The following is a 111,354-nucleotide window of genomic DNA, read 5'->3' as shown; positions in this document are numbered from 1 at the left end:
GCTCCTGACCCGGGCGGGCATCCCCGTGTGCCCGCTGGAGCACTACGACGGACAGCCGGTGGAGGGCCTCAAGCTCGGCAGCTACCGGAGGGCCAAGGGCCTGGAGTTCAAGCACGTCTATCTGCCCCGGCACGACGACGGCCTGCACGGCGGCGCCCCCGGCGACGAGAGCGCGCACGAACGCCGTGAACTCGCCCGCAGCCAGCTCTTCGTCGCCATGACCCGCGCCCGCGACACCCTCTGGCTGGGCAGCGTCCCGCAGGGATGACGGCGCGGGCGGCGGGCCCGCGAACGCAGAACACCCCTCCGTCCACGTCGCCGTGGGCGGAGGGGTGTCGCCGGCGGTAGCGGTGGGATTTGAACCCACGGTGGAGTTGCCCCCACACACGCTTTCGAGGCGTGCTCCTTAGGCCGCTCGGACACGCTACCGAGAGAGAGCTTAGCGGACGTGGGGCCGTGCTCTGAAATCGCCTCCCGTCCGAGGCCCCGGGAGGGGCTCCGCCGCGGGTCAGCGGGTGCGGAAGAAGTCCGTGAGGAGGGCCGCGCAGTCCTCCGCGAGGACACCCGTGACGACCTCCGGGCGGTGGTTGAGACGGCGGTCGCGGACGACGTCCCAGAGGGAGCCGGCCGCGCCCGCCTTCTCGTCGACCGCGCCGTAGACGACGCGGTCCAGGCGGGAGAGGACGATCGCGCCCGCGCACATCGTGCACGGTTCGAGGGTCACCACGAGGGTGCAGCCGGACAGCCGCCACTCGCCGACGGCCCGCGCGGCGTCGCGGATGGCGAGCACCTCGGCGTGGCCCGTCGGGTCGCCGGTGGCCTCGCGCTCGTTGCGGCCGCGGCCGATGACGGAGCCGTCCGGGGCCAGGACGACGGCGCCGACCGGCACGTCACCGGTGCCGGGGGCCAGCGCGGCCTCCGCCAGGGCGGCCCGCATCGGGAGCAGCCAGGGATCCCGTACGGGGTCGGGGGCGGGTACGGAATCGCTCCGGTGGCCGGACCGGCCGGTGACGGCTTCGTTCATCGCACCAGTGTGCGTCAGCGCACGGCCTCCAGGACCTCGGTGCAGCCGAGGGCGTCCGCGATGCCGCTCAGCGCGTCCCCGTCGAAGGAGCGCAGCTCCTTCGAGCCCACCCCGAGGTCGTCCAGGATCAGGTGGTCGCCCAGCGGTCCGGCGGGCACCGGGCGGGCGGCGTCCGGGGCGTCGGCCTCGTCCTCCTCCGGCTCGGGCTCGCCGTCCTCCGTGCCGTCGAGGTCCGGGAGGCTGCCCAGGTCGCCCTCGGCGTCGTCGCGGCCGAGCAGCTCGTCGGTGAGCATCGAGCCGTAGGCGTTGCGGCGGGCGGCCGAGGCGTCGGAGAGGTAGACCCGGGGGTCGTCCTCGCCGTCCACCCGGACGACACCGAACCAGGAGTCCTCCTGCTCGATGAGCACCAGGACCGTGTCGTCGTCGACCGAGGACTCACGGGCCAGGTCGGCGAGGTCGGACAGGCTTTCCACGTTGTCGAGTTCTGTGTCGCTCGCTTGCCACCCGTCTTCGGTGCGCGCGAGCAGTGCGGCGAAGTACACCGTGACTCTCCCACTGGTCATAGGCGGTGCCGGGCCGGACGGGGACCACCCCGCCCACTCGGAATCGTGGCAGAAACCCGGCCGTTGCGAGAGGTCTTCCGCGCTGCGTCGTGCAGCAGTCCGAAGAGATGTGCCTCACGTGGGCTCCGTACGGGCGTCCCGGGTACGGGCGTGTCGCGCCCGGCACCGGCGGGGGCGGCGGCGGGGCGGGGCCCTGGGCGGGCCGCGGGCGGCTCACCAGCGGAAGGTCCGCATCCGCATCTGCTGGCGCATCCGGGCGGCCCGCGCCCGGCGCGGCTGCACCCGGTCGCGCAGTTCCTTCGCCTCGTTGAGCTCGCGGAGGAACTGCGCCCGTCTGCGCCGGCGCTCCGCGTCGCTCTCGTCCGCCGGTGAACCCGGGTCCCCGGGGTCACCGCCGGGGCCGCTCCCATACGTCTCGGGGCCGTACGGTGCGCCCGGGGTGTCCGGGTCGCCCGCCGTGCCCGCTGTGTCCGTGGTGTCTGGATTCTCGCGGATCTCGCGGTCAGCCATGGGCAGCACCACCTCGCGCCGAGGGTCTCGCCCGGTGTGGCAGACCGGGCGTACGTGCCCACTTTCCCCCTAAGTGGTGGTTTGATGCCAGTGCTGCGACAGACTGCCGGAGGGCTCCGCGCGGGCGCTGCCGCCGACCGCGCGGGAGCTGGCGCCCGAAAGCTCGGTTAATGTCGATGTCATGCGGATCCACGTCGTCGACCACCCGCTGGTGGCGCACAAACTCACCACGCTGCGCGACAAGCGCACGGACTCTCCCACCTTCCGGCGTCTCGCCGACGAGCTGGTCACCCTGCTCGCGTACGAGGCCACGCGCGACGTGCGCACGGAGCAGGTGGCGATCGAGTCCCCGGTCACGGCGACCACCGGCGTCAAGCTGTCCCACCCCCGCCCCCTGGTGGTGCCGATCCTGCGGGCCGGTCTGGGCATGCTCGACGGCATGGTCCGGCTGCTGCCGACGGCCGAGGTCGGCTTCCTCGGCATGATCCGCAACGAGGAGACCCTCAAGGCGGAGACGTACGCGACCCGGATGCCGGACGACCTCTCGGGCCGCCAGGTCTATGTGCTGGACCCGATGCTCGCCACCGGCGGCACGCTGGTCGCGGCGATCAACGAGCTGATCGAGCGCGGTGCGGACGACGTCACCGCGATCACCCTGCTGGCCGCCCCCGAGGGCGTCGAGGTCATGGAGCGCGAGCTCGCCGGTGCGCCGGTGACCGTGGTCACCGCCTCCGTCGACGAGCGGCTGAACGAGGACGGCTACATCGTCCCGGGCCTGGGCGACGCGGGCGACCGCATGTACGGCACGGCGGGCTGACGCCCCCGGCGAAGAACGAAGGGCCCCGCGAGGGGGCCCGTGACGCACTGAGGGCGGCCGTTCCTCCGGGACCGGCCGGCCTCAGGTGTCTCTCCCCGGTGAGCGGTCAGCACTTGGCGGGTGCCGGTGCCGCCGCCTTCGAGGACGGGGGCTGCGAGGGTGACGGCGACGCCTCCTGCGACGGAGCCTCCGAGGCCGGCTCGCCGCCCATCTCGGTGAGCGCCCGGTCCGCGTCCTGCTTCGAGGCGAGCTCCTTGTACTCGGCGCCGAGGATCAGGTCGACGTCCTCGCCCGTGCGCTGGTCGTTCTTGACCTCCGTGCCGCCCAGCTGGGTGCCGAGCACCTTGAGCGAGCCGTCGGCGATCTCCGGGGCACCCAGCAGGAGCCCCACCCCGCCGACCTTCTTGTCGTAGAGCTCGGGGGCGTTCCCCACCTTGCCGATCTTGAAGCCGCGCCTCTTGAGCTCATCCGCGGTGATCTTGGCGAGTCCGCCGCGCGGCGTGGCGTTGTAGACGTTGACGGTGATCTCGCCGGGCCTGGGCAGTGGCTTGGGGGCGTCCGCCTCCTCGGCCGGGGCCCCCTTGCAGTCGCCCTTCCCGTGCTTGGTGCTCTGGCCGCCCTTGCCGTGTGCCGCCTGGGTCGTGGTGTCGCCCCCGCCGGAGAAGACGTCCACGAGCTGGAGCGTCCCCCAGCCGGCCAGCGCGAGCACGGCGGCGACGGAGACGGCGGCGAGCACGATCCTGCGGCGATTTCTGGGGCGGCGCATGTGGGGGAAGCGATGGCCCGTGATGCGGTACTTTCCGCCCATGCCGGGAGGCGTCAGCATGCTCATGGGCGCAGCGTAGTGCGGGGCGGAGCCGCTGCCTACTAAATGATCAATGGGTTTGCGCATGCCAACCCGAAAGGCCGAACAACGGCCGGAATCAGGCGCCATTCGGGGCCGCCCGTACGGGTGTTGACCTGTCGCCTGATCAGTCGGGCCGGGGGCTTCAGCCCAGTTCGAGCACGCGCGCGTGGAGCACCTGGCGCTGCTGGAGCGCGGCGCGCACGGCGCGGTGCAGACCGTCCTCCAGATAGAGGTCGCCCTGCCACTTCACGACGTGGGCGAAGAGATCGCCGTAGAAGGTGGAGTCCTCCGCGAGCAGGGTCTCGAGGTCGAGCTGCTGCTTGGTGGTCACCAACTGGTCGAGCCGCACCGGGCGGGGGGCGACGTCCGCCCACTGCCGGGTGCTCTCCCGGCCGTGGTCGGGGTACGGCCGCCCGTTTCCGATGCGCTTGAAGATCACACGGAAAGCCTACCGGGCCCGCGGTCCCCGGCGCAGCCACGGCGCGGGAGTGCGAAGGCGACAATCGGCCGCATACCGGAGTGAAGTCCGTGCGGGCGCCCGGAAATAACCGGTTCCGGCGGTGGTCAGCTGTTCGGTGGTACGAGCACGACGCCCGTGTACGCGACGGTGGTCGTCCCCCGGTTGGCGTAGGAGTGCGGGCGGTCGCCCGCCATGCGCAGCCCGTGGCCCGGGGGCAGGACCGCCTCCTGGCCGCCGACGGTGACCGTCAGGGTGCCGTCGAGGACGTGCAGGAGCTCCACCGTCCCCGCGAGGTGGGCCTCGCTGTGGTGCTCCTCGCCGGGCGCGAGCCGCCAGTGCCACAGCTCGCCGCCGACCGGCTGCGTGGCGCCGGTGACCAGGGTGCCCGCGCCGCCGTCCGGGCCGCTCCACAGCACGGGCTGGTCGTCGGGCGGCGACGGCTGGAGCAGGGGCGCGGCGGGCTGCTGGAGCAGTTCGGTCAGGGGCACCCCGAAGGCGTCGCAGAGCCGGATCAGGGTGGCGAGGTTGGGGTTGGAGCGGGCGTTCTCCAGCGCGACGAGCATGCCCTTGCTGACGTGCGCGCGCCCGGCGAGGGTGTCGAGGCTCCAGCCCCGTTCCTTGCGCAGCGCGCGGGCGCGGGCGGCGACGGCCTCCATGACGGACCGGTCGCCCTCCCGGACGGTGCGGTCGCCCTCGCGGACGGAGCGGTCGCCCTCCCGGACGGTGCGGTCGCCTTCGCGGACGGAGCGGTCGTCGGCGGGCGTGCGGTCGGGGCTCATGCCGCCCATCTTCCCGCAACTTCGGCTTACGGTCGGTCGGTGCTACCGTCGAGTGCAGTGGAATGACCAACGGGAGGCTGGCATGACGGTGGATCTCGACGCGGTGGCCGGGAGCGTGCGGGTGGACGACGCGGTGCGCGCCCTGCGGCCCGACTTCGCCGTCCTGGTGATCGCGGCGGACGGGCTGCCGACGGGCCCGACCGACGCCTGGTCGCGCGGCCTCCTCAAAGAGGCCGCCGGGACCGCCGACGGCCTGGACGTCACGGCCGAGCCGCACATCGCCGCCTGGCGGCAGGCGTACTCCGCGTTCGGCGCCAAGCCCGGCCGCACCCGCAACAGCGCCGAGGCCCTGATCCGCCGGGCGCCCGCCGGGCTGCCCGAGGTCAACCTCCTCGTCGACGTCTACAACGCCGTCTCCGTCACCCACCGCCTGCCGGTCGGCGGCGAGGACCTCGGCGCGTACGAGGGCGCGCCGCGCCTGGTGCGCGCCACGGGCGACGAGCGCTTCGACACGGTGGCGAGCGGAGAGCCCGCGGTCGAACACCCGGAGCCCGGCGAGGTCGTGTGGCGCGACGACCTCGGTGTCACCTGCCGCCGCTGGAACCACCGCCAGTGCGTCCGCACCCGGATCACCGAGACGACGACCTCCGCGCTCTTCCTGCTCGAACGGCTCGGCCCGCTGACCTTCGAGGAGCTCGACGCGGCGGCCGCGGACCTCCTCGGGCGGCTGCGCGAGCGCGCCCCCGGGCTGCGGGCCGTCACCCGCCTCGTGCGCTGAGCCGCCGCCTCACCGCAGCAGCCAGGCGATCAGCGAGAGCGTGACCACGGACAGCAGGGTCGACCACAGGACCACGTCCCTGGGCAGGTCGGTGCGCAGCCGGTACTCACCGGCGTAGACGAAGGCGTTCTGCGCCGTGGGCAGCCCGGCGCAGAGCACCACGGCGAACAGCGCGTGCCCGCCGAGCCCGAACGCCCAGCGGCCGACCGCGTACGCGAGCAGCGGCTGCGCCACCACCTTGAGCGAGACGAGCGTCAGCCGCTCGGTGACGCCCTTGGCGTCCAGCGACACCCTGGCGTTCAGGGACATCCCGAGCGCGAACAGCGCCGCGGGCACCCCCGCGCCGCCGACCGTACGGATCGGCTGGAGCACCTCGGCGGGCAGGTGCCGGCCGAGCGCGGCGACCGCGACGCCGGCCGCCGAGGCGCCCACCACCGGGTTGCGCAGTGGCAGTCGTGCGAGGCGGCGCCACTGGCCGCGCACGCCCCGGTGCACGTCCAGATCGATCAGCACCATGATCAGCGGGGTGACGAACAGCATCTGGAACACCGCCGCCGCGGCGATGAACGTGGTGTCGCCCAGCACGCTCACCGCGACCGGGATCCCGAGGTTGGCCGAGTTCACATAGGACGCCGCCATCGCGCTGACGGCCCCGTCGGCCGGGCGCGCCCGGAAGGCCGTACGGGAGAGCAGCAGGGCCGTGCCGAACACCGTCAGCAGGCTGATCGCGAACACCGCCACGCCCGGGTCGGCGATCGCGCCCACCGGCGCCGCGGAGAGGGTGAGGAAGAGCAGCGCCGGCATGGCGAACGTGAACGCGAAGCGCCCGAGCACGCCTTGGGCGTGCGGGCCGAGGACGCCGGACCGGCCGGCGGCCCAGCCGAGCGCCGTCACGGCCCAGACGGGTATGAAGCCGGATATCACTTCTTGGGCGCCCGCGCCGTCTTCGCGGGCTTCTTCGCGGCGGCAGCCTTGGCCGCCCGCTTCATCTCCTGCTTGTGCGCCCGCACCTTGGCGAGCGACTCGGGCCCGGTGATGTCGGCCACCGAGCGGTAGGAGCCCTCCTCGCCGTACGCCCCGGCCGCCTCGCGCCAGCCCCGCGGCGTCACGCCCAGTCGCTTGCCGAGCAGCGCGAGGAAGATCCGGGCCTTCTGCTCGCCGAAGCCGGGCAGCTCCTTCAGCCGCTCCAGCAGCTCCGTGCCGCTGCCCACACCGCTCCACACGGCGCTCGCGTCACCGCCGTAGTGCTCGACGAGGTACTGGCAGAGCTGCTGGATCCGCTTGGCCATCGACCCCGGGTAGCGGTGCACCGCCGGCTTCTCCGAGAGCAGCGCGACGAACGCCTCCGGGTCGTGGGCGGCGATCTCGTACGCGTCCAGGTCGTCGCGGCTCAGGCGCCGGGCGATGGTGTACGGACCGGAGAACGCCCACTCCATGGGGACCTGCTGGTCCAGCAGCATGCCGATCAGCGCGGCGAGCGGGCTCCGGCCGAGCAACGCGTCGGCCTCGGGCCGCTGAGCGAGGTGAAGGGTGATGTCCATGCCCCGATGATCACCCCGGGGAGGGCGCGCGGTGCGCTCCCACGCCCCGTGGGGACGCTCACTTGTCGGCGTGGCCGCCCAGGTAGAAGAGCAGCATGATGAAGCCCGCGAAGAGATGGGAGACGAAGACATAGACCAGGACGCGCAGCGCGACCTGCTTCTCACGCCACTTCTCGCTCCCACCGGTCATCACGGGCCTCCCTCACCCCGGGACGGCCCCGGTGGGCTCCGCAAGTCTATCGCTGCGGTGTTCGATCACCGGGGCCGTCCCTGAGGTGTGCGGAGGCCGCTACTCCGCGATCTCCGTGCGCTCCCACCACTCGTAGACGACCAGGCGGCCCTGCTCGGAATCCCGGTGCCGTGACGTGACCTTGAAGTGCTCGTACCCGCCACGGAACGGGATCTTCAGCTCGGAGCCCGGCGGCGTGATCGGCACCACCCGCTCGGGCAGTTCGTCCGGCCCACCTTCGAGGAATGCTCTGGCAGCGCTGCTCATGCCCCAGTCTTCCCACACAACCTCGCACCGCCGCTCCCCGGCACGCCGACGGCCGCCGACCCCGGGAGCCGGATCTTGCGGGCGGGCCGTTGACGCCGGGAGCGGCGGGGGCGCTCGCGGATCAGTGCCCCTCGGGTGCCTTCTTGGTGAGCGCGTCGGCTATGCGCAGCGTCATCCGCGTCTGGCTCTTGTCGCGGTGCGTGGGGTTGAAGGAGTACTCCGCGCGGCGCCGGCCGTCCTTGGTGGAGACCATCGCGGAGTTGTAGCCCCACCGCTCACCGGTCTTGCCCCAGAAGGTGACCCCGTTCACGGTGACCGACTGCAGGCCCATGCTGTACGAGGCGGGGGAGCCGTCCGTCATCCGCACGTCCGGGGACGGCAAGGTGAACATCTTCTCCAGGACGGGCTCCGGGAGCAGCTTGCCGGAGAACAGCGCGGCGATGAAGCGGTCCAGATCGCCGGTGGTGGAGATCATCTCGCCCTCGCCCCACGCTTCCGACTGGTTGAAGTCGGTGGCGTCCTTCAGGGTGCCGTCGGACATCGCCAAGTAGCCGTGCACGTGCGGCCCGTGGATCTTGGGGTCGTTGCCGGGGACGGAGGTGTTCCGCAGGCCGAGCGGGCGCAGGACGCGGGCGTCGATCTCCTTGCCGTACGCGTGGCCGGTCACCTTCTCGACGAGCATCGCGGCCAGCACGTAGTTGATCCCGCGGTACTCCTGCCGCGTGCCCGGCGTGAACTTCAGCGGTGCGCGGGTCGACACGGCGACGAGCCGCTCGGGCGTCCACCGGTCGTCCCGGTGCTTCAGCACCTCCTCCGGCGTCGACATGTCCGGTACGTCCGGGCCGGTGGCGTCGGGGAGGCCGCTCGTGTGGTTCAGCAACTGGCCGACGGTGATCGGGGCGTAGTCCTCGGGCAGCAGGCCGGGCAGGTAGTGCTGGACGGGGGTGTCGAGGTCGACGCGGCGCTCGGCGACCAGCTGGAGCACGGTGGTGGCGACGAAGACCTTGGTGATGCTGCCGATCCGGAACCGGTCGTCCGCCCGGACCGCCCGGCCGGTGCGGAGGTCGGCCTTGCCGGACGTGCCGTACCACTGCCCGGCCGAGCCGCTCACCCGCAGCTGGGCCGCGGTGGCCTGCGGGTGCTGAAGATCGGAGATCGCGGCGCGCAGGGCCTTGGTGTCGAGGGGCGGGACCGTGGGGGCGGCGGCCACGGCGCCGCTCGCGGGAAGGACGGCGGTCAGCAGCGCGCCGGCGACACAGGCGCCGACCAGGGCGCGGCGGGACAGGGAGGAGTTCATGGCCCCATGCTGTCGGCCGCGCGAGCTTTGATCATCCGGGATCGCCCCCAGGGGACCCGGAGCCGACCCTGAGGCGGGCCGGGGCCGGTGGGCGGCGGGTATCAGTGCCCGGACGAGCCTGTCGTGCAGGCGAGTTGACGCGCCTACCGGGAATTCATGAACGGCCTGCGGGGTGAGGCGATAATCAATCCTCCGCTCTCTTAAGGGAGTTGCCCCCGACGGCCACAGCAGGTCGGCGCGGGTGGCGAATCGGATTCGCGTCGGAGCGTCCGGGCCGGAGCGATATCCGACCGTAAAGATTGCCGTCAAGTGACCGTCAAATGTTTTAAGGACACTTGAAATACGGCCGGGCTTTACCTCACTCGCCCACCCCGGGCCCCAGGTGTTACCACGGGTCACGCGCGATCCGGGGGAGGCGCGCCCGCGACCGCCTTGATCAGCTGTTACGTCTTCGCGAAGGCCGGGAGAGTGGTAGTGGACAACTCTTGACACGCGGCCGGGCAACCCAGAGGATCAGCACACCGGTTCACGGCGAGAAGCGAGCGGAACCCGGCCCTCCGTTCGGAGGCCAGGCTCCCGTCGGCTGAGCTGTCCGTCCGGTCAGTTGCTCTATACATGGGGGGATGGATCCGTTATGGATCACAAACGAGTCGCCGCGCACTGACGGCGCCGCAGCGATAATTCGCGCACATTCATGACGCTCGGAAAGCATGGGTGTCGAGCGCCGATTCCGATGAATGCGTTCGGCGCCGCGATTTCTGACGAGGGTCGCTCCGGGAGTGGATGCCGGGCGCCCGTGATCGTCACCGCAAGGGTGTTGCCTGGGGACGGCATGAAGGACCTTTGCCGACTTCCATTCGTTCAACTCCTGTCCTATTCCACATAGTTGCCGACCCAGCCCGCCCCGGGCGCCGTCGCCATCGGTGCCGACGGCGGCAGGGGCCGGTGCCCACCGGGCCCCAGGGTCCCGGGTGCCGTCGTGCGGCACGCCCGGCGCCCGCCCCGGGCCGCCCTTCGCCGTGCCCGCGGCCGCGCGCCGTGGCGCGGCCGGGCTCCGGCACGCCCCGCGCCCGGCGGGGCGCGCCCCCTTCACGCGCGGATCCCGTACGGCCGTACGCGGATCCGGCGCGGTGGGGCGGGCTGCCCGAAGCTCTTGATCCTGCCTGGCCTGACCGGCGAGAACAGCCTGGTCACTAAGGAGTTCAGCGAAATGGACCACGCATTCACCGGAGCCGGTCGCCTCACCGACTGCCTCCCCGACCTGCTCCGGGAACAGGCGCAGCAGCAGCCCGACGGCATCGCCGTTGTCCAGGCGGACGACACCCTCACCTATCGCGAGCTGGTGACACGCGGCTCCGGCCTGGCGGACCACCTGCGAAGACTGGGCGCGGCCGCGGACACGTGCGTCGGCCTGTTCGTCGAGCCGTCGATGGAGCTGATGATCGGCGCCTGGGGCGTCCTGTTCGCCGGGAGCGCCTATCTGCCGCTGTCGCCGGAGTATCCCGAAGAGCGCCTGCGGTACATGATCGAGGACACCGGCACCCAGGTCATCTTCTGTCAGGAACACCTCACTGACCGGCTGGCCGAACTCGCCCCGGACGGAACCCGGATCGTCACCCTGCGGGACGTCGAGGCTGCCGCGGCCTCGCGCCCGGAGAGCGAGCGCGAAGAGCCCGGCGGCGGCCCGCGCCCGGACGACCTGGCGTACATCATCTACACCTCGGGCAGCACCGGAAAGCCCAAGGGGGTGATGATCGAGCACCGCAGCATCGTCAGCCAGATGCGCTGGCTGCGCGAGGTCCACGGCATCGACCGGACGAAGACCGTGCTGCAGAAGACGCCCATGAGCTTCGACGCGGCGCAGTGGGAGATCCTCGCCCCGGCCTGCGGCAGCAAGGTCGTCATGGGCGACCCCGGCGTCTACCGCGACCCCGAGCGGATCGTCGAGACCGTCGTCCGGCACAAGGTCACCACGCTCCAGTGCGTCCCGACCCTGCTCCAGGCCCTCCTCGACACCGAGGAGCTGCACACCTGCACGTCCCTGACCCAGATCTTCAGCGGGGGCGAGGCGCTGACCAGGAATCTCGCGGTGGAGTGCCTGGAGACCATGCCGGGCTGCGACCTGATCAACGTCTACGGGCCGACCGAATGCACCATCAACTCCTCGGCGTTCACGGTGGACCGGGACACCGTCAAGGAGGGGCCGCACGCGATATCGATCGGCGCGCCGGTGCACGGCACGCACTATCTCATCCTGGACGAGCGGCTCTCGCCGGTGGCCGCGGGGGAGATCGGCGAGCTCTACATCGGCGGTGTGCAGCTGGCGCGCGGATATCTGCACCGGCCGGACCTGACCGCCGACCGCTTCATCGACCACCCCCTGGCGAACGGCGGCACGGGCGGAAAGCTCTACCGCACGGGCGACCTCGCGCACTGGAACGCCGACGGCACGGTGCAGTTCGCGGGCCGTACCGACAACCAGGTCAAGCTGCGGGGATTCCGCGTCGAGCTGGACGAGATCAAGCTGGCGATCGAGACCCACGACTGGGTGAAGAACGCCGCGGTCATCGTGAAGAAGGACCCCCGCACCGGCTTCCAGAACCTCATCTCCTTCATCGAGCTCAACCCGAAGGAAGCCGCTCTGATGGACCAGGGCAATCACGGCGCCCACCATCAGTCCAAGAAGAACAAGCTCCAGGTCAAGGCCCAGCTCTCGAACGCGGGGTGCCGGGATGCCGAAGAGCTCGACGGCAAGCCGGCCGTCACCCTGCCGGGCGCGAGCCCGACCCCGGCGCAGCAGGAGCTGGTCTTCGCCCGCAAGACCTACCGCTTCTACGAGGGCGGCCCGGTCGGGAAGGCCGACATCCTCCGGCTGCTCGGCAGAAAGGTCACCGGAGCCGCCCCGCGCGACCTGAAGGAGCTATCCCTCGCCGAATTCGGGGAGATCCTGCGGTACTTCGGTCAGTACCCCAGCGAGGAACGGCTCCTGCCGAAATACGGCTACGCCTCGCCGGGCTCGCTGTACGCCACGCAGATGTATCTCGAACTCTCCGGCATCGCCGGGATCGAGCCCGGTTTCCACTACTACCACCCCGTGCACCACCGACTGGTGCTGATCCGCGCGGGCGCCGCGAGCGACACCCCCCGGATCAAGGTCCACTTCATGGGGAAGAAGCGGGCCATCGAGCCGGTCTACAAGAACAACATCCAGGAAGTCCTGGAGATCGAGACCGGCCATATGGTCGGCCTCTTCGAGGAGATCCTTCCCGCCCACGGCCTGAACATCCAGGACCTGGAATTCACGCCCGCCGTCCGCGAGCACCTGGAGTGCGCGGAGGAGGACTACTACCTGGGGACGTACGAGATATCGGGGCGGGCCGTGCCCCGCCCCGACGACCTCCTCGACATCTATGTGCAGGCCCACCCCGGAAAGGTCGCGGACCTCCCGGCCGGGCAGTACCGCTACCGCGATGGTGACCTGGAGCGGATCTCCGATGACCTGGTGCTGAAGAAACACGTCATCGCCATCAACCAGCAGGTCTACGAGCGGGCGAGCATCGGCCTCACCCTGATCGGCCGCACCCCCGAGGACTGGCGGAGCTATATCGACCTCGGCCGCGTCCTCCAGCGGCTGGAGATGAACGACGCGGACCTCGGCTTCATGTCCTCCGGCTACAGCTCCAAGACCGGCAATCCCCTCCCGTCGGCCAAGCGGATCGACGCGATCCTCAAGGCCAGCGGCCGGGAATCGGGCCCCTCCTATTTCTTCGTCGGCGGCCGCGTGAGCGAGGAGCAGCTGCGCGGACGGGGAATGAAGGAGGACACCGTCCACATGAAGGGCCCGGCCGAGCTGATCCGGGACGACCTGAGCAATTTCCTGCCGGACTACATGATGCCCAACCGCGTTCTGGTCCTGGACCGGATGCCGCACACCGCCAACGGCAAGGTCGACTTCAAGGCCCTGGCCGAGCGGGACGTGGAGCTCGCGGACCGGCCCTTCATCGCCCCGCGCACTGGGACGGAGAAGCGGATCGGCGAGCTCTGGCAGAAGGGCATGAAGCGGGACTCCGTATCGGTGCGGGACGACTTCTTCGAGGCCGGCGGCAATTCGCTCATCGCGGTGGCGCTCATCAACAGGATCAACCGGGAATTCGGCTGCTCGCTGCCGCTCCAGGTGCTCTTCGAGTCCCCGACCGTGGAGAAGCTGGCCCGCAGGGTCGACGGCGCGCACGCGGAGGCGTCCTCCCGCCTGGTGCGGCTGCGGCGCAAGGGCTCCCTCAGCCCCGTCTTCTGCTGGCCCGGCCTCGGCGGCTACACCATGAACCTGCGGCTGCTGGCCGGCCGGGCGGAGACCGACCGGCCCTTCTACGGCGTGCAGGCACACGGCATCAACCCCGGCGAGAAGCCGTACGACACGATCAGGGAGATGGCCGCCGCCGACATCGAGGAGATCAGGCGGCAGCAGCCCGAAGGCCCGTACACCCTGTGGGGATATTCCTTCGGGGCCCGCGTCGCCTTCGAGACCGCGTATCAGCTGGAGCAGGCGGGCGAGCGGGTCGAGAACCTCTTCCTCATCGCCCCCGGCAATCCGAAGGTGCGGACGGCCGAGCTCCGCAGGGAGGCCACCTATGCCAACAAGGCGTATGTGACGATCCTCTTCTCCGTCTTCGCGGCCGCCGTCTCCGGGCCGCTGCTGGAGAAGTGCCTGGAGGTCGCGCGCGACGACGCGAGTTTCGCGGCGTTCATCAGCGAGAACTTCGAGGGCCTCGACCCCGAACTCGTGCGCAGGGTCACCAGGATCGTGCACCGGACGTACTCCTTCGAGTACGCCTTCCACGAGCTGGCCGAGCGCCGCCTCGACGCCCCGGTCACCATCTTCAAGGCACGCGGCGACGACTACTCGTTCATCGAGAACAGCAGCGGGTATTCCGCGGCGGAGCCGACCGTGATCGAGCTCGAGGCCGATCACTACAGCCTGCTCAAGGACCCCGACATCGCCGAACTCACCGACCGGATCGGCCACCGGCTGCGCGCCGGGAGGGAGCAGGAGAACTATGCCGCACATTAACCTCAAGCACTTTCCCGCACCGCTCACCGAGCAGCGGCAGGACGAGCTGGTCGCGGATCTGACCGCCGCGGTGCGCCGCGCCTTCGGGTGCGACGAAGGGGTGATCTCGATCGCCCTGGAACCGGTCGCGGAAGCGGACTGGAACGAGCAGGTCTACGTCCCCGAGATCGTGGGCCGCAAGGACCTGCTGCGCAAGACGCCGAACTACTGACGAACCTCCCCGGGGGACGGCCGGACGCCCGGCCCGGCCGTCCCCCGGGACCGCAGACCCACGACGCGAAACGAGAAGTGACAGTGCGCAACAACAACGCGAACGTACCGCTGGTCTTCACCGAAGAGGTGTCCGACGCGATCAGCTCCGGCCTGCCCGTCGTGGCCCTGGAGTCGAATGTCATCACCCACGGGCTGGCCTATCCGCACAACGCGGAGACCGCCCGGAAGGTGGAGGCCGCGGTGCGGGCCGGCGGTTCGGTCCCGGCGACGATCGGCATCGAGGACGGCCGGATCCTCGTCGGGATGACCGACGCCGATATCGAACGCTTCGCGTCGACCCCCGGCATTCCCAAGGTCAGCAGCCGCGACATGCCCGTGGCGATAGCCCGGGGCGGCATGGGTGCCACCACGGTCGCCTCCTCGCTCGTGGCCGCGGAGCTCGCGGGCATTCCCTTCTTCGCCTCCGCGGGGATCGGCGGGGTGCACCGGGGCGCCGAGCGGTCCATGGACATCTCCTCGGACCTGATCCAGTTCACCCGCTCCAAGGTCGCCGTCGTCTGCGCCGGGGCGAAGAACATCCTCGACCTCGGACTCACCATGGAATTCCTGGAGACGCACTGCGTGCCCCTGGTCTCCTACAGGTCCGACGACTTCCCCGCCTTCTACTGCCTTTCCAGCGGATACCGCAGCCCGCACCGGATCGATGACGAAAAGGTCATCGCCCGGGCCATCGAGGCGCATTGGGCACTCGGGAACGACAACGGATTCCTGGTCACCAGCCCGGTCGACGAGAAGGACGCCATCGACAGCCGCGAGGTGGAGCAGGCCATCGAGGACGCCGTGCTCGCCGCGGAGAAGGAGGGCGTGCGCGGGAACGCCCTCACCAAATACCTGATGCACGCCGTCGACAAGGTCACCGAGGGCCGGTCCGCGAAGGCCAACATGGCGGTTCTCATCAGCACGGCGGAGGCCGCCGGCCGCATCGCGGCCGCGCACGCCGAACTGCTGCGTGAGCGCGCCTGAACCGCCCGATTCTCCTTACCGGACCGCCTCACACTCTTAGGGACTGACTCACATGACAGACGTCGTGGTCTTCGACCTGGACGGCACACTTGTCGACACCCCCCGCGCGATCGTGGAGACCTTCACGGCGGCGTTCGCCGCCATGGATCTGGCGGCGCCCGACCCGTCGGCCGTGCGCGCCACCATCGGCCTGCCGCTGGAGCAGGCTTTCAGCAAGCTCATGGGCATATCCCTGGACGACGACCGGGTCGCCGAGGGCGTCCGGCAGTACCAGCGGCTGTTCCGGGAAATCATCCTCCCTAGAGCCGGCGAACTGCTCTTCCCCGGTGTCGACGAGGGCCTGAGATCCCTGCGGGAGAAGGGACTTGTCCTCGCCGTCGCGACGAGCAAGTTCCACGCCAGCGCCGACGCGCTGCTCACCGCCGCGGGGCTGCGCGACCTCTTCGCCGTCGTGATCGGCGCGGACCAGGTGAGCAGGCCGAAGCCCGACCCCGAGTCCGGCCACGCGGTCATGGAAAAGCTCCAGGTCTCCGCCGAGCAGGCGGTCATGGTGGGCGACACGACCCACGACCTGCTGATGGCCAAGGCCGCCGGAATGCGCTCCATCGCCGTCACCTACGGAATCCACAGCCTCGAAGAGCTGAACTCGGCCGGCCCGACGTGGCTCGCCGACTCCTTCGCGGACGTCCTGACATGCGTCGCCGCGGCATTCCCCACCACGGGCGAGGGCCGGTAATCGTGCTCGGACGGTCGAAGGACTGGCTCCTGGGCATCACGGGAGGAGTCCTCCTCGCGCTGATGACCAACTACAACAGCCTGCTGGCCAAGCACACCTCGTCGGCATTCGGTTCGTGGGTCGCCCACGGTGTCGGCGCCGTGGCCGCTCTCGTCCTCGTCCTGCTGACCACCAAGGCATTCCGGTCCGGTGGCGCGAAGGCGGAGGAGAAGCGCGGGAAAATGCCGCGCTGGTGCTATCTGGGCGGCATTCCCGGCGCCTTCACCGTGATGCTCGCCGCCATCGCGGTGAACAGCAGCCTGGAGCTCTCCGGCACCATCGCGCTCATGCTGGTGGGCCAGGTGCTCTTCGGCATCCTGTCGGACTCCTTCGGCCTCTTCGGCACGCCCAGGCGCCGCCTGGTGCTCGCCGATCTCCTCGTGGTGCTGACCGTCCTCACCGGCAGCGCGCTGATCATCTTCGGCGGTGAGTGACCGATGCTCCCCTTCATCCTGCTGGCCCTGCTGAACGGCATGGTCATCGGCACCAGCCGGGCGGTCAACGGCCGCCTGAGCATGGGCATCGGCCCCTTCCGGGCCTCCCTGTGGAATCACGTCGTCGGCTTCCTCTTCCTCACGCTCGTGCTCCTCGTCCTGGGCGACTGGAAATTCGGCGACGCCGGCTCCGCGCCCGCGGCCGCCTATCTCGGGGGCTTCTTCGGGGCCCTGTTCGTGGCCGTGAACAGCTATGTGTTCCCGAGGCTCGGCGCGATGAACGCCGCGCTGCTGGTGATCAGCGGCCAGATGGTCACCGCGGTGCTCATCGACTTCCACAACCAGAACAAGACGCCCGGCGCCCTGCGCGTCCTGGGCGTCGTCATCGTCATCGCCGGAATGTACTTGTCGCGAGTGACAAGCGCGTCCCGTGAGAAAGGCAAGGGAAATGACTGACGTCACTGTGGTCGAGCGACTGCTGAACGACCGTACGTACCACATCGAGTTCAACGGTCACCTCAGCAACCACGTCAAGCACGCGGTCATCGCCCTCGACGGCCTCGGCGCGAGCCCCGAGCAGATCAGGGCGTACTACGAGAACTACGCGCGGCTCACCACGTACGGCTATGGCCTGGAGCCGCCGAAGGAGTCGAAGTACGAGATCACCGAGGACAATTGGCGGGAATTCCTCGGGCAGCGCACCAGCTTCTCCGCCTATTGCGCGTTCTTCGACCAGCAGGAGAAGGCGCTCGGCACCGACGAACTGCTCCGCCGGTATGTGCCCGCGCTGCTGCCCGGCTGGGTCGGCGCCTTCACGCACGCCACCATCCATCTGGGCTGGGCGATCGACGCCGGGAACCGGTGGATGTCCATCGAGGGCCTCGCGTACATGGCCTTCTCGTACGTCTCGTGCCACCCGGAAAGGGCCGAGGACGGCGGTGCCGAGGGTGAGCGGGCCGTGGATTCCCTGCTCCGCGTCGCGGGCGCCTGGGAGGAGGACCGCGACGCGCTCCAGAACTGGGTCCGGGAGCTCGTCGGTGACACCGCCGTCGGCATCGCCGAGGGCATCCACCCCGAACTCGCCCGCTCCGGCCTGCAGTACCGCATCGCGCGGCTGCTGGGCGCCGGACACCCGCTGATCTACCGCACGCCCGCCTGGATCGACGAGCAGGACGCCGAGGAGAGCTGGGAGCAGCTCTACTACGTCGTGTCCCTGCTCTATCTGGCCGTGCCGGGCGACTTCGTCCTCCTGCACCTGATCACCTCCCTGCACGCGATGGAGCAGATCGCGGGCAAGCTGCCCGCCGAGCAGCGCAAGCACGTGGTCAAGTGCTTCTGGATCGGCATGCTGTGCGTGATCTTCTCCGGCGCCGACTTCCCGGCCCGCGCGAAGCTGGCCGGCCTGCACGCGGCCTTCCGGGACGCCGTCGACGCGGACGTGCCCGAGGTGTGGGCCCAGGACTGGCGGCAGACGGTCCTCCGCGCCTTCGAGGAGGACGAGGAGCACAACCCGAAGCTGGTCTATGTGATGCGGCGGATGTGGCAGCGCACGGGATTCCGGTCCGTCTACCGCGCCACCGCCGGGCAGTTCACGGTGACCCCGGGCCTGCCCCCGTCCTTCGAGCAGCCGCCGACGGAATAGCGAACAGAGCAGGGCGGCGCCGTCAGAGGCGCCGGAGAACAGATCCGACCGCGGGGAGAAAAGCCATCATGTCCAGCACGACCACAGCGACGGAGCCGACCGTGTCGATCGAGAAGTACCTCGGCGAGAATGTGCGCCTGCTGCCGCAGACGAAGCAGCTGCGCGCCCTGCACACGATCATCCGCGACCGGCACGCGCGCCGGGAGGACTTCGTCTTCCATTCGGAGCGGATCATCCGCATGCTCATCGAGGCCGGCCTCGACCTGCTGCCCTTCGAGGAGCGGATCGTCGAGACTCCCGTGGGCCGCGAATACCACGGCCTGCGTTTCGCCGGAAAGCTCTGCGGCGTCCCGATCATCCGCGCCGGGGAGAGCATGGAGGGCGAACTCCGCGCCGTGTGCCCGGGCGTGCGCATCGGCAAGATCCTGATGCAGCGGGACAAGGTCACCAAGCTGCCGAAGCTCTACTACTCGAATCTCCCGGACGACATCGCCGAGCGGCACGTGCTGCTGCTGGAGCCCATGCTCGCCACCGGTGGCACGGCGCTCGCAGCGATCCAGCTGCTGCTCGACCACGGGGTGAAGGAGGAGAACATCGTCTTCGTCAACTTCATCACCGTGCCGGAAGGCATCGCCACCGTCTGCGAGCGCTTCCCGAAGGTGAGGATCGTGACGTCCGCGATCGAGGAGCGGCTGAACGAGAACGCGTACATGATGCCGGGCATCGGCGACTTCGGGGACCGCTTCTACGGCACCGACGCGTGAGGCGTCCGGGGCGGTCGTACGGCGCGGCCTGAGACCGCGCCGTACGACCGGCGTCACCCGTGGTCCGGCTTGCGCGCCTCGATCAGGAACCGGCTGGAGTGGGCGACGAAGGGGCCTTCGGCGTCGATTCGTTCGTGGAGCTCCCGGAGCCGGTCGCGGTAGTGCTCCACGGTGAATCCGGGCACCATCCAGATCACCTTGCGCAGGAAATAGATCACCGCGCCGATGTCGAGGAACTCCATCCGCAGCGATTCGGAGCGCAGGTCCACGACCTGGAGGCCGGCGGCCTCCGCGGCCCGCCGCGCGTCCTCGGGGTGCCGCTTGCCGCGGATCTCCGCGGGCTGCGGGCCGAGGAAGAACTCGACCAGCTCGAAGACGCTTGCCGGGCCCACCTGCTGGGAGAAATACGTGCCGCCGGGCCGGAGCACACGGGCGATCTCGTCCCACCACACGGTCACGGGGTGGCGGCTGGTCACGAGGTCGAAGGCCGCGTCGGCGAACGGCAGCGGGGGCTCGTCCTCGTCCGCGACGACGGCGGCGCCGCGCGGGTGCAGCAGCGCGGTGGCGTGCGCGACGTTCGGCGGCCAGGATTCCGTGGCCACCATCAGCGGGGGCAGTACCGGGGCGCCCGCGAGGACCTCCCCGCCGCCCGTCTGGATGTCCAGGGCGGCCGACGCGCGCGCGAGCCGCTCGCCCATGGCGCGCTGATAGCCCCAGGAGGGCCTGGCCTCGGTGGCTCGCCCGGCGAGCCAGGAGAAGTCCCAGCCGTCGACGGAAACGGCCTCGGCCTCGGCCACCAGGTCTTCGAACGTTCTCGACATATCTGGATCATCACGGATGATTCATGGCCGCGCCACCGGATTTCTTGGTGCCCGGCGGCCCCGCGCCCGCCGGGGTGCCGGGCGGGCCGCGGAAGGGGCCCGCCCGGCGGCCGGTGTCACGCCGGCCGGGCGTCAGGGGTTACTTCCACGCCTTGTGGGCGTTGTCCCACTTCTGCCAGTGACCGTTGACCATGCGCTTCCAGCAGTGGCCCTTCTCGTCCCACTGGGCGAAGGTGCGGGAGTCGGCGTCGAAGCGCTGCCAGCACTTGTGCTTGGCGTCCCAGTGGTCCTTCTTCTTGTCGACGCCCTTCTCCCAGCCGGCGTGGAGGCCCGCGGCCTTGTCGCGGTCGCCCTTGCCGTGCTCGGCGCCCTTGCCGTGCCCGTGGCCCTTGTCGTGGTCGCCCTTGCCGTGCTCGTGGCCGTGCTCGCCCTTGTGGCCGTGCATGGCCGGGGCGCTCTTGGCCGGGGTCGGCTGGGGGTTCTCGCCGGCGTAGGCGGCGGTGCCGGCCGCCGCGGCGATTCCGGACAGCAGGGCGGCCGAGGCGGTGACGGCCGCGATACGGCGCATCGATGCGCGAGACATGCGTTCTCCTTGCTATGGGCCCCGTGGGCGTTGCCCGGCCACGGGAGCCGTGCTCTTGCTGCGCGAGCATTCTTGGTGCCGCGGGGCCCTGGGAAGAGAGAACGGACCGGTTTCCTTCATATGGGTGGACATCGGCCGGGGGCCGTGTCGCCATGCGTCACGGATGCCGCGCACCGGGCGGAGGCCGCGGCGTCGCGGGATGGGGCGACTCCCTTCTTGCGTACGGGACTTGGCGTGAATCAGGCGGCTGGACCGATTCGTGACCATGAATGCCCAGGGGGCCGTGTGAGCATGCGGCGACTCACCCGAAAGTGGCCAAGTCTCGTCCCTCATGGGTCGATTGGGGCACGCCCGACCCGTACCGCTCTGTCGGCACCCTGGCTTCTCCGGGCCACTCGACTTACCTTGGCCCCGATGGGCACATCCATCGCACGACTTGCCATGTCCTCGTCCGATGACTTCAGACACGAGGTGAGTCATGTACCTCCGTCGCACGCGTCCCCGGCGATTACGCCGCCTCGGAATCCTCGCCCTGCTGCTCGGTGTCGTCGCCGCCCTGGCATCCGGGACCGCGCGGGCGCTGCCCGACGGCGCCGCCGGGCACCGGCCGCCGCTCGTGCGGCCGGTCGACCCGCAGCACTGGCGCAACCCCGATGACATGACGTGGGCCGAATACCGCTCGGTGCCCGGCACGGACTGGGCGAATCCCGCGGTCAAGCCCACTCGGCGCACGTTCAAGGGCGCGCTGGTGCTGCTGGACTACCCCGACGAGGACTTCTCCATCAGCAAACCGGCGGGCTCCACGCTCTTCGGCAATCCGCAGAGCACCGCGTCCGGCATCCCCCGCGAACGCGTGCCCGCCTTCTACCAGGACTTCCTGAACAAGCCCGGACCGCTCAACCACGGCCACACCATCAACGAATACTGGATGGAGGACTCCGGCGGGCGCATCGGCGTGGACCTCACCGCCTTCGGCGCGTACCGCCTGCCGGGGAAGTCGTACCAGTACGGCATAGACGAGGGGATGAACCCCGGCGCCTGCCCGCGGCAGGACACCTGCGGCAAGGACATCCGCGCCGACGGCAGGCGCGCCTGGGTCGCCGATGTCGGGGAGAGCCGGACGGCGGACTTCGACTTCGTCTTCTACCTCACCGCCGGAGTGGACGAGTCCTCCGTCTGGCAGGAGTTCGGGCAGATGAGGTTCCGCGGCCCCGAGGACGTGCCGGCGGCCTGGGGGCCGCCGTCGCCCGTCGCGAGCGGGGGGAACACCGCCCGGACCCGCTATGTGCCCTGGACCTCCTGGCAGGCCGCAGCCCGCATCTGGCCCAACGCCGAGAACGGCTCGTCCACCCAGGCGGAGAGCTCCGGAATGGCCACCTTCGCCCACGAGTTCAGCCATATCCTGGGGATAGGGGACAACTACAACAACCCCTACGGCACCCCGCTCAGCCGCTCCTACACGGGGATCTGGGGCATGCTCTCGCGCGGCTCGTTCAACGGCCCGGGAGGCCCGCACACCCGCTGGCGGATACCGGCCACCGCCGGGGGCTCCATGGGTGCCGAGCACGTCCTGCGGGACAAGATGAAGCTCGGCATCGTCGACGACAAGAACGTCCTGCGGCTCGACCGCGACGCCCTCAAGGACTCCGGCCCCGTCGTGGCCCGCGTCACCGCGCGCTCGGCGCCGCCCGGTGAGAAGGGGCTCTCCGGGATCAACGTCGCCATGGGCAGCGACCTGTCCCCGTCCTGCGACCGGACCACCGACCCCCTCTGCGACGGCGGCGGTTACGACAACTACACCGTCGAGGTCGTCGACCGCATGGGCATGGACTCCTTCACGCCCGACCACGGCGTCCTGCTCACCAAGACCAAGAACGCCGACGACGCGCCCTTCGCCTGGGTGGTCGACGCGCACCCCGAGGACATCGGCCTGGTGGACTTCCGGCGCCCCGACGGCACCCCGCAGAAGATCACCATGGGCGACTACCGCCAGCTCAGCGACGCGCTCTTCCACGCGGGCGCCGACAGCGGCAGCTCGTACGAATACGTCGACGAGGCCAACCGGCTGCACTTCTACATCCTCGACGTGCGGCGCGACGCGAGCGGCGTGCTCTCCTACAGCGTCGGCGTGAAGTCCCTCGACGGCGCCGGGACGCAGGCCCGCGGAGTGGGCCTCGGCAAGGGCACGGCCAAGGGCGGGGCGGCGGACGGGCGGGCCCTGTGCACCTTCGCCCTCGCGAACACCGGCTCGCCGGGGTCCACCGACATCTACCGCCTGTCGGCCACCGCCTCCGGCCGCGGCTGGTCCGCGTGGCTGCCCGACCGGCTCACCTCCGCCGCGCCCGGCGCACCGGTTCCCGTGGACGTCGCCGTGGCGGCGAAGGCGGGCGCGGAGCACAAGGGCACGGTCACGCTCACCGCCCGCTCCGAGAGCGACCCGCACAAGACGGCCCGGGCCACCTGCTCGCTCAAGAGGTGAGGCACCTGCCCCGAGGTCCGCACGGCCGGAGCTCCCCGGTCGTGCGGACCGGACGCGGAGAGCCCGAGCGGGACCCGCTGGGGCGCGAGCCGTCCCCCGGTCGTGCGGGCCGGACCCGTCACCGGCGCGCGTAGTCCGCGAGCGGCTCCCAGCGCTTCTCGTCGAACCGGTACGTGTACTGCGGGCGGGTCTTGACCGCGCTCGTACGGAACGGCTGCCCGTGGTCGTCGACCTTCAGCCGCCCGTGCCGGCCGCCGCTGCTCCACTCCAGCTCCAGATACCAGGTGACGTCCTGGCCGGCGGTGTGGGCGGTGACGTCCAGCACCTGGGGGTCCGTGGAGGTCGTCCTGTACGGGAAGTCGGTCGCCGGGATCGTGATGTCGCCCTGCTTGCCGGCCACGGCCCGGGCCTCGGGCCGGTCGCGGTCGAGGTCGACGTCGAAGTGGGACGGGGCGAGCCCGCTGCCGCAGGCGTCGCCCATCGTGTAGGCGTTCCACGCGAGCGGCGCCGCGCGCCGCAGCACGCGGATGTGCAGCGCGTGCAGCACGACCGCCTGGCCGGTCTTTCCCTGCACGGTCACCTCGATCCGCATCTGACCGCCCGGCACGGCCCGCAGCGCGGTCGCCCAGTCGCGCGCGTCGTCCCCGGCGGGCGGTTCGGGAACCTGGGCGGGGAGGCGCCCCGACACGTACAGCTGGTCGCAGCGATCGGGCAGGACGTACGGGCGGACGCTGACGGTCAGGGGTGTGCCGGTGGGCTGTTCGGTGGTCCGCTCGCCGTCCGGCTTCGTCTCCTCCCGCGGCGCCGCGGACGTCCCGCCGCCGGGGCTCGGAGAGGTGCTCGGCATCGCGGAAGGCGTGCCGCCGGGCGACGGGCTGCCGGAGGGGGCGGGCGCGCGGCCGGACGCGCGGCGCGTGAGGCCGGAGTCCGGCTCGGCCGCTGTCGCGTTCTTCTCGGCGCGGTGCGCCGGGGGAGAGGTGGTCGCCGCGTACCCGGCGACGACGGCGGTGGGTACGAGCACGGCGACGGCGGCGGCGATCAGCGCGAGACGGCGGCGGGAGCGGGACGCTCCGCCGGTGGCTCTGGAGGGCCCGGGCTCGGCCGCCGGAGCGGGGCCGGCCGTTCCGGCGGGCTCGGGGGCCGTGGCTTCGATCGTGCCGGAGGGGTCGGGCTCCGTCGTACGGGCGGGTTCGGCGGCGGCCGGAGGGGGCGTGGGTTCGGCGACCGGGGGCGGTGTGCGCGTGGGTTCGGCCGGAGCGCGGTCGGCGCTCGCGGCTCCGGCCGTGCCGACGGGCCCGGCCGGGGGCTCCGGCGCGGTCGTACGGGTTGGCGCGGTCGTACGGGCCGGCTCCGTCGTACCGGAGGCCGCGGCCGGGGCCGTGGTTCCGGCGCCCGCCCCCTGCGTCTTCCGGCGGCGCGCGTCGTCCGCCAGGATCCAGCGGCGGTGCAGGTCGACGAGTTCCTCCGGCGACGCCCCGCAGAGGCGGGCGAAGCGCTCCACCGGCGCGTACTCGGTGGGCACGGCGGCACCGTTGCAATAGCGATGCACCGTGGACGTGCTCATGTGCAACCGCTTGCCCAGGGTGCTGTAGCTGTGGCCCGAGCGCTCCTTCAGCTCGGTGAGCCGGGCTGCGAACTCTTGTATTCCCTCGGCCATACCGGCAATTCCCCGTCCCAGGACCGCGTTCCAGGGCGCGATTTCCCCCCAGCTCAGCCTATACGGGACCGTTCCAGCGTCCCCGAACGCCCGGCGGGCCTTGCCGCCGGGGCGGGGCGGCTCGCAGGCTGTGGACACGAAAGCGGCGCCCGGCGGACGGCCGGGCCGCGCCGTCGGACAGGAGTCGCCGTGCGGACCCGGATCCGCCCCTGCCTCGAAGTCGCGGATGTCGTGGCCCTGATCGTGCTCTGCACGTCCGTCAGCACCACGCTCGCGCTACTCACCGGCCTCATCTGACGTTCCACGTCACCACATCGCACGCACCACATCGAACGGGAGCTCACCATGCGTACCCTCAGCCTCACCGCCTCCGCCGTGTTCGCCGCCGCGGCCGTCGCCCTGACGGCCACCCCTGGCCAGGCCGCCCCGTCGTCCGGCGCGACCACCGCCGCCTGCACCGCGGGCAACACCAAGGTGTCGGTGCAGCCCGTCAGCAGGCCGGTCAACCACGACCTGCTGACCGTCACCAACACCGGCCGCACCGCCTGCGACGCCTACGCCTACCCCTTCCTGCGCTTCGACGAGGACCAGGCCGTGACCCGGGCCGTCGAGGACAGCCGCCCGCAGGCCGTGGTGACCCTGGCCCCGGGCGAGTCCGCGTACGCGGGCATCGGCCTCTCGGCCGGCGACGGCAGCGCCGCGCACGGCCGTACGGCCGGGAAGCTGGAGGTCTTCCTCCCCGACGCCGACGGCACCGCCGGCTCGTCCGCCACGCTCACCCTGCCCAAGGGCACGTGGATCGACGACTCGGCGGCGGTCACCTACTGGCAGTCCAACCCGGCCGACGCGCTGGTGTGGTGACCGCCCGCCGCAGCCGGGTTCACTGACCGAGCGCGACCCCGACGAGCTTGACGACGACGAGGACCATCGCCGCCAGGAGGTACACCCGCAGCGCCCCCATGCCGATCTTGCGGCCGGTGGCCATGACCGGGCGGGCGAGGGTCTCCAGCGGGGGCATCCGCCAGGTGTCCCTGCCGGTGCGGTCGATGGGGTCCTCCTTCGTCCCGGTGCGCCGCCGGGTGAAGGCGTAACCGGCGGCGAGCACCCCGGCGACGCCGCAGGCGGCCATGATGTCGAGGATCGCGCCCGCGCTGATGCCGGGGAAAAGGACGGACGCGGTCAGGATGACCGAGAGGGTGACGAGGACGCCGACGACCGCCGAGGTGAAGGCGTTGGTCTTGGGACCGTTGGCCCACGGCCCCAGGACCTGCTTGTCGTTGCAGAGCAGCAGCAGGAAGACCGAGGCGGACGGGAGCAGCACTCCGGCGAGGGTCTGGACGCCCTCGGTGAGCAGGCCCAGCGGGGAGCCGGGGATCAGCACGATGGCGGCGGCCGTGGCGACCAGCCCGGCGTAGACCGCGTAGAAGCCCTTGGCGCCCTTGATGCCGCGGTGCAGCGAGTGCTTCATGCCGAGGACGTCGCCGATGGCGTAGGCGGTGGACAGCGAGACCGCGAACGCGCCGATGACGGAGGCGTCCAGCAGGGCGATCGCGAAGAGCGCCCCGGCGAGCTTCCCGGCGTGCGCCTCGATGCCGGTGGCCAGGCCCCCGGCGTCCGTGAAGCCGCCGGAGCGCCCCGTCCCGGCGAAGGCCGCGGACGCGATGCCCATCATGGCGGCGGCGCCGATCACGACGACGCCGATGCCGAGCCACAGGTCGGCCTTCTCGTACTTCATGAAGCGGGGGGTGATGCGCTTGTCGATGACGTAGGACTGCTGGAAGAACAGCTGCCAGGGCGCCACGGTCGTGCCGACGATGCCGATGATCAGCAGCATGACGGTGGCCAGCTCGCCGGAGCCGCCGGGGATGACGGGGACGACGAAGTCGTGGCCCATCTGCGAGGACTTCGGGTGCACCAGGAAATAGACGGGGACGAGCAGCAGGCTGCCCGCGCACAGGGTGATGGCGACCCGCTCGAAGCGGCGGAAGGACCCGGTGAACGCCGAGGCGATGATGATCGCGGCGGCCAGGATCACCGACGCCACCTTGGGCAGCCCGAGATAGCCGGTCGCCAGCGTGATCCCGATGAACTCGGTCACCAGCGTCAGCGCGTTGAGCAGGAACAGATCGATGACGGAGAAGGCTCCCCAGAACTTCCCGAACCGCTCCAGGATGAGCCGGGCGTGCCCGACCCCGGTCACCGCGCCCAGCCGCAGGACCATCTCCTGGTTGACGTAGAGCACGGGGATCAGCAGGAGCAGGGTCCACAGCAGGCTGGTGCCGTAGTTCTGGCCAGCCTGGCCGTAGGTGGCGAAGGCGCCCGCGTCGTTGTCGCCGACCATCACGATCAGCCCCGGGCCGACGATGGCGAGCAGTGTCTTGAACTTGGCGGACAGGCCGCGGCGTTCGCCGTGGTCGTCCTGCCTGATGGTGCCCAGCGCGCCGCGGATGTCGCCGATGTGGGCGTCGTCCAGCACCGCGCTGCGCGGCGCCGGGATGGTGGTGTCGGTGATCAGGTCGGTCATGGGGAGCCTCCCGGACGCCTGGGCAGGCGAGGAGTCGGTGGCGCGCGGCCACGTTCCACCCGCGGGCGCGCAGCACTGCGACCCGGGTCGGCCGGTGGCCGAGCGGGTGAGGGCGGTGGCACGGTCGTGCCCGCGGGGAAGGTGGTTACCGTGTGCCGGAGAAGGGCGAGGGCATGCGGAACGGGGGCCGACTATGGCCCGGACTACTGCAACCGCAATCCATGTCTCTCGCCTCCTTCCGGCCGGGACGCTGGGCGCGTCGACGACTCGGCAAGGAGCGGACCGGGCATGCCCGGTTCACCCCAACTCGTCAGAGCTTTGGCACTGCACGGCGTGATCCCCGCTGGCGGGGAAGCCACTTGGGGTCACCCCTTAAGTCGGGGAGACCTGTCCTGACCCTGGGCGTCTCTCGACGTCGTGGGGTCAGTGGCCTGTGTCCGTGCAGACGCCTCACCGAACGAGGTGCCTGCTGATTTCGAACCTCCAGCAGCATAGACCCTTACTTGCGCAAGCATGCAACTGTTTGGCCAAGGCTTGACCCTCGCCCCGGTCCGGCGCGAGCGGAGCACGGCCTTCGCGGCCCCGGGGCCGTGGGTAGTCTGCTGCGCGACATCCGCACCACAAGGGGCTCATCGGTGGACCACGACAGCATGACCGCAGATCCTGTCGCCCTCGGGCGACGGCTGCACTGGCGCGGGGTGATCCGTACGCGGCGGGCCGTCGTCATCACCTCGCTCGCCCTCGGCGGGCTCGTCGTGTCGCTCACCTTCGGCGGACTGCTGGGCAGCCCGGGCAGCCACCAGTCGCTGACCTCCCGGGTGATCGCCGGCGTCAGCGCGGGGGTCTTCCTGGTGGGCGCCCTGATCGCGGTCCGCGGCGCGACGGACGACCTGGTGAAGCTGCTCACCGGCCGGATCAGCGACAACCGCTCCGCCGCGCTCCGGGTGCTGTGCCTGCTGTCCGGCTACGCGCTGGTGATCCTGGGCGCCCTGAGCCTCCTGCGGGTGCCGTGGGGGAAGCTGCTGCTGGGCGGCGCGCTGACCGGTGTGCTGCTGGGCATCGCCGCGCAGCCGGTGCTGGGCAACATCTTCGCGGGCCTGGTGCTGATGGTGGCGCACCCGTTCACGATCGGCGAGCGGATCAGCGTGCAGTCGGGCCCGCTCGGCGGCCGCATCGAGGGCGAAGTCACCGACATGACCCTGCTGTTCGTCGAGCTGCGCACCGACGACGGCCGGACACTCATCCCCAACAACGCCGTCCTGGGCGCGGCCATCGGACCGCCGCACCGCGAGACGCCGGCGGCCTGACGTACGGGCCGGACGGAGCCCATGGCCCCGTCCGGCCCTCCGTCTCCCTCAGGAACGCGCCTCCTGCCGCGCGCCGCTCCCGTCGCCGGTCTGCTGCGCCGGGATGAGCCGTACGCACTCGATGAGATAGTCGCCGCTGTCCTCGTCGAGGGTCACGCCGTGTGTCTCGCTGTGGAAGCCGGGGAAGTGCCGGTCGAAGGACTCCAGCGCCGCCAGATAGCGCAGCAGGGGTCCGTCCGGGGCGCCGGTGTTCTCGCCGGGCATCAGGACCGGGATGCCGGGCGGGGTGACGGTGACCATCGCGGCGGCCACCCGGTCCGCGGCGTCGGCCAGCCGTACGCGCTCGGTGCCGCCGCGGATGAGGCGCTGGTAGCAGTGCTGCGGCGGGGCGACCGGCTCGGGCAGGTCCTGGAAGGCGGTGTCCAGCAGCTCGACCAGGCGCGCCTGGCGCAGATGGTCGTGCATCTCCTGGCACAGCCCGCGCAGGGTCCCTCCGGAATAGCGCTGCGGGTGGGCGGCGACCAGCTCGGGCAGCACGCGGTCCAGCGGCGCGTCCTCGTCGTGGAGCGCCTTGAAGTCCATCAACGCGTCCATCAGCGTGCCCCACTTGCCCTTGGTGATCCCCATGGAGAAGAGGATGAGCGTGGTGTAGCTGTCGGTCTTCTCCACCACGATGTTCCGGGTGGCCAGATAGGTGGTGAGGACGCGCGCCGGGATGCCCCACTCGTCCATCCGCCCGGTGGCGTCGATGCCCGGACAGGTGAGCGTGACCTTGACGGGGTCGAGCAGGCAGTAGCCCTCCGCCAGGCCGGCGAAGCCGTGCCAGTCGGCACCGGGCTCCAGCTGCCAGCAGGCCGGGTCGGTGCGCAGCAGCTCGGCGGGGGCGTCGGCGAACGGCACCCGGTCACCGGTGGCCGGGTCGGTCACCGTCTCCGGCTGCCAGACGCCGAAGAACCAGCCCGGCCGGTCACCGGCGGCCGCGACGCGCCGGCCGACGCGTACGACGGTCTGCCGGAAGCGGACCGCCTCCGTCACCGCCTCGTCGATCAGCCAGCGGCCCTGCGGCCCGTCCATCATCGCGGCGGCGACGTCCAGCGACGCGATCATCGGATACAGCGGCGAGGTGGTGCCGTGCATCATGAACGCCTCGTTGAACCGGTCGTGTTCGACCGGCGCCCGCGGCGCGGGCTTCACATGCACCATGGCGCTCTGCGACAGCGCGGCCAGCAGCTTGTGCGTGGACTGGGTGGAGAAGACGGTGGGGCGCTCGGGCCCGGGGAAGGTGTCGGGGCCCACCGCCATGCCGTAGCGCCCGGCGTAGAGGGGGTGGAAGCGGGCGTACGCGAACCACGCCTCGTCGAAGTGCAGCCGGGGCGTGCTGGGCGCGAAGGCCCGCGCCACCTGGACGGCGTCGTAACACAGGCCGTCGTACGTGGAGTTGGTGAGCACCGCGTACTGCGCCTCCGGCGACACGGCGCCCCGCGTCAGCGGGTTGCGGGCGACCCGGTCGGCGACCGCGCCCGCCTCGGTCCCCGCGGGCGGCAGCGGGCCCGCCAGGCCGTAGCCGTTGCGGGTGGGAACGAGGTAGACCGGCCGGGCGCCGGAGAGCACGAGTCCGTGCAGGACCGACTTGTGGCAGTTGCGGTCCACCAGCGCGATCTCGTCCTGGGTCACGCTGAAGTGACCGACCATGCGGTCACAGGTCGAGTCGCCGTGCAGGACGAAGTACGTGCGGTCGGCGCCGAAGATGCGGGCCGCGTTGCGCTCGGCGTCACCGACCGGACCGGTGTGCTCGAACAGCGAGCCGAGCTCCTCGACGGAGATCGACAGGTCGCTGCGCAGCAGCCGCTCCCCGAAGTAGTCGTGGAACGCCCGGCCGACCGGGGACTTCAGGAACGCGACGCCCCCGGAGTGGGCCGGGGTGTGCCAGGAGTACTCGTGCGCGTCGTCGAAGCGGCGCAGCGCCTTGAAGAACGGCGGCAGCAGGCCCTCCTGATAGCCACGGGCCGCGCTCGCGATCCGGCCGGCGATGAAGGGCGCCGTGTCCTCCAGCGGCCAGATGTAGCCGATCACCGTCTCCGCGACCCACAGCGGCAGATTGTCGAGGTCCTCGCCGGCCGTGACCAGGAAGACCGGCAGGTCCTGGAAGCGCTGCCCGGTCCGGCGCAGCACCTCGCCGCCGCCCGTCCCCCCGTCGCCCTTGCCCAGCCCCGGAAGATCCCAGTCCACGACGGCGGCGGCCAGGCCCGCCTCGGTGCGCAGCACCGCCTGGGCGTCGTCACTCGTGCCGGCCCAGCGCACCTCGAACCCGCGGGCCTCCAACTCCCCGCGGATCCTGCGCAACTGCTCGGCCGCGGCACCTCCGCCCTCCGGCAACTCCCGTACCGCGAACAGGACCGTTCCGTCTGCCATGGCTGTCCCTCCAGGCGCCTCGCCGTATAGAGCCTCTGGGACAACGGGCTTCAGGCTCCGACGACACCGCCCGGACGGGGAATCCACTCCGACCGGCGACCCGTAGGAGTGGTTCCGGGCGCTCTCGCCACTGACGGGGCGAACTGCCGGGAAGCATGGGGTACTTCTGCCGTCTTCTTCTTCGTCTCGTCGGGAGTGTTCATGAAGGCTGTCCCTCTGCGCGCGGCACTGGCACTGACGGCCCTGGCCGTCTGCGCACCGGTGCCCGCGGCCGCCCAGCCCGTACGTGCCGAGCGCGTCGCGCTCACCGACGCGGACAACGGCCGGACCGTGTCCGCGCGCACCGGCGACGACATCGAGGTCAAGCTCACCGGCTTCCGCGAGAATGGGCTCACGTACTCCTGGAGCGTCCCGGTGAGCGACTCCGCCGTGCTCCACTGGGCGGCGGGCCACAAGACCCCGAGGGGCGACGCCACGGCGCGCTTCCACGTGGTGAAGGACGGCATCGCCGTGATCAGCGCGGCGAAGCACTGCCACTCCGGCGGCGGACGCCTGTGCCCGCTCGTCGTCACGCCGTGGAAGGTGCGGGTGGAGGTGAAGTAGGGGGAGGGGGTAGGGGGCGGTCCGGGCGCGGGCCCGGGGCACGAGGCGGCCCAGGGGCGGGCCCGGGGGCTGCCGGGCGCGGTTTTTTGACGACGATCGGGCCGGGGCCGGCTTCTCGGGGCCGCCCACGCCGCAGAACGCCGAAGGCCCCGGCCGGTTTCCCGGTCGGGGCCTTCGGTTCGTGCCCGGTGAGGCACTGGCGGAGGATACGAGATTCGAACTCGTGAGGGGTTGCCCCCAACACGCTTTCCAAGCGTGCGCCCTAGGCCTCTAGGCGAATCCTCCGCCGCAAACAATACAAGACGTGGAGGGGTGCTCGCGAACACGTTCTGCCGAGGTGGGGGTGAGGTGGGGGAGGGGGCACGAGCAGGGGTGGGGATCGGCTAGGCTGGGGGCAAGCCCCTCACGTGGCGCTATCTCACCGAACTCCCCCAGGGCCGGAAGGCAGCAAGGGTAAGTGGGCTCTGGCGGGTGCGTGGGGGGCCCTTGTGTTTCCCGGGGCTGCCCCGGGCGGGCGGTCCCTGTGATCGAGACCACTTGTCAGTGGGGCCCGATATCGTCGTAGGTGTGTCGTCCCTCGCGCTTTACCGCCGCTACCGCCCCGAGTCCTTCGCAGAGGTCATCGGGCAGGAGCATGTCACCACCCCGTTGCAGCAGGCGCTGCGGAACAACAGGGTCAATCACGCATATCTGTTCAGCGGGCCGCGCGGCTGTGGCAAGACGACCAGCGCGCGCATCCTCGCCCGCTGTCTGAACTGCGAGCAGGGCCCCACGCCCACGCCCTGCGGTGAGTGCCAGTCCTGTCAGGATCTCGCGCGCAACGGCAGAGGCTCGATCGACGTGATCGAGATCGACGCCGCCTCCCACGGTGGCGTGGACGACGCCCGTGAGCTGCGGGAGAAGGCGTTCTTCGGCCCCGCCTCCAGCCGGTACAAGATCTACATCATCGACGAGGCCCACATGGTCACCTCGGCGGGCTTCAACGCCCTGCTGAAGGTGGTGGAGGAGCCTCCGGAGCACCTGAAGTTCATCTTCGCGACCACGGAGCCCGAGAAGGTCATCGGGACGATCCGGTCGCGTACGCACCACTATCCGTTCCGCCTCGTGCCCCCGGGCACGCTGCGCGACTATCTCGGCGAGGTGTGCGGCCGGGAGGAGATCCCCGTCGAGGACGGCGTGCTGCCGCTGGTCGTCCGGGCGGGCGCGGGGTCCGTGCGTGACTCGATGTCCGTGATGGACCAGCTGCTCGCCGGTGCCGCCGAGGATGGTGTGACATACGCCATGGCGACGTCCCTCCTCGGTTATACGGAGGGCTCGCTGCTCGACTCCGTCATCGACGCCTTCGCGGCGGGCGACGGCGCCGCGGCCTTCGAGGTCGTCGACCGCGTCATCGAGGGGGGCAACGACCCCCGCCGCTTCGTCGCCGACCTGCTGGAGCGGCTGCGTGACCTGGTGATCCTCGCCGCGGTGCCCGATGCCAGGGAGAAGGGGCTCATCGACGCCCCGGCGGATGTCGTGGAGCGCATGCAGGCGCAGGCGTCCGTCTTCGGCGCCGCGGAGCTCAGCCGCGCCGCCGACCTGGTCAACGAGGGGCTGACGGAGATGCGCGGCGCGACCTCGCCGCGGCTCCAGCTGGAGCTGATCTGCGCGCGTGTGCTGCTCCCCGCGGCGTACGAGGACGAGCGCTCGGTGCGGGCCCGGCTCGAAAAGCTGGAGCGCGGGGCGCTCGCGGGCGGCTTCGCGGGCGGGGGCGCCCCCGCCGGGTATGTCCCCGGGCCCGAGGTCCACGGCGGGGCGCCCGCCCCGGGGCTCTCCGGGCCCGCGGCCGCGCGCGCGGCGGTCTCCGGAGGCGCCCCTGTGGCTCCTGCGGCCCCTGTCGCTCCTGTGACACCCCCGCCCGCCGCCCAGCCCCCGGCCCCCCAAGCTCCGGCCCAGCCCGCCCCCGCCCCCGCCGCCGCTCAGCCGAGCGCGCCCGCCGGAGCCTGGCCCTCCGCGGCCGCTCCCGGTGCGGCGCCCCAGCAGCAGAGCGCCCCGGCCGCGGCCCCCGCCGCGCGGACCGCCGGCGCCTGGCCCTCGGCCGCCGCTCCCGGCCAGGGCACCGGTCAGGGAAGCGGCCAGGGCAGCAGCCAGGGAAGCGTCGGCGCGAAGCCCGCCGCCGGTGCGTGGCCGTCCGCCGCCGCTCCCGGCCAGGGGGCCCCCGCGGCGCCCGCCCCGGCTTCGTACGGCAGCCCCCAGCAAGCCGCCCCGCCGGTGCAGCCCTCCGGGGACGCGAGCCAGGTGCGGCAGATGTGGCCGCAGATCCTGGAGGCGGTCAAGAACCGCCGCCGTTTCACGTGGATCGTGCTCAGCCAGAACGCGGACGTCGTCGGCTTCGACGGGACGACCCTCCAGATCGGCTTCGCGAACGCCGGCGCGCGGGACAGCTTCGCCAACAGCGGCAGTGAAGAGGTCCTGCGGCAGGCGATCACCGACGCGCTCAATGTGCAGTGGAAGGTCGAGCTCGTCGTTTCGCCCGGCGGTGGCGGGGGCGGTGGTGGCGCCCCGGTCGTGAATTACGCGGGTACGCACGGTTCCGGCGGCGGCCAGAGCGGGCCCGCGGCCGCGCCCCCCGCCTCCCCGGGCTTCGCGGCCCGCCCCCCGCAGGCCCCCGCGGCGCCTCCCGCGCGGGAGCAGCGCCAGGGCCCGCCCCCGGCGGCGCCGGTCCACCGGGAGCCGGAGCCCCCGCCGGTCGCGCTGGAGGACGACATGCCGGAGGAGGACGACCCGGATCTGGTCGACTCCGCGCTGACCGGCCACGATCTGATCGTCCGCGAGCTGGGCGCGACGGTGATCGAGGAGATCGCCAACGAGTAGGCGCGGGCGGCGGGGCGCCCCCGTGGTTCCGGCCTCGGGGGCGCGCGGCGGGCCCGCTCACGCCCCGCCTCCGGTCAAGCAGCGGACCGAACAGGATGCGTAGCCGTAGACCATAGGGCGCGGGCAGCGGCGAACACGTAGGCTCGGGCTACCGAAGGTTTGACGTCGACAGCCAGGAGCGAAACCGTGATCCCCGGTGGTGGCCAGCCCAACATGCAGCAGCTGCTCCAGCAGGCCCAGAAGATGCAGCAGGATCTCGCCGCGGCCCAGGAGGAGCTCGCGCGCACGCCCGTCGAGGGCACCGCGGGCGGCGGCCTCGTGAAGGCCACCGTCACCGGCGCCGGTGAGCTGCAGAACCTGGTCATCGACCCCAAGGCCGTGGACCCCGAGGCGGGGACCGCCGAGGAGAACGCCGAGACGCTCGCCGATCTCGTCGTGGCCGCCGTCCGCGACGCCAACGCGGCCGCGCAGCAGCTCCAGCAGGACAAGCTCGGCCCGCTGACCGCCGGTCTGGGCGGCGGCCTGCCCGGCCTGCCGTTCTAGCACCGGAAACGGCCGGCCCGGAAACCGCCGGCCGGAAGACAACCGCAGAAGCAGAAGGAGTGTTCGATCCGTGTACGAAGGCGTGGTCCAGGACCTCATCGACGAGCTGGGCAGGCTGCCCGGTGTCGGTCCCAAGAGCGCGCAGCGGATCGCCTTCCACATCCTCCAGGCCGAGCCCGCCGACGTCCGCCGGCTCGCGCACGCCCTGACCGAGGTCAAGGCGAAGGTCCGCTTCTGTGCCGTCTGCGGCAATGTCGCCCAGGAGGAGCGGTGCCGGGTCTGCCAGGACCCGCGCCGCGACCCCGCGGTGATCTGCGTCGTGGAGGAGTCCAAGGATGTCGTCGCGATCGAGCGGACCCGTGAGTTCCGCGGTCGCTATCACGTGCTCGGCGGGGCCATCAGCCCCATCGAGGGCGTCGGCCCCGATGACCTGCGCATCCGTGAGTTGCTCACGCGGCTCGCGGACGGCACGGTCACCGAGCTGATTCTCGCCACGGACCCCAATCTGGAGGGGGAGGCCACCGCCACGTACCTCGCGCGCATGGTGAAGCCCATGGGTTTGAAGGTCACGCGGCTGGCCAGTGGTCTGCCTGTGGGTGGCGATCTCGAATACGCCGACGAGGTCACGCTCGGGCGTGCCTTCGAAGGGAGACGACTTCTCGATGTCTGACGCAACGCTGCATGACGCCAAGCGCGATCCCGACGATTTCGCCGTCCAGATCGCGGATTCGATCGAGAGCTTCATCGTCGCCGTGACCGAGGTGTCGCGCGGTGACGAGCCGGACAGCGCCGTGCCCTTCCTGCTGCTGGAGGTCTCCCAGCTCCTCCTGACCGGCGGCCGGCTCGGCGCGCACGAGGACTTCCTCCCCGACGAGCGCTACGAGCCGGATGTCGGCCCGGAGCCCGACGTGGACGAGCTGCGCGAGCGGTTCGCCCGGCTGCTGGACCCCGTGGACGTCTACTCCGAGGTCTTCGACCCGTACGTGCCGCGCACCGCGCCCGTCGCCTGCCGGATCTCCGACGACCTCGCCGACATCATCACCGACCTGCGGCACGGCATGGCCCACTACCGCGACGGCCGGGTGAGCGAGGCGCTGTGGTGGTGGCAGTTCTCCTACCTCTCCAACTGGGGACCCACGGCCTCCGCGTCGCTCCGGGCGCTCCAGTCGCTGGTCGCGCATGTGCGCCTGGACCAGCCGCTGGACGAGCTGGACGGCCTGGACACGGACGCGGCGGCCACCGAGGAGCAGCTGGCCGAGGAGGCCGGGCGGGTGATGGCGGCGGAAATAGGCGGCCCGCTGGGGCTCCACCGCTCCTGAGGCGCCCGGCTCCCGGCGGTCAGCCGCCGGACGGTACGAGCGCGTTCGCCTCGTCCGCCCGCTCGCGGTGGCGGACGAGGGTGAGGGCGGCCCAGGCCGCCAGGGGCACGGTGGCCACGCCCGTGATCAGCAGGGGTTTCCCCACGCCGTGGACGTACCACGGTGACGCGGCGCCCAGCAGCGCGGCGAGGAGGGCCGCCGCCGACGGGATGGCGAGCCGCCGGAGCGGAGGCCGCGGCGCGTCCGCGGAGCGCCGGCCGAAGCAGTAGGCCGCCCAGAGGGAGCCCGCGGCCGCGGGCAGCAGCGCCAGGGCGAGCGCGTACGGCAGGCGGTAGCCGTTCCGCGGGTCGTCGTGGGTGGCCTCCCGCATGTTGCGGAAGTCGACATAGCGGCTCTTGTGGTGCCAGTAGGTGACGGTCACGCGGTCACCGGGCTTGGCCTTGTGGGCGACGCGGGGCCGTCCGGCCATCCGGATGCGGTGGCCGGTGCCGTCGTCCTGGGTGACCGAGAGCCACCACTGCCTCGAACTGCCCGAGGTCACCGTCTCGGTCCCGTCCACGGTGGCCGTCTCCGGCCGCAGGCACTTCTCCGACGCCGCGTCGGCCCGGCAGGAGGCGGCGGCACGGAAGTGCCGCGCCTCGGCCCGCGCGCCGGGCACGGTGACCAGCAGCAGATACGCCGAGGCGATCGCGCAGACCGCGCCGGCCACCGCCGCGGCCAGGGTCGACCGCCGCCCCGTACGGGCCCTCGCGGGGGCGGGCGGGCGCTCGGCGCTCACCGCGAGCTCAGCAGCATGCGCATGTTCCGCAGCGCGGAGCAGAAGTGCTTGATCATCATGCGGGTATTTTCCCCCGGCCTTTTTGTGGATCACCCCGCGCCCCGGCCCCGGCCCGGGCGGCGCGGGGGGTGTGAGCTGGGTTACCTTCGAGCGTGGGAGCGGGCACGGCGGGCAGGGGGACCGCCGAGAGCGAAACCGTCTCAGCATGCGGTATCCGCATGGCCGAAAGCAGTCGCTCGTTAGACTGAGCCGACCGCATTACACATAGCTGCGAGGAGCGCACGTGGGCCTTGTCGTGCAGAAGTACGGAGGCTCCTCCGTTGCCGATGCCGAGGGCATCAAGCGGGTCGCCAAGCGAATCGTGGAAGCCAAGAAGAACGGCAACCGTGTGGTTGTCGTGGTTTCCGCGATGGGTGACACGACGGACGAGTTGATCGATCTCGCCGGGCAGGTTTCCCCGATCCCTGCCGGGCGTGAGTTCGACATGCTGCTGACCGCCGGGGAGCGCATCTCCATGGCGCTGCTGGCGATGGCGATCAAAAACCTCGGTCACGAGGCGCAGTCGTTCACCGGCAGCCAGGCCGGGGTCATCACCGACTCGGTCCACAACAAAGCGCGGATCATCGATGTCACGCCGGGGCGGATCCAGCAGTCCGTCGACGCGGGCAATATCGCGATCGTGGCGGGCTTCCAGGGTGTGTCCCAGGACAAGAAGGACATCACGACCCTGGGGCGGGGTGGCAGTGACACCACCGCCGTGGCGCTGGCCGCCGCGCTGAACGCCGAGGTGTGCGAGATCTACACCGATGTGGACGGTGTCTTCACCGCGGACCCGCGGGTCGTGAAGAAGGCCCGGAAGATCGAGTGGATCTCGTTCGAGGACATGCTGGAGCTGGCGAGCTCCGGGTCCAAGGTGCTGCTGCACCGGTGCGTGGAGTACGCACGCCGTTACAACATCCCGATCCACGTGCGCTCGTCCTTCTCGGGGCTCCAGGGCACCTGGGTCAGCAACGAACCGCGAGGGGACCAGCCGATGGAGCAGGCGATCATTTCGGGTGTTGCCCATGACACCTCCGAGGCCAAGGTCACGGTCGTCGGGGTGCCGGACAAGCCGGGCGAGGCGGCGACGATCTTCCGGGCGATCGCGGATGCCGAGATCAACATCGACATGGTCGTGCAGAACGTCTCGGCGGCGTCCACGGGTCTGACCGACATCTCCTTCACCCTGCCGAAGACCGAGGGCCGCAAGGCGATCGAGGCGCTGGAGCGGACGAAGGACCGGGTCGGTTTCGACTCGCTGCGCTACGACGACCAGATCGCCAAGATCTCGCTGGTCGGCGCGGGGATGAAGACGAACCCCGGGGTCACCGCGACGTTCTTCGAGTCGCTGTCGAACGCGGGGGTGAACATCGAGCTCATCTCGACCTCCGAGATCCGTATCTCGGTGGTCACGCGTGCCGACGACGTGAACGAGGCCGTGCGCGCCGTGCACACCGCCTTCGGCCTGGACACCGAGAGCGACGAGGCCGTCGTCTACGGAGGCACCGGTCGATGACCGGCACCGGCCCCGCGGCCCGTATCCCCTCGGGGGGTACGGGCCGTAGGCCGACCCTCGCCGTCGTCGGCGCCACGGGCGCCGTCGGGACGGTGCTGCTCGGCATCCTGTCGCAGCGCGCGGACGTGTGGGGCGAGGTCCGCCTCGTCGCGTCCGCCCGCTCTGCGGGCCGGAAGCTGACCGTCCGGGGCGTGGAGAGTGAGGTCCTCGCGCTGAGCGAGGAGGTGTTCGAGGGCGTCGACGTCGCGATGTTCGACGTGCCGGACGAGGTGGCCGCGCAGTGGGCGCCGGTGGCCGTGGCCAAGGGCGCGGTCGTCGTGGACAACTCCGGGGCGTTCCGGATGGATCCGGACGTGCCGCTGGTGGTGCCCGAGGTCAACGCGCACGCGGCGCTCCTGCGGCCGCGCGGGATCGTCTCCAACCCCAACTGCACCACGCTGTCGATGATCGTCGCGGTGGGCGCGCTGCACGCCGAGTTCGGGCTGAGCGAGCTGATCGTCTCCTCGTACCAGGCGGCCTCGGGCGCGGGACAGGCCGGTGTGGAGGCGCTGCGGGCCCAGCTGGCCGCGGTCGCGGGCACGGATCTGGGCGGGAAGCCGGGCGATGTGCGGCGGGCGGTCGGTGACGACCTGGGGCCGTTCCCGGCGCCGCTGGCGCTGAACGTGGTGCCCTGGGCGGGTTCCCTGCGGGAGGCCGGCTGGTCGTCCGAGGAGCTGAAGGTCCGTGAGGAGTCGCGGAAGATCCTGGGGCTGCCGGAGCTGCGGGTCAGCGCGACCTGTGTGCGCGTACCGGTGCTCACCACGCACTCGCTGGCCGTGCACGCGCGCTTCGAGAAGGACGTGACCGTGGAGCAGGCGCACGAGATCCTGGCCAACGCGCCGGGCGTGGTGCTCGTCGACGACCCGGCCGAGGGGGAGTTCCCCACCCCCGCGGACGCGGTGGGCACGGATCCGACGTGGGTGGGCCGCGTGCGGCGCTCGCTGGACGACCCGAAGGCCCTGGAGCTGTTCGTCTGCGGCGACAATCTGCGCAAGGGAGCGGCGCTCAACACCGCCCAGATCGCGGAGGTCGTGGCGGCCGAGCTGACCGTCCCCTGACCGGGAGGGCTCGTGAAGGTCCTGTGATCAAGTCGTTGGTCCAGACCTCTTGAGCTGGGCAGATGGTGTGTTCGACTATTCACACCCTGTCCGACGGTGTGGCCACGGCCCCGCACCGCAACCGCCGGCGGGGCGGGGAGCGTCTTTGATGCCGTCTCTCGGGGTGGCACCAAAATCGGGGCATCGAGGAAGAGCTGGTACGCATGAGGGCATATGACGCGTCGTCGAGCGGTGTTCCGTCGGACAGGCCGCCCCGCGCGTACAACCCTGACGGGGGGAAGCGTGTCCAACAGGCGTGGCAGAGGTCATCAGCATCGCAACCGCCCCGCGGCGCAGCAGTGCAGTGCGTCCGCGTCCGCGCACGCCGGGCGGTATGCCGGTGATCGCTCCCTGGCCGGCCACCCCCGCCACCCAGCTGCCGCCCCAGCGTGGGGACGCTGACGAGGCGATGGCAGCGGGCACCACAGTCGACCACCTCACCGAGACCTACCGCGCCCATTACCGGTCGCTGCTCGGCCTGGCGGCGCTGCTCCTCGACGACACCGCGTCCTGCGAGGACGTGGTGCAGGAGGCGTTCATCCGGGTGCACTCCGCGCGCAACCGCGTCCGGGAGCCGGAGAAGACCCTCGCCTATTTGAGGCAGACTGTCGTCAATCTGTCCAGATCGGCGCTGCGCCGCCGCATCCTCGGGCTGAAGCTGCTCTCCAAGCCGATGCCCGACATGGCGAGCGCCGAAGAGGGCGCGTACGAACAGCTGGAGCGAGACCAATTGATCACCGCGATGCGCGGACTGCAGCGCCGCCAGCGTGAGGTGCTCGTCCTCCGCTACTTCGCCGACATGACCGAGGCCCAGGTCGCCGAGACCCTGGGCCTCTCGCTCGGGTCGGTCAAGGCATACGGCTCCCGGGGCATCGCGGCCCTCCGTGTCGCCATGGAGGCTCCGGCATGAACCAGCAGTTTCCCGGTGGCCCCCCGCGCGGCGAGGGCCCGTCCGCCGGCGGTTCCGGCGACGGCGGCCCGGGCGAGGGCCGCGATGGGTGGCCGACGCTCCCCGGATCGCCCGAGCGCGAGCCGGGCCCGGCCGGGGTGCCCGGAGGCGAGTCCCCCGAGTCGCTCGACGAACAGGCCCTGCGGCGGCTGCTGCGCGGCGCGGTGGGCGACATCGAGCCCTCCGCCGACGCGCTGGAGCAGCTGCGCCGCGCCGTGCCCGCCCGGCGCACGCGCCGCCGCCAGGCGCTCGTCGGCGTCGCGGCCGCGGTGATCCTCGGCGGCACGGCGCTGCCCGCGCTCCTGCACGTCGCGGACACCGGCACCACCGACGAGCGCCACGCCAACACCGCCAGCGCGCACAACGCCCAGCCGGAGACCGACGAGGGCCTGAGCGACGGCGTCGTCGAGGGCAGCGGGCGGGCCCGGCCGGACACCCCCGCGGACAAGGACCGGCAGCCGGACGACGGCCGCAAGCCCGAGGGCAACAAGCCGGACAGCGAGATCAAGCCGTCCGGCTCCCCGAGCGGCGCCGTCCCCGACCCCGCGAACACCTTCGCGGCCGTCTCGCCCACGTGCGACCGCGACCAGCTGGGCAAGGGCTCCGGCACGGTCGGCGCCGCCGACAAGGACGGCCGGGTCTACGGCGCCTTCCGCGTCGTCAACGTCTCCCGCTCCGTCTGTACGGTGGCGGGGCCAGGCACCGTCGCCGCCAGCGCGCGCGGCAGCGCCGACAGCGCGCGGGTCTCCGTCGTGGACCACACGCCTGGCGACGCCGCGACCGGCCTGCCCAACCCGACCGCGGAGCCCAGCGAGGTCATCCTCCAGCCCGGCCAGGCGTACGAGGTGAAGTTCGCCTGGATCCCGGCGCCCGGCGGCGGCCCCACCGGCTGCGCGAAGAACACGGGCGGGGCCACGCCCACCCCGGGCGGCGGCAGCGCGGCGCCCTCGACCTCGGCGGGCGCCGCCGCCGAGGGGAACAAGCCCTCCGTCTCCGACCCGCCTCCGCCGCCGCCCCCGCCGAGCGTGGTGCTCAGCCACACGCCGGACGTCGGCGAACCGGCGATAGCCGACACGAAGATCAACGACGCCTGCGCGGGCACGGTCTACCGCACGGGCCCCCTGGCCACGGCGCAGTAGCGAGGGCTCCGGCCCGGCCCGGGATCCGGGGGTGCTGGCCGAGAGCGGGCGCCCTGCCCGTACCGTGGGGGTGTGTATCGGTTCCTGCTGACTTCCCGCTGGTGGGGGATCAACGCCTTCGCCGTGCTGTCCATCCCCTTCTGCCTCTTCATGGGCAGCTGGCAGCTCGGCCGCTTCGAAGCCCGTGTCGACTCGCACCGCGCGGCGCAGACGCAGGCCGATGACGCCCGATCCGCGGCGGCCGAGCCGCTGGCCGATCTGCTGCCGGTCAGCACCGTGACCTCCGGCCGCCAGGCCGTCGCCAGCGGGCGCTACGACGCCGGACACCAGCTGCTCGTCCCCGACCGGGAACTGAACGAGCGCAAGGGCTTCTACGTCCTCACCCTGCTGCGCACCGACGGCGGCAAGGCCCTGCCCGTCGTGCGCGGCTGGCTGCCCGGCGACCCGGACTCCCGGTCGGACGCCGCCGCCGTCCCCGCCCCGCCGGCCGGCCATGTCACCGTCACCGGCGCCCTCCAGTCCGCGGAGGCCCCCGGTTCCAAGGGCGTACGGGCGGACAGCGGCCTGCCCAAGGGGCAGGTCGGCATCATCAGCGCGGCCACGCTGGTCAACCTCGTGCCGTACGAGGTCTACGACGCGTGGATCACGACGCCGAAGGCCGAGGGGGCGATGACGCCCGTGCCCGCGGCCGCCGCGCCCGGCAGCGGTCTCGACCTCAAGTCCTTCCAGAACCTCGGCTACACCGGTGAGTGGTTCGTCTTCGCCGGCTTCGTCGTCTTCATGTGGTTCCGGCTCTTCCGCCGCGAGGTGGAGGCCGCGCGGGACCTCGCGCTCGGCATCGCCCCGGACGAGCCCGCGGGACCGGCCCGCCCTGCCGGCGGCGACGGCCCCACGGGCGGCGACGGCCCTACGCCTCCGAGCGGTCCGGACGGCGGCCCAGGTGACGCTCCGCAAAAGCGATCTCCAGCCGGAGCTGCTTGATCCGCTCCTCCACCACCAGGGAGCCGTGGCCAGCGTCGTAGCGGTAGACCTCCAGGGGGTGGGAGCGCTCCTTCAGCCGGTCGACGTAGTTCTCGATCTGCCGGATCGGGCAGCGCGGGTCGTTCATGCCGGCCGAGATGTAGACCGGCGCGCGCACGTCGTCGGCGTAGGTCAGCGGTGAGGACGCCGCATAGCGCTCCGGCACCTCCTCCGGGGTGCCGCCCAGCAGCGTGCGGTCCAGGGCCTTCAGCGCCTCCATCTCGTCGTGATAGGCCGTCACATAGTCGGCGACGGGCACCGCCGCCAGGCCGAGTGCCCAGGCGTCCGGCTGGGTGCCCAGGCCCAGCAGGGTCAGATAGCCGCCCCACGAGCCGCCGGAGAGGACCAGCCGGCCGGGGTCCGCGAGGCCGGAGGCCACGGCCCACTCCCGCACCGCCGCGATGTCCTCCAGCTCGATCAGGCCCACCCGGTGCTTGAGGGCGTCCGTCCAGGCGCGGCCGTAGCCGGTCGAACCGCGGTAGTTGACCCGGATCACCGCGAAGCCGTGGTCGACCCAGGCCGCGGGGCCCGCTGCGAACTCGTCGCTGTCGTGCCACGTCGGGCCGCCGTGGATGTCGAAGACCGTCGGGAAGGGGCCCTCGCCCTCCGGCTTCTGCACCAGGGCGTGCACCTTGCCGCCCGGCCCCTCCACCCAGACGTCGCTGACGGGGACCGAGTGCGGGGCGCGGCCGATGCCGCCCGGCACGCGCGGCGGCTCCAGCACGAGCTGACCGCTCGTGGACCGGACGGCGGGCGGCGTCGCCGCCGAGGACCACAGGAACTCCACCGTGCCGTCCGGGCGGGGCAGCGCTCCGGAGACGGTGCCCTCAGGGGTGTCGAGCCGGCTGAGAGTGCCGTCGGCCAGCCCGTACCGCCACAGCTCGCTGCGTGCCTGGAAGCTGTGCTCGACGAGCAGCGCGGAGCCGTCCGGATACCAGTCGGCGTGCAGGTCGCCGGGCAGATCGAGGGTCAGGGTGGTCTCCTCGCCCGTCGCCGCGTCCCACAGCATCGGCTCCCAGCGGCCGCGCCGCTGGTGACCGATCAGCAGCCGGGAGTCGCCGTCGACCGGGGCGAAGCCCATGACCGCGAGCCCGAGCTCCTCCGTGCCGCCGCGGGTGTCGTCCAGCTCGGCGATGGTGGTGCCGTCGGTGCGCACGATGCGGATCGCCGAGTGCATGGCGTCGCCGTGCTCGGTGTGCTCGATGGCGATCAGGGTGCCGTCGTGGGAGAGGTCACCGACGCCCGCGGACTCCTCGTGGTGATAGATCTCGACGGGCTCCGCACCGGGGCGCGCCACATGGACCGTCGAGCCCCCCTTGTCCGTGGACCGGCCGACGACCGCGGTGCCGTCGCGGCCCAGGGCCAGGCCGCCGGGATAGGAGGGGGCGAGGCCCGGCGCGGCCGGCTCGTCGGCCCCGCCGTGGAAGGGCTGGCGCATCCAGACGCCGAACTCGTCGCCGTCCGAATCGGAGAACCACCAGATCCATTCGCCGTCCGGCGACAGCACGCCGCCCGTCGTGCCGTTCGGCCGGTCGGTCACCTGGCGCTGCTCGCCCGTCGCGCGGTCCCAGGCGTACAGCTCGAAGGTGCCCGTCACGTTCGAGACGAACAGCGAGCGGTCCGGGGCGTCCTCCGCCCACTGCGGCAGCCCGAGCCGCGGCGCCCGGAAGCGCTTCTCCCAGTCCGGCATGGCCGCTCGCGCCGCCGCCTCGCTCGTCGTGTCCCCCTCGGCCTGCGTGGTCCCGCTGGTCAGCTCGGCCCCGTTGCTCTCAGTCATGGCCCCATTCTGCGCCGCGGGTCCGACATCGTGTCGCGGGGTGCCACAGCCTGTGGATAACTTTCGCGGCCGAGGAGCCGCCGCGGTCCCCCCGAAGTGCCCCATCAGTACGGAACTCCAGCCTCCGGTAAGGTCGTCGGCAGCCTCCGGCAACGCCGTCGGCCCGGCTTCCCGCCCAGCTCACCGGGGTCAGGAGCGGTCGCCGCGGCTCGCGTGGACGGCCAGCCGCGAGCCCTCCTCGTCGTCGAAGTCCTCCAGGAACTCCGCGAGCACATCGGCGAGGTGCTCCGGCGACCGCGCGCGGAAGAGCACCGGCTGGTATCCCGAGACGCGGTAGCGCGTCCGCACCATGTCGGACGGGTCCAGCTCGCGGATCTCGCAGCGGCCCAGTTGCGCGAGCTCCCCGGAGGAAGAGAGGAGCGCCGCGCCGTACGCCTTGGTCTCCGCGCGGTCCGCCATCACGCCGAACTCCAGCGTGAACCAGTACACCCGGCTGATCAGGTCCAGGGCCTGGCGCGTGCGCACCCGCAGGGCCGCGCGCCCGAAGAGGCGGTAGAGCTCGGCGAAGCGGGGGGACGCGAGGTGGATGCCGTGCCCGAACACGTCGTGGATCACGTCCGGTTCGGGCGTGTACAGCGGTATCGACGGATGGCGCACGAACTGCACGGCGTGGAAATACCCGCTCTCCATCGAGCCCAGGAAGCGCCGGTTGTCCACGAAGCCCCCGGCGAGCGTGAACGCGAACCCGGTCAAGCGCCGCAGTTCGGCGCTCACTTCCTCGTGCTGGGGGACGCGGTCCGCGGGGATGGGAGCGCCCTCGGCGGCGGCCAGGATCGCGCGGTGCGCGTACCGGCGGTGGGCGTCGGTCAGCGCCGCGTGGACCGTGCGCCAGGTCGCGTGCTCGCTCTCGGTGTACGCCACGTGGGGCGAGGGGTCGCCCACCCGGTGCCCGCGGGCCGGCCGCGCCAGCGCCGCCCGCCGTGCCAGGTACCCCCGGTCGCGCCGCCCCGGGTGCTCCGCCGGTGTGCCCAGGCGCCCGTCCGGCGTGACGGGCGTTCGCATCCACGCATCGCTCATGACACACACAGTGCCCAAGTGGATCAAAAGCGTAACCAGTGCGATATCGGGGCCAGTCGGTGGCCTCCAGGCGGCTGCGGCGCTCGGCGCGCGGGATACTCTTCGTCAAGGTTTGCCTAAAAGTTTGACAAAGGCCACAAGATCATTCGCGCTGTCCCAGGCATCCGCACCCCCTCGACCACCCACCCTGCCCCAGAAAGCCGCGTGCATGACCACCCCGTCGTCCACTCCTCCGCCGCCGTCCGGGACAGAGCCCTTGCCCTCCGGGGCAGAGCCGTCGCCTGGGACTGAGCCGTCGCTGCGTACAGAGCCTCCGCCCGGCACCGAGCCGTCGCTCGCGAAGGAGCCCCTGTCGTCCGGCGCGGAGCCGGCCTTGTCCCTGACGAAGCCGGCCTCGTCCGCGACGGAGCGGCCTTCCTCCGCCACGGAGCAGGCTCCGGCCGGAGAGCGGATGTCTCCGGCGGCCGGGATCCAGGCTCCCCCGGCGCCCGGACCGCAGGTCCCGCCGTTCCCCGGCGCGCAGGTGCCCCCGCCCGGCACGCAGCCTCAGTCGCCGTTCGGGGCGCACCCGGCCCCGGCACCCGGCATGCACGTACCGCCGCCGCACTGGGGCCTGCCGCCCGCTCCGCCGCTCGGCTTCCCCCCGCCGCCGCCCGTGCTGCCCAGCAACGGCGCCGGGATCACGGCGCTGGTGCTCGGCTGCATCGCGGTGACGACCGGATTCGTCTTCTTTCTCTTCTGGCTGACGGCGATCCTGGCCGTCCTGGCCGTCGTGTTCGGCATCGTCGGCTGGAACCGCGCGCGCAACGGCCTGGCGTCGAACAAGCCGATGGCGATCGTGGGCACCGCGCTCGGTGGTGTCGGCATCGCCCTGTCCGTCGTCGGTCTGGTGCTGACCGTCTTCCTCGTCGGCGAGGTCAAGAAGGGGATCGACGAGGATGCCCGGGACCGCGACACGTCCGCCAGTGTGGAGCCCACGCCGTCCGAGGAGGAGGACGAGGACGACGGCCTGACGAAGCCGGACGCACAGACCCTCGACTTCGGCGAGACGGCCCGCTACGCGAACGGCCTCAAGGTCACGGTCGCGCGGCCGGAGAAGACCGAACTCAGCGGGTACAGCGCCAAGGAGGGGTACGTCGCCTACAAGGTCGAGGTGACCGTCGAGAACGGCACGGACAAGACCGTGAACCTCGACCTCACCTCGGTCAAGGCGCGTGACGGCGACGGCGCGGGCCTGGAGCGCACCTTCGACACCCGCAACGGCATCGGCTTCAGCCAGGGCATCACCGGCCGCCCGCACGCGGGCAAGTCGGTGAGCGGCACCTACCTCTACCTGGTGCCCGAGAAGAAGGCCGGCGACCGCATGGAGGTCAGCGTCGAACCGGCCGTGGTGGCCTACAAGGAAGCCGCCTGGAGCGGCTCGGTCAAGTAACCGCGCGCTGTGTGTGAAGAGGGCCGGAGCGGTACACCGCTCCGGCCCTTCTTCCGTCTACGCCCGGTCCGCTCCGGTGAGCCGGGTCAGAGCGCTCTCCGGGACGTGCGGCCGGCCCCCGGCCAGCACGAGGCGGACGTCGCGCAGGGCCTCCAGATCGTCCAGCGGGTTGCCGCCGACGACGAGGAGGTCGGCGCGGTGCCCCGCTGCCAGCCGCCCGGTCTCCTCCGCGATGCCCAGGGCGCGCGCGGCGTCGACGGTCGCCATGTCGATGATCCGCGCCTCCGGGAAGCCCAGGTAGCGGAAGAACTCCAGGCTGCCCACCAGGTTGTCGAACTCCGCGCGCGGCACGCCCGCGTCCGTACCGGCGATCAGGGACACCCCCTGCTCGGCCATCCAGCGCACGCGCGCGAACAGCACGTCGGCCCGCTCGTAACCGAACCGCTCGGCGAACGCCCGCCAGTTGGGGCTCGCCGCCGGGCACACCTGGATCCCCTTGGCGGCGATCTCGGCGACGACGTCCTCACGGGCGTCGAAACCGCCCTCCGTCATCCACGTGCAGTGCTCGATGGTGTTCACCCCGGCGGCCACCGCCGCGGCGATCCCCTCCGTGCCGTGCGCGTGCGCGGCGACCGGCAGGCCGAGGGCGCGGGCCTCCGCCACCACGACGCGGAGCTCTTCCTCGGTGAACTGCGACTCCCAGGTCGCGTGCCCGCCCTTGGTCAGCCCGCCGCCCGTGGCCATGACCTTGATGACGTCGGCGCCGTCGGCCGCGTTGCGGCGCACCATCGCGCGGATGGCCTCCTCGCCCTCGACCTCGCCGCCGAGGAACCAGCAGTGCCCGCCCGGCACGGTCAGCGGCCGTCCGGCGGCGAGCACGCGCGGTCCGGGTACGTCGCCCCGGGCGATCGCGTCCCGCAGCCGCATCGCGAGCGCGCCGCGGTCGCCGAGGTCGCGCGCCGTGGTGACACCGCTGCGCACCAACTGCCCGGCCCGCTTGGCCATGCCCAGGAGCAGACCGGCGTCGTCGCTCTCCTGGAGGGCGCCGACCGGGTCGCCGCTCGCGTCGAAGGCGAGGTGCACATGGCAGTCGATGAGCCCCGGCAGCACCGTGGCGTCCGGCAGCGATATCCGCCGCACGTCCTCCGGGACGGCCGCCTCGACCTCGGCCCGGGGGCCCACCGCGGCGATCCTGTCGCCCTGGACGAACACCGCGCCGTCCTCCACGCAGCCGCCGCCGGGCTCCGTCAGCACCCGTCCTGCCATGACCAAGAGGTCCATCACGCCACCATTTCCGTACGGGATCGCTTGCTTCATCTCTGTCCGCCGACACGGGAGTCGGGCCGGGCTCACGCGGCTCTCAGCGCGTCCGACAGGGCCACCAGCTGCCGGACGTCGGCATCGAGCCCGTCGCCGTCCGGCATCGCCACGGGGATGGCCTTCTGGGCCGACTGGTCGTCCGGATCGTAGGCCCGCAGCGCCAGCCGCAGCTTCTCCGCGAGCTCCTCCGGCGAGACGCTGCCCGGGGCGGCGTCGGCGAGGCCGAGGCGGGCGAGGTACGGGCTGATCCGCACCAGGCCGTCGCGGCACTCGATCACCCTGCGGTAGTGGCTCCGGTGGACGCTGCGGACGCGCAGCGCGTCCCGCCAGGGGTTGGTGGGGACGCGGCCGAGCGCGTCCTGCGGATACGCCTTGTGCAGCAGCAGCCAGAGCGGCCGCAGCCGGTGGTAGTTGCGGCGGTGCTGCCACCAGACGCGGAACGCCGCGAGGCGGGTGGCGATGCCGGGGTAGGTCACACCGATGACGAACACCGGGATGGAGAGCGCGAGGAGCAGTGCGACGCTCCGGGAGAGCGGCCGCGGCACGTCCCCGCCGAGCCAGCGCACCAGGATGAACGCCGCCCGCGCGGCGCTGGAGAGCACCATGCCGGCCATCGCCCCGGCGGCCAGCCACAGCCCGGTGGCGAGGGGTCGCGCCGAGGCGCGGGCGTAGCGCAGGGTCCAGGCGAAGGCGGAGGCCAGCGCGTAGGCCAGATAGAGACCGGCCACCAGATAGAAGAGGGCGACGTGCGTGACCCGCATGTCCGCGCTGGCGTAGACGTGCCCGGTCGCGTGGTTCGGGGTGAGCACGGTCAGCAGGGTGATCACGACGATCGTGGCCGACAGGGGGATCAGCTCCCACCGGGCGCGCCTGCGGCCCCTGTCGCTGTCCGTGGCCGAGTAGAGGTAGAAGCACATCAGGCAGTAGACCGTGCTGAGCAGCAGCACGTTCTGCACGAGCTTGGCGGCGCCGGCGAGTGTGACGGCGTCGACGGCGCGGGCGGCCACCGGGAGGCCGAAGGGGAAGGCCACGGTCGCGCACGCGAGGCACAGCGTGACGGCGCGCAGGGCGTGGTCGTGCGGCGCCTTCGACAGCTGGAAGGCCTTCCAGCACACGGAGGTGACGAGGACGATGCCGACGATGACGACGGAGGCGATCACAGCCACCCCTGCCGGTCTCCGAGGGCCGACTGCACCCGGCGCAAGGACGGGTCGCTCGGCGCCTTCGGGGTCACGCGGTCCAGGACGGAGGCCCATTCCAGGATGATGGTGGCGACCAATTCGGCCTCGCGCTCGTGCTGCTCGTCGTAGGACGTACGGCGCAGGGCCCGCTTGATGGTGCCCAGGCACATGTCCGGAGCCATCTGCCGCCAGAATTCGTCGTCCGCGTCGTCGCTGTGGTGGTCGGCGAGAATGTGGCCCACCTCGTGCAGGATGATGTGATCCTGATGGATCTTGCTGGTCTCCTGCTGATACAGGATGTAATCCGCGGACGCGGTGGCGATCCAGACCCCGAACGGGCCGGGCATCGGCAGCGAGTAGGGCACCAGGCGAATGGGCCGCTGTCGCCGCTCACCGAGGAGTTCGCACAACTCCGCCACATCCAGGGGCGGCTGGATGTCCAGGGCGCGAAGCTCGCGCTTGCAACGGCGCCGTAGCTCCCGCTCTCTCACGTTCACTCCTCAGCCGGGGGAGTCCATTCCTCCCCGGCGTTCCGCTTGTTCCAGCCGGTAGACGACGTCCAGCAGATCCATGACCTGTTGGCGGCGCTCCTGGGACAGCTCACCGGCCCTCATTGCCATCAGCTTCACATCCGGGCCGGCGGCATCCTCTTCCCGGCGCTCCTGCGCGGCCTTGAGGAGCTCCAATTGCTTCTCGACGCGGCTCGTCACCTCGTCGTCGAAGAAATACGCGGCGGGTACGCCGAAGAAGTCCGCGAGGGCCTGCACGTGCTTGAGGGTCGGGTTCTGCTTCTTGTCCTTGCGGAGCTGCCAGATGTAGCTCTGCGAGATCGTGACGCCGCCCGCGCGAATGGCCTCGGCCACATGCTCGTTGCTGTACTCCTGGCCCCCTCTTGGCTTCACGCTGGCGAAAAGGTGATTGAGCTTGTCGGCCAGACTACGGCTCGCCCGCTCGCTCATGACGCCTCCCACGGCATCGCCCTCTTCTCCACCCGTGTAAACGTACATGGACTCCGCCGTTCTCACCACAGTTGAATCGCCCCCACCGCCGGGCTAAGCTCCGCCGGGAGTTCCACTCAGGTGAATGTCGTGGATCGGCGCACTTGCATGTGAGTCTAGAGCGGTGGGGCTCGTGGCCGCTGAGAGGGGCGCCGCCCCGCCGTGTGACGGCGGACGGGGCGCGGGTTCCGTAGGGGGGATTTGTGGTGGTACGACTGGTGGTCGCCGATGGTCAGGACGCGATGCGCGCGGGGGTGGTGAGCGTCCTGGAGGGGGATCCGGACATCGAGGTGCTGGGGGAGGCGCGCACCGGCGAGCAGGCCGTGGGCATGAGCGAGGCGCTCAATCCGGATCTCGTCGTGCTGGACGCCTATCTGGCGACGGCCGGAGGGATCGAGGCGACCCGGCGCATCGTGGAGCGGGGGTGCGATGTCCTGGTGCTGACGGCGCTGGGCCTGGCGGCACACGTCAGACGGGCCCTTCAGGCGGGCGCCGTCGGATTCATGCTCAAGGACGCCACCCCGGCCCAACTCGTGCAGGCCGTGCACCTCGTGGCGAGCGGCCAGGGATTCATCGATCCCACCGTGGTCCGTTCCTTCGTGCACGCCGTGTCGGTGAAGCCGCCGGAGACCTCGCCGGCCGTCGGACTGCCCGGCCTGGGATCGCTGACCCGGCGGGAACAGGAAGTCGCGTGCTATCTGAGCAAGGGCCTGTCCAATGTGCAGATCGCCCGCCGGATGCAGGTGGCGGAGAACACCGTGAAGACCCATGTGAGCCGCATCCTGGCGAAGCTGGGACTGAGGAGCAGGATCGAGATAGCCCTGCTGACCCAGGAACTCTCCTTGAGCGCCTGACGCTTTCAAAAAGGCGACAGGGGCCGTATGCCAAGTGAAAGGGCCGGATGCCGTGCTGTGCGCACCGCATCCGGCCCCGGCGTTTCCCCGGTGGCCGACTACGCTCCGGCGCTCCGGTTCTTCCGGCTCCGCCAGACATTCCCGGCCGTGGCGAAGAGCACGACGGAGAGGGCTATGAGCACCGCGCGCGGCGCGGTCTCCTGGAAGACGACCGCGCCGACCGCCGCCGCGATTCCGGCCAGGGCGGCGATGAGGACCAGCGGGGAACCCCCGTTTGCCGACGCCTGCTGTTCCATGTGAGTTCTCCGTCCTCCGGCTGCCGCCGTCGTGCTGTTCCTTGTCACCGGGCTACCGTCAGCCCTGCCCGGGGAGGGCCGTTTCATTCCGCATAGACGCCGCGATGATTCCCAGCATCGCCTCTTCACGAGGCAGGATGCCGAGCCGGTTGAGCATCATATGTGCCTGGTGGAAAACGAGATGGCCGGTCGTGCGCGGCACTTGATGACGGCGCGTGCGGCTCAGGTACGTCGTCAGCACCGCGGTCCAGGAATCCGTCCACCGCCGCACGACGGGGTCGGCGTCGAGGGCCTCCGCCCGCTGCCGCAGCCCCCGCTCGTCGCGTTCCGCGCTGCGCCGGAGCAGATCACGCAGGCCCGGGGCCTTGCTCCCGGCGTCCTGCGTCCACCACTGCAGGTGCCGTGGCCAGAACTGCGCCGGGCCGATCGCGCCCTCCTCACCGACGGCGCTGGCGAGCAGCAACGCCTCGCCCGCCCCGCGCAGCAGCAGCACCGCGAGCGCCGCGCGGTCGGGCAGCCTGGGGTAGGCGTTGGCCCACCGCGCCAAGTCGCTGGAGTGCTCGAAGACCTCCTCGGCGAGCCGGGTGCCCACGCTCCCGCCGTACTTGTCGTCCTCGGGCTCGTACAGCCCCACGTCCGCCCCGTCCCGCCGCCCCCGGAAGGGGCGCAGGTCCATCGCGAACAGCGGGTCGTACTCCGGCGCGCTCTCGCGCCCCAGCCGGACGCAGTCGGCCCGCAGTGACGGAAGGCGGCGGTGCAGGGCGTCCAGCAGGTCGCGGCCGCCGTGGAAGCGCACCCTCAGGTGGGGGCCGTCCCAGTCGGTGTAGCGGATGAAGAACCACCGGTCCGCGCCGGACTCCGCGGCGAGGTCCACGAGCGGCGGCAGCAGCCGGTCGACGGACGCGTCCAGCCGCTCCAGGCCGCCGGGGTACAGGCGGGCGTACCACCAGCCTCCGGCGTCCACGGCCGAGTCCGGCGTGGCGGGTCGTGGCGACATGGTCATCGCTGCTCCAGCCGTGCGTAGGGAGCGGGGCCGTGCCCGCTGTTCTCTCGTCCCGGCCGCGGCCGGTCCCAGCGCAGCATCGACACGTGCTCGCTGGCGTGCCGCATGCCGTCCTCGTCCCGCACCCAGTGCCCGGCCGGCCCCGGCAGGGCCTCGGCCAGCCGCACGCTGGTGGCCGGGTCGAGGTCCCGGGTGTGGTGGACCGCGGCCCAGACGGCGTGCGGGCTGCGGAACGACAGCCACAGCGGCTTGCGGACGGCCGCCGACGACACCGAGGGTGAGCCGCTGAGGGACAGGAAGACCTCGTCCGGCATGCCGTGGCCGGTGCGCCAGCGGTGCACCCGGCGGAAGAACTCCTCGGCGCCCTCGCCGGGTTCCGGGCGCGGCAGTTGCCCCGGCGCGAAGCGCCAGGTGCGGCGGCCCAGTACGAGCCGGCCCCGTTCGTCACGGGGGAGCTCCTCCACCGTCCCTTCCGGGAGCGGCGGGTCCGTGTCCAGCGGGCTGCGGGTGCAGCACAGCCGGGAGCCGTTGACCCACGGATCGGCCAGGCAGAGCAGCAACCGCGCGACACCGGAGACCAGATGGGACGGGACGACGCCGAGGTACACGGGCGCGACGGCCTGGCCGAGCGTCCCCGTCATCTCCAGGGTGCCGTTCTCCGCGTCGTGGTGCAGGGCGACGGGCGCGCCGTCGGGTGCCACGCTTTCGGACCCGGGCTCGCCGGGCCAGTGGAACGGCGGCAGCACGCCGTCGGCGGCGTAGTGCATGCCGTTGACGTCACCGCTCAACGTGACCTGGAACGGCTCGGCTTCGGGGAAGGAGTCGCCGATCCAGGCGCGCAGGCCCTCGGTCAGGTCCGGTTCGCCGGGGCGTTCCGCCGTCAGCAGTTTGCGGAAGCGCGCGACCAAACCGCCCATTCCGGGGTTGTATTGGTTGACGACCAGCTTGTACCGCCCCGCCCGCACATCGTCGGCCGACTCGGCCGCGAGCTGGTACAGCACGGCCGTGGTCGGAGGCGCGCTGCTCCGGCCGACCGGCAGCCAGGCGCGCTCGGTGGGCGTGCCGATCGCCCGGTAGTCCGCCATCAGCGCGTGCGACAGCCGCTGCCCATGGGCGGGATCCGCGGCCACCTCCCACAGGAACCGCACGACGTCGTCACACCGGCCGCCCTCGCCGTACCGCCGCACGAACTCCTCGACCAGCCAGTCGTAGAGGTAGGAGCGGAAGACATAGGGGCGCACGGTCCGGCCCAGCTCGGCCAGGTCGCTTCCGACGTGCCCGCCGGGAAGCTCCACGGGGATGTCGGAGACCGCGTCCTCGTAGGCGGCGAACGGGGCCATCGGGAGCGCCGCGTCGTCGGTGGTCCGCGTGACGCTCTCCAGACGGTCGACGACGGACAGCCGCTCTGGGCCCGGGAGTTCGTGGAGGGCGTGCGTTTCCGCCTCCACCTCACGCAGCAGGGCGGCGGTCCGGGCGGCCTCCGGGGCGTCCAGGCGGTCGAGCGCCCGGGCCAGCGCCGACAGCGGGCGCTCCTCCGCGTTCACCCAGGGGGTGACGATACGCAGCAAACCGGTGTCCAGCAGCCGCACATAGGCGGCGAAGGGATCCTTCCCGCCGAGCCTTTCGAGGCATTCGGTGACCCGCATGCGCGGCCAGGAGGACACCTCCTCCACGAGCGGCGCGTAGAGGCTCGCGTCGGCCAGGGTGTCCGAGCGCCAGGCGAGTTCGGCCGTCGGGTTGTAGGACGGCACCATGACGTACGGGCGCCCGGCGACGTGGCGGACCGCGTCGTTGGGCTCGGCCTCGAAGGCCGCGGCGAACCGCTCGTCCCGGCCGAGCAGGTCGAGCCAGGAACGGACGTGCTGCTGGGAGACGTAGGTCAGCGCGCGGCCGTCGGCCGTACCGCCGTCGAGCGCGACCGCCGTCAGCCGCGAGAAGGGGCTCGTCTTGAGCGCCGCGCGGGACGCGTAGCCGAAGACCGCGCGGGACGCCTTGCCGTGCGGGTGCAGCGGCTTGCGGGTCAGATGGCGCAGCAGCCCCGGGGCGGCGTGCGCGAGCCCCTGGGACAGGCCCCGGTGGGTGAGCAGCTCGCGCAGCCGCTCGGTGGCGGCGGCGGTCTCCCGGGCATACGCGGCGTCCGTCTCGGTCCGGGCCTCCGTGAGACGGTGCATCCGGTCCAGCCAGCGGTGGGTGAGCTCGCGGGCCGCCGGGTCCAGGACGGCGTCCACCTCGCGGGCCTGGTCGCCGGTGAGGACGTACGGGCGGCCGTTGTGGACGGCGCGGCGCAGTGCCAGCACGGTGCGGCGCACGCCGGGCGCTCCGTCCAGGGAGGGGACCACGGCGTGCAGGGTGTCGGCCAGCGGGCCCGCGACAGAGCGGAGTTCGGCCTCCAGCCCCGTCTCGGCGGCGAGGGAGGCGGAGGTCTCCCGCAGCGCCACGTCGAGCGCTTCGACCGGCAGGCCGTTGACCCGGTGCAGGGTGAAGGGCGACAGGGAGGGGATCAGATCGTCCGCGGGGGCGAGTGCGTCCACAGAGGCGGGCTTGTCCGCGGAAGCGGGCTTGTCCGCAGAGGTGAGCCTGTCCACGGAGGTGAGGGACGGGGCGGTCGTCATGCTCCGCGCACCGCCTCGATGATGTGCCACCAGGAGAGCAGCACCGCGCCGACCATGAACACCCCGTAGGCCAGGCACAGTCCGCCGAAGGTCAGATAGCCGGCCCGCTTCGCGCGGGAGGCGGCGAGCAGGTGGCTGGGCAGGGGCACGCGGGTGACCAGGTGCGTCAGATAGGCGAAGGAACGGCCGCGCAGATTGACGGAACCCATGGCCGACTCCAGCGCCTGGTAACCGTCCGACGGCAGCAGGGGATTGAGGTTGATCATCATCAGGAAGAGCTGGGAGTAGAGCAGCGCGCCGGCCACGTCGGCCACGGCGCCGTGCGTGGACAGCAGCACCACGGCGGTCACGCCCGCCCAGATGGCGTCGCTGAGCGGTCCGGCCAGGGCGATGAGCACACGGGGGGCACGGCTGCGCACACGGTAGGCGTCCGTCCGGTCGACGTACGCCACCGGCATGACGTAGAGCATCAGCGTGATGCCCGCTTCGCGCACGGGCACCCGCAGGTACTGGCAGACCAGGGCGTGCCCGAGCTCGTGGACGGCGATCTGCGCGGCGAGCAGCAGCATGGCCAGCCAGGCCCAGGAGGACAGGTGCGGTACGCCGCGTTCCGCGAGGGCCGCGCAGACCGTGCCCGCACCCGCGGCCACCAGCAGCAGCCAGCAGGTGACGACCGCCGCGACCGGAAGCCTCCGCAGGACGCGGGCGACGGGCTCCAGCAGGACGTGCACGGAGCGCGTGAGGGCGAACCTCGGCATGCGCTGGCGCAGCGAGTGCTTCATCAGCCGCTGTCTGCGGTTCTGTCCCTGAGGCGCGAGGGTCAGCACGCCCGCCTGCCGCAGCTCCCCGAGGAAACGCACGACGGAGGTCTCGATGCGGTCCGGGTCCGCGGAGGAGGCGGCCGTCACCCGGCGGACCACCTCGCGGGCCGTGGGAGCGTCGTCGAGGAGGGCCAGGATGGCCGTTCCGGCGCGGGACAGGGCGACGTACTGCCCGGTCTCCGTGTCGAAGAGCAGGGGGCGCCCGTCGATGCCGTCCATCTGCTCGATGGAGTCCTTCAGGGCGAGCGGCGCGGTGTCGAGCCAGGCGGTGTCCTCGGGCGCCTGCGCACTGTGCCGCGCACGCGCGTCACCGGGCGCGGCTTTCGTACGGGTGGTGGCCGCTGCGGGGAGTCGCATGGCTGACCTCCTGGGGAATACTGACGGGTGGCGCCGCCGGGTCGGCAATCTTGCACATTGCCGACCCGGCGGCGTTGCTCATGGCCTCAGCTCACGAGCGGTGCGGCGGCCTGAGTGATCAGCCCGCCGAGGAGAACGAGCCGGCGCTGGTGAAGCAGGCGGCCGGGCAGCTGGCGCAGGCGCCCGTGCCGAAGCTGCCGGCGGTGCCCAGCAGGGCCGCCTCGTCGAGCTGCTCGACGGTCATGTCCTCGACGCTGAGGTCGATCGCGAACGCGTCGTTGATCACCGAGTCGGTGCGAAGCATGGTGAAGATCCTTTCCGGAAGGCCCGGGGCCTCAGCTGGTGCAGGAAGCGGTGCTCGCGGTGGAGGCGGTCGAACCCGCCGAGCCGATGGTGCTGGTCGAGGTCCAGGTGCCGAGCAGCACGGTCTCGTTCAGCTGCTCGACCTGGAGCGCGCCGAAGTCCTCGGCGAAGAGGTCGACCTGCGTCTGGTCGTTCATGGTGAGTCCTTCTCTCCGGTAGTCGTTCGGTCAGCCGGCGGACGAGGCGCTGGCGCTGGTCGCCGCGCTCGACGCCGGGCAGGCGAAGCTGGTGAACGTGCCGAATGAACCCCACGTCCCCAGCAGGGCCGCGTCGTCGAGGACCTCCGCCGTCAGGCCGGCGGCGTCCTCGGCGAACAGATCGATCTGGTCGATCTCACGCATGGAGTGCTCCTTTCAGGAGGGTCGGTTGTTTCCCGCGGCCCGGCTCAGCCCTGCGAGCTGGCGGTACCGCTGGTCATGAAGGTCGAGCCGGGGCAGGTCAGGCAGCCCAGCGAGCCGACCGTGGCGACGGAGGCGAGCGCGGCCTCGTTGGGCAGGGTGTCGACGACGAGGGAGGTGTCCTCGGCGAAGAGGTCGAGGGTCATCGGCTCGGTGTTCTGAGCGAGCATGTTCGTGTTCCTTCGGATGGGAGGACGGGTGTCCTCGCGTGAAGCCGTGTCCTCGGTGAGGGCACGGAGTCTGTGGTGATGCGGGTGTGTGGCCCGGTGCGGGCTGCGTGCGCCCGCGGCGTGCTCGTTTCGCAGCTCCGCCCCTTCCCGGCCGCATCTATGTGCGGCTCCGCCTCAGGCCCCGGGCTGCGGGCCCGTTGCCGCCTGCGGGCGCGTCCTCAAGGGCCGGACGGGCTGAATCGGGCGCCCACATGAAGGGGCCTGGGGGCTTGCCCCCGGTTTCGGGAAGGGGCGGGGCTGGGGAAGAAGCCCGCCGCAGGCGCCAATCGGCCCACAGCCGGGGACCTGGGGGCACGCACCCCGCGCGGCGGAGCCGCACATCAGATGCAGCCGGAAGGGGGGAACAAAGCGCAGCAGGCGCCGACCGGGCGCGCTTGAAATCCGCCCCCCGCGTCAGCGGGCCTCGTACCCCAGCGAAAACGCCAGCAACTGCACGTTCCGATAACCGTCCACCGCGACCAACGGCTTGAGCGCCGCCGCCAGGAACCCGGCGAAGATGCTGCCGGAGAGACCATGCGACAGAGCCGCCAGCCAAGCCGTCTGAGCGGCCGCGCCGGCCCGCGTCAGCAGCAGCCGGTGCCCGTGCTCGCCGTGCCGGTCGAGCGACGCCGCCAGCGGCCCGCACACGATCACGATGGCGGGCGCGTCCGCGTACTCGAGCTGGAGGACGAGATCAGCGGCCGCCTCGCCGTCCGGCAGTTCGGCGAGCGGGGTGAAGTCGCCCCGGTCGGCGGAGTGGAGGTACAGCCCCTGCGGCAGGCCGGCCACCGAGCGGGCCGCGACGAGGAACTCCAGCCCCGCGCCGCCCTCGTGGTCCGGCCAGGCCGACCGGTCGAAGTCGGCCGCCTGCCGTACGACAGAGGCGAGCAGCTCGACCGGCACCGGCTCGCCGTCGTAGGCCCGTACGGACTTGCGGCGGCGCAGCGCGGTCTCCAGGGCCACCAGGGCCGGCGGGGCGCTCACGGCGCTGATGCCGTGCGCCTCGGCCGCGTCGGCCGGGGCCAGCGGCTCCCGCAGCGCGGGGTCGGCGGCCGGGGCGGCCTCCAGCAGGTCCTCGGCGGTCAGACGGCTGCGGGACTGGAGCTCCCTGAGCACGTCGCCGTGGTCGGGCAGCAGGTCGATCCGGCGGTCGTTCGGTTCGCCGACGCGCGTCGTCTCCATGATCAGGACTCCTTCGCGGCGGAGGGCCGCAGCAGCAGGACACCGGTGACGGGTTCGGCGTCGAGGTCGAGGTCGAGCAGGCCGGCCAGGTGGAGGTCGTCCCAGCGGTCGAGAGGCCGCGCGTCGAGGCCCAGGGAGCGGGCCACGTGACTCATCTGCGCGATGGCCACGCCCGCGTCGAGATGGACGACGCGCCAGGCGAAACCCGAATACTTCGAGGCGACCCGCGCCAGCGCCCCGGTGAGCACGACGGCCACGGGCTGCCCCGTGTGCCCCGTTCCCGCGTCCGTGGCACCCGAGAGCCGGGCCAGGCCGTGGGAGTGCGTCAGATAGCCCCAGGTGCCGTCCTCGAGCCCGGCCACGCCGTTGGCGACGACGTGCAGTTGCACCGAGCCGAGGTTGCCGCCGGTGGGGTTCCACCGCTGCACCTGGCGGGTCGGCTCGGCCTCGTCGCGCAGCCCGGCGCCCCGCAGCAGCACCGACGAGAGCCGGGCGAGGTCGACGCCCGATGCCGGTTCCGGCGCGTCCAGGCCCAACGGCGTGTACGGGAAGGCGCCTTCGCGGGGCAGCTCCAGCGTCCGCGCGCTCGGCCAGCGCTTGCTGTCGTGCTGGAGCGCGATGTTGCCCGGCTTGTAATGAGCCTGGTGGTCACGCGGGTTGAGCAGCTTGCGCGGCGGGAAGCCGACCGACGCCTCGAAGGCCAGGGCGAGCGGCACGCCCGCCTCGGTCAGCGTCGATCGCGCGTCCGTGACGTCCGGCACCTGGGCGACGACATGGACCGTCTGGGTCCACTCGACCAGGTCGGCCCGGAGCAGCCCGCGCAGCACCGGCGCGGAGCCCACCCTGCCGACGACCGTGGTCACCTGGTTGGCGACGAGGGAGGCGGCCAGGGCACGCCGGACCGCCGGGGCCGGTACGTACGACCGCTCGGCGGGCGCCGGTGCGGTGACCCGCTGCCGCTCCGCCTCCGCGAACGAGACGGTGAACTTCGTGTCGACGTAGGGGCCCACGTCGAGCATGCCGTCGGTCAACCGGGCCGGGATCAGCGGAACATCGTGCTCCGCGCACCAGTCGGCGACGCCGCGCAGGTTCGTCGACGAGTCCTCGGTGAGTGCGATCACCAGGTCGGGCCGGTCGGCGGAGGGGAACGACGAGACGTCGGCCCGCGCCGCGCGCTCCATGCCCGCGGCGAGGAGCAGTTCGGCCACCTGCGCGCCGAACTCGGTGTCACCGACGACCGTCACGCGTGTCTCACGCAGCCGGTCCAGCACCTCGGCTGTGTTGCGGTTGACGCGCGTGGAGTCGAGACTGCGCGACCAGTAGCGGGCGGCGTGCGCCGCGCCGCTCCCGGCCTCGGCGTCGTCGACGGGGTGCGTGCCGGAGGGGTCGCCCTCCTCCAGCAGCCCGCAGGTGTACAGCAGCGCGACCACCTGGGCCACGTGCTCCACCGGCACCCCGGCGGCCTCGGCGATCGCCTCCTGGTCGCGGGTGCCGTCCAGGAGGGGCAGCAGCTTGGGGATGAGGTCCCGGGTGGCCGTGCCACGCAGGATCTGACGGGTCGGGGAGCCCTCGACGAGCAGCCCGCCCTCGATGGGGAGCAGCACCAGACCCCGGCAGAGCGCCGGCCGGACCGGCGCGGTGAACTGCGGGTCCGTCGCGACGGCGCGGCGCATGTCCTGGGCTGAGATGAGTTTGCTGTCGGCCATGGCCTTTACCTCACTGACGGGCGGGGATCGAGGGCGCGGCCACCGGGGTGGGCGTGCCCGGCGCGGACGGCCGCTTGGCGGGCAGCCACGGGGCCAGGTCGTCGGCCAGGTCCTGCCAGCTGGAACCGGCCGGGCCCGCCCCCGCGCGGGTCCGGCAGCGGTCACAGCCGTGGACGCCGACGACCCGCGCGCTGGTGATGAGCTGTTCCAGCAGGTGCCAGTGGCGTACGGTCCCCGCGTCCCGCTGTCCGCCGTCGTTCTCCAGGCGGTGCAGCAGGTCGCGCGCGGAGCCGGCGGCCAGCGCCACGTGCTGCGGGAGGAAGCCCTCCGGGCCGGCCGTGGGCGTGGCGTCGTAGTGGGCGTGCAGGGCCGAGGTGATCGCGCTGTCCCGCTCGTGCTGCTTGCGGCGCTTGCCGAAGCAGCGGTAGCAGGCACCGGCGCCCGGTACGACCAGCGGACCGATCCGCAGCCGCGGGTGTTCGGCCACGATGGGGAACCACGGCGTCCGCCAGTCGGCCGACCGGGCGTCGAGGACGTCCGCCAGGTGCGGGACCTCGCGCCAGGAGACCAGGACGCGGACGTCCGCCCGCGGCCAGCCGGCGGGGTACCGCAGATGGCCGTCCCGGTCCGTGGTGACCACGACGCCGTCGTGTTCCCGGCGGAGCCGCTCCGCGACGGCGACACCGAAGTCACCGACTGCGAGCACATGCACCTTGGTCATGGAAGTCCATTTCTCCGAAACGTGTCAGGTCTTGGCGCCCGGGCTCAGGCGAACGGCTGCGGCAGCGGGTTGATCTCCGCCTCCTGGCGCACCGGGTGGCCCATCCGGCGCGGCGCGTCGTAGAGCCGCGGGTGGGCCAGATAGCGGGCCCGGTGGGTGAAGGAGAGCGGCATCAGCTCCGGTACGACCACCCGCACCACGCGGAAGCCCACGTCGCGCGCCTCGTCCGTGGTGCACTCCACGGCGACGGCCTCGTAGCCCGCGCGGTCGAGCAGATCGACGAGCAGCGCGAGGTCGCGCCCGCTCTCCCCGGTGGTCATGGCCGGCATCTCGCTGAACGCCCGGCGCGCGGGGCTGTCCAGGAGGAAGTCGAAGTCGGACCGCCGGTCCGGCCGGCCCATGTAGGACGCGCCGTGGAAGACGTGCTGGAAGTCGTCGACGGACTCCGGCATCTCCCGCCGCGCCTGCATGGCGATGCGGGACGACGCGGACTCGCGGACGATCTTCGCGACCGAGTCGGCCGGGTCGAGGCTGGTGTTGCACATCACCATCTGCCCCAGCACCTCGTTGTCCGGGGACAGGTCGATCGAGTAGATCGTCGGGATGCCCAGGTCGGTGGTGGCGTCGAAGAAGACCGTCTCCACCAGGCTCTTGCGCGACTTCTCCAGGAACGGCGCCAGCGCGTCCGGGACCTGGTCGAACTCGATGCGCGGCAGGGCGAGTTTCTGGTACCAGGTGAGCGCGATGGAGTCCCGCTCCACCACCTCGCACAGCGCGTTGACGAGCGCCTGGCCGAGGTCCGTGTGCGTGGCGCAGCCGGTGGAGATGGGGTTCCAGGCGCGCTCGCCCGCGGAGAGCGGCGAGATGTGCATCCACGTCTGGACCGCGGGCACCCACTTCGGCTCGCGCCGGGTGAGCGACCAGCCCCGCACCCAGCGCATCGGCGCCCGGGTGTCGATGTCGACGGTCAGCGCCTTGGGGTGCGCGAGCTCCGTCGGCGAGCAGCGGGGGAACTTCCGCAGGTCCAGCGCCTCTTCGCCCAGCTCCTCGGCGGTGGCCCAGATGGTCCACTCGGGCTGCTCGACGCAGGTGGAGTAGCGCTCCAGGGCCTCGGCCACGCTCAGCCGGGCGGCCCGCTCGGGATCCGGCGCGCCGCCCGCGCCGTCCATGTCACCGCGCGCGCCCTGTCCCCGTACGGAGACGGCGACGTTCTCCGACACGTGCGCGATGTCGCCGAGCGAGGCGGTGAAGATCGGGAAGCGGGCGTCACCCGGGTGGTTGGGCAGCCGCTGCGTGCGGCTGACCAGACCGTAGGGCCCCACCAGGGCGTCCAGATCGGTGAGCCGGCCCAGGCCGGACTGTAGCGAGGATGTGGTCATCGTTCTTCTCCCTGGTCCCAGCTGAAGAGGCGGGCGGCGAGCCCGCCGAAGAGCACCGCCCCGGCCAGCAGGACCAGCCAGTCGAGGGTGAGGCCGTACGTGGAAGGGGCACCGGTCAAGTCATGCGTCAGCGCGTCCACCAGATAGGTGGTGGGCAGTGCCTTGGAGACGTCCCGCACCACCGAGGGCAGGAGGTCCAGCGGCAGGAACAGCCCGCTGGCGAACAGGACCAGCGGCATCAGCACGGCCAGCAGCCCGTTCGCCACCTCGGCGTTGCGCATCCAGGCGGCGACCAGATACCCGAAGGCGAAGAGCATCACGGCGCCGAGAAACCCCGTGCCGAGCACGCGCACGGCGTCCACCGCCGGCAGGAACCCGAGCCCGACCGCGATCGCCCCCAGCACCACCAGCTGCACCGCGACCAGGGCCAGCCGCACCGGCGCCTGGGCCAGTACGAAGGTCCGCCTGCGCAGCGGGGTCGTGCCCAGCAGGCGCAGGGTGCCGCGGGCCCGCAGCGCGATCAGCGGGGTCGCCGTGCCGAAGAAGGCCATGGACATCAGCGCCATCAGCAGCGCGGTGGGCAGAGAGATCTTGATCGGGTCGAAGGGCTTTCCGCCGTCCGGGGTCCGGAAATCCACCTTCGAGGCGGAGATCCCGCTGTGCCCGAGCGCCGAACGGATGCCCTTCAGCGCACCGAACTTCGCGGAGTCGACGACCACCATGGCGCGGTCGCCAGATGCGGCCGACGGATAGACGATCGCGTCGTAACCGGCCAGATCGCCGTTCTCCGGAAGGCTCTTCCTGTGCCACGGCTCGGCCTTGAACCCGCTGGAGTGCGACAGTTCACGGATGATCTCCTGCTGATTCTTCGCGGGCGTCACGGCCATCTTGTACGAGCCGCCCGTGTTGAGCAGGCCGATACCGATGAACATGGCGACGAAAAGCAGCGGGAAGAGCAGGACGAAGAAGATGGTCTTGCCGTCCCGGAAGAGCTCCCGGCTGTTGGCCTTGACCAATTGCGTGAAGGCGGGAGTGAGTGTGGGAATCATTCGCTCGGCTCCTCGGCCCGCGTGGTCTTCGTGGCGAGGGTGCGGAACACCTCGTCCATGCCGCCCCGGGTGATCGCCAGCTCCGACGCCGCCCATTTCGGCTCCGCGGCGATGCGCCGCAAGGTCTCGTCGCTCTCGGTCGTACGGACCCGGACGGCCACCTTCCCGGCCCCCTCGGGACGCGCCTCCACCGAGGTCACACCGGGTACGGCGCGGATCTCGTCGAGGTCGGTCCCGGAGTCGGTGGTGAAGGTGACCTCGCTCGTGGTCGTCAGCTCCGAGACGAGCCGCGCCGGCGTGTCGCACGCCGCCACCCGGCCGCCCACGAGCACGGCCACGCGGTCGCACAGCTCCGTGGCCTCGTTCATGTCGTGGGTGGTGAGCAGCACCGCCCCCCCGTTCCGCCGGTGCTGCCGCACCACCGCCCACAACAGCTCCTTGGCCTGCGGGTCGAGACCCGCCGCCGGCTCGTCCAGCACGAGGACGTCGGGACGGCCGACGACCGCGACGGCGAGCAGGAGCCGGCGTGCTTGTCCCCCGGACAGCGCCTTGACCCGGCGGAAGGCTGATTCCGTCAGGCCGACGCGCTCAAGCACACCGTCGATGTCGTCGGGGGAAGGATAGAAAGAGGCCCAGAGTTCGACCGTCTCCCGCACGGTCAACTGCGGGAAGAGATTGGCTTCCTGTGGCTGCACCGCGACCATCCGGCGCAGTTCCTCCGTCCCCTTCGCCGGATCGTGGCCGAGCACCTCGACCGATCCGGACGTCGGGCGGCGAAGTCCCGTCAGGCATTCCAGCGTCGTCGTCTTGCCGGCACCGTTCGGTCCCAGCAAGCCGAATATCTCGCCCCGGCGGATTTCCAGGGTGACATCGCTGACCGCTCTCTTACCGTCGTACTCCTTGGACAGCTCGCGGATCACCACAACGGCACCGGCGGGCGAATCCCCTGAACATCCCCCGTTTTTCTCGACGTTCATGGAATCCACCACCCTTTCCGTTCTCCCGCTGTCCACAGCCAACGACCTTCGTCCTTCCTTTTCGGCCCCGGCGATTTCCCTTGCCGGACCCGCGGCGACTTACGTTCGAATCCTTTCGCGCGGGCGGCACCGGGGGCCTCACCCTGGGGTGGGAGGTGAGTAGTTCCTTCGCAGTAGTCCGCCGGGTGACCGGTGGTACGTATCTGACCGGTGGCCCGACCGGCCGGGTGGCTGATCGCCTGCCGGCAGCCCAGGCGGTCTGGGAAATCCACGCCGGATCTGCCCCAATGACTCCGTGGACGCGTCCCCATGAGACCGAGGAGGTCCCGTGGCACAGATCAGGACCGGTGCGGGAGCGGCGGCCCGGGAAGCCGGGCGGGGCGGCACGGTGCCGAGGCGGGTGCACTTGGTGGCCGCGCTCGGGGGACTGTCCGGCGTGCTCTACGGCTACGACTCCGGGGCGATCTCCGGCGCCCTGGACCCCCTGACCGAGCGCTTCGGCCTGAGCTCCACCGAGCAGGGCCTGGTCACCAGCCTGATCCTGCTCGGCGCGCTGCCAGCCATCGTCGGCGGCGCACTGGCCGCGCGGCGCTGGGACAGACGGCAGCTGCTGATCGTGGCCGGCGGCATCTTCATCGCCGGCTCAGCCGGCTGCGGCCTCGCACCGGACGCCGCCGTGCTGATGGCCTCGCGGTTCGTGCTCGGCTTCGCCGTCGGCCTGGCGAACATGTTCGGCCTCATCCACCTCAGCGAGCTCGCGCCGAAGCAGCTGCGCGGCCGGATCACCGCCCTGTACCAACTCGCCGTCAACATCGGCATCCTGCTCGCCTACTCCGTCGACGACGCCCTCTCCGCCGCGGGCGCCTGGCGGTGGATGCTCGGGCTCGGCGCGCTGCCCGCCGTCGCCTTCCTGGCCGGCATGGTCGCGAGCCCCGCCGGGCCGCGCTGGCTGATGACACGCGGCCGCGAGTGCGAGGCCCGGCGCGTACTGCGCCGGCTGCGCCCCAGCGACGGCGCCGCCGACGCCGAAGTGGCCGAGATCCGCGACAGCCTCGCCGCGCGGCACGCGGGCCCGCGCGAGTTGCTCACCACCTACCGCCCGGCCCTCCGCATCATCCTGACGCTGACCTTCTTCCAGGTCTTCACCGGGATCAACGCGGTGGTGTACTACGCGCCGGTCATCTTCCGCCACGCCGCCGGGGGCGGCGAGGCGGGCACCCTGGCGAACTACGGCGTCGGCGCCGCGCTCGTCCTGTCGACCGCGCTTTCGCTGCCCTTCATCGAACGTGTCGGCCGCGTAAGGCTGTTGACGCTCTCCCTCGCCGCACAGGCGCCACCCATGGTCGCGCTCGCGCTCTTCCCCGACGCCACCGCGCTCGCCGTCGCGTGCGTCTTCCTCTACACCTTCGCCTTCGGCTTCGGCCTGGGCCCGGTCTTCTGGCTGTACTGCCCCGAGGCACTGCCCCTGCGCGCCCGGGCGATCGGCATGGGCGTGGTGACCTTCGCGCAGTACCTCGGCAACTTCCTCTTCTCCCTGGCCTTCCCGGACGCCCTCGACGCCATGGGCGGTTCCGTCTTCCTGCTCTTCGCCGCACTCTCGGCGGCGGGCGCGTGGTACGTCGTGCGACGGGTGCCCGAGACGGCCGGCCGCTCCCTGGAGGAGATCGAACGGCACTGGAGGCACGCATGAGCGCCGCCATCCCCGGTGGCCCCACCGCACGCGCCGTCCTCGGCCGCTCCGGCGTCCCCGTCACCCGGCTGGGCTTCGGCGGGGCGGCACTCGGCGGCCTCTTCCGGCCGGTGTCGGAGGACCAGGCGGTACGCGCCGTACGCGCCGCCTGGGACGCGGGCCTCCGCTACTTCGACACCGCCCCGCACTACGGCGCCGGACTCTCCGAACAACGACTCGGTCTGGCCCTCTCCGGCCTGCCCCGCGAAGAGTTCACCGTCTCGACGAAAGTCGGCCGTCTGCTCACGGAAGGCACCGGAGCGGACGGCAGGGAGTTCACCGGTGCCCCGGCCCGCCGCAGAGTGCGCGACTACAGCCGCGACGGCGTGCTCCGCAGCGTCGACGAGAGCCTGCGCCGCCTCGGCCTCGACCGCGTCGACGTCCTCTACATCCACGACCCGGACGAACACTGGGAACAAGCGGTCATCGAGGCATACCCCACGCTCGCGCGCCTCCGTGACGACGGCGTCGTCGGCGCGATAGGCGTCGGCATGAACCAGACGGCGATGCTGTCCCGCTTCGTCAGGGAGACCGACCTGGACGTCGTCCTGTGCGCGGGCCGCTGCAGCCTGCTGGACGACAGCGCGCAACGCGAACTCTTCCCCCTGTGCGAACGCCGTGGCGTGGCGGTGGTGGCTGCCGGCGTCTACAACAGCGGCATCCTGGCGTCCCCGGAGAACCCCCACTACGACTACGCCCCGGCGCCGGCGTGGATCCGGGCCCGCACCGACGCTCTGGCCGGTCTCTGCGCCGCCCACGGGGTCCCTCTGCCCGCCGCGGCCCTGGCCTGGACCGCGCGACACCCGGCGGTCACCTCGGTGCTGGTGGGGATGCGCAGTGCGGAGGAGGTCCGGGCGAACATGGGGTGGGCGCGCGCGGACGTGCCACAGCGGTTGTGCGGGGAACTGGCGGGAATGCCGCGCGGAGGCACCGGGCATCCCGGCTCAGAGGCGGTGGGGACTGCCGGCGATGGAGGGCATCGGTAGCGAGAAGGCCCTCATGGACGGACGCATGGGCCACATCGACGGCTCGGTCTGAGCGCGCTGCGCGCCTGTCACGGTCGGCATGCGGCGGCGGTGACCGCCCGGCCTCACCGGACAGCGGGAGGCCGCGCCCGGTGCCCGCCTTGCCATGTGCCTGAGTCACCGGTGCGTTCGCTGATCTCCTACTCGCAGGCGCACCCGCTCTGCTTCGGCGGGGGTTCGGTCAGTTCGGGGGCGCCGCGCCCTTCGACGATGTCGCGTGACACGTCGTGCACCCGTCGCTGATGGGCGCGCGCGTGCTTCCGCAGCAGCGCGAAGGCGTCGTCCATGGGCAGCGAGAGACGTGTCGAGATGATGCCCTTGGCCTGTTCGACGATGACGCGCGTCACCAGGGCGCGCTCCAAGTCGCCGATCAGCGTCCGGCTGCGGTGGGCCTCGTGTGCCCGGCGCAGGATGACGGCGGTGAACTCCGCCATCGTCTGGGCGAGTGCCAGCGCCGCGGGGGACAAGGGGCTCTGCCGATCCGACAGGAGGACGAGCGCGCCGCTGGTCCGGGTCGGGTCGCGCAGCGGCAGGGCCGCCACGCTCGTGAAGCCCAGTTCCAGTGCCCGCGGGGCGTAGTGCGGCCATCTCTGCCTCGCTGGACGGCTGTCGAGGGCCGTCCGGCTGCCAGGCGGAGCGTCACGGTGATGGCAGTCGTGGCCGGGGCCTTCGCGCCAGCCGGCCGCGTCGTATTCCAGCCGGTACACCTCGAGGCTGGAACCCGTCACCTGTAGCGCTTCGTCCTGCTCGGCGGCGAACACCACTGCCGCGGCACGGGCTCCGAGCAGGGAAGGGGTGCTGTCCGCGAGGACCGAGAGGGTGACGGGAATGTCCAGCGCGCCCTCCGTCGTGCCGCCGGACAAGGCTACGAATGCCTCGGCCAAGCGCTGTTGCGGTGTCATGACACCTCTCTATTCCCAGGTGAGTTCCGGGTCCGCGCTCAGGATCCTCCGGGCGATCACCTCGGTGGACACGTCATCGGTGAAAGCTCTTGCCTTGATGAGAGCGAGTGCGTCGCCGACCCGGTGACCGGTCCGTGCGGACAGGACGCCCACCGCCTGTTGCATGGTGTCCCTGTGGTCGGTTCCGCCGTAGAGCTCGGGATCGGGATCGGGGCCGAGAAGCACGATGCAGGTGAGGGCACCGGCGATCTCGGTGAGGTGCTCGGGGGCCGTGAGACCGGGATGCGGGCAGAAGACCGTCAGCGCTCCGATGCAACTGGTCTCCGTGTCCAGCGGAACGGCCGCGACCGAGGTGATCCCCCGGGCAGTGATGGCCGGACCGTAGGTGGGCCAGCGCGCCTCGATGGCCGGTGCCGATTCCAGGATCAGACGGCGGTCGGACACCGCGTCCCTGGCCGGCCCCTCGCCGAGTACGAACTCCAAGTCCATCGCCGTGTCCGACCGCTCGTCCGACACGGCGACCGCGAGCTGGTTCCGGCCGGAATCGACCAGGGTGAGCGCGGCACTGCTCGTCCCGTACGCTTCCGCGACACTGGCCATGAAACGGGGCCGGGCTCCGCTTCCCCCGGCCCACTCCGTCGTGCGCAGGGCGAACGCCTCTTGGAGCCGCGCCGACGAGCGATGACACGCGGCCGATCTGCGGTGCGTCATCGCGATGGTCGCGTGGAACTCCTGTCCGGGCTGCGCGGCCAGCAGTTCGTGGCGTTCAGCGGTCGCGTCGGCCCGCTCGGCCCGCTCCCGCGCCAGAGCCGCGCGACGACGTGCGGCCCTGGCCAAGCCGATGGCCTCCTCGCGCCGCTTCGGGTCCATGTTCGTAGCGTACGCCGCGGCGGGTCAGTCGGAACCGTCGTTCCGGCTCTCTTCCATCATCAGGACGACGCCTCCGTTGTGGCCGTCGAACGGCGAGCAGAACACATCGCAGGTGATCGGCCGGCCGATGCGGCTCAGGGCCCGCACGCCGACCGGTCCGGAGCGCTTGCGGGACGTCAGGCATGCGTTGATGACGGGTTTCAGTACGTCGGTCGGCAGCCCGAAGTCCAGCGTGAAGAACTGCTCGTCCATCACCTCGTCCGACCGCAGCCCCCACATGTCCACGGCGCCTCGGTTCCAGCTCTTCACCTTCAGCTCGCTGTCCAGCACCACCACCCCCGCCGCGATGCTGGTCAGGACGGCTTCCAGGAAGGCGCGGGCCTCGTCCAGCTCCTCCGTGCGGATCCGCATTTCGTCGTTCATGGTGTCCAGTTCCTCGTTTCCGGACTGGAGTTCCTCGTTCGTGGTCTCCAATTCCTCGTTCGTGGACTGGAGTTCCTCGTTGGTCGTCTCCAGCTCCTCGATGCTGGACTGGAGTTCCTCGTTCGTGGTTTCCAGCTCCTCGTTCGTGGACTGGAGTTCCTCGTATGCCGTTTCCAGGTCCTCACGAACTCGCTTGACCTCGGACTTGAGCTGGGTGGCCACGGTCACGTCGGTGAACGAGATCATGGTGGCGATGTGCAGCCCATTAGGACCGGCGAGCGGTTGAATGAGGATGTCGTAGTACTGCACGTCCTCGCCCGTTCTGCGCTCGACCCGGTTGACCCGCAGGGCTCGTCGTTCGTGCATGGACTGGTCGATCAGGGAGCGCAGTTCGACCGGCCGGTAGGAGATCTCGAGGTCCTGGAACGGGCGGCCGATATCGGTGGCCGTCAGGGAGAACTGGGACCTGGCCTGGGCATTGACCACCACGACGACCCCGTCGTCGTCGATGGCGATGGCGGGGACGGGGCTCGCGTCGAGCACCAGATCGCGTAGCTGGCGGGTGCGGGCCACCGAGTGCAGTTCGATGCCTGAATTGGCTCTGATCTTCAACGGTGCGGGGTGGTAGGGCAGTCCGGCGTCGCCTGCGCGGCGTCGGAAGATCCGCTGCCGCATGCTGATCACTTCGAACCGGTCCGCGTCGTTGAGCAGCATCTCGGCCTTGCCGAGGAAGAGATAGGCGTTGGGGCGCAGGGCGAAGTGGAAGCGGTCGATGATCTGGGTCTGCGCCTCGACGTTGAAGTACATCAGCGTGTTGCGGCAGATCAGGAGATCGAGGCGCGAGATCGGGGCGTCCCGGGTGATGTCGTGACGCCCGAAGATCACTCGGCGCCGCAGGTCCGGGCGGAAGCTGAACTGCGCGCCGTTCTGCTCGAAATACTTCTCGCGCAGCTCCACCGGGAGGGGCTCCAGGACCTTCACCGGATACAGACCCGAGCGGGCCTCGCGAAGTGCTTCCTCGTCGATGTCCGTAGCGTAGATCTTGACCCGGCGCAGGCACTCCTCGATACCCAGCGCCTCCGCGAACATGATGGCCAGCGAATATGCTTCCTCGCCGCTGGAACAGCCCGCGCTCCACACCCTGATCTCCTGGTCGGGTGGGAGGTCCGCGAGCAGTTCGGGGACCACTTCGCGTTGGAGGAGGGTCCAGGCGTCCGGATCACGGAAGATCGAGGTGACATTGATCAGGATCGTGTTGAAGAGGGCGTCGAATTCGTCCGCGCTGGTTTCCAGCAGATCCCGGTAGTCCGGGTAGGTGCGCAGGCCCACGTCGGTCATGCGTTTATGAATGCGCCGGCCCAGGGTGGAGCGCTTGTACCCGGTGAAGTCGAAACCCCGGGCATCCCTGATGAAGGCGAGCAGTTCCTCGAGCGCGTCTTCATCGGTCGCGACGTCGTGTGGCTCGCTCATCACTGGCCCTTGTTCTCGACAAGTCCCCGGATGACCGCGGGGATCTCCGCAAGGGGTAGCACGAAGTCGACCGCTCCGGTGTCCACGGCGGCCTGCGGCATCCCCTTGAACTCGGCGGTCAGGGGGTCCTGGGCGATCACGGTGCCGCCACGCGACTTCACGGCGTCCACTCCCATCGAGCCGTCGCTTCCGGTGCCGGTGAGCACGCAGGCGATCGCCTGCGCCCCATAGGCCCCGGCGATCGACTCGAAGAGCAGGTCGGCCGAGGGGCGCACGAAGTGGACGAGTTCGGTGCTGGTCAGCGTCATGACTCCATCGTGGCCGATGAGGAGGTGCCGGTCGGGAGGGGCGATGTAGACGGTGCCGGCCTGTGCGTGCTCCCCGTCCTCGGCGAGCTTGACGGGGAGGTCGGTGCGGCGGGAGAGAACGTCGGCGATCACGGTGCGGTGCCGCGGGTCGAGATGCTGGACCAGCAGCAGAGGCACTGGGAGAACCGGGCCCAGACTCCCCAGAAGCGCGGTCAGCGCCTGGATACCACCGGCGGACGACGCGACAGCGACGATGGCGTACTGGTCCGAGGAAGATCGGTCTACCGTCACATAACGAGCCTATCGGACTCTGCGTCCGGTGGGGTGGTCGCGGAAGGCTCGGCGGTGGCCGGGTGGCCGGGTGTGAGGGGGCGGGGGGGGGCAAGGGGGCCCCTTGAGCTCTCGCGCCGCCCTCGGCGAGGGCGGGCCGGTGCACGGCTCTGGAGGAATGGTGACGCGGTGCCACGGGCCACAGGATGCGCGCTCGGTCTCGCGTCCCGCTCGCGTCGATTCCGGCCGCGCGGGTCCGCCGAGCGGTTTCGACAAAAGACACCCTTACGTGTGGATCGCGTGGATCGCGCCCCGGGGATCCGTTCATTCTTTTCGCGGCGGCCCCCCGGCCGGGAGGGCGCTGCGCGGTCACCCAGGGGTTGTGGACCCCGTGGTCGTCCACCCCGAGGACGAGGCGGGCCGGTCCGCTGAACCATGGTGATGCCGTCATGCCGGTCCCACTCCTACCGCTGGGTGCGGGACACCCGGCGGTAGGAGGCGCACGGTCGACCAGGGGCAGGGCGCGCGTAGTGGTACCGCGGCGGCGAGGACAGGGCGGTTTCCGGTCGGTCAGACTGCTGCCCGAGGAGGTGCCGGTGCGGGCAGCTGGTCGATGATGTCGAAGCGCAGCTGTAGAGACGGGTGTTTGAGCAGGCGTAGAAGGGCGGGTCGGGTGCAGATCAGACGCAACCGCCCACTGCGGCCGACGGTCCGGGAACGGGCGCGTTCGAGGAGCGATGCTCCGCTGCTGTCCATGAAGTCGACGGGGCGAAGGTCGATCAGCAGGTCGGTATCGCCGACAGGGTTGATCAGGTCGAGGCGAGTACTGACGGCTGGGGCGATATGGATGTCGATTTCGCCGCACAGGACGACCAGGGTGCAATGTCCGTGCGGACGAACCTCTTTGACGCAAGGCGCTGCGGGGGCCGGGATCACGGTGACCCTCTTCTCCGAGACGTGGATGCCCAGGGGGATCTGTCGCCAACGGGGTCTGGGTCGACGCTTCAGAGTACGGGGCATGGCTTGTCGCGCTGTGAATTGTGCCGATCCGGTGCGGAGGCATGGGCGCCTCTGCTAAGGGCCTGAAACCGCCTTCCCTGTCACGGAGGTCGTCCCGTACGGGCAAGGCTCTGCCTGCGCCTGTGCGCGCTGAGGTGGCGGAGGTGGCCGGCCATCACGGGATGGGCCGGTGCAGCTGCTCCAGGCGGCGGGCGCACGTCCGGCGCTGCGGCGTGCACCAACTGGCCGCCAGGCGCTGGCGAGGAGGACTCCGGCCGCTGCTTGCCACATCGAGCAGGTTCACGCAGTGATCGGCGAGTGAACGCAGGAGTTCATGACATCGAAGTCCTGCACCGATGTGCCGGCGAGGTCGGCTGAGGGCCACGTGCGGGGGAGGAGGCTTCCTGCGTCCTCGACGCAATGTCCGGCCGACAGACGGAGGCTTCCCTTCGAAGCGCTCCCGGAACCGGTACAAGAACCGGTCGCGACCGGAACGAGCACAAGGACCGGTCGCGACCGGAACCGGTACACATCAGTGGGGGCGAGAGCCCGTCACGGCTCCCTGACCCGCGATCACCCTCCTGTCCCGCCGCCTCACCGTTGATCAACACCGGACCCCGGCCCCTCGGCGATCCGCGTCACACCGCGTCGAGCCCGCAGGTGCCCGGGCCGGACGCTCACCGACGCCCTCGGGGAGCCGGATCGCGAAGGTGGCTCCCAGCTTTCTCCCAGAAGGTGCCGGAAACCACTCAGGGGCCTGATCCGCTAAGCGGATCAGGCCCCTGACCTGGTCTTACTCTGTCGGGGTGGCGGGATTTGAACCCACGACCTCTTCGTCCCGAATGAGGTTCGGTCAAGATCACGACCGGCGGTGGTGTCCATCGGTGCTGGTCAGAGGGGTGGCCTGAGGTGGACTCGTGTGGTCTCGGAGGGCTTCCGAGGGGAGATCATCTCCCAGCTTTCTCCCAGCGCAGGCCGACAGCCTGTGGGATGGGCGCGGAGTGGTGTGGTTGCCTCAGCAAGTTTGCCGGTCAGGTGAGGCTCTTGTGGCGTGCGCGTCAGGCATCTTGAGAGGCGGCCGACTGAGGACAGTCTGATCCAGCCTCCCTGTCAACAGCTGCTGGCCGTCGTCGGGCCTGGCTGACGTTCCCCTGGTAGGCATCGGCCGTGTCAGCGGTCAGAGACCTGACCGGCCCTCTTCTGCTGAGCCTGCCCGGCCCGGTGATGAGGAGAGCAGGACGACCGAGTAGCGTGCGGTGGTGCCTGCCTCGCACCGGTCAACCAGCTGGTCAGTCCGTTCACTGAAGCCAATCCCCAGCCGTGGCGGTGCTGGCGGCTCCAGGGGCGGGCGCCTCCGGTTGGTCTATGGGGCGAGTTGTGTCCACTCCGGGAAGAGATCGGGCCGGGAGGGGCCTTCGGGGGTGTCGGTGGTGGCCATCAGGCGCAGGGCCTCGGGTGCGGCGGTGTGGGGCGGAGTGACCAGCAGGTCCCACCTGCCTTTGCCGGGTGCGACGAGGCAGATCGTGGTCGGCGTGTGCCGGGTGGTTGAGCGGTGCAGTTGGATGACGTGGTTGGCGATGAGGACGCGGCCGGGGAAGGCGGACCACATGGTGTCGTTCACGGTCACGTGCGCTATCTGGGGCCAGCTGTGCGGCAATGCGCGGATCAGGAGCGGCAGTTCGGCGGTCAGGTCGTCGGAGCGGGGCCACCAGACGCCGTCGATGGGTTGAGGGCTACTTCTTGTCGGTGCCAGGCGCAGGTGTACCGGGGGAAGGGATGTCAGGGGGCGCAGGGTGGTGGTCATGGGGTGGGTCCTCCAGTACGGGAGTGTGAGACGTCAGGCGCGCCGGGCTGCGACGCGGTCCGGTGTGGGCCAGTGCACGTCGTGCACCCAGCCGAGGCGTTCGAGCAGGCGGATGACGGCGGCGGAGGGGTCGAGCTGGCCGCGGTCGACGCCGTGCCGGGCGCTGGTGGGGTCGGCGTGGTGGAGGTTGTGCCAGCTCTCGCCGAAGGAGAGCAGGGCCAGGGGCCACAGGTTGGTGGCCCGGTCGTGGCGCCGGGTGCGGAACGGGCGCCGTCCGATCACATGGCACAGGGAGTTGACGCTCCAGGTCACGTGGTGGAGCAGGGTGATGCGGGCAAGTCCCGCCCACAGCAGCGCGGTTGTGGCGTGGACCCAGGTACCGCCGATCGCCCAGCCCAGGGCGAAGGGAAGGGCCAGCGTGAGGACGCACAGGGCCGGGAAGGCCCGGGAGACGGCGCGGATGTCGCGGTCGGCGAACAGGTCGGGGGCGTAGCGTTCGGCTGGGGTGGGGTCGTTGCGGAACAGCCAGCCCACGTGGGAGTGGACCAGGCCGCGCAACTGGCCGCGCAGGTGCGTGCCGTAGCGGTAGGGGGAGTGCGGGTCGCCGGGTCGGTCGGTGAAGGCGTGGTGGCGGCGGTGCGTGGCGACCCAGCCGATGACGTCGCCCTGGAAGCTCATCGACCCGGCCACCGCGAGGGCGATCCGCACGGGGCGGGTGGCCTTGTAGCTGCCGTGGGTGAGGCCGCGGTGGAAGCCGACGGTCACGCCCAGGCCGGTGACCGTGTAAAGGGCGAGGGCGAGCAGCACGTCGGCGGGGTGGATGAGGCGTCCCCAGAGCAGCCATCCGCCAAGGCCGAGTGCGAGGAACGGCACCACGACGATCGCGGCGGTCACCGCCACGTACAGCCGTTCACCGCCGGTACGTGGCGGCGCCGGTTCACCTGCGGGAAAGGGGGCCGTTCCGTCGTACGCGGGGTGAGGGTGCACCTGGTTCGGAACGGAGGTGGCGGATCGGGGGGTGGAACGGACGGTCATGCAGGGCTCCTTGGCCTCGGTGCGGGCGCTGTGGGCGGCGCGGCCGGGGTCCGGGGCTGCGGAGCGGGATTCGTTCGTGACCCAGGGAGGCTGGTGTCGATTGCGTTCCGGGTCAGCGTCGTCCGCGTGCCCGATGGATTCGGCGTCGAGGGCGCAGGCGTCCACGGCCTCCGTCGCGATGGTCGCGGCGTTCGGGGACGGCGGGCGGCGCGGGCAGGTCCGGGACCGGTCGCGCGGCGTTGCCCCGAGTGCCCCGGCCGCCGGGCAGGAACCGGTCGGAGCGGAGCGGCGCCATCTGCCCGGCACGCTGGGCGTTGAGCCGCTGGATCACGTACGCCACGCCCATGATCAGGACCAGCATGACGCTGATGGTCAGGGCTGTGTCCGTCATGGTCACCGCTCCGTTCCGGGACGGCCGGCCACGGACACGGCGGCGGAGTGGGTCGAGGATGCGCCGCCTTCGTACTCCCACGCCTCCTCGGGATCCTGTGCCCGGTCGGCGCATGCGTCCCCGTGGCGGGCTTCCTCCGCGGCCATCAGCGTGCTCGCGGTCAGCGCCGGGCCTGCGGGATCGCTCGCGGCGGCCATCAGCCGGGCGGCCGCGTCGGCGCCGGTGCCGGGTGGGATCACCAAGAGGTCCCAGCGGCCGATGGTGTAGGAGAGCAGCAGGACCTTGTGCGGGTCGAGCTCCGGCGTGAACCAGCCGACCTTCACCACGTGCCCGTGGACGGGCACCTTGCGCGGGATGACGGGCCAGTGGGCGGGATTGACGGCGATGCGGGTGATGCGTCCCCAGCGCGAGTCCAACACGTCGGTCAGACCAGGCAGTTCCCGCAGCAGGTCACGGGAGCGGGGCCACCAGGCGCCGTCCAGTAGGCCATGAGGCGGCCCCGGGGCTTTCAGCGCGAGACGGACGGCGGGGGCTGACGGTTGGGGTGGAAGCGGTGGAAGGAGGCTGATGGTCGCGGACATGGCGCGAACCTGTCTCCAGGCGACTGTCTGTGGACGGCGGCCCGGGGTCTTTGCTCACCGAGAACGACGTCAGCATGGAAGCCAGTGTGCGAAATGCTCTCGACACCTCCAGGCTACTCCCCGTCCGGGCTCAACGGGCCATGTGCGGCAACCGAGTTCGCACACCTCGTCCTGGGGCGTGTGGCACCGCTCGTCTCGTTCCAGGCATCACACGCCACGGAACGTGTGGCCACCGCGCGCCATCGGCGGGACGCCTGCAGCGGAGGAACTCCGGTCCCGGACGATCGAGCAGGTGACTGCCGTGGGTGTGGGTCGGCCGTGGGGACCGCATGCCCGGCTCGGTCCGCGGCAGATCGTTGCGGTCGGACGCGGCTGTCATCGGGCGGGCCGCCGACTTCACCCCGGTCTCGGGCGGGACGACGAACAGATCTCACCGCTCGGTGCCGTAGGAGAGCAGCAGCCGGCAGTTCATGACCCATCAACCCGCCTTCCCGCTGTTGGGCATCGGCCGGTGGCGGCCACCGCACCACGCAGATGCGCAGGAGTGGCCGTCCCGAGAGGCATCCGCTCTCAGCGATGCGGCGACGCACCCAACGTCGAAGAGGCGCGGCCCGAGACCCCGGCCGCACTGTCGTCAACGAGGTCAAGAACCGCGCACGTCTCTCACGTGGTCTGGCCTTCCGGCTGCTGTGGGGGCGCCGGATCCGTCCCCTCGATGTCCTGCTCGCCGCGGTGCTCCACACCGTCGCGGGCACCGGCGTCACGGTCGGCTTCCACCGCGGCCCGGCCCACGGCAGCTGCCGGGCCGTCGGGCCGCTGCGCACCGCACTCGCGGTGGCCGGGTCGATGAGCTTCACCGGGACCGGCCGCGCTGCCGGGACGGTCCGCTCGGACCGTCGACGGAGTACGCTCGGTGGTACCGAGGGTATTTCGCGCACCGGCTTCCATGCTGTTGTCGCTTTCGGTGATCTGATCTCGCCGAGCCGACTCCGGTCGGTCCGGAGCAGGGTTCGCTTCATGCCTGCGACCGTTCTTTCCCCCGCGTCGGTCTCCGGAAGTACGTCCTCTTCCACGTCACTCCGGATCCCTTCCGCTCTCCTCGGTTTCCGGCCGGTGGTCATGCATGATCCGCTGTCGGGTCGGGGCGGCTCCCTGTACACCTCGCGTGTGGACCGGCTGATGGTGGACGCGGCGCGCCTGCGCACGGTGTCGTAGACCGACCTGACCGTTTGCGTTCCGTCGGCGGCGAGGTGGGAGCGAGGGGAACCCTGGTGGTCACCGCGGCCGCTGTCGGGTCCGCACCGCACTGACGGTCCGCTTCGGCCCCGCGCAGGCCGCGATAGTCATGGCCGTGCAGAAGGGCATGACCGTACTGAATGACAACGCCGTCCCGACCGAGCCGATTCTGGCCGTTACCGGTATCGATCCCGCTAACAGGGTGAGTGCTGAGCGGAGTTGACCCGGCTGTGGCGGACCGGCCCGCCGGCCCGCCACAACCTCGACGGCAGCCCGAGACCCCGGCCGCATCTCAGACGACAGGCCGGGATTCTCCCGTGCCGCGTGCTTCCCTGACCGCTCGGGTCCGGGACCGTCATCGATGTAAGGAAAGTGAGAACCATGGGTGTTCTGACTCACCGTGCTGGTGTTGTGCGCCGTGGCCGGTCTGGCCCTGCTCGCCCTGAGCCTGCGCGACGTCCAGCAGTACGAGAAGGGCGTGGTGTTCCGCTTCGGGCGCCTGCTGCCGGACATCCGAGGTCCTGGCCTGCGGGTCATCCGGCCGATCGGGGACCGGATGCGCAAGGTGTCCGTACAGACCGAGGTCCTCGGCATCCCGCCGCAGGGCTCCATCACGGCCGACAACGTGACACTCACCGTCGACGCGGTCGTCTACTTCAAGGTCATCGACCCCGTCAAGGCCCTGGTGAACGTGCGCAACTACCATGCCGCCGTCTCCCAGATCGCCCAGACATCCCTCCGCTCGGTCATCGGCAGAGCCGACCTGGACACACTGCTCTCCGACCGCGACCACATCAACGCCGAACTCAAGAAGGTGATGGACGCACCCACCGAGGAACCCTGGGGGCTGCGCATCGAGCGGGTCGAGATCAAGGACATCGCCCTTCCGGAGTCGATGATGCGCTCGATGTCGAAGCAGGCCGAGGCCGAGCGGGAACGCCGCGCGCGGGTCATCGCCGCCGACGGAGAGTTCCAGGCGTCCCAGCGGCTGACCGACGCCGCCGCGACCATGGCCGACACCCCCGGTGCACTCCAACTGCGCCTGCTGCAGACCGTGGTGGACGTCTCCGCCGAGAAGAACAGCACCCTTGTGATGCCGTTCCCCGTGGAGATGCTCCGCTTCTTCGAGCACCAGAGCAGCCAGGGCGGTGACAGCGGCGCCGAGGCCGACGGGCGGCGGGTGCGCCGCGGCGACCGGCGGGCGGCGCTCTCCTCAGGGGCAGTGATCCCGGAGCCCGCCACCCGCGCACCGGCCCTCGCGCGGTCGGTCCCGCCCGGAGAGGCGGCCGGCGGCCGTGCGGAGGTGGCCCGGGAGCGGCGGGACAACTGGCCGACGCGGCGAGACGCCGAGGAAGCCTTGGGCGGCTGACCGCTGCGCAGCGCCCGGGGCGCGACGCGGTCGACCGCCGCATGGGACGTACGTCTGACGCGCGTTCGACCGACACCTTGACGTGATGTCAGGCAGGGCGAAGTCACTCCTGTCCCCGGGCCGGCCTGGGGGCGGGGGTGGCTTTCGTGTGCTCGGTGAGGGCCCTGCCGTGGACCGGAGTCGCGGCCGCTTCCCACGATGGTCGGGCGACGTCCGAAAGGCGCTGACTTCCGGTCATTTCCACCTGATCCGTCCTGACATGTCCTCGCAGTCCACCGCGCCGCGCGGTGACGCCTTCGTCGGATATCGCAGATCGTGCATGGCGGGATGCCCCTCTTGGGCGCACATCGCTTCGCGCAGTCGTGGTTACGTTGCTTCAGCCGGGCCCGGGACGACTCGACGTGCGCAGCACTGCTCGTGCTGTGCGACGAGAGGATTCTGTGGATGCCTGCCGTACCGGCTCTCGTACGTGGATTGCTGACCGCCGTCTCCTGGCTGACCAGCCCGCTCACCCCGGACGACTATCTCGGACTCGTGGACCCCCTCCTTGGCGCCCGTTTCCCGGTGGGGCGGGTGACAGCGGTGAGCCGGGAGACCGCGGACGCCGCCACGCTCGTCATCCGGCCCGGCCGGGGCTGGTCGGGGCACCGCGCGGGGCAGTACCTGCCGGTCGGCGTCGAGGTGGACGGCGTATGGCATTGGCGCACGTACTCCCTCACCTCGGCGCCGGGGCAAGAGGACGGGCTGCTGACCATCACCGTCAAGGCGCTGCACGGCGGCACGGTGTCGCCGCGGCTGGTCCATCGGGCGGTTGCGGGCACTGTCCTGCGACTCGGCCCGGCGCAAGGGGAGTTCGTCCTTCCGGACCGGCTCCCGCCCCGCATCCTGATGGTCACCGCGGGCAGCGGGATCACGCCGGTCATGGGCATGCTGCGTACGCTCATGAGCCGTCGGGCCCCGCACCCCGACGTCGTCCTTGTACACAGTGCGCCCCGTGCCCGGGACAGCATCTTCCGCTCCGAACTCGACTCCGCGCGGCGGCAGTTGGACTGGCTGGACTATCGCGAACGCCACTCCCGGCAGCACGGCAGGCTGGCCCCGGAAGACCTGGGCCGGCTCTGCCCCGACTGGCGGGAGCGCGAGACCTGGGCCTGCGGCCCGGCCGGCCTGCTCGACACGTTGGAGGACCACTGGGGCCGTGCGGGTCTTGCCGAGAGCCTGCACGTGGAGCGCTTCCGCCTCACGCCGGTTCCGCCGCCGGAGCCGGACGCCGGGCCCGGCCACCGGGTGCGGTTCACACGCACCGGCGCCGAGAGCACGGCGGACGCCACGACCCCGCTGCTCGTCGTGGGCGAGTCGGCGGGTGTGCCGATGCCGTACGGATGCCGGCGCGGTATCTGCTTCGGCTGCCTCACCCCGCTGACCTACGGCCACGTACGCGACCTGCGTACCGGTGAAGTCCGCGAACGTACCGGCCGGTTGATCCAGACCTGTGTCTCGGCCGCGGCCGGACCGCTGGCCCTCGACGCCTAGCCACCAAGGAGTCCCTGTGACCCCGATCCCGCTCGATTCCACCGATGCGGCCCCCGCACAGCACCTCGGCAAGGATCTCCACGAAGAACTCGGTGCGGAACTCGACCGCATCCGTTCCGAGGTCATCGCCGCGCGCGGCGCCGACGACGCCCGGTACATCCGCACCGTGATCGCCACCCAGCGCGGCCTGGAGGCGGGCGGCAGGATGGCCCTGGCCGTCTCCCTGTTCCCGCCCGCCTGGGTGGCGGGAACGGCCATGCTCTGCGTCGCCAAGATCCTGGAGAACATGGAGCTCGGCCACAACATCCTGCACGGCCAGTGGGACTGGATGGGCGACCCGGCCATCCACTCGACCACCTGGGAATGGGACTTCCTCACCCCCGCCGAGGCGTGGAAACACACCCACAACCACCTGCATCACACCTGGACCAACGTCGTCGACCGCGACCGGGACCTCGGCTACGTCGTCTTCCGGATGAGCGCCGACCAGCGCTGGCGTGTGCGCCATCTCGCCCAGCCGCTCTACAACCTCGTCCTCGCCCCGCTCTTCGAATGGGGCATCGCGCTGTACGACCTGGAGCCCGACGCCGTCGCCGCGGGACGCAAGACATGGCGGTCCTTCGTGGCCGACCTGACCGGGTTCCTCGCCAAGGCCACGCGCCAACTCGCCAAGGACTACGTCCTGTTCCCGCTGCTCGCCGGACCCTCCGCCCTGCCCTGCCTGCTCGGCAACCTCACCGCCAACACCGTGCGCAACCTGTGGACCAACACCATCATCTTCTGCGGCCACTTCCCCGGCGACGTCCAGACCTTCACCGAGGAGCACATCGAGGGCGAGACGCGTGGACAGTGGTACCTGCGGCAGATCCAGGGCTCGGCCAACATCGAGGGCGGCCCGCTCTTCCACGTGCTCAGCGGCAACCTCGGCCACCAGATCGAGCACCACGCCTTCCCCGACCTGCCCAGCAACCGCTACGCCGAGATCGCCCCGCGCGTGCGGGAACTCTGCGAGACGTACGGCATTCCGTACGTCACCGGGCCGTTGTGGCGCCAGTACGGCTCCACCTGGGGGCGCATCCTGCGCTTCGCCGTACCGGGGACATGAGGTCCACGGACGGAACACGGACGGACCCGGGGGTTCGATGAACCCCCGGGTCCGTGCTCACTGCCGCGGGGCCTATTGACCGGCGTGCTCCATGTGCAGCAGCAGCTCCGTGGTCTCCCTGTACTGCCGCAGCGCGAGCCGCAGTTCCTCGGTCTGCACGTCGGCGCCCTTGTCCTGCCAGCTCGCACGCAGGACGCGGCGCCGCTCGGCAAGGGCTTCGGTCAGGTGGGTCACGGCGTCGTCGAAGACGCTGTCGGCCTCCTGCACCGCCTGGCGCGGGCTCTCCACGAAGGTGCCGAGGGCCTGCTGGAGCCCCATGGCGATCTTGTCCCGCTCACCTTGGGGGAACAGTGTGGGCGCGGGGGTCCGGTGGGGATCGTCAGTCTCGATGACCGGATCGTACTTCGGGCGGTCCGGTTCGCTGCGGGGCATCTGCGGAGCGTGTCGCTTCCCGGGGGCCGGGCTCTCGCCCCGGGGCTGTTGTGCGCGTTCCTGGTCATACGTCATCGTGCGTCACTTCCCTTGGTATGTCGTCGGCTCAGTGCCCGCGGCGCGTGGCTGCGATCGTCCGAGGGGCGTGGACCGCGCCGGTTCGGGGCGGCTGGTTGTGCGGTGACCAGGTCCTCGAAGAGACCGCGGGCTTCGACCATGGCCTCCCGCATCTCCTCGGTTCCGCTCCGGCCGCGGGCAGCCCCGTGCAGGCTGCGGTATCCATGGGCGTGGCCGGCGTGGTGGACGGAGAGCGCGGCCATCTGCTCCTCGAACTGCTCACCGCTGGGGACGCCCCGGTCGCCCGCCAGGCGCGACAGCAGTGCGTCGGCCTCGATGACAGCCTTCTGCGGCGACTCGACGAACTCCTCCTGCGCGGTGGCCCATTGAACCATGTACTGCTCGCGGATCTCGGGCGACAGCGGCTGCTTTTCGAGGAAGCCGTGGCGCTTCACACGCTCACTGAGCTCTTCCTCGGCTGCCCGTACGTCGCCGTTGTGGAGGTCGACGGCGCGGTCGTACTCGGGCCCGAAGCGGCGCTTCAGACCGCGTCCGCCCCCGCCCCGGGCTCGGTCACGCCCGATGAGGACGAGGGATGCCGCCCCGATGACGAGCACGGTGATGATGACGACGGTGGCCATGGCTGCCCTCTTGGGTTATTGAGCCGGTGTCCGCTCTGCTGCATGTGAGTCAACCCCTCGGCTCCCCCGGTGGGGGAGCCGGTCGGTCGCGTCAGCGCCTGAAGGCGCCCTTGGCCTTGTCGCCGGACTGTTTGAGACCTCCGGAGATCCGGTCGGTCCTGCCCCGCCTCCGCAGTCGCCTGTTGCCGGTGTTCCTGCCGAAGCGTTCCTTGATCCGGCCCGTGAAAGCCTGTGCCTTGTGCCTGATCGTCTGTCCTGCGCTCATGGCCGTCCTCTGATCGTCCGACGGGGGCCCGCGTGTGACCGCCGTGCGCTGGGGTGGGGGTGGGTCAGCCGCGGCTGCGGCCGAAACGACGTCGGCCTCCGCCGCGCCCGCGCGTCACGAAACCGACGAGCCAGAGGACCAGAAGGACAGCCGCGACGTACCACAGGATCTGCAGGGTGAAGCCAAACCCGAAGACCACCAGGATCAGCAGAAGGAGAAGGATCCATAACATCACCGGGCCTCCAGATCGCGGGAGTGTTCCTGGATTCCGCGGGGTCCGGGCGAAGCGGGAAGGTGGAATGCGTCGCCGAGGGATCCGGAGTGGCATGGCCCTGCACCGTGCCGTCAGTCAACGCCTGGCGACGTCCCCTGTCAACGGCCCTTGTACACCCATGGGTGGGGGGAGGGCGGCCGGGGCCGCAGGGGCGGCCGGAGCTGTGGTGCCAGACGCGGCCGGTTCGGCAGGCGGCAGGATGCGATCCTCCCACCAGGCCAGGCCCATGACGGTGGCGAGCAGGACGAAGGGGACTGCGGCCGGAACGATCAGCGTGTACATGCGTACCGCCTGTGGTCGATGCGTACGACGCGGCGGGCAGCGGATCCGTGCCCGCGGGGAGCGCATCGAGGCCGCGCCGGGCCGGGCGAGGCCGGGTGCGGGAGCGGCCAAGCTCGTGGCGCGGCGGTTCCGGCAGCGATGCGCGCGGTGCGTTCCCTGGGAGAGCGCGAGGGCTGTTCGGCGCAGCCGGGGGCCGGGGCGGCACGGCGCACACTAGCCTCGGCCGCAAGTGCTGACCAGGTGTCAAGTAGCCAACCGGCATGGCTAGTTCGTGATGCCTCGGTGTGGTATTCGCAGGCTTCGGACAGGACTACGCTGGGGAGCAAGGCCCCGGACCCTGGCAGCGATGTCCCGTTCTGCTCCAGGGAGGCCCACTGTGTTCGTGCTCTGGTTCATCTTCCTCGCGGTCCTGTTCGGGCTCGGTTTCCTCAACGCCCTGTGGTGGGTTGCCGCGGCCGTGCTGGTCTTCGTCCTCGTCGGCCGCGGCTGGGGTGGCGCCGGGGGCTGGAGGCGCGGCGGCGACTCGGACTACGGGGAGTACGGCGCGTACCGGGACTACCGGGATCGTGAGGACCGGTGGGACCGCCGCTATCGCCGCCAGCGCCAAGGGCGTTGGCGGCGCCAGGACCGCCGGGACCACGAACACCACAGGTGATCCGCGAAATGGTCTGATCAGGCACTCCGGAGCGGCGTCAGCCGGGCTGGACGGAGGCATTCGGCGAGAGAGGCTTGACGTGCCGAAGTTGACCACGATCCAAGAGGAACGATGGCACCTGAGGGCCCACGCCACATGGGGGAACGCGCCCCCAGGGCCGGACGTCGCCGCGCTGCGCACCGAGATCGATCAGCTGCGCCGGATGATGTCGGGCCGAGCCGTCGTCGACCAGGCATGCGGCATGGTGATGGTGCTGACTCCGTGCCGACGCGCGGCAGCGCGGGGACTGCTGGTGGATGTCGCGCGGCGGTGCGATCTCAGGCTGCGAGAGGTGGCCGCGGCCGTGGTGGCCACGGCGGAAGGCGCGCAGCTTCCCGGGCAGATGCAACGGGAACTGCGCCGTTCGCTGCGGCGGTTCCACGCGGCGGACCGGAATTGAGCGTCGTACGGACGGGACGGGCCCCTCAGGAGGGAGACGTCATGATTCACACAGCCGATGTCCGCGAGTGGCGCGACCTCGCCGTCCTCGACGCCGAGGCGCACAAGATCGGTGTCCTCGAAGCGGTCTATGTGGACACCGCCACCGATGAGCCGGCCATGGCCACGGTGCGGACCGGACTGCCCACCCGGCACCGCCTGCTGTTCGTCCCCCTGGACGACGCGACCGTCGGTCCGGGCTACCTCAAGGTCACCTATCCCAAGGCACTGGTGAAGACCGCTCCCTCGATCGGCACCGACGACGTCCTGCCCGCCGAGGACGAGGAAGCGGTCTTCAAGCACTACGGGCTGCCCTACGAGCCCGGTGCGGCCGGCGAGCGGCAACTCGCCCGCCGCTGACCGCGAGCCGCGCCCATGGGGATCGCAGGCCATGGCTTTCATCACTGTGCTGTGAGGTAGAGGTGGGGGCCATGCGTCAGGCGATCACACCCGGCGAAGAGTGCAGATTCCTGACAGGTGACACGTCGCCCGGGGATGTGGCTCTCGTCGTCGGGATCCTCCAACTGAGTTCGAAGAAAGAGCAGTTGACCAGGGCGCTGTCGAGCCGAGCGGTGATCGACCAGGCGCGCGGCATGGTGATGGCCCTTGCGCCGTGTCCCAGCAAGCGTGCCTGGGAGCTGCTGGGCGGGGCTCGAAGTCGTCGAAGTGAACATCTCCGTCAACGACGTGCATCTGCCCGAAGAGGACGCACCGGAGAACAGCGAGGGCCGGGTGCAGTAGCGCCCCGCTCCAGCAGACGCGTGCTGCGGCCCGGATACCGCGGACGCGCCGCGCGCGTGCCGGACGACGACGGGCGGGGCTCTCATGTGGCGTGACGCGAGTGTCCATGTGCAGAGGCCGGTGGGTTCCCGGCACTCGTCGCCCGGGATTCGCCGATGACCGATGACCGATGACCGATCGCTGTTCGGTGCTGGTCGCGTTGAACCCCGTACCGCTACCGGCTCGGCGGCAGTGGCATCGTCTTCGCCGCACTACGTCTGCGTGTGCTGCCGGAGAGTATGGCGCCTTGGGTGTTCGTTGTGGCCGTCGTGAGTGTCTGTCGGCGACGCGTGAATCGTGACCCACCGTCGACGGTCGGAAATTGACCCCCGACGCGTCAGTCGATCTTGCTATTCGTTGTTGTTGGCCTCGGCGGGCGGGACGCGTCCGAGGTCGCGTCCGCGCATGCGGAAGCTGTCGCCGCGGAGGCTGATGACCTCCGCGTGGTGGACCAGGCGGTCGATCATCGCGGTGGTTATCTCGACTTCCGCTGCTGGATCAGGTCTGTGGCCTGCTGTTTCGTGTCGTGGACAGGTGTCTTTGACTACGGTTCCTCGGTGCGGAGTCGGGCCGCCCGGAGCTGTCCGTGGGCGTGTGCGAGGGCATCGCGGAGTTGCTGGTTCTCTTCGCGTAGTCGGGTGATGCGTTCGTGCGCGAGCACGAGCCGTTGTCGTAGTGAGTCGTCGCTGGCCCGGGTGACGGTGTTCCGGACGGTGTCCGCGTCGGCCCGAAGGGCTCGTAGCTCCTGGATCCGGTCGCGGAGTTCGGGCTGGCTGTAGATCCAGGACCGTGAGACGCCGGCTCGTCGGGCGACCAGCGCCGCGGTCACCGGCTCGCCGGAGTCGGCCATCTCGGCGAGAGTCTGCCGGGCGCGATTCAGGGTCTGCTGGTGACGCTGCCGCGCATGTGCGACAAGGTGGTGGACGGGTTCAGCTGGCATTCGGGTCCCTCGTTCGTGAACAGGAGCAGGACGCTTCGCCGGTGCAGCAGCCGGGGCCGCTCAGGCTGTCGATGATGGTGAGGAGGTTCCGCTCGACGGTGCGGTTCATCTCCGCCAGCCGTTGGTGGCCGTCGGCGTCGGCGCGGGCGATCAGGGCCTGGGTCTGCTCGAGCTGGTGTCTGTGCTGGGGCAGGAACTCGGCCGTGGTGACGAAGACCGGGCAGGTCAAGCAGGCGTTGGCGAACTCGCACTTCTGTTGCAGTGGCAGCGCGCAGTAGCCGTTGGGCAGCGCCATCTTCGCCCTGGCGAGGTTGTTCTTCATCCAGACCGCATCGGCCAACGGGCCGTTGTCGGCGGTGAGTTGTTCACCGGCGATGTTGACTTTCCGGGCTCGTTCCCACTGCTCGCGGATGGTGGTGTCCGACAGCCGGGCGTAGTGGGCGGTCATGGCGTGCGAGTCGTGGTCGAGGAGGCGCCGGACCGTTTCCTGCGGGACCTCGTTGTTGATCAGCCGGGTGCCGAAGGTGTGACGCCACTGGTGCGGGGTGACGTGGACGGGGCGGCCGTGCTCGTCGCGGACGTCGCAGATCCGCAGCCACTCCCGCAGCTGTCCGCGAAAGGTCGCGGTGCTGAAGGCGACCTTGCCCTCGGGGTTGCGGTTCGGCCGCGGCAGCAGGAAGGCGGGGTCGTCGAACTCGTCGAGCACCGTCTGCTGCTGGGCGGTGATGGTCTGGGCGAGATCGGTGTCGATGGGAACGAACGCCTCGCGGCGCATCTTGTGGTTGGTGTAGCGCAGGTAGGGCGCCCCCTGGCCGTCGCGGACGACACAGTCCAGCGGCAGCTTGCTGCCGTCTCCGACGCGAAGACCGGTGTTCATCAAGATCCTGGCCAGCAGCCGGCCGCGGGGGTCGGCGAACCGGGCGAGGTGCTCGGGGCGCTCGAGCTGGGCCATCACCGTCTCCGGCAGTGCTCGCGGGGCGCCCCTGGTCAAGCGGGGGTAGTCCTCCGGGAACAGGTCGACCTGGGGCGAGAGGCGTGGCTCCCAGCCATGCTGACGTGCCGCGCGAAGGAGTCCGGCCAGGCTGCTGAGCTGGCCTGTCCGGCTCTTCGGGTTGGGAAACCGCTCGACCAGGTGGGCGAGGTAGACCTCGATCACCTCGCGGGTCAGGGCCCCGGGCCCGTTCCGCAATGAGGGGAAGGACTGGGCGAACGACGTGATCGCCCGGACGTCAGCGCCGACGGTGGCCAGGGCGATGCCGGTGGACAACCGCCAGCGGGCCCACCGTTTGGTCAACTGCCGCAGCCAGAGCGGCTCGATGCCGGTGAACCGGAGCCGGGCATCGCGGCCGGGGAAACCCAGGCGCCGCAGAAGCCAGACGTCGCGGGGAAACTCCGCGTCCCAGCCAACGCCTTCCTCGATGTCCCGGAGGTAGCCGATGGCGTCCAGCAGGAAGCGGCGCTCGATGTGCCCGCGCTCGTTGGAGAAGCCGAGGTATGCCATCCACTCTTCGGGGCTTCGGTCCAGCAGCGAGGTGGCGCCGGTCGCGGGCAGCGCCCGCAGCAGTCGTCGGATGGAGTGGGGGCGGGTGAGGGTGCGGCGTTCATCGACGCGGCACTGGATCGCGTAGGCGATCTCCATCCGCATCCGCTGCGGCAGGGCCCGCAGGTCGAACCGGTCCCGTCCAAAAGTCGCGCAGCCCAGCAGCCACAATTCCATAGGCGGCCGGTCCGCACGGACCCACCGGTTGCGGTGGTGGACGCACAATCCCGCCTCGCCCTCCGCTTCCAGAGCGCACTCGGGAAACCGGCAGCCGGGCCCGGCCGGCAGCGGCCGGCCACCGCCGTCGGCGATCCACTGCGGCAGATCGGTGCGGCCCTCCCGATCCCAGCGGTGGGCATGGGAGTGACACAGACCGTGCTCGCGGCGGCTGCGACGGCAGGTGCCGATCGCGCACTTGGGCGGCGGCTGCAGCCAGCGTCGGTTCGCCGGCGCCGTCGCGGCCCAGGTGGGGACATCGTCGGGGCGGCCGTCGTCGATCCACCGCTGGTGGTGGGCCGAGCACTTACCGAAGATCACTGCGAGGCGGTCGCAGACCGGGACCAGGCAGCGGGGACCGCCGGTCACTGGGTCGTCGGGGTCGGCCAGGATCACCGGCTGGGCGAACTGGGGCCGGAGCCGGGCTTCCAGACCGGCGCCGAGATCGCGGTCGTCATCGGTGGAGGAGACCGGTTGCAGTTGCCTCATGCCGGTGCCCCCATGGCCGCGTCGTCCAGGAATCCGGCCTCTGCGAGAGCGCGGCGGGCGTCCTCGATGCCCAGGTGCGAGTACGTATCGACGGTGGTGGTGATGCTTGCGTGCCCGAGGAGGTGCTGCACGATCTCGGCGGGGACCTTGCGCCGTAGGAGCGCGGTGGCATAGCTGTGCCGGAACAGGTGCGGTGTGAACGCGATGCCGGTGCGGTCCCGCAGTCGTCGCACCAGCCGGTCGACGCTGGAGTAGCCCAGCGGAGCCCCCACCGGGGGCCGCCAGAGGTTGACGAACACGTAGTCGCAGTCCAGCGGCCCGTACTCGTCGTGGAGATAGTCGCTGTAGAGGCGGAACAGGCCGGTATCGACGGGGACCTCCCGCGACCAGGTCTTCGCGCGTGCCCCGTTCACGTTCGTGCGGGGTCGCACCGCGACCAGCCGCCTCCGCGTATCGAGGTCTTCGTGTCGCAGGCCCAGGGCCTCGCCGATCCGCAGGCCAGTGTCCTTCAGCAGGCTCAGCAGGAACTTGTCCCGCAGCCGGTCGCAGGCATCGATCAGCGTCGTCATCTCCGCCTGGCTCAGCTCGCGCGGCGGCCGGCGCTCGGCCCGCAGCGAGATCGCGCGGTGCCGCTCGGGTCGCGCACCCAGATGCGCCAGGAACGGCTGCCATGAACCGCCCCGCCGACCAGGGCGCCACCGCGTCAGCAAGTCCCCGAGCCCGACGCCGTGCCGGTGGTGGAACTCATAGAACGAGGCCAGGGCCGACAGTTTCCGGTTGACCGTGACCGCAGCGAGATTCGCCTCGACCCACGGCAGTGCCGCCACCCGACCGTCACGGGCCCCGGCCGGCAGTCGCAGCCAGGTGACGAACCGGCCCAGGTCCTCCAGCACGACCGTATCCCACTGCAGTCCGTGGCGATCCAGGAACTCGAAGTAGTCCCGCAGGTCATGCGCGTAGGCCCGGACTGTGTTCGGGGAGCGATCAATCGCGGTCAGATGCGCGAGGAACCGGTCCGCCGGATCGACGACAACGCCATCGGAGAGAAGCGTCGTCGAATCCGTGCCGGAGGGCATGATCAACGGCTGAACGCGAAACGATATGGGCGTCACGAGCACAGGAAGATAATGAGTCCACGAGCAACTACCGGCCGGTCGCTCCGAATCGTTATGGACGTCGTGGAGCCCTCAACAGGACGGTTAGATAACGGCGGCGACGGTGTCGTCGCCGAAGACCTCTCCCCAGCGGCCGAAGGGCTTGTTGCTGGTCACGATCACGGACGCGCGTTCGTAGCGGCCGGAGATGAACTGAGGTGCCCCCTCAACTACCTCTCGCCGGTGGAGTTCGAACAGCAGCATCTGCGAGCGGCTAAACTCTCAATCGCGGCATAAGCCCCTGTGTCCACACTCCGGGGGACGCCTCAACATGCCACCGTCCCCTTGCCGCGCATCCCTTAGGGGTCCCGTCCGGCACGGAAGCGCATGACTCCGGTACCCGGACGCGGGAGGTGGGCTCCCCGCGACACTCGTATGCCCAGGGTTCAGCCTCAGCGACAGCCGCTACAGGTCGGGGCCGGTCGGCCCCTGCCGCGTGCTGTCACATGGAGGAATGCTCAGGGGAGAGGCTAAGCCCGCGTTCTCCGAAGACTCTGCGCGCTATGCCCGCCGGCGGGCCATGCGAGTGTCCTGGCCAGGGGCCATTCGGGGCTCTGGAGCCCGGCGGGGGAGTCACGCGGTACTCATCCGTTGAGGAGCAGCACCATGGGAGTTCTGATTTTCCTCCTGGTCGTCGTCGGCCTTCTGCTTGTCGTGGCCTTGGTCATGGCCATCAAGGTCGTGACGCAGTACGAGATGGGGGTGCTGTTCCGGTTTGGCAGGCTGGTCGGCACACGATCCCCCGGGCTGCGTTTCATCATCCCGTTCGTGGATGTACTGCGCCGAGTGTCACTGCGCATCGTTACGATGCCGATCCAGTCGCAGGGCATCATCACCCGGGACAACGTGAGCGTCGATGTGTCGGCGGTCGCCTACTACAAGGTGGTCGACGCCGTGAAGTCCGTCATCGCCATCGAGAACGTCCGCGCGGCGATCGACCAGATCGCCCAGACCACCCTGCGCAAGGTCGTGGGCCAGCACACCCTCGACGAGACACTGTCCGAGACGGACCGCATCAACCTCGACATCCGCGAAATCCTCGATGTCACCACCGTCGAATGGGGTGTTGAGGTCACCCTGGTCGAGCTGAAGGACATCCAGCTGCCCGAGACGATGAAGCGGGCGATGGCCAAGCAGGCCGAGGCCGAGCGGGAGAAGAGGGCGAAGATCATCAATGCCGAGGGCGAATCGCTTGCCGCCGCGGCACTCGGCGACGCCTCGGACACCATGATGGCCCATCCGCTGGCACTGCAACTGCGCAACCTCCAGAGCCTGGTGGAGATCGGTGTCGACAAGAACACCACCGTTGTCTTCCCGGCCCCCCTCATGAGCACCATCGGAGAGCTCGGAGCGTTCCTCTCACGGGAGGCAGCCGCCGCCACCGTCCCGGTCGAAGCCGTCGAGGTGCACGAGAACGGGCCTCAGCCGCTGCTTCCGCAGAGCGTCTGAGCCCGTGCGTCCCCCGGGTGCGGCGGGTGGGGCCACGACCTCGCAAGCCGTGATGGCCGGTTGATGATGCTCTTCGTATACGCCAAGGCCCGTGGTCCGTACGCATCCTGACGGCCCTCAGCCGGCACCCGCCCGCTCGCCGGCAACTCGGGTGGTCAGTAAACGTCGAGCAGCCTGACGGCTCCAGGGTTCCTTGATCCGCTCTGCCCGTCCGCGTCCCCCGTCGTGAGCGGGCAGAGCCCTCCTGCATCCGGGTACGGGGGCGGTGCAGGGCCGTTGGCACCGGACCGCAGCGGAGTTCAGCGCGGCGGGACTGATCCTGTACGGCCCACTGGCCGTGTCCCGGAAGGCCCGGGGCCGGCCGATCAGCACACGATTCGCCTGTTGATGGCCGGCCCCCTCATGGGTTCGCCGTCTGGCTGCCTGTGTGCGGCAGCGCGTCAGGCCGGAGGATCTGACTCCCCCCAGAGGCTGCGGGCTTTGAGCTGCACATGGCCGTCCGGGGTGTGGTGGAGCTGCATGCTCCCCTCGGCTGGTGCTTCGGCTCTGCCGGGATTGCTTCCGTTGCGTCGCGGCACCATCTGCCAGGCCGGCTGAGCGGCGAGGGTGGGTGGCGCGTAGTCCGTGACGGCGATCGTGACGCCGTCCGCGTCCGTGCTCAGCACCAGCTGGTAGAAGGGAGCCGCACTGTGGTTCACCAGGTACTGGGCGCCGACACGGGCGGTCTCGGCGAGGTCGTGCAGCATCCAGGCCGGGGCTCCGATCGCGGCGAGGGCCGCACGGGCCACCTGGCCCATCGCCATGTTGCTGTCCGTGACGCGGGGCAGTTCCAGGCACAGGGAAATGTGTACCCCCGCGCTCTGCGCACATGAGGAGGTGCCCTGGTTCCGTTGCTGGGTGCGATGCAGTTCTGTCAGACGGATGGTGCGTCCCATCGGGGTTCCCTGCGTTTGTGAGGGCGAACGGAACAAGCCGTGACCGGGGCAGGGTTGACGTCCTGAGGCCTTCACCGGTGAGCGACTGGCCGGGGTCCGGGACCTGTCAGTGACCCTACGCCGCATGCACCGCATTGGGTATGTCGGCTCCAGACAATCACGACACGACGCCGTCGAGTGATCTCGGTACCCCTTGCGCGGGAGGCCGCCGGTCGGTGTCACAGGTGCCCTGGGCAGACCGGGGTCAGGGGCGGCGTCGGTACCAGCGGCGCAGTTCGTCGGCTCCCCAGACGACGAGGGGGAACGGTGCAATGAGGGCCCATTGACCCGGGGTGAGGGCTTCGGTTCCCAGTAGGGTGTGCGCGGCGGGGAGGTAGACGGCGGCCGCGGCGAAGGCCAGGGCGACGCCGAGGGCGGCCAGCAGCGGTTTGTTGGTGAACAGTCCCACGGTGCGCAGGGAGGCGTGCTCGGTGCGCACCGCGACGGCGGTGCCGAGCTGGCAGGCGACGATGCCGGCCCAGGTGACGGTGGTGGCCTGCCGGTAGGTGTGGTGCAGGGGGCTGCCCAGGCCGACCGGGTCACCGGGGCGCCAGCCGGCGCGCAGCAGGACGGTGGTGAAGGCGGTCATGACCAGGAGTGCGGAGATCATGCCGAGGAATGCCCAGGCGCGGGTGAGCATGGCGCGGGTGATGACGTTCTGGGCGCGCGGGCGCGGGGGGCGTCGCATGGCGCCGGGCTCGGCGGGCTCCCGGCTCAGGGCGAGGGCGGGCAGCGTATCGGTACCCAGGTCGATGGCGAGGATCTGCATGACGGTCAGCGGGAGCGGGACGGCTCCGCCGGAGAGTGCGAAGACCAGGAAGGGGACGATTTCGGGGATGGCGTGGGCGAAGATGTAGAGGATGAATTTGCGGACGTTGTCGTAGATGCGGCGGCCGGCCTCGATGGCGCTGACGATGGTGGTGAAGTCGTCGTCGGTGAGGACCATGGTGGCGGCTTCGCGGGCGACGTCGGTGCCGGAACGGCCCATGGCGATGCCGATGTCGGCCCGGCGCAGTGCGGGAGCGTCGTTGACACCGTCGCCGGTCATGGCGACGACCTGTCCTTCGGCGCGCAGGGCGTCGGCGATGCGGAGTTTGGCTTCCGGTGTGCTGCGGGCGAAGACCACTTCGCCTTCTGTGGCGAGGAGTTGGTCCAGGTCGGCTTCGGCGAGCCGGTCCAGTTCGGCGCCGGTGAGGATGCGGGGGTGGTCGCCGCCGATGCCGACGCGGCGGGCGATGGCCGCCGCGGTGCCGCCGTAGTCGCCGGTGACGACGTGGACGCGGATCCCGGCCTGGTGGGCGCGGGCGATCGCGGCGGCCACCTGGAGTCGGGGCGGGTCGTTCATGGCGATCAGGCCGAGCAGGCACAGATCCCGCTCCGCACTGTCGCGGTCGGCGGGCACGGGCGACCCGGCGGGCAGGGTACGGGCGGCGATGGCCAGGACGCGTAGCCCTGCTGCGGCGTAGGAGTTCATGGCGGCGGTCACGGCGGCCCGCTCTTCCGCCGTCAACAAGCCAGATCCGGTGGGGTGTTGGAGGTGCGTGCAGTGGGGGAGAACCTCTTCGGGGGCGCCCTTGGTGTGTGCCGTCAGGGCAGTGGTGCTGCCGTCCTCCTCGTCGAGGGTGGTCATGAGCTTGAGCCGTGAGTCGAAGGGGAACAGGTGCCGGCGCCGGGCCGCCCGCCGGGCCGGGTCGACGGGGTGGCCGCGGGCGGCGGCCAGTTCCAGCAGGGCGATCTCGGTGGGATCGCCCTTCGCCTGCTCGGAGTCGTCCGGGGCTGGTTCGGCGTTGGTGCAGAGGGCGGCAGCCTGCACCACGAGGTCGGTCCGCGGTGTCGCCACGTGTGGGTCGGCGGGGCCGTCGCAGGTCCACAGCGAGGTGACGCGCATGTGGTTCTCGGTGAGTGTTCCGGTCTTGTCGGTGCAGATCACGGTGGTCGATCCGAGCGTCTCGACGGCGCTGAGCCGTTTGACCACGGCCCCCTGTCGGGCCAGGTCCCGCACACCGACGGCCAGGGCCAGGGTGATGGTGGGCAGCAGCCCCTCGGGCACGTTGGCCACCAGCAGGCCGATCGCGAAACTGATCGCCGCGCTCCAGCCCAGCCCGGCCGCCAGCCCCAACGGCAGGAAACCGATCCCCACCCCCACGGCCACCGCGGCGATCAGCCACGCCACCCGCTTGACCTGGTGTTCCAGCGGGCTGTCCTCCCTCACCACGCGAGCGGTGAGTGCGGCAATACGGCCCAGCTCGGTGTGCATGCCGGTCGCGGTGACCACCGCCTGTGCCTGACCGCCGGTGCACACCGTCCCGCTGAAGACGACGTCCCGTGCCCGCAGGAGCGGAACCCCCGTGTCCATGGTGTCGGCGGAGCGGGCGACCGGTTCGGATTCACCGGTGAGGGTGGAGATGTCGACCTGGATCTCACCGCCGAGCAGCCGGGCGTCAGCGCAGATGCTGTCGCCCTCCTCCACGAGGATCACGTCCCCGGGGACCAGCTGGACGGCCGCCACCTGTTGCGGGCGCCCATTACGCACCACCCGGGCGTGGGAAGGAAGAAAGGCCGCGAGCGCCTCCACGGCCCGCTCCGCCTGGACCTCCTGGAAGAACGCGAAGGCCGCGTTCAGCACGATCACCGCCGTGATCGCCACCGCCAGAGTCGGGCTCCCGCTGATCCACGCCAGCACCGCGGCCACCGCGAGGACAAGCGCCAGCGGGTGCGTGAACTGGCGCGCCAGCTCGGCAGGCCACCGGGTCCCCCCACGGCGGACCAGCGCGTTCTGCCCGTAGACCAGCAGCCTGCGCGCCGCCTCCCGCTCCGAAAGCCCCCTGGGGGAACTGCGCAGATGCTGCAACAGGAGCGTCAGTGATTCCAGCGGGTCCGCGAGCCGTGAGACGTCCCCCTCATGTGCCGTCGGGCCGCGCACGACATGATCCTGGGCCACTGCACCCACCTCCTCGGGCTACTGGCAGCAGGACGCACTACGGTCGTCGAACGCGTCCCTCCAGGACCCGCACCACGCCTGCCGCTGGCGTGCGGCTGCCGACAGGTGCCGCACGGCCGCTCTCCGTCCCATTGGCGCGCGAGATCTACCGTTCGAGAAGAGGCCGTTCGGCCATCGAAAAGCCCCCCGGCCCCCGGCAGCAGCCCTCAGCCTGCCGAGGCGCAAAGTGCCCGGGCAGGACAGGACGTGTATGGGTGCCGCAGATGCTGCCCCCGCCGGCCCGACCGCGCCCGGCTCAGGCGGCCCGGCCGAGGCCGGCGGCGGCGGTCAGGTCCTGCTTGCGTAGCGGGGCGACGTCGACATCGAGATTCGCAGCGTCCGCGGTCGGTCCGCCCATCAGCGCCGCAGCCCCGAAGCCCCACGTCCCGCCACAGCCAAAACGCCCGAGGTGTCAGCCACTTCACATTCGAGGCTCGGACCTCCTTCGGTATCAGCTCCGGAACCATCGCCACGTGCTCACTCAGCAGCCGCACCTCACGAAGCTCCACTGGGCTGGGGGCGATGTAACCCTTGCGTACCGACCACTCGTACACCAGCCGGAAGGCCGCCAGTTCACACCGGAACTTCGAACCCCCAACGCGCCTCGGGTTTCCCCGCCCCCGTCGCCGCCAGCCCTCCCGGTTCGTCTTCTGGACGAACTGCTCCAGGAACGGACCGTGCGGCTGGCCTCGATTACCGCGCGAGGCGTTGGGTGACGCGCCACAGGTGGCGGGGGAGGTCGCCTTCTTCGAAGGCGTGCACTTCGTCCAGCGTCCAGCCGTCGGCGAGGGAGTCGACGAGGTGGCGGGGGAAGAAGTGCACGGCGAAGCCGCCGTGCTCGAAGATGTCGTCGCCGTGGGCGATGCCCGCGTTGTAGTGGGCGTCGCCGGTGTGGCGGACGGTGTAGACGAATGTCCCGCCGGGCCGCAGTAGGCGGCGGACCTCGTCGACCAGGGCGTGGATCTCCTGGGTGGACAGGGCCATGCACAGCAGCATGTGCGCGAACACGGCGTCGACCGAGTCGTCGGGCAGCGGCAGTGGCTCGCGGACGTCGTGGACCGTGGTGGAGACATGTTCGGCAACGCCCTGGGTGCGGGCGGCATCCTCAAGCTGGGCCAGGCCGGTGGGGCTGAAGTCGGTGGCCCGGACGGTGAAGCCTTCGCGGGCGAAGAAGAGGGCGTCGCGGCCGTGTCCGGCGCCCAGTTCCAGCACGTCTGTGGCCTTGGCGGTGTGGAAGACGGCGGCGGCGTGGACGGCCGGGGCGGAGGGCTGCTCGCCGTACATGCCCGGGTGGGCGGTGTAGGTGCGCTGCCAGTGATCGTGCTGTGCCTGACCGAGATCGCCGTCGTCGTGCTGCATGGCCTCTCCCGTGGATGGACGCCCGGGTGCTGCCCGCCGGACTGCCTGGGCCGATCCTGCCACGGGACGAGAACGGGCTCAGGCGGCGGGCGCGCCGTCCTTGGTTGCACGGAGGCGCTCGATCATGCCGAGCCGGTAGCGGTCGCGGCGGTCGACGTCGAACCCTGCCTCGCGGACGAGGTGCAGCGGGCGGTGGAGCTGGTGGTCGCCGGCGACCTTGACGAGCACGGGGTCGAGCAGGCGCTGGACGAGACGGACGGGCAGGACGCTGCTGACGATGTGGTCCAGGAGCAGCAGGGTGCCGCCGGGTTTGAGGACGCGGTGCATCTCGGCCTGGGCCGCCTTGTCGTCAGGGATGCAGCACAAGGCCAGGACACAGACCACCGTGTCGAACGAGGCCTCGGGGAAGGGCAGTTCGGTGGCGGACGCCTCGGTGAGGGTGACATCCGCTCCCAGCTCGTCGGCCCGTCGGCGGGCGCGGTCCAGCATGTCTGGCGACAGATCCACGCCGGTCAGGTCGGCGCCCTTGGCGTAGAAGGGGAGGTTCAATCCGGTGCCGACCGCGACCTCCAGGACCCGTCCGTCGGCCTGGGAGCAGATCCAGCGGCGGCCGTCACGCACCATGTAGCGGTCGAAGTAGCGCACCCAGCCGTTGTAGCGGGGTGCGTCGCGTTCCGAGATCTCCCGGTTCCGCGCGTCCTGTGCCTCGTGCTGGGCCATGGCCGCCCCCTGCTCACCGTCGGCTCGTGCGGTCAGCATGCCGCGCGGCGCGCGGGGAGGCGACCACTCCGTCCGAGGCGGCACACGGCGGTCGGTTCAGCAGCAGGCGCAGCCGGGGCGGCACCCGCACGCATCGCCGGTCTGCGCCTGGGCGGGCATGGTGGTGGCGGCCGGTGTCGCGCAGCAGCCCTTGCCCTGCCAGGCGTCGCGGCCTTCCTTGACGGCGATGGCGGCAAGGACCAGGGCGGCGATCGGGTCGGCCCAGGACCAGCCGAACAGGCTGTTGGCCAGCAGCCCCACCAGCACCACCGCGGACAGGTAGGTGCACAGCAGCGTCTGCTTGGAGTCGGCGACGGCGGAGGCGGAGCCGATCTCGCGTCCGGCCGTGCGCTGGGCGGCGGACAGGAACGGCATCACCAGCAGGGACAGCGCGGCCAGGACGATCCCGGGCAGCGAGTGCTCGGCCTCGCCGGTCCCGGTCAGGGCGCGGACGGCATCCACGGTGACGTACGTGGCGAGCGCGAAGAAGGAGAAGGCAATGATCCGCAGCGTGGTCGTCTCGCGGCCCTCCCGTACGGCGTGCTCGCGGGCGGAGAACTGCCAGGCGACGGCTGCCGCGGAGGAGACCTCGACGACGGAGTCGAGGCCGAAGCCGATCAGCGCGGTGGAGGAGGCGAGGGTGCCGGCGGTGATCGCGACGACCGCCTCGATGACGTTATAGGTGATGGTCGCGGCGACCAGCAGGCGTATCCGGCGGGCCAGCACCTCGCGGCGGGCCGGGGCGGGGCCCAAGGATATGGAGGTCATTCAGCAGCACCCCTTGGCTTCCACGTCGGGGCAGGCGCGGTCGGCCTCGACCGCGATCACGGCGGTGCGCAGGTCGTCGAGGGCGTGGCCGAGGCGCTCGTCGGCGAGTTCGTAGCGGGTGCGGCGGCCGACCGGGACGGCGACGACCAGGCCGCAGTCGCGCAGGCAGGCCAGGTGGTTGGAGAGCCGGGTGCGCGAGATGCCGATCCGTTCGGCGAGGTCGGCCGGGTGGGCCGGGGCCTCGCGCAGCGCGAGCAGCAGCTGGCAGCGGATGGGATCGGCGAGGGCGCGGCCGAAGCGCGCGAGCACCTCGACCTCGGGAGCGAGAGTCAGCACCCATCGAGAGTACATGGATTCTTGAATTCAGAGATTCGTGTACTTGATGTGGTGTGTGACGGATCGGCGTCGAGCGGCGCCCTGGCCTCATTCGGTTTCCGGGTGGACTTGTGGTGGGTCGAGGGCGGGCGAGGTAGCGGTACGCGCCGGCGCCGCTCACGCCGCCAGTCATCCCGAGCACGACGGACGCGGCGAGTACCGCTCGCCCATCCTGTAGCGAGCCATGTTCCGTCTCCGCCGTCCACCATCGGATCCCATGTCTGGCGGTCTGTCAGATCATGCGGGGCGGCGGCGATGCGGTGACCCGCCTCACCCGGTGCTCCGGCCCTGCTTCGCGGGCGCACAGGATTTGAGGGGCCCGATGCCGCGCTTCACGGCACCCGCTTAGCCGCCCGCCCGGGAAAAGCCGATCAAGATCCTCTCCCAGATTTCTCCCAAACGATCACCGGAGACGCAAGAAGAGCCTGATCCGGATTCCGGATCAGGCTCTTGACCTGCTACTTCAGCTGTCGGGGTGGCGGGATTTGAACCCACGACCTCTTCGTCCCGAATAAGGAGCGGGGGAGCTGCTGACCTGGCTCGTCCGGATTCTTCGCAGGTCAGGGCGTTGGTGTGGGTTGGTCTGACGGGGTGCAGGAAGGGGAGCAAGGCAAGTTACCTCCCTGTTCGCTCCCCGGCCTGCAGTTCGCCCATCCGCCTGTGGTCGCCCCCGCGCTGTGAGGCCCGAGGTGTGTTGTGGCGCTGTCAGCCTGCCGTCTGATCGCTGGCGTTCTCAGGTGCCGACGTCGGAGGCTGACTGGCCGAGTGGGAGGTGTAAGTCCTCAACTACTCATATCGGAATCGGCGTCATCAATATTAGTGCATCCAAGCCGAAATCACGAAATTTTGAGCACATCGTAGATTGAGTCACCCCAGGTGGCCCATGCGCGCAAACGTTTATCATCCACAAGGTGGATATGTTGATTGGCGGCAAATTCGCGAGCGGGTTGGGAGAAATCTCCACTGGCCATCATGATTACAATGTTGGCGCCGTGGACGGGCCGTGCAGTGCCGTTTAGCCGTTGGAGTGGCTCAGAGCCTATCTTTCTGCGTCCCCTTGAATGCTTGCATTGCACGACAACTTTTCTTCCGTTGGGGGTATGGGCAATAACGTCCGCGCCTAGATCCCCAGCCCCTCCACGTCCGCGAGCTACAGTCAGGCCATCTCGCCGAAGCAGCCAGGCTGCTAGAATCTCGAAGTTCTTGTGGTCGAAATTATTTATTGTGTCCAGGGTGTAACTTCTTTCGTTTTCTACGTACTGCTTTCGCTGATCGTTCAGTCTGGTCAAGTCTTCTAGGCTGGCTTTGGTTGCGGATTGAATGTTGGCCAGCGTCTTCTTGCGACCGACTAGGCCGTTGTCCCATATGCGCATGTTCCCTTCGTTGGGTGACTGGTAGTCGCTTCCTTTTTCGTAAAGCCCGACCGGCGACTCGCCGAATGTGTTCCGGAGTCGGGCGAAATTAATTTCGGTGGCATGGGCATCCCGATCGACGGAGTGTAGCTCGTCTGTCAAGCGCGCACTCTTTGTGTTCAGGATCTCGGCATATTCGTCATAGGTGTACGCCCATTTTCCTTCCTCGGGTTTTGCTAGCAGGCCAGCCGTTCTGTTTAGCTCTTTCTGTAGATCCTTCTTGTGATCAGTTACAGCGTCGCGAACGATGCTGGCAATCACCCCTTCCTGCACCCAGAGGTACGCGGCTAGCAGGTCGTCGGGGCCGTCCTGGCCGATAAAAGCCCCCATCGCCTTCCGGAGCTCTCTGCTGCGGAACTTTGGGGGGGACGACGTTGGCGGTGCTGTCGATGATCACTGCGGGAGGGTATCGGGCCTGTTCAGTATTTCGAAATCCTAGGTTCGAAGGCGGCCTGGGAGTGAATGAGCTTAAAATCCTGATAGCTGGTCAGTGTCCCGCATTTCCAAAGCAGTTGTCATGGGGTGGCGAGCTTTTGTTCGTAGGGCGCCTCAGACGCCCTCTCGGTCGCCTGCGCCGTGTCCGGTCCTGCAACGGCTACGGGGGCCCGCTTCTCGCGGCATGCCAGGAGGTGGGGCGCATAATTGGTCGAGCTGTTTCTTCTGCCCTGCCTTGGGCCGGGTCGACAGCGGACCCTTGGTACTGCCGCTCAGGCCTGGCCTTCGTTGGCCTCCTCTTCTGGCCTTCCCTCTTCCTCGGGTTCGTCATAAGCCGGCACCAGCAGCCGAGCGGCGTCGTGGAAGTCGTCGATGGTGCCGCCGAGGTCGGCGGCTTGAACGAGAGTGGCCAGCATCGGCATGCCTTGCCGCCTCGCGGGTCGCGCCTTAGCTTATATCTGACGGGCTGTCAGGTGGACGTGTCTCGGTGGAGCCCAAGGAGAGCGCCGTGGGTGCCAACGATCGCAGCGATAGGGATCTTCCAAAGGTCATCAGCGTGGACGATCACGTGATCGAACCCGCGCACCTCTTCGAGACGTGGCTCCCGAGCAAGTATCGCGAGCAGGGCCCGCACCCCTTCACTGCCGGCATCGGTGATCTCCAGTACGTCGGTGGCAAGTACCGTTTCACGACGGATCCGGACGGGCAGCTGACCGACTGGTGGGAGTACGAGGGGCAGATCTTCCCCTACAAGCGCGTGATCGCAGCCGTCGGCTTTTCGCGTGACGAGATGACTCTGGACGGCATCACCCGTGAGCAGATGCGGCGCGGCTGCTGGGACCCGAAGGCCCGGCTGGAGGACATGGACATCAACCATGTGGAGGCGTCGCTCTGCTTCCCGACCTTCCCGCGGTTCTGCGGGCAGACCTTCGCCGAGGCGCAGGACAAGGAGCTCGCGCTCGCGTGCGTCCGGGCCTACAACGACTGGATGGTCGAGGAGTGGTGTGGTGACAGCGGCGGACGGCTGATCCCGCTATGCCTGATCCCGTTGTGGGACGTGGGCCTGGCGGTCGCCGAGATCCGTCGGAATGCCGCTCGCGGCGTGCGCGCGGTGACCTTCAGCGAGATCCCGACGCATCTGGGGCTGCCGTCGATCCACTCCGGCTTCTGGGATCCGTTCTTCGCGGCCTGCGAGGAGAGCGGCACGGTGGTCAACATGCACATCGGGTCGTCGTCGCAAATGCCGGCGGCCTCGCCGGACGCTCCTCCCGCCGTCCAGGCAACGCTGAGCTTCAACAACGCGATGGCGTCGATGACCGACTTCCTCTTCTCCGGCATGCTGGTGAAGTTCCCCCGCCTCAAACTCGCGTACAGCGAAGGTCAGATGGGATGGATCCCGTACACGCTGGAACGCGCCGACAACGTATGGAGAAGCCACCGCACGGGGATCGGAGTCAGGGAACTGATCCCGGAACCGCCATCGATGTACTACTACCGGCAGATCTTCTGTTGCTTCTTCCGCGACAAACATGGCGTCGCTTCGATCGAGACCGTGGGGGTCGACAACGCCACCTTCGAGACCGACTATCCGCATGTCGACTCGACCTGGCCGCACACAGCAGAGGTCGCAGCCGAGCACGCCGCCGGCCTCTCTGACGAAGTGACGTACAAGATCCTCCGCGGGAACGCGATTCGGATGCTTGATCTCCCCTTCGACCAGCACCGGACATCTGTTGCCGCTGTCTGAGCCGACGCCGTAGTCCAAGTGGCCCCCTGGGCGCGTCCAGGTCCTCGGCGTAGGGTCCGAGCGGGACCCGGCGAGAGGCGATCGGATGGGCGACCACGCTGCGGAGGCTCTGGCCTCTCTTGGCCACTGGTACCTACGCCACGGCCCCGGTTCGTTCGGGAAAGCGGCGCTGGCTGCGGGATATCTGAATCGCCGATTACGCGATCAGCCTCGCCGACGCGTCGTCCGCGCCCGCACCGGAGATCGGTTCGCTGTCGACACCCGCGATCTGATCCAGCGGTACCTGTACCTGTTCGGGATGTGGGAGCCGAACATGACGGGCTGGCTTCAGCGCCGACTGCGGCTCGGGGACACGTTCGTGGATGTCGGGGCGAACATCGGGTACTTCAGCTTGCTCGCTTCTCGTCTCGTCGGCAGCGAAGGCCATGCGGTGGCGATCGAGGCGTCCACCGCCTTTCACCAGAGCCTTCTACGGAACGTTCGGCTCAACGGGCGTCACAACGTCCGCGCGGTCAACACCGCTGTGTCGGATAAGCGGGAGCTGCTGGAGTTCGTGCTCGCCAGCGACCACAACTTGGGGGCGAACAGCATCGTCCCGTACGACGGACCGGCCGCTTCCGCCTTCGAGGTTGAGGCTCGCCCGCTGGCGGAGGTTCTTACGGCCGCGGAGATCGCCAACGCCAGGGTGATCAAGATAGATGTCGAGGGCGCCGAAGGCAGCGTCGTTCGGGGCATGGCCCCCTTGCTCGGCGAGCTCCGCCGTGACGTGGAGATCACTGTTGAGGTGACGCCGGACCGCATGGCGAAGCTGGGGGATTGCGTGGAAGAGCTGCTGAACACCATGCGGGACCACGGATTCTACGTCTACCGGCTCGCCAACGACTACGCCCCTGAGAGCTACCCGGCAGCGCTGCGGGGTAGCTCCTCAGCTCCTGTTCGCTGGCGAGGGCCCATCGTCGCCGAAAGCGATCTCGTCTTCTCCCGGGTCGATGCGGAGACCCTCGCATAGGTTGTCGACACCGTGTTTTGTGAAGGGGTACTGCCCTTCACGTAGATACAGAACGCCTGGGACAGATGGCGGAGGACTCCGCCTCTCTCTCGAAGGTGCAGGGTCGGCACGGCCAGTTCGGAGATCAACTGCGTCCACGGGTGTGCCGGTCAGCCCGTCGGCGGCAGCTTGCCGGCGCACCCGGGCGAGTTCCTTCGAGCGTTCTTCGGGCGTCAGTCGCGTATGGCCAGGACTGCGCCGAGACCGACTAGGACCGCCCCGGAGACGCCAGTGATGCCGCGCTGAACGCGGTGGCGGCGCAGCAGGGTCTGGATGCGGCCGAGGACGGTGACGATCAGGATGTACCAGAGCAGCGCGAGTCCCCAGAAGAGGCCGGCAAGGACGATGTGCTGGGTGAGTGTGGGCATGCCGGGCAGCGTGAACTGCGGGAAGAGCGAGAGGTAGAAGGCCGCGACCTTGGGGTTGAGCAGGTTGCTCACCAGGCCCTGCCGGAAGGCTTGGGCGGCGGAGCGGCCCTGGCGGCTTGTGGGTACCGGCTGATCCGAGGCGGCCGGTTTGCCGCTGTCCTGCTTCCGATGCCGGAAGAAATCGATGAGGGCGCGTACGCCGAGATAGGCGAGGTAGACAGCGCCGGCGGTTCGGATCGTCGTGTAGAGCGTCTGGGAGCTGGTGAGGAGGGCGGTCAGGCCTGCCACCGCGGCAGCCGCCAAGACGGCATTGCCGAGCATGATGCCAGCGGCAGTGGCTCCTGCTCCGCGGCGACCAGCCGAAGCGGCGTTGCGTAGCAGCAGGACGAGATCAGGCCCGGGGACCACGATGATGGCGAGCGATGCGGCTATGAAGCCCAGGAGCTGAGTGGTCATAACGATCCATGATGCCACCGGTGTACGGGAGTTCAGGGAGTCGCGCAGTTCGGATGTGGTCAACCGCCTGGGCATGCAGCTGAGTGGACGGCGTCGCCTGTGGCCGATCTCCACGGGTCGCGCAGATCACATCCTGACTTCCGTGGGTCACCATCGCCCCGATTTACCTGGGTTGTGTGGCGTCCACGGCGGCCCGTAGGCCGGGGGCGTGTCGGCCGGTTCTCGGCAGCGCACCACCTGATCAAGCCAAATGCCTGACGCAATAAGGATTTAATAGTTGCCTCTTCTCCAGTCGATCTGTGTACCTTCAATTCAGTCGGCCCGCCCGACTCTGATGGCATGTGAACACTTGGCCACGCGAAAGAGAGTTGACTGACGTGAAGTCTCGCCTCGACCGCTACGAAGAGTTCATCGAGAAGGAATACCGTGCCGGCCTGACGAAGCCGGACGAATACTCCCTGGAGGCCATCACTCCAGAGCTTCGTTCCCGATTCGCCAATGGAGACTTCAAACGCATCGTCTTCACTGGCATGGGCTGCTCCGCCATCGTCTCCGACATTGTCCGCGGCTATTTCATGGAAATCGGTTCCCCGATCGAAGTTCATGTCCTCAACGACTACGACTTCCGGTTTCTCGCTCCTTCGTCCGTCCTCGACGACGATGGAACGCTGTACATCATCAGCTCCTACAGCGGTCATTCCAAGGAACCGGTCCGCGCCTACGAGGGGCTCAAGTCCAAGCAGGACCGGGTCCTGCTTCTGACGTCCGGCGGCAAGCTCGCCGAGCTCGGCCGGGCGGACGGGGTTTCGATCGCGTACTGGCGGCTGCGCGAGCCCGACCGCGAGTACCCGCTCTTCCACGTGTCGCAGTACTTCGCCATCCTCATGGACATGTTCCACGAGCTGGGCCTGCTCGCCGACAACCACCACACGCGGCTCGCCGAGCTCTCGGCCGAGCTGGAGACGGACTACGACAACGCGCGGCGCGAGCTCGTGGAACAGATCGCTCATGACAGCCGCGACGCGAACATCATCATGATCGCATCGCCGAAGTGGCACGAGAGCCTGCTCAAGCTCGCCAAGATGCACTTCAATGAAATGGCGATGGTGCCGACCGCCCGCAACTACTTCCATGAGTTCTGCCACAGCGAGGTCGCCACCCTCTCGGACCCCGTCCGTAAGCACAGCGTCATCTGGTTCGCCGATCCGGACGACGATGACTACACGCTCGCCAAAGGTGAGAACCTGGTTCGGATACTCACCGAAGAGCGGTTCGAGAACCGCAATGTGCGGATCTCCCGGGTCGAGCTCGGCGGAGGGGACTTCCTGCGTAAGTACTTCAATGCCTTGAATATCGTCCAGAACGCGGCGCTCGCACTCGGCCGGTACCACGAGACGAATTCCCGGGACCTGATTTCGGAATCGGCGGGCAATCCCTGGTATCACAGCACCACCATCGAATCGGAACTAGCCGACGCGTAGCGATTGCGAAAGAACAGCGGACATGAGTGATGAAAATCCGCTGCACCTGTTCGACCTCACAGGGAAGGTGGCTCTGGTGACCGGAGCCACCCGCGGGCTGGGCCGGGCTATCGCCAACGGCCTGGCCCGCGCCGGGGCCCATGTGGTGGTCGCTGGCCGCAGCAAGGAAACAGCCGACGAGGTCGCCGCGGAACTCGCGGCAAACGGGTCACGCGCCTCAGCTGTCGAGCTCGATGTGACCCGCCCCGAGCAGGCCAAGCGCACCCTCGCTCAAGCAGCGGAGCACCATGGCAGCCTCGACATCCTGGTGAACAACGCCGGTGTCATCGAACGGCACCCCGCCGAGAAGTACCCCGCCGACGCATGGCGCACAGTAATTGACACCAATGTCAGCGGAACCTTCTTCCTTGCTCAGGAAGCAGGATCCCTCATGCTTGCCCAAGGGCACGGACGCATCGTCAACATCGCTTCCGTTCTCGCCTACAGCGGGGGCCGTAACGTCGTCGCGTACGCAGCGAGCAAGGGAGCACTCGTCCAGGTGACCCGGGCGCTGGCCGCTGAATGGGCCGGGCGGGGCGTGAATGTCAACGCGATCGCGGCCGGCTACTTCTCCACCGACCTGACTCAGGGCCTGCGCGACGACCCCGCCCGCAGCCGGGCCTTGCTAAGCCGGGTGCCTGCCGGACGGTTCGGCCGTCCCGAGGAACTCATCGGGGCAGTCGTGTTCCTCGCGTCCTCGGCCGCCGACTACGTACACGGTGCTCTGCTCGAAGTCGACGGTGGCTGGACGGCTGCCTGACCCGACCGGACCACGAACCACACAAGCCGCGGGGAGCGAACATGGAGAACGACAAGTGATCGCACACGCCCACCGACTCAACGGGAAACAGCAATCCACCATCCGCGCCATGACCGAGCGCTGCGTCGCCGTAGGCGGCGTCAACCTCGGACAGGGCCTTTCCCGCACGCCCCCGCCCGCCTCGCTCCTCGATGCCGGCTCCGCCGACTTCAAAGCGGCGGACCACTCCTACAGCCTCGCCCAGGGCGACCCTGCCCTGCGCCAAGCCGTAGCCCGCAAGCTTGCCGCGTACAACGGCATCGACGTCGACCCGAAGGACGGCATCGTCGCCACCATCGGCGCGTCCGGCGCGTACAACGCGGTCCTGCTCGCCTATCTGAACCCCGGTGACGGGATCCTGCTCCCCGAGCCGTTCTACGGCTACCACCGCGCCGCAGCCGAACTCTACGGCGTGGTACCGGAGCCGATCGCCCTCACGGCTCCCGAATTCCGGCTGGACGCACAGGCCCTGAATGCCTCGGTCTCCGAGCGAACCCGCGCCATCGTGCTGTGCACCCCGAACAACCCGTCTGGCCGACGTCTCACCGCTGAAGAGATCACCGCGGTGGCGGAGTTCGCGGAGAAACGTGACCTGCTTGTCATCACCGACGAAATCTACGAGTACATCTACTACACCCCGGGTGCGCATCTCTCCCCGGCTGCCTTCGACTCCCTCGGACACCGGACTGTCACCATCTCCGGCCTGTCCAAGACCTACAGCGTCCCCGGCTGGCGGCTCGGATATGCCGCAGGGCCGGGGCACCTGATCCAGCCGGTACGTACAGCCGCCGACATTCTGTCTGTCTGCGCGCCCACACCACTGCAGCAATTGGCCGTCCACGCCTTGGAACTGCCGGACTCCTTCTACACGCAGATGCGCGATCAGTACCGCGCCCAGCGCGACCGGGTGTCAGCCGCCTTCAGGTCAGCGGGCTTCGAGACCAACCACCCCGAAGGTGCCTACTACCTCCTGGTCGACTGCTCATCCCTTGGAGTCCGGGATGGCTTCGAAGCCGCCGAGGCAATCCTCACCACAGCCGGCATCGCCACCATCCCCGGCGAGGCATTCCACCACAACCAACCGTCCTACACATACGTCCGGGCCTGCTTCGCTGTCTCGCAGGAGGACATCAGTCGCACTGAGAAACAACTGGCCAAGGCTGACTTCTCGGCACCGGCGGTATCGGCTGCCCCCGTCGGTTGACCAACCTGCTGGAGGTCCGGATCGAGCCGCACGAGGTGTCTACGCGGTATTGGCAATGACCTGACCGCTGCGGACCGGTCCTTGTCCGGGCCGGAAGAGCACCAGGTGCGGCGGCTGCCTCTGGAGCCAGACGCCGTGGTCGGGGCAAGCGTGCCGGACGCTCGCGCAACCGCGGGCCGGAGAAGGCGGTGACTGATGCGTTGGGCATCCTGCTTCTTGCCGAGCGGGCGGCGCTTCTGACTGGTCGCGATGACGAGTTCGTGGCCACGGTTCAGAAGGGCTACACCGGTATTCGGTGGGGTGAAACTGTCGGATTGGAAACCGAGTTCTGCCGCCGCGACGCCGTGAGAGTGGAGTGGCAGCTGTATGAGCTGGACACCGGTGAGCTGGTTCGGTGTCCGCCCAAGGATGACTCGTATCGGACGATCGACGAGCCGGGCTGGCTGTCGGCCCTGGTATCAAGTCACATCGCACGGACGAATCCCCAGCCGTGCCCGTGCCACGGACGGAAATATGTCTACCGTGCCCATGGCCTGGCCAACGGTGCGCCCCGTCGGCAGGGAGTGAAGCTGGTCGACGTCGCCCGTCGTGCTGAGGTGTCCACTGGGACGGTCTCCAACGTTCTGAACCGGCCTGAAGCTGTGAAGGAGGAAACCCGGGTCAAGGTGGAGCTGGCTATCGCGGAGCTGGGATATGCCCGTGGTGTCCAGTACGGGGAGACTGCTGCTCACTGGCGACGGTCCGGGTTCGCCACCTGGATCTTCCATCCGGCTGCGACGGGCTGGTATCCGAAGAAAGCCCCGCAAGAGGCTCGTCCGGTCCCGCTGCTGGCTGAGCCCTGGCCGGGTGTGCCGGCGCGAGGGCGGAACGCCTCTCAACGGGCTGAGGCGTGCTGGGTGCCGATTGCGAAGGGGCTCACGCGTCACGGCCTTCGCCACACCCACCGGACGATCATGGAGGAACTCAGGACTCCACCGAAGCTCATGGACGAGCGTATGGGGCACATGGACGGCTCCGTGCAGTCTCGCTACTCGCATGTCACCTCGGGCATGCGCCAGGAGCTGATGGAGGGGCTGACCGAGCTCTGGGAAGCTTCGCTGGAGGCGCGGCGCGCGATGTGTCCCAGATCACCCGTGCGAGTCCTCGATGGACTGCTGAGAGCGCACCGGTAGGGACCCCCGTGGGGGAGCGCGGTTTCATGATCTGCTCCCCGTCTGCTCCCCGCTTGCTCCCCGCGGGGCATTCAGGCGCGCAGAAACACTTCAGGCCGGGCTTCCTAGGTAAGGAAGCCCGGCCTGAAGTGCTGTTTCGGCTGTCGGGGTGGCGGGATTTGAACCCACGACCTCTTCGTCCCGAACGAAGCGCGCTGCCAAGCTGCGCTACACCCCGATCGCTGCTCCAGAACCCGTTTTCGCAGGTCCCCGGCGCAACGAGCTCTACTTTAGCGGACCGGAGCCCAGAGGTGAAATCCGATTCCCGGGAGCGCGCAGGTGGGGGCGTATGCGGTCGAGGAGGACCAGGGCGAGGGCCAGGACGTAGAAGGCCAGGCCGAAGACGACCGCGTTGCCGAGCACGCCCGCGTAGCCGTGGAGGTCGACGTCCAGGAAGGGGTACGGGTAGCGGCCCTCCGTGCCGGGGTCGAGGAGGGCGCCGCGGGCCAGGGCGAAGGGGAAGTAGAGGAAGGGGTAGGCCAGCCACTGCCAGGCGTGGCGCAGGAGGAAGCCGCCGGGGGCGGTGAGGACGAGCCAGTCGAAGGCGGCCGCGAGGGGGGTCACGGTGTGGAGGAGCTGATTGGCGACCGATTCGAGGGGCGTGCGCTCGCTGGTCATGGAGAAGCCGCTGGAGTCGTTCGACAGCACAAAGTGGAAGACGAGGCCGGTGATCGCTATGTACAGCAGCGCGCCGCCCGTGATCCGTGGGGAGAGGGGCGGACGCGCGTTCCAGGCGCGGTGGGCGGACCAGGCGAAGGTCACGGCCACCAGGAGGTTGGACTGGACCGTGAAGTAGCTGAAGAGCCGGCCCAGGTCGTCCGAGTCGATCATGTCCAGCACGATGCCGGTGAACGCGGCGAGGGCCACGAGCGCCCGGAAGGCCGCCGCGAAGGGGCGGCGGCCGGTGGGGACGACTGCCGACGCGGGGACGCCCGCGGCGCCGGGCCGCCCGAGCCGGGTGGTGGAGGAAGTCGGGTCGATCATCCCTCCACGGTACGGGCGGCGGCCGGAAACCCTCCTGGATCAGTCGCGGTCGTCGCGGGGGGTGAGGGTGAGGAGGGTGACCTCCGGGGGGCAGGCGAAGCGGACGGGGGTGTAGCGGTTGGTGCCGCAGCCCGCCGAGACGTGGAGGTAGGAGTTCTGGCCGCCAGCCCGGTGGGTGGAGAGGCCCTTGACCCGCTGGGTGTCGATGTCGCAGTTGGTGACCAGCGCGCCGTAGAAGGGGATGCAGAGCTGGCCGCCGTGGGTGTGCCCGGCGAGGATCAGGGGGTACCCGTCGGCGGTGAAGGCGTCGAGCACCCGCAGATAGGGGGCGTGGACGACGGCCAGGGAGAAGTCGGCGTCCTCGCGGGGGCCGCCGGTCACCTCCGCGTAGCGGTCGCGCTTGATGTGCGGGTCGTCGAGGCCTGTGAGCGCGATGTCATAGCCGTCGATCTTGAGGCTGCCGCGGGTGTTGGTGAGATTGACCCAGCCCGCGGAGTCGAAGCCGTCGCGCAGCTGCTCCCAGGGGTTGTGGATCGCGCCGACGGCCGGGGCGTTGCCGTTCAGCCCGTGGCGGCCGCTGGCCTTCTCCAGCAGATAGCGGGCGGGGTTGCGGAGCTTCGGGCCGTAGTAGTCGTTCGACCCGAAGACGTAGGCGCCCGGGAACTCCATCAGCGGGCCGAGCGCGTCGAGCGTCTCCGGGACGCCCTCCGGGTCGGAGAGGTTGTCGCCGGTGTTGATCACGAAGTCGGGGCGGAGGCCGGCCAGCGACTGGAGCCAGCGCTGTTTCTTGCGCTGTCCGCCGACCATGTGGATGTCGGAGACCTGGAGCACCCGCAGCGGCCGCATCCCCGGCGGCAGCACGGGCACGGTGACCCGCCGCAGCCGGAAGGAACGGACCTCGATGCCGGCGGCGTAGGCGAGGCCCGCCGCGCCGACGGCGGTGATTCCCAGGGGTACTCCATAACGAGCGCGCATGCCGTCCATGGTCGCAGACGCGGGCCCGTTGTGGTCGGCCCGGTCCACCCCTGTGGATAACTTCACGAGGCCGATCACCCGGGCTCGTACGGGAGTTGCTGCCGCACCGGCTGCCGCACCGGGCCCGTACCACCTCGGCACCGCTCCCGTACCGCCTCCGTACCGCTCCCGCACCAACTCCCGCACCGGCTTCCGGATCGCCACCTCGCCGCCGCACCGCCCGTTAATGCGGGGCGCCCGCCGTGGCCGGGTGCGAAGATTGCGGCATGACCACGCTCAAGTCCAGGCTTCACGACGACCTCACGAACGCCATCAAGGCGCGTGACGAACTGCGCTCCTCCACGCTCCGCCTCACCCTTTCCGCGATCGCCTACGAGGAGACCGCGGGCAAGGTCGCCCGTGAGCTCTCCGACGACGAGGTGCAGAAGGTGATCGCGCGCGAGGCGAAGAAGCGCCGCGAGGCCGCCGACGCGTTCGACAAGGGTGGCCGCGCCGACTCCGCGGAGCGCGAGCGCGCGGAGGGCGAGGTGCTCGCGGAGTACCTGCCCCAGCAGCTGTCCGACGAGGAGCTGACCGCGATCGTCGCGGAGGCCGTGGCGGAGGCCAAGGCCGGTGGCGCGGAGGGCCCGCGCGCCATGGGCGCCGTCATGAAGATCGTGAACCCGAAGGTGGCCGGCCGTGCCGAGGGCGGCCGCGTGGCGGCCGCGGTGAAGCGCCTGCTCGCGGGCTGAGCCGGTACGCCACCGCCCGCACCTAGCGCACAGGGGCGCCCGGACGGCTTCCGGTGTGGCCCAGGGAGGCATCCGCAGTGGCGGTCCCCAGGTCATGGACGGCGCGGTGGGTGTGGTCGGCAGCGCG

At 70.4% G+C, this 111,354-nt stretch carries 108 protein-coding genes, 3 tRNA genes, 1 other RNA gene, 3 pseudogenes and 1 riboswitch (1 of these 116 only partly in view); of the genes and pseudogenes, 46 read left to right on the top strand and 69 right to left on the bottom strand.

The genetic code is table 11. The features are described from left to right. Positions 1-268, top strand: partial view of a nuclease-related domain-containing DEAD/DEAH box helicase gene (locus ACZ4A5_RS16570; RefSeq protein ID WP_467583530.1) — the 3' end only. It extends 1,814 nt beyond the left edge of the window; the window shows 268 of its 2,082 coding nt (coding positions 1,815-2,082); its start codon lies off the left edge, out of view; it ends in the stop codon at positions 266-268. A 74-nt stretch (positions 269-342) separates the two neighbouring features. Here ACZ4A5_RS16570 and ACZ4A5_RS16565 read toward each other — a convergent pair. The 4 genes from ACZ4A5_RS16565 to ACZ4A5_RS16550 all read right to left on the bottom strand — a co-directional run bounded on the left by ACZ4A5_RS16565 (position 343) and on the right by ACZ4A5_RS16550 (position 2,103). Continuing rightward, positions 343-429, bottom strand: a tRNA-Ser gene (locus ACZ4A5_RS16565). A 79-nt stretch (positions 430-508) separates the two neighbouring features. Beyond that, a complete protein-coding gene (tadA, locus tag ACZ4A5_RS16560; RefSeq protein WP_467583527.1) occupies positions 509-1,024 on the bottom strand; it encodes a tRNA adenosine(34) deaminase TadA in 516 nt (171 codons plus the stop codon). A gap of 14 nt (positions 1,025-1,038) precedes the next feature. Beyond that, entirely contained in the window at positions 1,039-1,566 is a 528-nt protein-coding gene (locus ACZ4A5_RS16555; protein WP_467583524.1) for a tRNA adenosine deaminase-associated protein, read from the bottom strand. Between the two features lie 234 nt (positions 1,567-1,800). Further along, complete coding sequence (locus ACZ4A5_RS16550) at positions 1,801-2,103, bottom strand: hypothetical protein (protein ID WP_467583573.1); 303 nt, start codon at positions 2,101-2,103, stop codon at positions 1,801-1,803. Between the two features lie 175 nt (positions 2,104-2,278). Between ACZ4A5_RS16550 and upp (ACZ4A5_RS16545) the strand changes: the two genes are divergently transcribed. Then, on the top strand, positions 2,279-2,914 hold the full coding sequence (gene upp / locus ACZ4A5_RS16545) for a uracil phosphoribosyltransferase (protein WP_361533952.1): 636 nt from the start codon (positions 2,279-2,281) through the stop codon (positions 2,912-2,914). A gap of 106 nt (positions 2,915-3,020) precedes the next feature. On the opposite strand, the gene ACZ4A5_RS16540 is transcribed toward upp (ACZ4A5_RS16545), so the two are convergent. From ACZ4A5_RS16540 to ACZ4A5_RS16530, 3 genes are all read right to left on the bottom strand, one after another. Next, on the bottom strand, positions 3,021-3,746 hold the full coding sequence (locus ACZ4A5_RS16540) for a LytR C-terminal domain-containing protein (RefSeq protein WP_467583521.1): 726 nt from the start codon (positions 3,744-3,746) through the stop codon (positions 3,021-3,023). Positions 3,747-3,903: 157 nt separating this feature from the next. Then, a complete protein-coding gene (locus ACZ4A5_RS16535) occupies positions 3,904-4,200 on the bottom strand; it encodes a type II toxin-antitoxin system VapB family antitoxin (protein ID WP_003986294.1) in 297 nt (98 codons plus the stop codon). Between the two features lie 125 nt (positions 4,201-4,325). Continuing rightward, the gene (locus ACZ4A5_RS16530; protein ID WP_467583518.1) at positions 4,326-5,000 is read right to left on the bottom strand and encodes a helix-turn-helix domain-containing protein; all 675 of its coding nucleotides are present in this window, start codon (positions 4,998-5,000) and stop codon (positions 4,326-4,328) included. An 82-nt stretch (positions 5,001-5,082) separates the two neighbouring features. Here ACZ4A5_RS16530 and ACZ4A5_RS16525 point away from each other — a divergent pair, with 82 nt between their 5' ends. Beyond that, complete coding sequence (locus ACZ4A5_RS16525; RefSeq protein WP_467583515.1) at positions 5,083-5,778, top strand: B3/B4 domain-containing protein; 696 nt, start codon at positions 5,083-5,085, stop codon at positions 5,776-5,778. A 9-nt stretch (positions 5,779-5,787) separates the two neighbouring features. On the opposite strand, the gene ACZ4A5_RS16520 is transcribed toward ACZ4A5_RS16525, so the two are convergent. The 5 genes from ACZ4A5_RS16520 to ACZ4A5_RS16500 form a co-directional block, all read right to left on the bottom strand. Beyond that, on the bottom strand, positions 5,788-6,702 hold the full coding sequence (locus ACZ4A5_RS16520) for an AEC family transporter (protein WP_467583512.1): 915 nt from the start codon (positions 6,700-6,702) through the stop codon (positions 5,788-5,790). After that, positions 6,699-7,319 carry an HhH-GPD-type base excision DNA repair protein gene (locus tag ACZ4A5_RS16515; protein WP_467583510.1) on the bottom strand — a complete coding sequence of 207 codons (621 nt, stop codon included), beginning with the start codon at positions 7,317-7,319 and terminating at the stop codon, positions 6,699-6,701. Before ACZ4A5_RS16515 ends, ACZ4A5_RS16520 begins: the two co-directional genes overlap by 4 nt. Positions 7,320-7,377: 58 nt before the next feature. After that, positions 7,378-7,509, bottom strand: coding sequence for a DUF6126 family protein (locus ACZ4A5_RS16510; protein ID WP_398870639.1), 132 nt, complete (start codon positions 7,507-7,509; stop codon positions 7,378-7,380). A gap of 99 nt (positions 7,510-7,608) precedes the next feature. Then, positions 7,609-7,815, bottom strand: coding sequence for a DUF5988 family protein (locus ACZ4A5_RS16505; protein WP_398870638.1), 207 nt, complete (start codon positions 7,813-7,815; stop codon positions 7,609-7,611). A gap of 121 nt (positions 7,816-7,936) precedes the next feature. Next, complete coding sequence (locus ACZ4A5_RS16500) at positions 7,937-9,112, bottom strand: serine hydrolase domain-containing protein (RefSeq protein ID WP_467583506.1); 1,176 nt, start codon at positions 9,110-9,112, stop codon at positions 7,937-7,939. A 1,210-nt stretch (positions 9,113-10,322) separates the two neighbouring features. Here ACZ4A5_RS16500 and ACZ4A5_RS16495 point away from each other — a divergent pair. The 8 genes from ACZ4A5_RS16495 to upp (ACZ4A5_RS16460) all read left to right on the top strand — a co-directional run bounded on the left by ACZ4A5_RS16495 (position 10,323) and on the right by upp (ACZ4A5_RS16460) (position 19,031). Continuing rightward, positions 10,323-14,180 (top strand): amino acid adenylation domain-containing protein, encoded by a 3,858-nt coding sequence (locus ACZ4A5_RS16495; protein WP_467583502.1) that lies wholly within the window; start codon positions 10,323-10,325, stop codon positions 14,178-14,180. After that, a complete protein-coding gene (locus ACZ4A5_RS16490) occupies positions 14,167-14,391 on the top strand; it encodes a tautomerase family protein (RefSeq protein ID WP_467583499.1) in 225 nt (74 codons plus the stop codon). The genes ACZ4A5_RS16495 and ACZ4A5_RS16490 overlap by 14 nt, the downstream gene beginning before the upstream one ends. 83 nt (positions 14,392-14,474) lie before the next feature. Beyond that, complete coding sequence (locus ACZ4A5_RS16485; RefSeq protein ID WP_467583496.1) at positions 14,475-15,416, top strand: pseudouridine-5'-phosphate glycosidase; 942 nt, start codon at positions 14,475-14,477, stop codon at positions 15,414-15,416. 52 nt (positions 15,417-15,468) lie between these two features. After that, positions 15,469-16,152, top strand: coding sequence for an HAD family hydrolase (locus ACZ4A5_RS16480; RefSeq protein WP_467583493.1), 684 nt, complete (start codon positions 15,469-15,471; stop codon positions 16,150-16,152). Positions 16,153-16,154: 2 nt separating this feature from the next. Continuing rightward, positions 16,155-16,625, top strand: coding sequence for a DMT family transporter (locus ACZ4A5_RS16475; protein ID WP_467583490.1), 471 nt, complete (start codon positions 16,155-16,157; stop codon positions 16,623-16,625). 3 nt (positions 16,626-16,628) lie between these two features. Then, entirely contained in the window at positions 16,629-17,081 is a 453-nt protein-coding gene (locus ACZ4A5_RS16470; protein WP_467583487.1) for a DMT family transporter, read from the top strand. Then, positions 17,074-18,267, top strand: coding sequence for a questin oxidase family protein (locus tag ACZ4A5_RS16465; RefSeq protein ID WP_467583484.1), 1,194 nt, complete (start codon positions 17,074-17,076; stop codon positions 18,265-18,267). The genes ACZ4A5_RS16470 and ACZ4A5_RS16465 overlap by 8 nt, the downstream gene beginning before the upstream one ends. Positions 18,268-18,335: 68 nt before the next feature. Next, the gene (upp, locus tag ACZ4A5_RS16460; RefSeq protein WP_467583481.1) at positions 18,336-19,031 is read left to right on the top strand and encodes a uracil phosphoribosyltransferase; all 696 of its coding nucleotides are present in this window, start codon (positions 18,336-18,338) and stop codon (positions 19,029-19,031) included. A 53-nt stretch (positions 19,032-19,084) separates the two neighbouring features. On the opposite strand, the gene ACZ4A5_RS16455 is transcribed toward upp (ACZ4A5_RS16460), so the two are convergent. Together ACZ4A5_RS16455 and ACZ4A5_RS16450 are read right to left on the bottom strand one after the other, a co-directional pair. Then, positions 19,085-19,852 carry a class I SAM-dependent methyltransferase gene (locus tag ACZ4A5_RS16455; protein ID WP_467583479.1) on the bottom strand — a complete coding sequence of 256 codons (768 nt, stop codon included), beginning with the start codon at positions 19,850-19,852 and terminating at the stop codon, positions 19,085-19,087. 139 nt (positions 19,853-19,991) lie between these two features. Further along, the gene (locus tag ACZ4A5_RS16450) at positions 19,992-20,435 is read right to left on the bottom strand and encodes a hypothetical protein (RefSeq protein ID WP_467583477.1); all 444 of its coding nucleotides are present in this window, start codon (positions 20,433-20,435) and stop codon (positions 19,992-19,994) included. Positions 20,436-20,913: 478 nt separating this feature from the next. Between ACZ4A5_RS16450 and ACZ4A5_RS16445 the strand changes: the two genes are divergently transcribed. Continuing rightward, positions 20,914-22,914 carry a M6 family metalloprotease domain-containing protein gene (locus tag ACZ4A5_RS16445; RefSeq protein WP_467583474.1) on the top strand — a complete coding sequence of 667 codons (2,001 nt, stop codon included), beginning with the start codon at positions 20,914-20,916 and terminating at the stop codon, positions 22,912-22,914. Positions 22,915-23,032: 118 nt separating this feature from the next. Here ACZ4A5_RS16445 and ACZ4A5_RS16440 read toward each other — a convergent pair whose 3' ends face one another. Continuing rightward, positions 23,033-24,571: a helix-turn-helix domain-containing protein gene (locus tag ACZ4A5_RS16440; RefSeq protein WP_467583470.1), complete on the bottom strand. Its 1,539-nt coding sequence runs from the start codon at positions 24,569-24,571 to the stop codon at positions 23,033-23,035. Between the two features lie 345 nt (positions 24,572-24,916). Here ACZ4A5_RS16440 and ACZ4A5_RS16435 point away from each other — a divergent pair, with 345 nt between their 5' ends. After that, the gene (locus ACZ4A5_RS16435; RefSeq protein WP_467583467.1) at positions 24,917-25,432 is read left to right on the top strand and encodes a DUF4232 domain-containing protein; all 516 of its coding nucleotides are present in this window, start codon (positions 24,917-24,919) and stop codon (positions 25,430-25,432) included. Positions 25,433-25,451: 19 nt separating this feature from the next. Here the strand turns inward: ACZ4A5_RS16435 and ACZ4A5_RS16430 are convergent, their stop codons facing one another. Continuing rightward, positions 25,452-27,095, bottom strand: coding sequence for an Nramp family divalent metal transporter (locus tag ACZ4A5_RS16430; protein ID WP_467583465.1), 1,644 nt, complete (start codon positions 27,093-27,095; stop codon positions 25,452-25,454). A 294-nt stretch (positions 27,096-27,389) separates the two neighbouring features. Next, a riboswitch (M-box (ykoK) riboswitch) is annotated at positions 27,390-27,564 on the bottom strand. A 181-nt stretch (positions 27,565-27,745) separates the two neighbouring features. On the opposite strand from ACZ4A5_RS16430, the gene ACZ4A5_RS16425 reads away from it, so the two are divergent. Continuing rightward, positions 27,746-28,402, top strand: coding sequence for a mechanosensitive ion channel family protein (locus ACZ4A5_RS16425; RefSeq protein WP_467583462.1), 657 nt, complete (start codon positions 27,746-27,748; stop codon positions 28,400-28,402). 48 nt (positions 28,403-28,450) lie between these two features. Here ACZ4A5_RS16425 and ACZ4A5_RS16420 read toward each other — a convergent pair whose 3' ends face one another. Further along, the gene (locus tag ACZ4A5_RS16420) at positions 28,451-30,814 is read right to left on the bottom strand and encodes an Orn/Lys/Arg family decarboxylase (protein ID WP_467583459.1); all 2,364 of its coding nucleotides are present in this window, start codon (positions 30,812-30,814) and stop codon (positions 28,451-28,453) included. Positions 30,815-31,015: 201 nt separating this feature from the next. Between ACZ4A5_RS16420 and ACZ4A5_RS16415 the strand changes: the two genes are divergently transcribed. Next, positions 31,016-31,417 (top strand): hypothetical protein, encoded by a 402-nt coding sequence (locus tag ACZ4A5_RS16415; RefSeq protein ID WP_467583457.1) that lies wholly within the window; start codon positions 31,016-31,018, stop codon positions 31,415-31,417. Positions 31,418-31,614: 197 nt separating this feature from the next. Here ACZ4A5_RS16415 and ACZ4A5_RS16410 read toward each other — a convergent pair. Continuing rightward, a tRNA-Ser gene (locus ACZ4A5_RS16410) sits at positions 31,615-31,702 on the bottom strand. Between the two features lie 110 nt (positions 31,703-31,812). On the opposite strand from ACZ4A5_RS16410, the gene ffs reads away from it, so the two are divergent. The 5 genes from ffs to ACZ4A5_RS16385 all read left to right on the top strand — a co-directional run bounded on the left by ffs (position 31,813) and on the right by ACZ4A5_RS16385 (position 36,132). After that, positions 31,813-31,907: signal recognition particle sRNA small type (gene ffs / locus ACZ4A5_RS16405), an RNA gene on the top strand. Positions 31,908-31,984: 77 nt separating this feature from the next. After that, positions 31,985-34,270, top strand: a complete 2,286-nt coding sequence (locus tag ACZ4A5_RS16400; protein ID WP_467583455.1) for a DNA polymerase III subunit gamma and tau — start codon at positions 31,985-31,987, stop codon at positions 34,268-34,270. Between the two features lie 186 nt (positions 34,271-34,456). After that, a complete protein-coding gene (locus ACZ4A5_RS16395; RefSeq protein ID WP_467583452.1) occupies positions 34,457-34,813 on the top strand; it encodes a YbaB/EbfC family nucleoid-associated protein in 357 nt (118 codons plus the stop codon). 70 nt (positions 34,814-34,883) lie between these two features. Next, positions 34,884-35,483 (top strand): recombination mediator RecR, encoded by a 600-nt coding sequence (gene recR, locus ACZ4A5_RS16390; protein WP_467583449.1) that lies wholly within the window; start codon positions 34,884-34,886, stop codon positions 35,481-35,483. After that, the gene (locus ACZ4A5_RS16385) at positions 35,476-36,132 is read left to right on the top strand and encodes a DUF5063 domain-containing protein (RefSeq protein WP_467583446.1); all 657 of its coding nucleotides are present in this window, start codon (positions 35,476-35,478) and stop codon (positions 36,130-36,132) included. The genes recR and ACZ4A5_RS16385 overlap by 8 nt, the downstream gene beginning before the upstream one ends. 19 nt (positions 36,133-36,151) lie before the next feature. Here the strand turns inward: ACZ4A5_RS16385 and ACZ4A5_RS16380 are convergent, their stop codons facing one another. After that, entirely contained in the window at positions 36,152-36,910 is a 759-nt protein-coding gene (locus ACZ4A5_RS16380; RefSeq protein WP_467583443.1) for a hypothetical protein, read from the bottom strand. 283 nt (positions 36,911-37,193) lie between these two features. Here ACZ4A5_RS16380 and ACZ4A5_RS16375 point away from each other — a divergent pair, with 283 nt between their 5' ends. The 5 genes from ACZ4A5_RS16375 (at position 37,194) to ACZ4A5_RS16355 (ending at position 42,670) form a co-directional block, all read left to right on the top strand. Next, positions 37,194-38,465: an aspartate kinase gene (locus ACZ4A5_RS16375; protein ID WP_116213049.1), complete on the top strand. Its 1,272-nt coding sequence runs from the start codon at positions 37,194-37,196 to the stop codon at positions 38,463-38,465. Further along, positions 38,462-39,562: an aspartate-semialdehyde dehydrogenase gene (locus tag ACZ4A5_RS16370; protein ID WP_467583440.1), complete on the top strand. Its 1,101-nt coding sequence runs from the start codon at positions 38,462-38,464 to the stop codon at positions 39,560-39,562. Before ACZ4A5_RS16375 ends, ACZ4A5_RS16370 begins: the two co-directional genes overlap by 4 nt. Before the next feature lie 373 nt (positions 39,563-39,935). Continuing rightward, on the top strand, positions 39,936-40,511 hold the full coding sequence (locus tag ACZ4A5_RS16365) for a SigE family RNA polymerase sigma factor (RefSeq protein WP_467583437.1): 576 nt from the start codon (positions 39,936-39,938) through the stop codon (positions 40,509-40,511). Further along, positions 40,508-41,689 (top strand): hypothetical protein, encoded by a 1,182-nt coding sequence (locus tag ACZ4A5_RS16360; protein WP_467583434.1) that lies wholly within the window; start codon positions 40,508-40,510, stop codon positions 41,687-41,689. The genes ACZ4A5_RS16365 and ACZ4A5_RS16360 overlap by 4 nt, the downstream gene beginning before the upstream one ends. A gap of 72 nt (positions 41,690-41,761) precedes the next feature. After that, positions 41,762-42,670 carry an SURF1 family protein gene (locus ACZ4A5_RS16355; protein WP_467583431.1) on the top strand — a complete coding sequence of 303 codons (909 nt, stop codon included), beginning with the start codon at positions 41,762-41,764 and terminating at the stop codon, positions 42,668-42,670. On the opposite strand, the gene ACZ4A5_RS16350 is transcribed toward ACZ4A5_RS16355, so the two are convergent. Both ACZ4A5_RS16350 and ACZ4A5_RS16345 read right to left on the bottom strand, forming a co-directional pair. Then, positions 42,597-44,399 (bottom strand): S9 family peptidase, encoded by a 1,803-nt coding sequence (locus ACZ4A5_RS16350; protein WP_467583571.1) that lies wholly within the window; start codon positions 44,397-44,399, stop codon positions 42,597-42,599. The genes ACZ4A5_RS16355 and ACZ4A5_RS16350 overlap by 74 nt on opposite strands. Positions 44,400-44,675: 276 nt before the next feature. Next, complete coding sequence (locus ACZ4A5_RS16345; RefSeq protein ID WP_467583428.1) at positions 44,676-45,563, bottom strand: phenylalanine 4-monooxygenase; 888 nt, start codon at positions 45,561-45,563, stop codon at positions 44,676-44,678. A gap of 373 nt (positions 45,564-45,936) precedes the next feature. Here ACZ4A5_RS16345 and ACZ4A5_RS16340 point away from each other — a divergent pair, with 373 nt between their 5' ends. Then, positions 45,937-46,995 (top strand): DUF4190 domain-containing protein, encoded by a 1,059-nt coding sequence (locus tag ACZ4A5_RS16340; protein WP_467583425.1) that lies wholly within the window; start codon positions 45,937-45,939, stop codon positions 46,993-46,995. 57 nt (positions 46,996-47,052) lie between these two features. Here the strand turns inward: ACZ4A5_RS16340 and ACZ4A5_RS16335 are convergent, their stop codons facing one another. From ACZ4A5_RS16335 to ACZ4A5_RS16320, 4 genes are all read right to left on the bottom strand, one after another. Continuing rightward, positions 47,053-48,276, bottom strand: a complete 1,224-nt coding sequence (locus ACZ4A5_RS16335; protein WP_467583422.1) for an amidohydrolase family protein — start codon at positions 48,274-48,276, stop codon at positions 47,053-47,055. A gap of 68 nt (positions 48,277-48,344) precedes the next feature. Continuing rightward, positions 48,345-49,475 carry an MAB_1171c family putative transporter gene (locus ACZ4A5_RS16330; protein WP_467583419.1) on the bottom strand — a complete coding sequence of 377 codons (1,131 nt, stop codon included), beginning with the start codon at positions 49,473-49,475 and terminating at the stop codon, positions 48,345-48,347. Then, the gene (locus ACZ4A5_RS16325) at positions 49,472-49,987 is read right to left on the bottom strand and encodes a hypothetical protein (RefSeq protein ID WP_467583417.1); all 516 of its coding nucleotides are present in this window, start codon (positions 49,985-49,987) and stop codon (positions 49,472-49,474) included. The genes ACZ4A5_RS16330 and ACZ4A5_RS16325 overlap by 4 nt, the downstream gene beginning before the upstream one ends. A 9-nt stretch (positions 49,988-49,996) precedes the next feature. Continuing rightward, positions 49,997-50,455: a helix-turn-helix domain-containing protein gene (locus ACZ4A5_RS16320; RefSeq protein ID WP_467583414.1), complete on the bottom strand. Its 459-nt coding sequence runs from the start codon at positions 50,453-50,455 to the stop codon at positions 49,997-49,999. 242 nt (positions 50,456-50,697) lie between these two features. Between ACZ4A5_RS16320 and ACZ4A5_RS16315 the strand changes: the two genes are divergently transcribed. Beyond that, positions 50,698-51,348, top strand: coding sequence for a response regulator (locus ACZ4A5_RS16315; protein WP_467583411.1), 651 nt, complete (start codon positions 50,698-50,700; stop codon positions 51,346-51,348). A 98-nt stretch (positions 51,349-51,446) separates the two neighbouring features. Here the strand turns inward: ACZ4A5_RS16315 and ACZ4A5_RS16310 are convergent, their stop codons facing one another. The 14 genes from ACZ4A5_RS16310 to ACZ4A5_RS16245 all read right to left on the bottom strand — a co-directional run bounded on the left by ACZ4A5_RS16310 (position 51,447) and on the right by ACZ4A5_RS16245 (position 64,421). Then, positions 51,447-51,644, bottom strand: coding sequence for a hypothetical protein (locus ACZ4A5_RS16310; RefSeq protein WP_467583408.1), 198 nt, complete (start codon positions 51,642-51,644; stop codon positions 51,447-51,449). Positions 51,645-51,702: 58 nt separating this feature from the next. Beyond that, positions 51,703-52,641, bottom strand: a complete 939-nt coding sequence (locus ACZ4A5_RS16305) for a lantibiotic dehydratase C-terminal domain-containing protein (RefSeq protein ID WP_467583404.1) — start codon at positions 52,639-52,641, stop codon at positions 51,703-51,705. Between the two features lie 2 nt (positions 52,642-52,643). Then, on the bottom strand, positions 52,644-55,259 hold the full coding sequence (locus tag ACZ4A5_RS16300; protein ID WP_467583401.1) for a hypothetical protein: 2,616 nt from the start codon (positions 55,257-55,259) through the stop codon (positions 52,644-52,646). Beyond that, on the bottom strand, positions 55,256-56,437 hold the full coding sequence (locus ACZ4A5_RS16295) for a PqqD family peptide modification chaperone (RefSeq protein ID WP_467583398.1): 1,182 nt from the start codon (positions 56,435-56,437) through the stop codon (positions 55,256-55,258). The genes ACZ4A5_RS16300 and ACZ4A5_RS16295 overlap by 4 nt, the downstream gene beginning before the upstream one ends. A gap of 118 nt (positions 56,438-56,555) precedes the next feature. Next, the gene (locus tag ACZ4A5_RS16290; RefSeq protein ID WP_467583396.1) at positions 56,556-56,741 is read right to left on the bottom strand and encodes a thiocillin family RiPP; all 186 of its coding nucleotides are present in this window, start codon (positions 56,739-56,741) and stop codon (positions 56,556-56,558) included. Positions 56,742-56,772: 31 nt separating this feature from the next. Beyond that, positions 56,773-56,937, bottom strand: a complete 165-nt coding sequence (locus ACZ4A5_RS16285) for a thiocillin family RiPP (RefSeq protein WP_467583392.1) — start codon at positions 56,935-56,937, stop codon at positions 56,773-56,775. Between the two features lie 30 nt (positions 56,938-56,967). Beyond that, entirely contained in the window at positions 56,968-57,141 is a 174-nt protein-coding gene (locus ACZ4A5_RS16280) for a thiocillin family RiPP (protein ID WP_361522292.1), read from the bottom strand. 44 nt (positions 57,142-57,185) lie between these two features. Then, positions 57,186-57,368, bottom strand: a complete 183-nt coding sequence (locus ACZ4A5_RS16275) for a thiocillin family RiPP (protein WP_398870570.1) — start codon at positions 57,366-57,368, stop codon at positions 57,186-57,188. 453 nt (positions 57,369-57,821) lie between these two features. Then, positions 57,822-58,589, bottom strand: a complete 768-nt coding sequence (locus tag ACZ4A5_RS16270) for a nitroreductase family protein (protein ID WP_467583388.1) — start codon at positions 58,587-58,589, stop codon at positions 57,822-57,824. 2 nt (positions 58,590-58,591) lie between these two features. After that, entirely contained in the window at positions 58,592-60,295 is a 1,704-nt protein-coding gene (locus ACZ4A5_RS16265) for a nitroreductase family protein (RefSeq protein ID WP_467583385.1), read from the bottom strand. A 10-nt stretch (positions 60,296-60,305) separates the two neighbouring features. Next, the gene (locus ACZ4A5_RS16260) at positions 60,306-61,016 is read right to left on the bottom strand and encodes a TOMM precursor leader peptide-binding protein (RefSeq protein WP_467583383.1); all 711 of its coding nucleotides are present in this window, start codon (positions 61,014-61,016) and stop codon (positions 60,306-60,308) included. 44 nt (positions 61,017-61,060) lie between these two features. Continuing rightward, a complete protein-coding gene (locus ACZ4A5_RS16255) occupies positions 61,061-62,395 on the bottom strand; it encodes a YcaO-like family protein (RefSeq protein ID WP_398870566.1) in 1,335 nt (444 codons plus the stop codon). Then, entirely contained in the window at positions 62,392-63,444 is a 1,053-nt protein-coding gene (locus tag ACZ4A5_RS16250; protein ID WP_467583376.1) for an ABC transporter permease, read from the bottom strand. The genes ACZ4A5_RS16255 and ACZ4A5_RS16250 overlap by 4 nt, the downstream gene beginning before the upstream one ends. Then, positions 63,441-64,421, bottom strand: a complete 981-nt coding sequence (locus ACZ4A5_RS16245) for an ABC transporter ATP-binding protein (protein WP_467583373.1) — start codon at positions 64,419-64,421, stop codon at positions 63,441-63,443. Before ACZ4A5_RS16245 ends, ACZ4A5_RS16250 begins: the two co-directional genes overlap by 4 nt. 328 nt (positions 64,422-64,749) lie before the next feature. Here ACZ4A5_RS16245 and ACZ4A5_RS16240 point away from each other — a divergent pair, with 328 nt between their 5' ends. Then, on the top strand, positions 64,750-66,111 hold the full coding sequence (locus ACZ4A5_RS16240) for a sugar porter family MFS transporter (RefSeq protein WP_467583369.1): 1,362 nt from the start codon (positions 64,750-64,752) through the stop codon (positions 66,109-66,111). Further along, entirely contained in the window at positions 66,108-67,136 is a 1,029-nt protein-coding gene (locus tag ACZ4A5_RS16235; protein ID WP_467583367.1) for an aldo/keto reductase, read from the top strand. The genes ACZ4A5_RS16240 and ACZ4A5_RS16235 overlap by 4 nt, the downstream gene beginning before the upstream one ends. 179 nt (positions 67,137-67,315) lie before the next feature. On the opposite strand, the gene ACZ4A5_RS16230 is transcribed toward ACZ4A5_RS16235, so the two are convergent. The 9 genes from ACZ4A5_RS16230 to ACZ4A5_RS16190 form a co-directional block, all read right to left on the bottom strand. Further along, entirely contained in the window at positions 67,316-68,077 is a 762-nt protein-coding gene (locus ACZ4A5_RS16230) for an ANTAR domain-containing protein (RefSeq protein ID WP_467583363.1), read from the bottom strand. Positions 68,078-68,086: 9 nt separating this feature from the next. Continuing rightward, complete coding sequence (locus tag ACZ4A5_RS16225) at positions 68,087-68,947, bottom strand: GAF domain-containing protein (protein ID WP_467583360.1); 861 nt, start codon at positions 68,945-68,947, stop codon at positions 68,087-68,089. A gap of 24 nt (positions 68,948-68,971) precedes the next feature. Continuing rightward, entirely contained in the window at positions 68,972-70,840 is a 1,869-nt protein-coding gene (locus ACZ4A5_RS16220) for a CheR family methyltransferase (RefSeq protein WP_467583357.1), read from the bottom strand. Continuing rightward, entirely contained in the window at positions 70,840-71,439 is a 600-nt protein-coding gene (locus ACZ4A5_RS16215) for a chemotaxis protein CheB (RefSeq protein WP_467583355.1), read from the bottom strand. Before ACZ4A5_RS16215 ends, ACZ4A5_RS16220 begins: the two co-directional genes overlap by 1 nt. A 549-nt stretch (positions 71,440-71,988) precedes the next feature. After that, entirely contained in the window at positions 71,989-72,354 is a 366-nt protein-coding gene (locus ACZ4A5_RS16210) for an STAS domain-containing protein (protein WP_467583352.1), read from the bottom strand. Between the two features lie 1,426 nt (positions 72,355-73,780). Continuing rightward, positions 73,781-74,221, bottom strand: coding sequence for a DUF5994 family protein (locus ACZ4A5_RS16205; protein WP_467583349.1), 441 nt, complete (start codon positions 74,219-74,221; stop codon positions 73,781-73,783). Positions 74,222-74,254: 33 nt separating this feature from the next. Continuing rightward, complete coding sequence (locus ACZ4A5_RS16200; RefSeq protein ID WP_467583347.1) at positions 74,255-75,256, bottom strand: acyl-CoA desaturase; 1,002 nt, start codon at positions 75,254-75,256, stop codon at positions 74,255-74,257. 112 nt (positions 75,257-75,368) lie between these two features. Beyond that, positions 75,369-75,647 carry a hypothetical protein gene (locus ACZ4A5_RS16195; protein ID WP_467583344.1) on the bottom strand — a complete coding sequence of 93 codons (279 nt, stop codon included), beginning with the start codon at positions 75,645-75,647 and terminating at the stop codon, positions 75,369-75,371. 2 nt (positions 75,648-75,649) lie between these two features. After that, a complete protein-coding gene (locus ACZ4A5_RS16190) occupies positions 75,650-76,228 on the bottom strand; it encodes a DUF5994 family protein (RefSeq protein ID WP_467583341.1) in 579 nt (192 codons plus the stop codon). 576 nt (positions 76,229-76,804) lie between these two features. On the opposite strand from ACZ4A5_RS16190, the gene ACZ4A5_RS16185 reads away from it, so the two are divergent. The 4 genes from ACZ4A5_RS16185 to ACZ4A5_RS16170 all read left to right on the top strand — a co-directional run bounded on the left by ACZ4A5_RS16185 (position 76,805) and on the right by ACZ4A5_RS16170 (position 81,471). Continuing rightward, positions 76,805-77,443 carry a hypothetical protein gene (locus tag ACZ4A5_RS16185; protein WP_467583338.1) on the top strand — a complete coding sequence of 213 codons (639 nt, stop codon included), beginning with the start codon at positions 76,805-76,807 and terminating at the stop codon, positions 77,441-77,443. A 439-nt stretch (positions 77,444-77,882) separates the two neighbouring features. Next, entirely contained in the window at positions 77,883-78,833 is a 951-nt protein-coding gene (locus ACZ4A5_RS16180) for a slipin family protein (RefSeq protein ID WP_467583334.1), read from the top strand. A 444-nt stretch (positions 78,834-79,277) separates the two neighbouring features. Then, positions 79,278-80,366 (top strand): ferredoxin reductase, encoded by a 1,089-nt coding sequence (locus ACZ4A5_RS16175; protein WP_467583331.1) that lies wholly within the window; start codon positions 79,278-79,280, stop codon positions 80,364-80,366. Between the two features lie 25 nt (positions 80,367-80,391). Further along, on the top strand, positions 80,392-81,471 hold the full coding sequence (locus ACZ4A5_RS16170) for a fatty acid desaturase family protein (protein WP_467583568.1): 1,080 nt from the start codon (positions 80,392-80,394) through the stop codon (positions 81,469-81,471). A gap of 72 nt (positions 81,472-81,543) precedes the next feature. Here the strand turns inward: ACZ4A5_RS16170 and ACZ4A5_RS16165 are convergent, their stop codons facing one another. The 4 genes from ACZ4A5_RS16165 to ACZ4A5_RS16150 all read right to left on the bottom strand — a co-directional run bounded on the left by ACZ4A5_RS16165 (position 81,544) and on the right by ACZ4A5_RS16150 (position 83,098). After that, complete coding sequence (locus ACZ4A5_RS16165; protein ID WP_467583329.1) at positions 81,544-81,903, bottom strand: hypothetical protein; 360 nt, start codon at positions 81,901-81,903, stop codon at positions 81,544-81,546. A gap of 71 nt (positions 81,904-81,974) precedes the next feature. After that, complete coding sequence (locus ACZ4A5_RS16160) at positions 81,975-82,601, bottom strand: hypothetical protein (protein ID WP_467583326.1); 627 nt, start codon at positions 82,599-82,601, stop codon at positions 81,975-81,977. A gap of 91 nt (positions 82,602-82,692) precedes the next feature. Next, positions 82,693-82,866 (bottom strand): CsbD family protein, encoded by a 174-nt coding sequence (locus ACZ4A5_RS16155; RefSeq protein WP_467583324.1) that lies wholly within the window; start codon positions 82,864-82,866, stop codon positions 82,693-82,695. 64 nt (positions 82,867-82,930) lie between these two features. Further along, the gene (locus ACZ4A5_RS16150) at positions 82,931-83,098 is read right to left on the bottom strand and encodes a hydrophobic protein (RefSeq protein WP_467583321.1); all 168 of its coding nucleotides are present in this window, start codon (positions 83,096-83,098) and stop codon (positions 82,931-82,933) included. A 700-nt stretch (positions 83,099-83,798) separates the two neighbouring features. Here ACZ4A5_RS16150 and ACZ4A5_RS16145 point away from each other — a divergent pair. From ACZ4A5_RS16145 to ACZ4A5_RS16125, 5 genes and pseudogenes are all read left to right on the top strand, one after another. Next, positions 83,799-84,077, top strand: coding sequence for a hypothetical protein (locus tag ACZ4A5_RS16145; RefSeq protein WP_467583319.1), 279 nt, complete (start codon positions 83,799-83,801; stop codon positions 84,075-84,077). A 79-nt stretch (positions 84,078-84,156) separates the two neighbouring features. Next, a complete protein-coding gene (locus ACZ4A5_RS16140; protein ID WP_467583316.1) occupies positions 84,157-84,516 on the top strand; it encodes an ANTAR domain-containing protein in 360 nt (119 codons plus the stop codon). 41 nt (positions 84,517-84,557) lie between these two features. Then, positions 84,558-84,914 carry a PRC-barrel domain-containing protein gene (locus ACZ4A5_RS16135; protein ID WP_467583313.1) on the top strand — a complete coding sequence of 119 codons (357 nt, stop codon included), beginning with the start codon at positions 84,558-84,560 and terminating at the stop codon, positions 84,912-84,914. A gap of 71 nt (positions 84,915-84,985) precedes the next feature. Further along, positions 84,986-85,150: pseudogene (locus ACZ4A5_RS16130) on the top strand (ANTAR domain-containing protein); the annotation flags it as partial. Positions 85,151-85,202: 52 nt separating this feature from the next. Continuing rightward, positions 85,203-85,295: pseudogene (locus ACZ4A5_RS16125) on the top strand (Asp23/Gls24 family envelope stress response protein); the annotation flags it as partial. 389 nt (positions 85,296-85,684) lie between these two features. Here ACZ4A5_RS16125 and ACZ4A5_RS16120 read toward each other — a convergent pair. The 5 genes from ACZ4A5_RS16120 to ACZ4A5_RS16100 form a co-directional block, all read right to left on the bottom strand. Further along, positions 85,685-85,813 carry an ATP-binding protein gene (locus ACZ4A5_RS16120; protein WP_467583565.1) on the bottom strand — a complete coding sequence of 43 codons (129 nt, stop codon included), beginning with the start codon at positions 85,811-85,813 and terminating at the stop codon, positions 85,685-85,687. 65 nt (positions 85,814-85,878) lie between these two features. After that, complete coding sequence (locus tag ACZ4A5_RS16115; RefSeq protein ID WP_467583310.1) at positions 85,879-86,274, bottom strand: DUF6262 family protein; 396 nt, start codon at positions 86,272-86,274, stop codon at positions 85,879-85,881. Then, the gene (locus ACZ4A5_RS16110; protein ID WP_467583308.1) at positions 86,264-88,519 is read right to left on the bottom strand and encodes a tyrosine-type recombinase/integrase; all 2,256 of its coding nucleotides are present in this window, start codon (positions 88,517-88,519) and stop codon (positions 86,264-86,266) included. The genes ACZ4A5_RS16115 and ACZ4A5_RS16110 overlap by 11 nt, the downstream gene beginning before the upstream one ends. Then, complete coding sequence (locus ACZ4A5_RS16105; RefSeq protein WP_467583305.1) at positions 88,516-89,637, bottom strand: site-specific integrase; 1,122 nt, start codon at positions 89,635-89,637, stop codon at positions 88,516-88,518. The genes ACZ4A5_RS16110 and ACZ4A5_RS16105 overlap by 4 nt, the downstream gene beginning before the upstream one ends. Positions 89,638-89,718: 81 nt before the next feature. Further along, entirely contained in the window at positions 89,719-89,877 is a 159-nt protein-coding gene (locus ACZ4A5_RS16100; RefSeq protein WP_467583302.1) for an ATP-binding protein, read from the bottom strand. Positions 89,878-90,279: 402 nt separating this feature from the next. On the opposite strand from ACZ4A5_RS16100, the gene ACZ4A5_RS16095 reads away from it, so the two are divergent. Then, a complete protein-coding gene (locus ACZ4A5_RS16095; RefSeq protein WP_467583299.1) occupies positions 90,280-91,122 on the top strand; it encodes a slipin family protein in 843 nt (280 codons plus the stop codon). A gap of 440 nt (positions 91,123-91,562) precedes the next feature. Here ACZ4A5_RS16095 and ACZ4A5_RS16090 read toward each other — a convergent pair whose 3' ends face one another. The 8 genes from ACZ4A5_RS16090 to ACZ4A5_RS16055 form a co-directional block, all read right to left on the bottom strand. After that, positions 91,563-92,057 (bottom strand): hypothetical protein, encoded by a 495-nt coding sequence (locus ACZ4A5_RS16090; RefSeq protein ID WP_467583297.1) that lies wholly within the window; start codon positions 92,055-92,057, stop codon positions 91,563-91,565. Positions 92,058-92,301: 244 nt separating this feature from the next. Beyond that, complete coding sequence (locus ACZ4A5_RS16085; protein ID WP_467583294.1) at positions 92,302-95,037, bottom strand: cation-translocating P-type ATPase; 2,736 nt, start codon at positions 95,035-95,037, stop codon at positions 92,302-92,304. 732 nt (positions 95,038-95,769) lie between these two features. After that, positions 95,770-96,435 carry a class I SAM-dependent methyltransferase gene (locus ACZ4A5_RS16080; protein WP_467583292.1) on the bottom strand — a complete coding sequence of 222 codons (666 nt, stop codon included), beginning with the start codon at positions 96,433-96,435 and terminating at the stop codon, positions 95,770-95,772. 78 nt (positions 96,436-96,513) lie between these two features. Next, positions 96,514-97,194 (bottom strand): class I SAM-dependent methyltransferase, encoded by a 681-nt coding sequence (locus tag ACZ4A5_RS16075; RefSeq protein WP_467583290.1) that lies wholly within the window; start codon positions 97,192-97,194, stop codon positions 96,514-96,516. A 57-nt stretch (positions 97,195-97,251) separates the two neighbouring features. Next, entirely contained in the window at positions 97,252-97,962 is a 711-nt protein-coding gene (locus ACZ4A5_RS16070) for a cation efflux transmembrane domain-containing protein (protein ID WP_467583287.1), read from the bottom strand. Next, entirely contained in the window at positions 97,963-98,298 is a 336-nt protein-coding gene (locus ACZ4A5_RS16065) for an ArsR/SmtB family transcription factor (protein ID WP_467583285.1), read from the bottom strand. Between the two features lie 875 nt (positions 98,299-99,173). After that, the gene (locus ACZ4A5_RS16060) at positions 99,174-100,079 is read right to left on the bottom strand and encodes a restriction endonuclease (protein ID WP_467583282.1); all 906 of its coding nucleotides are present in this window, start codon (positions 100,077-100,079) and stop codon (positions 99,174-99,176) included. Positions 100,080-100,456: 377 nt separating this feature from the next. Next, positions 100,457-100,606 carry a hypothetical protein gene (locus ACZ4A5_RS16055; protein WP_467583280.1) on the bottom strand — a complete coding sequence of 50 codons (150 nt, stop codon included), beginning with the start codon at positions 100,604-100,606 and terminating at the stop codon, positions 100,457-100,459. An 86-nt stretch (positions 100,607-100,692) separates the two neighbouring features. Between ACZ4A5_RS16055 and ACZ4A5_RS16050 the strand changes: the two genes are divergently transcribed. After that, on the top strand, positions 100,693-101,931 hold the full coding sequence (locus ACZ4A5_RS16050) for an amidohydrolase family protein (protein WP_467583277.1): 1,239 nt from the start codon (positions 100,693-100,695) through the stop codon (positions 101,929-101,931). Positions 101,932-102,016: 85 nt separating this feature from the next. After that, a complete protein-coding gene (locus ACZ4A5_RS16045) occupies positions 102,017-102,940 on the top strand; it encodes an FkbM family methyltransferase (protein WP_467583274.1) in 924 nt (307 codons plus the stop codon). Between the two features lie 212 nt (positions 102,941-103,152). Here the strand turns inward: ACZ4A5_RS16045 and ACZ4A5_RS16040 are convergent, their stop codons facing one another. Continuing rightward, on the bottom strand, positions 103,153-103,803 hold the full coding sequence (locus ACZ4A5_RS16040; RefSeq protein ID WP_467583271.1) for a LysE family translocator: 651 nt from the start codon (positions 103,801-103,803) through the stop codon (positions 103,153-103,155). A 377-nt stretch (positions 103,804-104,180) separates the two neighbouring features. Here ACZ4A5_RS16040 and ACZ4A5_RS16035 point away from each other — a divergent pair, with 377 nt between their 5' ends. The 4 genes and pseudogenes from ACZ4A5_RS16035 to ACZ4A5_RS16020 form a co-directional block, all read left to right on the top strand. Beyond that, positions 104,181-105,284, top strand: coding sequence for an SIS domain-containing protein (locus ACZ4A5_RS16035; RefSeq protein ID WP_467583268.1), 1,104 nt, complete (start codon positions 104,181-104,183; stop codon positions 105,282-105,284). Between the two features lie 22 nt (positions 105,285-105,306). Next, a complete protein-coding gene (locus tag ACZ4A5_RS16030) occupies positions 105,307-106,083 on the top strand; it encodes a glucose 1-dehydrogenase (RefSeq protein WP_467583265.1) in 777 nt (258 codons plus the stop codon). Between the two features lie 55 nt (positions 106,084-106,138). Further along, entirely contained in the window at positions 106,139-107,326 is a 1,188-nt protein-coding gene (locus ACZ4A5_RS16025) for a pyridoxal phosphate-dependent aminotransferase (protein ID WP_467583262.1), read from the top strand. Between the two features lie 125 nt (positions 107,327-107,451). Next, positions 107,452-108,498, top strand: a pseudogene (locus tag ACZ4A5_RS16020) (LacI family DNA-binding transcriptional regulator); the annotation flags it as partial. A gap of 143 nt (positions 108,499-108,641) precedes the next feature. On the opposite strand, the gene ACZ4A5_RS16015 reads toward ACZ4A5_RS16020, so the two are convergent. From ACZ4A5_RS16015 to ACZ4A5_RS16005, 3 genes are all read right to left on the bottom strand, one after another. Continuing rightward, positions 108,642-108,715: transfer RNA gene (locus tag ACZ4A5_RS16015), tRNA-Pro, on the bottom strand. Between the two features lie 47 nt (positions 108,716-108,762). After that, positions 108,763-109,521 carry a Pr6Pr family membrane protein gene (locus tag ACZ4A5_RS16010; protein WP_467583259.1) on the bottom strand — a complete coding sequence of 253 codons (759 nt, stop codon included), beginning with the start codon at positions 109,519-109,521 and terminating at the stop codon, positions 108,763-108,765. 39 nt (positions 109,522-109,560) lie between these two features. Further along, positions 109,561-110,496 carry a metallophosphoesterase gene (locus ACZ4A5_RS16005; RefSeq protein WP_398870555.1) on the bottom strand — a complete coding sequence of 312 codons (936 nt, stop codon included), beginning with the start codon at positions 110,494-110,496 and terminating at the stop codon, positions 109,561-109,563. Positions 110,497-110,762: 266 nt separating this feature from the next. Here ACZ4A5_RS16005 and ACZ4A5_RS16000 point away from each other — a divergent pair, with 266 nt between their 5' ends. After that, positions 110,763-111,227: a GatB/YqeY domain-containing protein gene (locus ACZ4A5_RS16000; RefSeq protein ID WP_467583256.1), complete on the top strand. Its 465-nt coding sequence runs from the start codon at positions 110,763-110,765 to the stop codon at positions 111,225-111,227. Positions 111,228-111,354 lie beyond the last annotated feature (127 nt).

The sequence above is a fragment of the Streptomyces sp. NPDC025618 genome (assembly GCF_055558795.1).
Note: the sequence above shows the minus strand (reverse complement) of the source record. Positions and strands in the feature narration are given on the sequence as shown.

Excerpts from the sequence above, each read along its gene's own strand:
- ACZ4A5_RS16190 (WP_467583341.1), bottom strand. The coding sequence starts at position 76,228 with ATGTCCGCGACCATCAGCCTCCTTCCACCGCTTCCACCCCAACCGTCA.
- ACZ4A5_RS16040 (WP_467583271.1), bottom strand. The coding sequence starts at position 103,803 with ATGACCACTCAGCTCCTGGGCTTCATAGCCGCATCGCTCGCCATCATC.
- ACZ4A5_RS16350 (WP_467583571.1), bottom strand. The coding sequence starts at position 44,399 with ATGCCGGACTGGGAGAAGCGCTTCCGGGCGCCGCGGCTCGGGCTGCCG.
- ACZ4A5_RS16155 (WP_467583324.1), bottom strand. The coding sequence starts at position 82,866 with ATGAGCGCAGGACAGACGATCAGGCACAAGGCACAGGCTTTCACGGGC.
- ACZ4A5_RS16095 (WP_467583299.1), top strand. The coding sequence starts at position 90,280 with ATGGGAGTTCTGATTTTCCTCCTGGTCGTCGTCGGCCTTCTGCTTGTC.
- ACZ4A5_RS16060 (WP_467583282.1), bottom strand. The coding sequence starts at position 100,079 with ATGGGGGCTTTTATCGGCCAGGACGGCCCCGACGACCTGCTAGCCGCG.
- ACZ4A5_RS16160 (WP_467583326.1), bottom strand. The coding sequence starts at position 82,601 with ATGGCCACCGTCGTCATCATCACCGTGCTCGTCATCGGGGCGGCATCC.
- ACZ4A5_RS16150 (WP_467583321.1), bottom strand. The coding sequence starts at position 83,098 with ATGTTATGGATCCTTCTCCTTCTGCTGATCCTGGTGGTCTTCGGGTTT.
- ACZ4A5_RS16165 (WP_467583329.1), bottom strand. The coding sequence starts at position 81,903 with ATGCCCCGCAGCGAACCGGACCGCCCGAAGTACGATCCGGTCATCGAG.
- ACZ4A5_RS16235 (WP_467583367.1), top strand. The coding sequence starts at position 66,108 with ATGAGCGCCGCCATCCCCGGTGGCCCCACCGCACGCGCCGTCCTCGGC.
- ACZ4A5_RS16220 (WP_467583357.1), bottom strand. The coding sequence starts at position 70,840 with ATGAGCGAGCCACACGACGTCGCGACCGATGAAGACGCGCTCGAGGAA.
- ACZ4A5_RS16270 (WP_467583388.1), bottom strand. The coding sequence starts at position 58,589 with ATGGAGACGACGCGCGTCGGCGAACCGAACGACCGCCGGATCGACCTG.
- tadA (WP_467583527.1), bottom strand. The coding sequence starts at position 1,024 with ATGAACGAAGCCGTCACCGGCCGGTCCGGCCACCGGAGCGATTCCGTA.
- ACZ4A5_RS16185 (WP_467583338.1), top strand. The coding sequence starts at position 76,805 with ATGCGGCGACGCACCCAACGTCGAAGAGGCGCGGCCCGAGACCCCGGC.
- ACZ4A5_RS16515 (WP_467583510.1), bottom strand. The coding sequence starts at position 7,319 with ATGGACATCACCCTTCACCTCGCTCAGCGGCCCGAGGCCGACGCGTTG.
- ACZ4A5_RS16445 (WP_467583474.1), top strand. The coding sequence starts at position 20,914 with ATGTACCTCCGTCGCACGCGTCCCCGGCGATTACGCCGCCTCGGAATC.
- ACZ4A5_RS16110 (WP_467583308.1), bottom strand. The coding sequence starts at position 88,519 with ATGAGGCAACTGCAACCGGTCTCCTCCACCGATGACGACCGCGATCTC.
- ACZ4A5_RS16115 (WP_467583310.1), bottom strand. The coding sequence starts at position 86,274 with ATGCCAGCTGAACCCGTCCACCACCTTGTCGCACATGCGCGGCAGCGT.
- ACZ4A5_RS16495 (WP_467583502.1), top strand. The coding sequence starts at position 10,323 with ATGGACCACGCATTCACCGGAGCCGGTCGCCTCACCGACTGCCTCCCC.
- ACZ4A5_RS16505 (WP_398870638.1), bottom strand. The coding sequence starts at position 7,815 with ATGAGCAGCGCTGCCAGAGCATTCCTCGAAGGTGGGCCGGACGAACTG.
- upp (WP_467583481.1), top strand. The coding sequence starts at position 18,336 with ATGTCCAGCACGACCACAGCGACGGAGCCGACCGTGTCGATCGAGAAG.
- ACZ4A5_RS16225 (WP_467583360.1), bottom strand. The coding sequence starts at position 68,947 with ATGGACCCGAAGCGGCGCGAGGAGGCCATCGGCTTGGCCAGGGCCGCA.
- ACZ4A5_RS16335 (WP_467583422.1), bottom strand. The coding sequence starts at position 48,276 with ATGGACCTCTTGGTCATGGCAGGACGGGTGCTGACGGAGCCCGGCGGC.
- ACZ4A5_RS16300 (WP_467583401.1), bottom strand. The coding sequence starts at position 55,259 with ATGACGACCGCCCCGTCCCTCACCTCCGTGGACAGGCTCACCTCTGCG.
- ACZ4A5_RS16245 (WP_467583373.1), bottom strand. The coding sequence starts at position 64,421 with ATGAACGTCGAGAAAAACGGGGGATGTTCAGGGGATTCGCCCGCCGGT.
- ACZ4A5_RS16385 (WP_467583446.1), top strand. The coding sequence starts at position 35,476 with ATGTCTGACGCAACGCTGCATGACGCCAAGCGCGATCCCGACGATTTC.
- ACZ4A5_RS16090 (WP_467583297.1), bottom strand. The coding sequence starts at position 92,057 with ATGGGACGCACCATCCGTCTGACAGAACTGCATCGCACCCAGCAACGG.
- ACZ4A5_RS16480 (WP_467583493.1), top strand. The coding sequence starts at position 15,469 with ATGACAGACGTCGTGGTCTTCGACCTGGACGGCACACTTGTCGACACC.
- ACZ4A5_RS16055 (WP_467583280.1), bottom strand. The coding sequence starts at position 100,606 with ATGCCGATGCTGGCCACTCTCGTTCAAGCCGCCGACCTCGGCGGCACC.
- ACZ4A5_RS16255 (WP_398870566.1), bottom strand. The coding sequence starts at position 62,395 with ATGACCACATCCTCGCTACAGTCCGGCCTGGGCCGGCTCACCGATCTG.
- ACZ4A5_RS16430 (WP_467583465.1), bottom strand. The coding sequence starts at position 27,095 with ATGACCGACCTGATCACCGACACCACCATCCCGGCGCCGCGCAGCGCG.
- ACZ4A5_RS16200 (WP_467583347.1), bottom strand. The coding sequence starts at position 75,256 with ATGACCGTCCGTTCCACCCCCCGATCCGCCACCTCCGTTCCGAACCAG.
- ACZ4A5_RS16345 (WP_467583428.1), bottom strand. The coding sequence starts at position 45,563 with ATGAGCGATGCGTGGATGCGAACGCCCGTCACGCCGGACGGGCGCCTG.
- ACZ4A5_RS16280 (WP_361522292.1), bottom strand. The coding sequence starts at position 57,141 with ATGCGTGAGATCGACCAGATCGATCTGTTCGCCGAGGACGCCGCCGGC.
- ACZ4A5_RS16360 (WP_467583434.1), top strand. The coding sequence starts at position 40,508 with ATGAACCAGCAGTTTCCCGGTGGCCCCCCGCGCGGCGAGGGCCCGTCC.
- ACZ4A5_RS16435 (WP_467583467.1), top strand. The coding sequence starts at position 24,917 with ATGCGTACCCTCAGCCTCACCGCCTCCGCCGTGTTCGCCGCCGCGGCC.
- upp (WP_361533952.1), top strand. The coding sequence starts at position 2,279 with ATGCGGATCCACGTCGTCGACCACCCGCTGGTGGCGCACAAACTCACC.
- ACZ4A5_RS16250 (WP_467583376.1), bottom strand. The coding sequence starts at position 63,444 with ATGATTCCCACACTCACTCCCGCCTTCACGCAATTGGTCAAGGCCAAC.
- ACZ4A5_RS16530 (WP_467583518.1), bottom strand. The coding sequence starts at position 5,000 with ATGAGCCCCGACCGCACGCCCGCCGACGACCGCTCCGTCCGCGAAGGC.
- ACZ4A5_RS16005 (WP_398870555.1), bottom strand. The coding sequence starts at position 110,496 with ATGCGCGCTCGTTATGGAGTACCCCTGGGAATCACCGCCGTCGGCGCG.
- ACZ4A5_RS16470 (WP_467583487.1), top strand. The coding sequence starts at position 16,629 with ATGCTCCCCTTCATCCTGCTGGCCCTGCTGAACGGCATGGTCATCGGC.
- ACZ4A5_RS16415 (WP_467583457.1), top strand. The coding sequence starts at position 31,016 with ATGAAGGCTGTCCCTCTGCGCGCGGCACTGGCACTGACGGCCCTGGCC.
- ACZ4A5_RS16490 (WP_467583499.1), top strand. The coding sequence starts at position 14,167 with ATGCCGCACATTAACCTCAAGCACTTTCCCGCACCGCTCACCGAGCAG.
- ACZ4A5_RS16030 (WP_467583265.1), top strand. The coding sequence starts at position 105,307 with ATGAGTGATGAAAATCCGCTGCACCTGTTCGACCTCACAGGGAAGGTG.
- ACZ4A5_RS16500 (WP_467583506.1), bottom strand. The coding sequence starts at position 9,112 with ATGAACTCCTCCCTGTCCCGCCGCGCCCTGGTCGGCGCCTGTGTCGCC.
- ACZ4A5_RS16455 (WP_467583479.1), bottom strand. The coding sequence starts at position 19,852 with ATGTCGAGAACGTTCGAAGACCTGGTGGCCGAGGCCGAGGCCGTTTCC.
- ACZ4A5_RS16310 (WP_467583408.1), bottom strand. The coding sequence starts at position 51,644 with ATGGAACAGCAGGCGTCGGCAAACGGGGGTTCCCCGCTGGTCCTCATC.
- ACZ4A5_RS16205 (WP_467583349.1), bottom strand. The coding sequence starts at position 74,221 with ATGACCACCACCCTGCGCCCCCTGACATCCCTTCCCCCGGTACACCTG.
- ACZ4A5_RS16370 (WP_467583440.1), top strand. The coding sequence starts at position 38,462 with ATGACCGGCACCGGCCCCGCGGCCCGTATCCCCTCGGGGGGTACGGGC.
- ACZ4A5_RS16320 (WP_467583414.1), bottom strand. The coding sequence starts at position 50,455 with ATGAGCGAGCGGGCGAGCCGTAGTCTGGCCGACAAGCTCAATCACCTT.
- ACZ4A5_RS16265 (WP_467583385.1), bottom strand. The coding sequence starts at position 60,295 with ATGGCCGACAGCAAACTCATCTCAGCCCAGGACATGCGCCGCGCCGTC.
- ACZ4A5_RS16175 (WP_467583331.1), top strand. The coding sequence starts at position 79,278 with ATGCCTGCCGTACCGGCTCTCGTACGTGGATTGCTGACCGCCGTCTCC.
- ACZ4A5_RS16290 (WP_467583396.1), bottom strand. The coding sequence starts at position 56,741 with ATGCTTCGCACCGACTCGGTGATCAACGACGCGTTCGCGATCGACCTC.
- ACZ4A5_RS16045 (WP_467583274.1), top strand. The coding sequence starts at position 102,017 with ATGGGCGACCACGCTGCGGAGGCTCTGGCCTCTCTTGGCCACTGGTAC.
- ACZ4A5_RS16295 (WP_467583398.1), bottom strand. The coding sequence starts at position 56,437 with ATGCGACTCCCCGCAGCGGCCACCACCCGTACGAAAGCCGCGCCCGGT.
- ACZ4A5_RS16000 (WP_467583256.1), top strand. The coding sequence starts at position 110,763 with ATGACCACGCTCAAGTCCAGGCTTCACGACGACCTCACGAACGCCATC.
- ACZ4A5_RS16070 (WP_467583287.1), bottom strand. The coding sequence starts at position 97,962 with ATGACCTCCATATCCTTGGGCCCCGCCCCGGCCCGCCGCGAGGTGCTG.
- ACZ4A5_RS16510 (WP_398870639.1), bottom strand. The coding sequence starts at position 7,509 with ATGACCGGTGGGAGCGAGAAGTGGCGTGAGAAGCAGGTCGCGCTGCGC.
- ACZ4A5_RS16525 (WP_467583515.1), top strand. The coding sequence starts at position 5,083 with ATGACGGTGGATCTCGACGCGGTGGCCGGGAGCGTGCGGGTGGACGAC.
- ACZ4A5_RS16305 (WP_467583404.1), bottom strand. The coding sequence starts at position 52,641 with ATGTCGCCACGACCCGCCACGCCGGACTCGGCCGTGGACGCCGGAGGC.
- ACZ4A5_RS16135 (WP_467583313.1), top strand. The coding sequence starts at position 84,558 with ATGATTCACACAGCCGATGTCCGCGAGTGGCGCGACCTCGCCGTCCTC.
- ACZ4A5_RS16075 (WP_467583290.1), bottom strand. The coding sequence starts at position 97,194 with ATGCTGACCGCACGAGCCGACGGTGAGCAGGGGGCGGCCATGGCCCAG.
- ACZ4A5_RS16450 (WP_467583477.1), bottom strand. The coding sequence starts at position 20,435 with ATGTCTCGCGCATCGATGCGCCGTATCGCGGCCGTCACCGCCTCGGCC.
- ACZ4A5_RS16010 (WP_467583259.1), bottom strand. The coding sequence starts at position 109,521 with ATGATCGACCCGACTTCCTCCACCACCCGGCTCGGGCGGCCCGGCGCC.
- ACZ4A5_RS16195 (WP_467583344.1), bottom strand. The coding sequence starts at position 75,647 with ATGACGGACACAGCCCTGACCATCAGCGTCATGCTGGTCCTGATCATG.
- ACZ4A5_RS16080 (WP_467583292.1), bottom strand. The coding sequence starts at position 96,435 with ATGCAGCACGACGACGGCGATCTCGGTCAGGCACAGCACGATCACTGG.
- ACZ4A5_RS16540 (WP_467583521.1), bottom strand. The coding sequence starts at position 3,746 with ATGAGCATGCTGACGCCTCCCGGCATGGGCGGAAAGTACCGCATCACG.
- ACZ4A5_RS16425 (WP_467583462.1), top strand. The coding sequence starts at position 27,746 with ATGACCGCAGATCCTGTCGCCCTCGGGCGACGGCTGCACTGGCGCGGG.
- ACZ4A5_RS16440 (WP_467583470.1), bottom strand. The coding sequence starts at position 24,571 with ATGGCCGAGGGAATACAAGAGTTCGCAGCCCGGCTCACCGAGCTGAAG.
- ACZ4A5_RS16230 (WP_467583363.1), bottom strand. The coding sequence starts at position 68,077 with ATGACACCGCAACAGCGCTTGGCCGAGGCATTCGTAGCCTTGTCCGGC.
- ACZ4A5_RS16275 (WP_398870570.1), bottom strand. The coding sequence starts at position 57,368 with ATGCTCGCTCAGAACACCGAGCCGATGACCCTCGACCTCTTCGCCGAG.
- ACZ4A5_RS16465 (WP_467583484.1), top strand. The coding sequence starts at position 17,074 with ATGACTGACGTCACTGTGGTCGAGCGACTGCTGAACGACCGTACGTAC.
- ACZ4A5_RS16285 (WP_467583392.1), bottom strand. The coding sequence starts at position 56,937 with ATGAACGACCAGACGCAGGTCGACCTCTTCGCCGAGGACTTCGGCGCG.
- ACZ4A5_RS16100 (WP_467583302.1), bottom strand. The coding sequence starts at position 89,877 with ATGCTGCTGTTCGAACTCCACCGGCGAGAGGTAGTTGAGGGGGCACCT.
- ACZ4A5_RS16365 (WP_467583437.1), top strand. The coding sequence starts at position 39,936 with ATGCCGGTGATCGCTCCCTGGCCGGCCACCCCCGCCACCCAGCTGCCG.
- ACZ4A5_RS16260 (WP_467583383.1), bottom strand. The coding sequence starts at position 61,016 with ATGACCAAGGTGCATGTGCTCGCAGTCGGTGACTTCGGTGTCGCCGTC.
- ACZ4A5_RS16420 (WP_467583459.1), bottom strand. The coding sequence starts at position 30,814 with ATGGCAGACGGAACGGTCCTGTTCGCGGTACGGGAGTTGCCGGAGGGC.